Annotated in this window: 107 protein-coding genes, 3 tRNA genes, 1 rRNA gene, 1 pseudogene and 1 riboswitch (2 of these 113 running past the window's edge); of the genes and pseudogenes, 62 read left to right on the top strand and 50 right to left on the bottom strand. The window is 40.3% G+C overall.

Translation table 11 applies throughout. The features are described 5' to 3' along the window. From purH to rsmD, 9 genes are all read right to left on the bottom strand, one after another. A protein-coding gene (purH, locus tag CIK86_RS11465; protein ID WP_086996647.1) for a bifunctional phosphoribosylaminoimidazolecarboxamide formyltransferase/IMP cyclohydrolase crosses the window boundary here: on the bottom strand, positions 1-951 show its 5' portion. The gene continues 636 nt to the left of window position 1, outside the view; only the first 951 of its 1,587 coding nucleotides appear in the window; the start codon lies at positions 949-951; its stop codon lies off the left edge, out of view. Between the two features lie 473 nt (positions 952-1,424). Then, positions 1,425-1,715 carry a DNA-binding transcriptional regulator Fis gene (gene fis, locus CIK86_RS11460; protein ID WP_011327058.1) on the bottom strand — a complete coding sequence of 97 codons (291 nt, stop codon included), beginning with the start codon at positions 1,713-1,715 and terminating at the stop codon, positions 1,425-1,427. 19 nt (positions 1,716-1,734) lie between these two features. Beyond that, positions 1,735-2,706: a tRNA dihydrouridine synthase DusB gene (dusB, locus tag CIK86_RS11455; protein WP_172459251.1), complete on the bottom strand. Its 972-nt coding sequence runs from the start codon at positions 2,704-2,706 to the stop codon at positions 1,735-1,737. A gap of 280 nt (positions 2,707-2,986) precedes the next feature. Then, positions 2,987-3,868 carry a 50S ribosomal protein L11 methyltransferase gene (prmA, locus tag CIK86_RS11450; RefSeq protein WP_086996642.1) on the bottom strand — a complete coding sequence of 294 codons (882 nt, stop codon included), beginning with the start codon at positions 3,866-3,868 and terminating at the stop codon, positions 2,987-2,989. Positions 3,869-3,949: 81 nt separating this feature from the next. Beyond that, positions 3,950-5,797 (bottom strand): RNA polymerase sigma factor RpoD, encoded by a 1,848-nt coding sequence (rpoD, locus tag CIK86_RS11445; RefSeq protein WP_011327061.1) that lies wholly within the window; start codon positions 5,795-5,797, stop codon positions 3,950-3,952. 125 nt (positions 5,798-5,922) lie between these two features. Further along, positions 5,923-7,674, bottom strand: coding sequence for a DNA primase (dnaG, locus tag CIK86_RS11440; protein ID WP_011327062.1), 1,752 nt, complete (start codon positions 7,672-7,674; stop codon positions 5,923-5,925). A 225-nt stretch (positions 7,675-7,899) separates the two neighbouring features. Further along, the gene (locus CIK86_RS11435) at positions 7,900-8,346 is read right to left on the bottom strand and encodes a GatB/YqeY domain-containing protein (RefSeq protein ID WP_086996638.1); all 447 of its coding nucleotides are present in this window, start codon (positions 8,344-8,346) and stop codon (positions 7,900-7,902) included. A gap of 19 nt (positions 8,347-8,365) precedes the next feature. Then, positions 8,366-8,581: a 30S ribosomal protein S21 gene (gene rpsU / locus CIK86_RS11430; protein WP_002957797.1), complete on the bottom strand. Its 216-nt coding sequence runs from the start codon at positions 8,579-8,581 to the stop codon at positions 8,366-8,368. Between the two features lie 145 nt (positions 8,582-8,726). Beyond that, positions 8,727-9,332 (bottom strand): 16S rRNA (guanine(966)-N(2))-methyltransferase RsmD, encoded by a 606-nt coding sequence (rsmD, locus tag CIK86_RS11425; protein ID WP_086996631.1) that lies wholly within the window; start codon positions 9,330-9,332, stop codon positions 8,727-8,729. A gap of 207 nt (positions 9,333-9,539) precedes the next feature. Here rsmD and ftsY point away from each other — a divergent pair, with 207 nt between their 5' ends. From ftsY to CIK86_RS11400, 5 genes are all read left to right on the top strand, one after another. Then, positions 9,540-11,459: a signal recognition particle-docking protein FtsY gene (ftsY, locus tag CIK86_RS11420; protein WP_086996628.1), complete on the top strand. Its 1,920-nt coding sequence runs from the start codon at positions 9,540-9,542 to the stop codon at positions 11,457-11,459. A 234-nt stretch (positions 11,460-11,693) separates the two neighbouring features. Beyond that, positions 11,694-12,371, top strand: a complete 678-nt coding sequence (gene ftsE, locus CIK86_RS11415; RefSeq protein WP_011327066.1) for a cell division ATP-binding protein FtsE — start codon at positions 11,694-11,696, stop codon at positions 12,369-12,371. Then, positions 12,368-13,354: a permease-like cell division protein FtsX gene (gene ftsX, locus CIK86_RS11410; RefSeq protein WP_058372451.1), complete on the top strand. Its 987-nt coding sequence runs from the start codon at positions 12,368-12,370 to the stop codon at positions 13,352-13,354. Before ftsE ends, ftsX begins: the two co-directional genes overlap by 4 nt. Positions 13,355-13,578: 224 nt before the next feature. Continuing rightward, on the top strand, positions 13,579-14,442 hold the full coding sequence (rpoH, locus tag CIK86_RS11405; RefSeq protein ID WP_011327068.1) for an RNA polymerase sigma factor RpoH: 864 nt from the start codon (positions 13,579-13,581) through the stop codon (positions 14,440-14,442). Between the two features lie 399 nt (positions 14,443-14,841). Next, positions 14,842-16,710 carry a methyl-accepting chemotaxis protein gene (locus CIK86_RS11400; protein WP_086996625.1) on the top strand — a complete coding sequence of 623 codons (1,869 nt, stop codon included), beginning with the start codon at positions 14,842-14,844 and terminating at the stop codon, positions 16,708-16,710. An 81-nt stretch (positions 16,711-16,791) separates the two neighbouring features. Here the strand turns inward: CIK86_RS11400 and CIK86_RS11395 are convergent, their stop codons facing one another. From CIK86_RS11395 to gpmM, 4 genes are all read right to left on the bottom strand, one after another. Continuing rightward, a complete protein-coding gene (locus tag CIK86_RS11395) occupies positions 16,792-17,532 on the bottom strand; it encodes a divergent polysaccharide deacetylase family protein (RefSeq protein ID WP_086996622.1) in 741 nt (246 codons plus the stop codon). Between the two features lie 70 nt (positions 17,533-17,602). Then, entirely contained in the window at positions 17,603-18,868 is a 1,266-nt protein-coding gene (locus tag CIK86_RS11390; protein ID WP_086996619.1) for a S41 family peptidase, read from the bottom strand. A gap of 68 nt (positions 18,869-18,936) precedes the next feature. Then, positions 18,937-20,079, bottom strand: coding sequence for a peptidoglycan DD-metalloendopeptidase family protein (locus tag CIK86_RS11385; protein WP_086996616.1), 1,143 nt, complete (start codon positions 20,077-20,079; stop codon positions 18,937-18,939). Positions 20,080-20,082: 3 nt separating this feature from the next. Beyond that, positions 20,083-21,627, bottom strand: a complete 1,545-nt coding sequence (gpmM, locus tag CIK86_RS11380; RefSeq protein ID WP_086996613.1) for a 2,3-bisphosphoglycerate-independent phosphoglycerate mutase — start codon at positions 21,625-21,627, stop codon at positions 20,083-20,085. Between the two features lie 628 nt (positions 21,628-22,255). On the opposite strand from gpmM, the gene CIK86_RS11375 reads away from it, so the two are divergent. Genes CIK86_RS11375 through gpsA form a run of 4 tightly spaced genes read left to right on the top strand, consistent with a single transcriptional unit; the run spans position 22,256 to position 24,516 of the window. After that, positions 22,256-22,687 (top strand): rhodanese-like domain-containing protein, encoded by a 432-nt coding sequence (locus CIK86_RS11375; RefSeq protein WP_058372459.1) that lies wholly within the window; start codon positions 22,256-22,258, stop codon positions 22,685-22,687. A 31-nt stretch (positions 22,688-22,718) separates the two neighbouring features. Then, on the top strand, positions 22,719-22,976 hold the full coding sequence (gene grxC / locus CIK86_RS11370) for a glutaredoxin 3 (RefSeq protein ID WP_086996610.1): 258 nt from the start codon (positions 22,719-22,721) through the stop codon (positions 22,974-22,976). Between the two features lie 40 nt (positions 22,977-23,016). After that, positions 23,017-23,505, top strand: a complete 489-nt coding sequence (gene secB, locus CIK86_RS11365; protein WP_011327080.1) for a protein-export chaperone SecB — start codon at positions 23,017-23,019, stop codon at positions 23,503-23,505. Positions 23,506-23,508: 3 nt separating this feature from the next. Continuing rightward, entirely contained in the window at positions 23,509-24,516 is a 1,008-nt protein-coding gene (gene gpsA / locus CIK86_RS11360; protein ID WP_058372461.1) for an NAD(P)H-dependent glycerol-3-phosphate dehydrogenase, read from the top strand. A 77-nt stretch (positions 24,517-24,593) separates the two neighbouring features. On the opposite strand, the gene CIK86_RS11355 is transcribed toward gpsA, so the two are convergent. Together CIK86_RS11355 and CIK86_RS11350 are read right to left on the bottom strand one after the other, a co-directional pair. Continuing rightward, entirely contained in the window at positions 24,594-25,421 is an 828-nt protein-coding gene (locus tag CIK86_RS11355) for a mechanosensitive ion channel family protein (RefSeq protein ID WP_086996608.1), read from the bottom strand. A gap of 91 nt (positions 25,422-25,512) precedes the next feature. Beyond that, positions 25,513-26,145: a hypothetical protein gene (locus tag CIK86_RS11350; protein WP_086996603.1), complete on the bottom strand. Its 633-nt coding sequence runs from the start codon at positions 26,143-26,145 to the stop codon at positions 25,513-25,515. A 587-nt stretch (positions 26,146-26,732) separates the two neighbouring features. Here CIK86_RS11350 and CIK86_RS11340 point away from each other — a divergent pair. Next, positions 26,733-28,772 carry a PHP domain-containing protein gene (locus tag CIK86_RS11340; RefSeq protein WP_024596479.1) on the top strand — a complete coding sequence of 680 codons (2,040 nt, stop codon included), beginning with the start codon at positions 26,733-26,735 and terminating at the stop codon, positions 28,770-28,772. Next, positions 28,729-29,037, top strand: a complete 309-nt coding sequence (locus tag CIK86_RS11335) for a hypothetical protein (protein WP_254910741.1) — start codon at positions 28,729-28,731, stop codon at positions 29,035-29,037. The genes CIK86_RS11340 and CIK86_RS11335 overlap by 44 nt, the downstream gene beginning before the upstream one ends. A 186-nt stretch (positions 29,038-29,223) precedes the next feature. Here CIK86_RS11335 and CIK86_RS11330 read toward each other — a convergent pair. Beyond that, positions 29,224-29,576, bottom strand: a pseudogene (locus CIK86_RS11330) (DUF3147 family protein). Positions 29,577-29,672: 96 nt separating this feature from the next. Here CIK86_RS11330 and CIK86_RS11325 point away from each other — a divergent pair. From CIK86_RS11325 to CIK86_RS11290, 8 genes are read left to right on the top strand one after another with little or no spacing between them, the layout of a single operon-like run. After that, a complete protein-coding gene (locus CIK86_RS11325) occupies positions 29,673-30,056 on the top strand; it encodes a BlaI/MecI/CopY family transcriptional regulator (protein ID WP_008467191.1) in 384 nt (127 codons plus the stop codon). A 2-nt stretch (positions 30,057-30,058) separates the two neighbouring features. Continuing rightward, positions 30,059-31,033, top strand: coding sequence for a M56 family metallopeptidase (locus CIK86_RS11320; protein WP_086996595.1), 975 nt, complete (start codon positions 30,059-30,061; stop codon positions 31,031-31,033). A gap of 12 nt (positions 31,034-31,045) precedes the next feature. Beyond that, positions 31,046-32,326 (top strand): TolC family protein, encoded by a 1,281-nt coding sequence (locus CIK86_RS11315; protein WP_008467195.1) that lies wholly within the window; start codon positions 31,046-31,048, stop codon positions 32,324-32,326. An 8-nt stretch (positions 32,327-32,334) separates the two neighbouring features. Then, the gene (locus tag CIK86_RS11310; protein ID WP_008467197.1) at positions 32,335-33,573 is read left to right on the top strand and encodes an efflux RND transporter periplasmic adaptor subunit; all 1,239 of its coding nucleotides are present in this window, start codon (positions 32,335-32,337) and stop codon (positions 33,571-33,573) included. Positions 33,574-33,582: 9 nt separating this feature from the next. Beyond that, entirely contained in the window at positions 33,583-36,726 is a 3,144-nt protein-coding gene (locus CIK86_RS11305) for a CusA/CzcA family heavy metal efflux RND transporter (RefSeq protein WP_008467199.1), read from the top strand. Beyond that, positions 36,716-37,411 (top strand): HupE/UreJ family protein, encoded by a 696-nt coding sequence (locus CIK86_RS11300; protein WP_008467202.1) that lies wholly within the window; start codon positions 36,716-36,718, stop codon positions 37,409-37,411. The genes CIK86_RS11305 and CIK86_RS11300 overlap by 11 nt, the downstream gene beginning before the upstream one ends. 13 nt (positions 37,412-37,424) lie before the next feature. Continuing rightward, the gene (locus tag CIK86_RS11295) at positions 37,425-37,955 is read left to right on the top strand and encodes a hypothetical protein (protein ID WP_008467204.1); all 531 of its coding nucleotides are present in this window, start codon (positions 37,425-37,427) and stop codon (positions 37,953-37,955) included. 25 nt (positions 37,956-37,980) lie between these two features. Further along, on the top strand, positions 37,981-38,319 hold the full coding sequence (locus CIK86_RS11290) for a DUF6488 family protein (protein ID WP_008467207.1): 339 nt from the start codon (positions 37,981-37,983) through the stop codon (positions 38,317-38,319). A 360-nt stretch (positions 38,320-38,679) separates the two neighbouring features. On the opposite strand, the gene CIK86_RS11285 is transcribed toward CIK86_RS11290, so the two are convergent. The 5 genes from CIK86_RS11285 to gorA form a co-directional block, all read right to left on the bottom strand. Next, positions 38,680-39,102, bottom strand: coding sequence for a hypothetical protein (locus tag CIK86_RS11285; RefSeq protein WP_008467209.1), 423 nt, complete (start codon positions 39,100-39,102; stop codon positions 38,680-38,682). Further along, positions 39,099-41,186 (bottom strand): hypothetical protein, encoded by a 2,088-nt coding sequence (locus tag CIK86_RS11280; protein WP_008467210.1) that lies wholly within the window; start codon positions 41,184-41,186, stop codon positions 39,099-39,101. The genes CIK86_RS11285 and CIK86_RS11280 overlap by 4 nt, the downstream gene beginning before the upstream one ends. Before the next feature lie 9 nt (positions 41,187-41,195). After that, positions 41,196-42,899: a hypothetical protein gene (locus tag CIK86_RS11275; protein WP_008467212.1), complete on the bottom strand. Its 1,704-nt coding sequence runs from the start codon at positions 42,897-42,899 to the stop codon at positions 41,196-41,198. Continuing rightward, positions 42,896-44,116, bottom strand: a complete 1,221-nt coding sequence (locus CIK86_RS19395; RefSeq protein WP_008467214.1) for a site-specific integrase — start codon at positions 44,114-44,116, stop codon at positions 42,896-42,898. The genes CIK86_RS11275 and CIK86_RS19395 overlap by 4 nt, the downstream gene beginning before the upstream one ends. Positions 44,117-44,209: 93 nt before the next feature. After that, the gene (gene gorA, locus CIK86_RS11265; RefSeq protein ID WP_086996592.1) at positions 44,210-45,568 is read right to left on the bottom strand and encodes a glutathione-disulfide reductase; all 1,359 of its coding nucleotides are present in this window, start codon (positions 45,566-45,568) and stop codon (positions 44,210-44,212) included. Between the two features lie 205 nt (positions 45,569-45,773). On the opposite strand from gorA, the gene prlC reads away from it, so the two are divergent. The 12 genes from prlC to CIK86_RS11205 all read left to right on the top strand — a co-directional run bounded on the left by prlC (position 45,774) and on the right by CIK86_RS11205 (position 58,653). Continuing rightward, a complete protein-coding gene (gene prlC / locus CIK86_RS11260; protein ID WP_086996658.1) occupies positions 45,774-47,825 on the top strand; it encodes an oligopeptidase A in 2,052 nt (683 codons plus the stop codon). A 204-nt stretch (positions 47,826-48,029) separates the two neighbouring features. Beyond that, on the top strand, positions 48,030-48,791 hold the full coding sequence (locus CIK86_RS11255) for a class I SAM-dependent methyltransferase (RefSeq protein WP_086996589.1): 762 nt from the start codon (positions 48,030-48,032) through the stop codon (positions 48,789-48,791). Positions 48,792-48,883: 92 nt separating this feature from the next. Further along, positions 48,884-49,609: a tRNA (cytosine(32)/uridine(32)-2'-O)-methyltransferase TrmJ gene (gene trmJ / locus CIK86_RS11250; protein WP_086996586.1), complete on the top strand. Its 726-nt coding sequence runs from the start codon at positions 48,884-48,886 to the stop codon at positions 49,607-49,609. A 207-nt stretch (positions 49,610-49,816) separates the two neighbouring features. After that, positions 49,817-50,308: a Fe-S cluster assembly transcriptional regulator IscR gene (gene iscR / locus CIK86_RS11245; protein ID WP_011329317.1), complete on the top strand. Its 492-nt coding sequence runs from the start codon at positions 49,817-49,819 to the stop codon at positions 50,306-50,308. 24 nt (positions 50,309-50,332) lie between these two features. Continuing rightward, positions 50,333-51,550: an IscS subfamily cysteine desulfurase gene (locus tag CIK86_RS11240; RefSeq protein WP_011329316.1), complete on the top strand. Its 1,218-nt coding sequence runs from the start codon at positions 50,333-50,335 to the stop codon at positions 51,548-51,550. Positions 51,551-51,593: 43 nt separating this feature from the next. Continuing rightward, a complete protein-coding gene (gene iscU / locus CIK86_RS11235; protein WP_011329315.1) occupies positions 51,594-51,977 on the top strand; it encodes a Fe-S cluster assembly scaffold IscU in 384 nt (127 codons plus the stop codon). A gap of 9 nt (positions 51,978-51,986) precedes the next feature. Beyond that, positions 51,987-52,310, top strand: a complete 324-nt coding sequence (gene iscA / locus CIK86_RS11230) for an iron-sulfur cluster assembly protein IscA (RefSeq protein WP_011329314.1) — start codon at positions 51,987-51,989, stop codon at positions 52,308-52,310. A gap of 112 nt (positions 52,311-52,422) precedes the next feature. Beyond that, on the top strand, positions 52,423-52,950 hold the full coding sequence (hscB, locus tag CIK86_RS11225; RefSeq protein WP_041454584.1) for a co-chaperone HscB: 528 nt from the start codon (positions 52,423-52,425) through the stop codon (positions 52,948-52,950). A gap of 52 nt (positions 52,951-53,002) precedes the next feature. Further along, positions 53,003-54,865, top strand: a complete 1,863-nt coding sequence (gene hscA, locus CIK86_RS11220; protein WP_086996583.1) for a Fe-S protein assembly chaperone HscA — start codon at positions 53,003-53,005, stop codon at positions 54,863-54,865. Between the two features lie 11 nt (positions 54,866-54,876). Next, positions 54,877-55,215, top strand: a complete 339-nt coding sequence (gene fdx, locus CIK86_RS11215) for an ISC system 2Fe-2S type ferredoxin (RefSeq protein ID WP_011329311.1) — start codon at positions 54,877-54,879, stop codon at positions 55,213-55,215. Between the two features lie 169 nt (positions 55,216-55,384). Next, a complete protein-coding gene (locus tag CIK86_RS11210; RefSeq protein WP_086996655.1) occupies positions 55,385-56,812 on the top strand; it encodes an NAD-dependent succinate-semialdehyde dehydrogenase in 1,428 nt (475 codons plus the stop codon). Between the two features lie 308 nt (positions 56,813-57,120). Continuing rightward, positions 57,121-58,653, top strand: coding sequence for a PAS domain-containing methyl-accepting chemotaxis protein (locus CIK86_RS11205; RefSeq protein ID WP_254910740.1), 1,533 nt, complete (start codon positions 57,121-57,123; stop codon positions 58,651-58,653). A gap of 45 nt (positions 58,654-58,698) precedes the next feature. Here CIK86_RS11205 and CIK86_RS11200 read toward each other — a convergent pair whose 3' ends face one another. From CIK86_RS11200 to CIK86_RS11190, 3 genes are read right to left on the bottom strand one after another with little or no spacing between them, the layout of a single operon-like run. Beyond that, the gene (locus tag CIK86_RS11200) at positions 58,699-59,631 is read right to left on the bottom strand and encodes an alpha/beta fold hydrolase (protein WP_086996576.1); all 933 of its coding nucleotides are present in this window, start codon (positions 59,629-59,631) and stop codon (positions 58,699-58,701) included. A gap of 3 nt (positions 59,632-59,634) precedes the next feature. Beyond that, a complete protein-coding gene (locus CIK86_RS11195) occupies positions 59,635-61,050 on the bottom strand; it encodes an ATP-binding protein (protein ID WP_041454327.1) in 1,416 nt (471 codons plus the stop codon). Further along, positions 61,028-61,717, bottom strand: coding sequence for a response regulator transcription factor (locus tag CIK86_RS11190; RefSeq protein ID WP_086996573.1), 690 nt, complete (start codon positions 61,715-61,717; stop codon positions 61,028-61,030). The genes CIK86_RS11195 and CIK86_RS11190 overlap by 23 nt, the downstream gene beginning before the upstream one ends. 164 nt (positions 61,718-61,881) lie before the next feature. On the opposite strand from CIK86_RS11190, the gene CIK86_RS11185 reads away from it, so the two are divergent. Continuing rightward, a complete protein-coding gene (locus CIK86_RS11185) occupies positions 61,882-62,367 on the top strand; it encodes a Spy/CpxP family protein refolding chaperone (RefSeq protein WP_086996570.1) in 486 nt (161 codons plus the stop codon). A 761-nt stretch (positions 62,368-63,128) separates the two neighbouring features. Here CIK86_RS11185 and yacG read toward each other — a convergent pair. The 7 genes from yacG to nadC form a co-directional block, all read right to left on the bottom strand. Beyond that, complete coding sequence (yacG, locus tag CIK86_RS11180) at positions 63,129-63,365, bottom strand: DNA gyrase inhibitor YacG (RefSeq protein ID WP_086996566.1); 237 nt, start codon at positions 63,363-63,365, stop codon at positions 63,129-63,131. Positions 63,366-63,541: 176 nt separating this feature from the next. Next, positions 63,542-65,215: a type IV-A pilus assembly ATPase PilB gene (gene pilB / locus CIK86_RS11175; RefSeq protein ID WP_086996563.1), complete on the bottom strand. Its 1,674-nt coding sequence runs from the start codon at positions 65,213-65,215 to the stop codon at positions 63,542-63,544. A gap of 120 nt (positions 65,216-65,335) precedes the next feature. Continuing rightward, a complete protein-coding gene (coaE, locus tag CIK86_RS11170; RefSeq protein ID WP_086996560.1) occupies positions 65,336-65,968 on the bottom strand; it encodes a dephospho-CoA kinase in 633 nt (210 codons plus the stop codon). A 1-nt stretch (position 65,969) separates the two neighbouring features. Next, positions 65,970-66,890, bottom strand: coding sequence for an A24 family peptidase (locus tag CIK86_RS11165; protein ID WP_086996557.1), 921 nt, complete (start codon positions 66,888-66,890; stop codon positions 65,970-65,972). 458 nt (positions 66,891-67,348) lie between these two features. Beyond that, positions 67,349-68,575 (bottom strand): type II secretion system F family protein, encoded by a 1,227-nt coding sequence (locus tag CIK86_RS11160; RefSeq protein ID WP_086996554.1) that lies wholly within the window; start codon positions 68,573-68,575, stop codon positions 67,349-67,351. Between the two features lie 76 nt (positions 68,576-68,651). After that, a complete protein-coding gene (locus CIK86_RS11155; protein WP_217896484.1) occupies positions 68,652-69,125 on the bottom strand; it encodes a prepilin-type N-terminal cleavage/methylation domain-containing protein in 474 nt (157 codons plus the stop codon). A gap of 380 nt (positions 69,126-69,505) precedes the next feature. Next, positions 69,506-70,351 (bottom strand): carboxylating nicotinate-nucleotide diphosphorylase, encoded by an 846-nt coding sequence (gene nadC / locus CIK86_RS11150; RefSeq protein ID WP_086996551.1) that lies wholly within the window; start codon positions 70,349-70,351, stop codon positions 69,506-69,508. 411 nt (positions 70,352-70,762) lie between these two features. On the opposite strand from nadC, the gene ampD reads away from it, so the two are divergent. Both ampD and ampE read left to right on the top strand, forming a co-directional pair. Next, positions 70,763-71,317: a 1,6-anhydro-N-acetylmuramyl-L-alanine amidase AmpD gene (gene ampD, locus CIK86_RS11145; protein ID WP_086996548.1), complete on the top strand. Its 555-nt coding sequence runs from the start codon at positions 70,763-70,765 to the stop codon at positions 71,315-71,317. Between the two features lie 13 nt (positions 71,318-71,330). Further along, positions 71,331-72,182, top strand: a complete 852-nt coding sequence (ampE, locus tag CIK86_RS11140; protein ID WP_086996543.1) for a beta-lactamase regulator AmpE — start codon at positions 71,331-71,333, stop codon at positions 72,180-72,182. Positions 72,183-72,324: 142 nt separating this feature from the next. On the opposite strand, the gene mutM is transcribed toward ampE, so the two are convergent. Both mutM and CIK86_RS11130 read right to left on the bottom strand, forming a co-directional pair. Further along, positions 72,325-73,134 (bottom strand): bifunctional DNA-formamidopyrimidine glycosylase/DNA-(apurinic or apyrimidinic site) lyase, encoded by an 810-nt coding sequence (gene mutM / locus CIK86_RS11135; RefSeq protein ID WP_058372547.1) that lies wholly within the window; start codon positions 73,132-73,134, stop codon positions 72,325-72,327. A 25-nt stretch (positions 73,135-73,159) separates the two neighbouring features. Next, entirely contained in the window at positions 73,160-73,666 is a 507-nt protein-coding gene (locus CIK86_RS11130) for a hypothetical protein (RefSeq protein ID WP_086996540.1), read from the bottom strand. 119 nt (positions 73,667-73,785) lie between these two features. On the opposite strand from CIK86_RS11130, the gene CIK86_RS11125 reads away from it, so the two are divergent. Next, positions 73,786-74,709: a manganese-dependent inorganic pyrophosphatase gene (locus tag CIK86_RS11125; RefSeq protein ID WP_086996537.1), complete on the top strand. Its 924-nt coding sequence runs from the start codon at positions 73,786-73,788 to the stop codon at positions 74,707-74,709. Between the two features lie 179 nt (positions 74,710-74,888). On the opposite strand, the gene CIK86_RS11120 is transcribed toward CIK86_RS11125, so the two are convergent. The 4 genes from CIK86_RS11120 to CIK86_RS11105 are packed head-to-tail and all read right to left on the bottom strand — an operon-like array spanning position 74,889 to position 78,372. Beyond that, positions 74,889-75,389 (bottom strand): DUF3299 domain-containing protein, encoded by a 501-nt coding sequence (locus CIK86_RS11120; RefSeq protein ID WP_086996534.1) that lies wholly within the window; start codon positions 75,387-75,389, stop codon positions 74,889-74,891. Between the two features lie 11 nt (positions 75,390-75,400). Then, positions 75,401-76,648 (bottom strand): ABC transporter permease, encoded by a 1,248-nt coding sequence (locus CIK86_RS11115; protein WP_086996531.1) that lies wholly within the window; start codon positions 76,646-76,648, stop codon positions 75,401-75,403. Then, complete coding sequence (locus CIK86_RS11110; protein WP_086996526.1) at positions 76,645-77,331, bottom strand: ABC transporter ATP-binding protein; 687 nt, start codon at positions 77,329-77,331, stop codon at positions 76,645-76,647. The genes CIK86_RS11115 and CIK86_RS11110 overlap by 4 nt, the downstream gene beginning before the upstream one ends. Before the next feature lie 6 nt (positions 77,332-77,337). Then, positions 77,338-78,372: a CDP-glycerol glycerophosphotransferase family protein gene (locus CIK86_RS11105; protein ID WP_086996522.1), complete on the bottom strand. Its 1,035-nt coding sequence runs from the start codon at positions 78,370-78,372 to the stop codon at positions 77,338-77,340. 217 nt (positions 78,373-78,589) lie between these two features. On the opposite strand from CIK86_RS11105, the gene CIK86_RS11100 reads away from it, so the two are divergent. The 6 genes from CIK86_RS11100 (at position 78,590) to CIK86_RS11075 (ending at position 84,938) form a co-directional block, all read left to right on the top strand. Beyond that, entirely contained in the window at positions 78,590-79,693 is a 1,104-nt protein-coding gene (locus CIK86_RS11100) for a phosphoribosylaminoimidazolesuccinocarboxamide synthase (RefSeq protein ID WP_086996519.1), read from the top strand. Between the two features lie 146 nt (positions 79,694-79,839). Continuing rightward, positions 79,840-80,493, top strand: a complete 654-nt coding sequence (locus tag CIK86_RS11095) for a methylamine utilization protein (RefSeq protein ID WP_254910739.1) — start codon at positions 79,840-79,842, stop codon at positions 80,491-80,493. Further along, positions 80,486-82,801 carry an EAL domain-containing protein gene (locus CIK86_RS11090; RefSeq protein WP_086996512.1) on the top strand — a complete coding sequence of 772 codons (2,316 nt, stop codon included), beginning with the start codon at positions 80,486-80,488 and terminating at the stop codon, positions 82,799-82,801. The genes CIK86_RS11095 and CIK86_RS11090 overlap by 8 nt, the downstream gene beginning before the upstream one ends. Further along, positions 82,788-83,621 carry a DUF3034 family protein gene (locus tag CIK86_RS11085; RefSeq protein ID WP_086996509.1) on the top strand — a complete coding sequence of 278 codons (834 nt, stop codon included), beginning with the start codon at positions 82,788-82,790 and terminating at the stop codon, positions 83,619-83,621. Before CIK86_RS11090 ends, CIK86_RS11085 begins: the two co-directional genes overlap by 14 nt. Then, positions 83,621-84,040, top strand: a complete 420-nt coding sequence (locus CIK86_RS11080) for a group 1 truncated hemoglobin (RefSeq protein WP_086996506.1) — start codon at positions 83,621-83,623, stop codon at positions 84,038-84,040. The genes CIK86_RS11085 and CIK86_RS11080 overlap by 1 nt, the downstream gene beginning before the upstream one ends. Positions 84,041-84,107: 67 nt before the next feature. Continuing rightward, positions 84,108-84,938, top strand: coding sequence for a sulfurtransferase (locus CIK86_RS11075; RefSeq protein ID WP_086996504.1), 831 nt, complete (start codon positions 84,108-84,110; stop codon positions 84,936-84,938). A 1-nt stretch (position 84,939) separates the two neighbouring features. Here the strand turns inward: CIK86_RS11075 and CIK86_RS11070 are convergent, their stop codons facing one another. Next, the gene (locus tag CIK86_RS11070; RefSeq protein ID WP_086996501.1) at positions 84,940-85,290 is read right to left on the bottom strand and encodes a DUF5522 domain-containing protein; all 351 of its coding nucleotides are present in this window, start codon (positions 85,288-85,290) and stop codon (positions 84,940-84,942) included. Positions 85,291-85,332: 42 nt separating this feature from the next. Between CIK86_RS11070 and CIK86_RS11065 the strand changes: the two genes are divergently transcribed. Beyond that, entirely contained in the window at positions 85,333-85,653 is a 321-nt protein-coding gene (locus tag CIK86_RS11065) for a hypothetical protein (RefSeq protein WP_086996498.1), read from the top strand. 210 nt (positions 85,654-85,863) lie between these two features. Here the strand turns inward: CIK86_RS11065 and CIK86_RS11060 are convergent, their stop codons facing one another. Beyond that, positions 85,864-86,832, bottom strand: a complete 969-nt coding sequence (locus tag CIK86_RS11060) for a class 1 fructose-bisphosphatase (RefSeq protein ID WP_011327173.1) — start codon at positions 86,830-86,832, stop codon at positions 85,864-85,866. 154 nt (positions 86,833-86,986) lie between these two features. Between CIK86_RS11060 and CIK86_RS11055 the strand changes: the two genes are divergently transcribed. After that, complete coding sequence (locus tag CIK86_RS11055; RefSeq protein ID WP_086996495.1) at positions 86,987-89,416, top strand: zinc-dependent metalloprotease; 2,430 nt, start codon at positions 86,987-86,989, stop codon at positions 89,414-89,416. Between the two features lie 210 nt (positions 89,417-89,626). Further along, positions 89,627-90,400 (top strand): YggN family protein, encoded by a 774-nt coding sequence (locus tag CIK86_RS11050; protein WP_011327175.1) that lies wholly within the window; start codon positions 89,627-89,629, stop codon positions 90,398-90,400. A gap of 115 nt (positions 90,401-90,515) precedes the next feature. Here the strand turns inward: CIK86_RS11050 and rsuA are convergent, their stop codons facing one another. Then, on the bottom strand, positions 90,516-91,214 hold the full coding sequence (rsuA, locus tag CIK86_RS11045) for a 16S rRNA pseudouridine(516) synthase RsuA (protein WP_086996491.1): 699 nt from the start codon (positions 91,212-91,214) through the stop codon (positions 90,516-90,518). A gap of 59 nt (positions 91,215-91,273) precedes the next feature. Here rsuA and zapE point away from each other — a divergent pair, with 59 nt between their 5' ends. Continuing rightward, positions 91,274-92,383 carry a cell division protein ZapE gene (zapE, locus tag CIK86_RS11040; protein WP_086996488.1) on the top strand — a complete coding sequence of 370 codons (1,110 nt, stop codon included), beginning with the start codon at positions 91,274-91,276 and terminating at the stop codon, positions 92,381-92,383. Positions 92,384-92,564: 181 nt separating this feature from the next. Here the strand turns inward: zapE and galE are convergent, their stop codons facing one another. Further along, positions 92,565-93,578 (bottom strand): UDP-glucose 4-epimerase GalE, encoded by a 1,014-nt coding sequence (gene galE, locus CIK86_RS11035; RefSeq protein ID WP_086996485.1) that lies wholly within the window; start codon positions 93,576-93,578, stop codon positions 92,565-92,567. A 274-nt stretch (positions 93,579-93,852) separates the two neighbouring features. Between galE and CIK86_RS11030 the strand changes: the two genes are divergently transcribed. After that, positions 93,853-94,344, top strand: a complete 492-nt coding sequence (locus CIK86_RS11030; protein ID WP_011327180.1) for a DUF3016 domain-containing protein — start codon at positions 93,853-93,855, stop codon at positions 94,342-94,344. A gap of 108 nt (positions 94,345-94,452) precedes the next feature. On the opposite strand, the gene CIK86_RS11025 is transcribed toward CIK86_RS11030, so the two are convergent. Both CIK86_RS11025 and CIK86_RS11020 read right to left on the bottom strand, forming a co-directional pair. Then, positions 94,453-95,421: an IS30 family transposase gene (locus CIK86_RS11025; RefSeq protein WP_096317079.1), complete on the bottom strand. Its 969-nt coding sequence runs from the start codon at positions 95,419-95,421 to the stop codon at positions 94,453-94,455. Between the two features lie 89 nt (positions 95,422-95,510). After that, positions 95,511-95,801: a hypothetical protein gene (locus CIK86_RS11020; RefSeq protein ID WP_011327181.1), complete on the bottom strand. Its 291-nt coding sequence runs from the start codon at positions 95,799-95,801 to the stop codon at positions 95,511-95,513. Between the two features lie 168 nt (positions 95,802-95,969). Here CIK86_RS11020 and CIK86_RS11015 point away from each other — a divergent pair, with 168 nt between their 5' ends. Beyond that, complete coding sequence (locus CIK86_RS11015; RefSeq protein WP_058372567.1) at positions 95,970-96,179, top strand: hypothetical protein; 210 nt, start codon at positions 95,970-95,972, stop codon at positions 96,177-96,179. An 8-nt stretch (positions 96,180-96,187) separates the two neighbouring features. Here CIK86_RS11015 and epmB read toward each other — a convergent pair whose 3' ends face one another. Beyond that, positions 96,188-97,201: an EF-P beta-lysylation protein EpmB gene (gene epmB, locus CIK86_RS11010; RefSeq protein WP_041454337.1), complete on the bottom strand. Its 1,014-nt coding sequence runs from the start codon at positions 97,199-97,201 to the stop codon at positions 96,188-96,190. 41 nt (positions 97,202-97,242) lie between these two features. Between epmB and efp the strand changes: the two genes are divergently transcribed. Together efp and epmA are read left to right on the top strand one after the other, a co-directional pair. Continuing rightward, positions 97,243-97,809, top strand: a complete 567-nt coding sequence (efp, locus tag CIK86_RS11005; protein WP_011327184.1) for an elongation factor P — start codon at positions 97,243-97,245, stop codon at positions 97,807-97,809. A gap of 59 nt (positions 97,810-97,868) precedes the next feature. Then, positions 97,869-98,843, top strand: coding sequence for an elongation factor P--(R)-beta-lysine ligase (gene epmA / locus CIK86_RS11000; RefSeq protein ID WP_011327185.1), 975 nt, complete (start codon positions 97,869-97,871; stop codon positions 98,841-98,843). Between the two features lie 141 nt (positions 98,844-98,984). Here the strand turns inward: epmA and CIK86_RS10995 are convergent, their stop codons facing one another. Further along, positions 98,985-101,084, bottom strand: a complete 2,100-nt coding sequence (locus CIK86_RS10995) for a TonB-dependent receptor (protein WP_086993125.1) — start codon at positions 101,082-101,084, stop codon at positions 98,985-98,987. A gap of 102 nt (positions 101,085-101,186) precedes the next feature. Between CIK86_RS10995 and CIK86_RS10990 the strand changes: the two genes are divergently transcribed. The 8 genes from CIK86_RS10990 to CIK86_RS10955 all read left to right on the top strand — a co-directional run bounded on the left by CIK86_RS10990 (position 101,187) and on the right by CIK86_RS10955 (position 108,906). After that, positions 101,187-101,588, top strand: a complete 402-nt coding sequence (locus tag CIK86_RS10990; RefSeq protein ID WP_086993121.1) for an acyl-CoA thioesterase — start codon at positions 101,187-101,189, stop codon at positions 101,586-101,588. Between the two features lie 123 nt (positions 101,589-101,711). Further along, on the top strand, positions 101,712-102,110 hold the full coding sequence (locus tag CIK86_RS10985) for an META domain-containing protein (protein ID WP_041454338.1): 399 nt from the start codon (positions 101,712-101,714) through the stop codon (positions 102,108-102,110). A gap of 162 nt (positions 102,111-102,272) precedes the next feature. Continuing rightward, positions 102,273-102,385, top strand: a riboswitch (TPP riboswitch). 172 nt (positions 102,386-102,557) lie between these two features. Continuing rightward, on the top strand, positions 102,558-104,510 hold the full coding sequence (gene thiC / locus CIK86_RS10980) for a phosphomethylpyrimidine synthase ThiC (protein WP_058372571.1): 1,953 nt from the start codon (positions 102,558-102,560) through the stop codon (positions 104,508-104,510). An 88-nt stretch (positions 104,511-104,598) separates the two neighbouring features. Further along, positions 104,599-105,600, top strand: a complete 1,002-nt coding sequence (locus CIK86_RS10975; protein WP_086993122.1) for an FAD-dependent oxidoreductase — start codon at positions 104,599-104,601, stop codon at positions 105,598-105,600. Between the two features lie 7 nt (positions 105,601-105,607). Next, positions 105,608-105,802 (top strand): sulfur carrier protein ThiS, encoded by a 195-nt coding sequence (gene thiS, locus CIK86_RS10970; RefSeq protein ID WP_011327191.1) that lies wholly within the window; start codon positions 105,608-105,610, stop codon positions 105,800-105,802. Positions 105,803-105,807: 5 nt separating this feature from the next. Continuing rightward, positions 105,808-106,599 (top strand): thiazole synthase, encoded by a 792-nt coding sequence (locus CIK86_RS10965; protein WP_086993123.1) that lies wholly within the window; start codon positions 105,808-105,810, stop codon positions 106,597-106,599. 11 nt (positions 106,600-106,610) lie between these two features. Next, positions 106,611-108,137: a thiamine phosphate synthase gene (gene thiE / locus CIK86_RS10960; RefSeq protein WP_086993124.1), complete on the top strand. Its 1,527-nt coding sequence runs from the start codon at positions 106,611-106,613 to the stop codon at positions 108,135-108,137. Positions 108,138-108,159: 22 nt separating this feature from the next. Then, positions 108,160-108,906, top strand: a complete 747-nt coding sequence (locus CIK86_RS10955; RefSeq protein ID WP_086993126.1) for a HesA/MoeB/ThiF family protein — start codon at positions 108,160-108,162, stop codon at positions 108,904-108,906. Between the two features lie 177 nt (positions 108,907-109,083). Here CIK86_RS10955 and asd read toward each other — a convergent pair whose 3' ends face one another. Together asd and rsgA are read right to left on the bottom strand one after the other, a co-directional pair. Beyond that, positions 109,084-109,950: an archaetidylserine decarboxylase gene (gene asd, locus CIK86_RS10950; protein ID WP_041454339.1), complete on the bottom strand. Its 867-nt coding sequence runs from the start codon at positions 109,948-109,950 to the stop codon at positions 109,084-109,086. 15 nt (positions 109,951-109,965) lie between these two features. Then, positions 109,966-111,024: a small ribosomal subunit biogenesis GTPase RsgA gene (gene rsgA / locus CIK86_RS10945; RefSeq protein WP_011327196.1), complete on the bottom strand. Its 1,059-nt coding sequence runs from the start codon at positions 111,022-111,024 to the stop codon at positions 109,966-109,968. A gap of 121 nt (positions 111,025-111,145) precedes the next feature. On the opposite strand from rsgA, the gene orn reads away from it, so the two are divergent. From orn to CIK86_RS10925, 4 genes are all read left to right on the top strand, one after another. Next, entirely contained in the window at positions 111,146-111,691 is a 546-nt protein-coding gene (gene orn / locus CIK86_RS10940; protein WP_058372577.1) for an oligoribonuclease, read from the top strand. A 175-nt stretch (positions 111,692-111,866) separates the two neighbouring features. Further along, a tRNA-Gly gene (locus CIK86_RS10935) sits at positions 111,867-111,942 on the top strand. 205 nt (positions 111,943-112,147) lie between these two features. Beyond that, positions 112,148-112,223 (top strand) — tRNA-Gly (locus CIK86_RS10930). 115 nt (positions 112,224-112,338) lie between these two features. Continuing rightward, positions 112,339-112,414: transfer RNA gene (locus tag CIK86_RS10925), tRNA-Gly, on the top strand. Positions 112,415-112,701: 287 nt separating this feature from the next. Here the strand turns inward: CIK86_RS10925 and CIK86_RS10920 are convergent. The 3 genes from CIK86_RS10920 to CIK86_RS10910 form a co-directional block, all read right to left on the bottom strand. After that, positions 112,702-113,130 carry a secondary thiamine-phosphate synthase enzyme YjbQ gene (locus tag CIK86_RS10920; protein WP_086997386.1) on the bottom strand — a complete coding sequence of 143 codons (429 nt, stop codon included), beginning with the start codon at positions 113,128-113,130 and terminating at the stop codon, positions 112,702-112,704. Next, positions 113,127-113,594 (bottom strand): chemotaxis protein CheX, encoded by a 468-nt coding sequence (locus CIK86_RS10915; RefSeq protein WP_086997382.1) that lies wholly within the window; start codon positions 113,592-113,594, stop codon positions 113,127-113,129. Before CIK86_RS10915 ends, CIK86_RS10920 begins: the two co-directional genes overlap by 4 nt. 77 nt (positions 113,595-113,671) lie before the next feature. Continuing rightward, positions 113,672-114,109 (bottom strand): transcriptional repressor, encoded by a 438-nt coding sequence (locus CIK86_RS10910; RefSeq protein WP_086997379.1) that lies wholly within the window; start codon positions 114,107-114,109, stop codon positions 113,672-113,674. 1,055 nt (positions 114,110-115,164) lie between these two features. On the opposite strand from CIK86_RS10910, the gene CIK86_RS10905 reads away from it, so the two are divergent. Then, positions 115,165-115,343 (top strand): 16S ribosomal RNA (locus tag CIK86_RS10905); it runs 1,357 nt beyond the window's last position.

Below are 115,343 nucleotides of genomic sequence, written 5' to 3'. Positions count from 1 at the left end.
GCCACCAAATGCCGACGTAGGGTCGGTTTTAAAAGCACGTTCATATGCTTCAAGAATATTGCTACCGATGGACACGCCACATGGGTTTGCATGTTTTACGATTACACAGGCTGGTACGTCAAATTCTTTAACACACTCAAGCGCAGCATCGGTATCAGCAATGTTGTTGAAAGATAACGCTTTACCTTGCAGTTGAGTTGCTGTTGCTACTGAAGCTTCAACAATATCGTTTTCAACATAGAAAGCCGCGTCTTGATGCGAGTTTTCGCCGTAGCGCATATCTTGCTTTTTAGTGAACTGCATATTGATAGTGCGTGGGAACTTAGTATCTTCGGCGGCTTCCTCTGTGTAATCAGGAACCATTTTACCGAAGTAATTAGCAATCATGCCATCGTACTGAGCGGTGTGCTCGTAGGCTGCTATAGCAAGGTCAAAACGGGTTTTATAGGTAGTAGAACCCTTATTGCTTTGCATTTCGCTGATCACGCGGTCGTAGTCGCTGGCGTTTACCACAATAGTAACGTCTTTATGATTTTTAGCCGCTGCGCGAACCATAGTCGGGCCGCCAATATCTATGTTTTCAATAGCATCTTCAAGGCTGCAGTTTTCTTGAGCGACAGTATTCGCAAAGGGGTATAAGTTAACTACAACAATGTCGATAGCAGAAATATTGTTTTCTGCCATTACGCTTTCATCTTGTCCGCGACGCGCTAAAATGCCGCCGTGAATTTTTGGATGAAGTGTTTTTACGCGGCCATCCATGATTTCTGGGTGACCTGTGTGATCTGATACTTCAGTGACTTTTATGCCGTTATCAGCAAGTAGTTTACAGGTACCGCCAGTTGATAAAATATCAACACCTTGCGCTTCTAATGCGCGGGCAAATTCAACTATACCGGTTTTATCAGACACACTTAATAGTGCGCGACGAATGGGACGATGTGTATCCATTGTAGTTTGATTTCCTCAGTTTATGAGCTAGCTTAGAAGCGGGCATTTTAACTGATAACAACTCAAAAAACGACTTATTAAGGGTGAGCATTTTGCAATTAGCACTTGTAGCAATAATGCAGCTCCTTATGGATTAACTAAGGTTAAACCTTATGTTATGCATTTATTACTAGCATAATTGAGTACTTAACCTAAATTATGCTTAAAAGGCAACGCCAATCTACATGAATAATACTAACGCTTAGTGACACCAACCAACTAAAACATGAGCATTTTAGCTTATTAAATAACTAACTCAGTGCGTTGAAAATAGCTGCTAAAGATAGGTTTACTAGCTGGAAATCAGGTTAAATAGCAGGCATAAAAAAAGCACCCTAAGGTGCTTTTATATAAATTAACGGCCATAAATAGCTATTAATTTATACCCTATGTATTGGCTTAGTAAGCATGCTTACAAGTCAATACAAAAAGTATTAGTTCATGCCGTATTTTTTAAGCTTTTTACGTAAAGTACCACGGTTGATACCTAGTAAAATTGCTGCACGTGTTTGGTTACCACGTGTATACGTCATTACTTCTTCCAGTAATGGCGCTTCTAGCTCTGAAAGAACAAGGTCGTAAACGTCTTGCACATCTTGACCGTTAAGCTGCTTTAAATAGTGGTGAACAGCTTTCTTTACTGCGTCACGTAATGGCTGCGGTTTCTCGTGTGCCTGAACATGAGGGTTAGTGATAAATGGAGAAGTCACGTTTTGTTCGAACATTATTTAATCTCTTTCTTTCTTAGTTAGCTGCTAGTGTTTTAAAGTATTGCTCTAATACGTCAACTTGTGTAAGTGGGTTGTCGATCGTATTAAATACTCGCCTAAACTGACCATCACGGTCATGGGTTTGCAAATACCAAGATACATGCTTACGAGCAATTCGCGCTCCCATTGGCTCACCGTAAAACGTATGGAGATTAGTTAAATGCTCCATTAAAATACTGCGCACCTCTGCAATAGCAGGTGGCTGTAAATGCTCTCCGGTTCGCAAATAGTGGTCTATCTCCCTAAATATCCAAGGGCGACCTTGGGCGGCTCGGCCAATCATAATGGCATCTGCACCCGTATAATCTAATACCTGCTTTGCTTTTTCTGGTGATGTAATATCACCGTTTGCAACCACAGGAATCGACACCGAACGTTTAATGTCCCTAATCGTGGCGTACTCAGCTTCACCCTTGTACATACATGCGCGTGTGCGCCCATGTACGGCAAGTGACGCTATGCCATAACGTTCAGCTATTCTCGCAATCTCTACACCATTACGGTTATCCAGATCCCATCCAGTACGGATTTTAAGTGTTACAGGTATATCAACAGCATTAACGACTGCATCAATAATCTCTTCCACAAGTTCAGGAAACTGTAATAAAGCAGAGCCAGCGAGTTTCTTGTTCACTTTTTTTGCTGGGCACCCCATATTGATATCTATGATTTGTGCACCATTAGCAACATTGAATTGTGCGGCCTGTGCCATAAGTTCAGGATCAGCTCCTGCAATTTGCACCGCGCGTATTCCCGACTCACCGCTGTGATCCATACGGTTCATCGATTTTTCGGTTTTCCAAACATCAGGATTCGATGATAACATTTCAGACACAGCAAGCCCCGCACCTAAGCGGCGACAAAGTTGTCTAAATGGTCTATCTGTAATACCGGCCATAGGCGCGACAATTACGTTATTCTCAAGTTGGTATTTACCGATACGCACTATATTCAATAGGCCTCTTTTCAAGGGGCGCTAAGTTTACGGTTTTTTTAGCAAAAATCAAAGGCTATAAATTGAACAAAAGTAACTTTTTTTTGCCCTTTTCGTATTGACATTTGATAACCGTATGACAAAGCGGTTTATTTGTTTGAAATTTAAGCAGCTTTTATTTTTAGTATAAAATAGAGATAAATTTTATTTTGTAAATAAATGGTAAAGCCTGTTAAATACAGGCTTCAGATGCTTGTTTTAAGTAAAAGCTCTAAATAGCGTTGGGCAGTGCTTATGCTTTTTTAGTGCCACTTACACGGGTCCAATCACCTTCAATAGCAATGTCGTCCAGCTCAATAAAGGGGGCATAAACATCGGCAACCGATTGCGCTTGCTCAGTTAAAATCCCCGACATAGCTATTTTGCCACCGGGTTTTAATAACCCTAAAATAACACTATGCAGTTCACGTAACGGTTGCGCTAAAATATTAGCAACGACTATATCGGCACTAAATTCAGGTTGGTTTTCTGGCAGGTATACTTCTAATTTGTCGGCAACACCATTACGGTTAGCATTATCTAAGCTTGCTTCTAGTGCTTGTGGGTCTATATCTATACCAATCATGCGCTCTGCGCCAAGCTTAATAGCAGCAATACCCAAAATGCCCGAGCCACAACCAAAATCAACCACAGTTTTATCGGTTAAGTCTTGGCTTTCAAGCCACTTTAAACACAATGCGGTAGTCGCGTGAGTGCCAGTACCAAATGCAAGGCCTGGGTCGAGCAATACGTTTACTGCATCAGGATCCGGTATGTCGCGCCAGCTTGGGCAAATCCAAAGTCTTTTGCCAAATTGGATCGGGTGAAAGTTATCCATCCACTCACGTTCCCAATCTTTGTCTTCAAGTTGTTCTATTTTATATGTTAGATTTTGCGCAACTGATTTATCTGCGTTTAACAGCGCTACAACGCTATCCATATCGTGATTAGCATCAAATAAGCCTATTACCGTAGTATCGGCCCAAAATTGCACAGTGCCTATTTTAGGCTCATAGATAGGCGTGTCTTTGGCGTCAATAAAAGTAACCGATGCACTACCAGCTTCAACTAGTAGATCACTAATTAAATCAGCGTTATCAGCGTTGGCGTTAATACGAATTTGGATCCAAGCCATGTTTATTTCCAGATAAAGGGGGTAAATAGAAAAAAGGCCGCAAGAGCGGCCTTTTTAGTTTTAATATGTATTAGCCGCTTATTATTTAGCGTCTAAAAAGCTTTTCAGTAAATCAGAGCGAGAAGGGTGACGTAATTTACGCAGCGCCTTTGCTTCTATTTGACGAATACGTTCACGTGTTACGTCAAACTGCTTACCTACTTCTTCTAAGGTGTGGTCGGTATTCATATCAATACCAAAACGCATACGCAGTACTTTAGCTTCACGGGCTGTTAGGCCAGCAAGTACGTCGTTAGTTGCGCCACGAAGCGACTCCATAGTTGCCGAATCAATTGGCGAATCAATGGTCGTATCTTCGATAAAGTCACCTAAATGCGAATCTTCATCATCACCAATCGGTGTTTCCATCGAAATTGGCTCTTTAGCAATTTTAAGTACCTTACGAACTTTGTCTTCAGGCATCATCATGCGTTCAGCTAATTCTTCTGGATTTGGCTCACGGCCCATTTCTTGTAACATTTGACGTGAAATACGGTTAAGTTTATTAATCGTTTCAATCATATGTACCGGAATACGGATCGTTCTTGCTTGGTCAGCAATAGAGCGCGTGATTGCTTGGCGTATCCACCACGTAGCATAAGTCGAAAACTTATAACCACGGCGATATTCAAACTTATCAACGGCTTTCATCAAACCAATATTACCTTCTTGAATTAAATCCAAGAACTGTAAACCACGGTTTGTATATTTTTTAGCAATTGAAATTACCAAACGTAAGTTAGCTTCAACCATCTCTTTTTTCGCACGGCGAGCTTTAGCTTCACCAATACTCATACGACGGTTTATGTCTTTTATACGCTCAATATTTAAGCCAGTGCTACTTTCAATAACACGTAATTTATTCAGACTACGAATGATCTCAGGCTTAACTTCTTCAAGTTTTGCCGAGTACTTTTCGTTAGCTGCAATTTCTAAATCAACCCAAGTAGCATCCGTTTCGTTATTAGCAAAGTGCTTAACAAACGTTTTCTTTGGTAACTTAGCAATTTGTACTGCTTGTTTCATGATGAGACGTTCTTGAACGCGAACTCTGTCCATCATTTCACGCATGTTATTAACCATGCGATCAAATTGCTTAGGTATTAATTTAAAGGTTTTGAATAACTCACCAATTTCAAATATAGCGGCAAGAGAATCTGGGTGCGAGCGACCTTTAGCTTCAAACGTTTCACGTGCTTTATTATATAAATCACGTAAATTTTCAAAATGAACACGTGCTTCTTCAGGATCTGGTCCTGTGTCTACTTCTTCTTCGTCTTCATCATCTTCGTCGCTGTCGTCATCGTCTTTATCGTCGTCATTAAGTTGTTTTGCACTTAATTCTGAACCAATATTAGTTGCCGAAATTGGCGCTGTGTCTTCATTAGGATCAATAAAGCCAACGATAATATCGCTAAGGCGCATTTCTTCTGCTTCAAACTTATCCCACTGCTCGAGTAGGTAAGTAATTGCTTCAGGGTATTCAGCAACCGAAATTTGTACTTGGTTAATGCCTTCTTCAATACGCTTAGCGATTACAATTTCGCCTTCACGGGTCAGAAGTTCAACAGTACCCATTTCACGCATGTACATGCGTACCGGATCCGTTGTGCGGCCGATCTCTTTTTCTACGGTCGCAAGGGCTGCAGCGGCAGCTTCAGCTGCGTCTTCGTCTGTCGTTGTTTCTTGCATCATTAGTTCATCGGCATCTGGCGCGTTTTCGCTAACCTTGATACCCATGTCATTAATCATGCTAATGATATCTTCTACTTGATCTGAGTCTATAATATCTTGTGGAAGGTGATCATTTACTTCTGCAAAAGTTAAGTAGCCTTGCTCTTTACCTTTTAGAATCAGAAGTTTTAATTGTGACTGAGGAGTTGGATCCATAGAGATTTTTTCTTCCACTCTGATAAGTTGATACAACAGGCGCCATCATGTAGTTTGCCTTAAAGCTAAACTAGAATAATGTGACGCAGTGAATAGCGTAGTATAACAGTTTAAATCAAATTTGACTAGCTGTTAGTCGCTTTTAACGCTGTCATTAACAAATGACATTCAAGTCTTTCATCGCTATTTAGACCTTGCGTCTTATCCTTTATTAATAGGGTCTCTAGTCGATAATTTAAACACTGATCTTCAATAAATTTAAAAGTATTTTGAAAAACAGTCTCTAAACGCTCTTCATTTATTTGATGTTGCCACGTTGCCAGCTTAGTTAGCGGGTCATAATCGTCAGTGCCTCTAAAAAATTCGAGCAACTGCGCTGTGGTAACATCTTCTTTTTGCAACGCTTGATGTTGTAAGCGTAGTAGCAAACCAATGCCGGCAATATTCATTTGTGCTAAATCGGGCAAATAGGGCACGCTTTTCGCCATTTGCGGGTGTTGAATTAAAATACCGATTGCTTGGCGCATGGGGGTTATTTTAAATTTTCGCTCAATTGAATGCTGTTGCTTAGGTGTTTTTAAGCGATTATTGAGTTGCTCACGAGTACGGCCAATTAATCGCCCGAGCTGCTCAAGAATATTTTCTTGATAAAACTCACTAGGAATTTTTTCAATTAATGGTAATGCGGCACTAAGTAACTTGGCTTTACCCGAATCAAGCGTTAAATCTATTTCTAGGCTGAGCTTATTGAATAACACTTTAGTGAAATCATCGGCTGCATTTAAGCGTTGTTCAAACTTATCTTTACCTTCGGCTTGTACTAAGGAGTCGGGGTCTTCGCCGTCGGGTAAAAATACAAAGTTTAATGCTTTACCATCATTTAAATAAGGCAGTGCGTTTTCGAGCGCACGCCAAGCTGCATCACGCCCTGCACGGTCACCATCGTAACAACAAATTACTTTATCTGTTGTTCTAAATAGAGTGTGCATATGCTCACTGGTTGTTGCTGTCCCAAGTGCTGCAACGGCATATTCAATACCTTGCTCTGCCAGCGCCACCACATCCATATAGCCTTCAACAATCAGTACATGGTCGAGCTTTTTGTGTGCTTGTTTAGCTTCATATAAACCATAGAGTTCAAAGCCTTTATGAAAAATACGTGTCTCTGGCGAGTTTAAATATTTAGGGCCTTGATCGGCTTGCATTACGCGCCCACCAAAGGCAACTACGCGGCCACGTTTATCGCGAATAGGGAACATTAATCGATCGCGAAAAAAGTCAAACTGTCTGCCAGGTGTTTTTTCTGAGGCGAGTTTTAGCTCTACCAATTGCTCTTTTTGTTCTTTGTTACGGCCAAGTTGTAGGCACAAACCATCCCATTCACTTGGTGCATAACCTATCATGAACTTTTTAACTATTTCGCCGCTTAAGCCCCGGCCTTTAACGTATTCAATAACAGCGGCAGAATTACTATGGTGCTTTAACTGGTGTTGATAAAACCTTGCAGTATGGAGCATTAAATCGTAATCAGAGCGTTTTTGCGCTGCAGTACGCTCAGGTGCCGAGCCGCTACCTTGCTCACGGGGAACTTCTAAATTAAGTAAACTTGCAAGCTCTTCAATAGCATCAACAAACTCAAGTTTTTCGTATTCCATAACAAACGAAATAGCATTACCGTTAACGCCACAGCCAAAGCAGTGATAAAACTGTTTATCTTGGGAGACGGTGAACGAAGGCGATTTTTCGTTATGAAAAGGGCAGCAAGCTTGGTAGTCTTTACCGGCTTTTTTAAGACCGACTTTTGAGTCTATCAGGTCGACAATATCGGTTCTGGCAAGCAAGTCATCTATAAAATTACGTGGGATCTTTCCAGCCATTAGTAAAATAACGTCCTGAGATAATTAGAATAACAATGAAAGCGAGATTAAATTTATAACCCTACAAATAAAACCAAGCGATTTTATACGCATATATTAATTGCTATTAAATAGGGCGGGTGCAAATAGCACGTTTGTAGATTTGAACACAAATCGGATACAAAAACAAAGAAACCGAGCTCTAGGCTCGGTTTACTTCAATCATACTTAATGTATGTGGGAGTACTAGGCTGTTAATCGTTGCTTAATTAAACCAGAGATTTTGCCCATATCGGCGCGACCTTCAGCTTTGCTTTTGATTATACCCATTACTTTACCCATGTCTTGCATACCTGCTGCGTTAGTGTCAGCAATAGCCGCATCAATGAGAGCAATTATTTCTTCTTCACTCAATTTTTGAGGTAAGAAAGTTTCAAGTGCTACTATTTCATTGGCTTCAATATCAGCTAAATCATCACGCCCAGCATCTTTGTACTGAGTGTAAGAGTCACGACGTTGTTTAACAAGCTTCACTATAACGGAGGTAATACCTGCGTCGTCTAGTGTTATTTGCTCGTCTTTTTCACGTTTCATGACTTCAGCAAGTACCATGCGAATAGGGTTAAGACGTAATTTGTCTTTGGCTCTCATCGCATTTTTTTGCGCATCTTTTAGCGTTATTAAAAGGCTCATTTATACAAGACCTAATATATTAGTATAATTTAACGCGACGTGCGTTATCACGAGAAAGTTTTTTCATGTGACGTTTTACTGCAGCAGCTTTTTTACGCTTACGCTCAGCTGTTGGTTTTTCATAGTGCTCGCGACGACGAACTTCTGAAAGGATTCCTGCTTTTTCACATGAACGCTTGAAGCGACGAAGTGCTACGTCAAACGGTTCGTTCTCTCTTACTTTAATTACTGGCATTAAAAATTCACCTACCTAAATTATGAGCGTTGCTCAAGTTGATCAAACATTGATCAAGTGGTTCAAAAATGGTGCGGTATTGTAATCCGAAGCAACACCACATGTAAAGGATAATATTAACAGAAAGCTGGCATCTAAAACAGTGTTAATTTACTTGGCGTTGATACAAACGACAAAAAACTTGTCCAGCCTTTTTTTCTTTAATTAACAACCAGTTGATTGGTGCAGTAAAGGTGCTTAACTCGCTTTCCACCTCAATGTAAATTAAAGCGTCACTGCTTAGCCATTGATTGTTTTCTAGTAAATCAGCGCTCGATTGTGCCAAGTTTTTACGAAATGGCGGGTCAACAAAAACTAGATTAAATGGCTCATTACCATTAATTTGCTCTAAAAATGCCAGTGTATTGGTATGTTTTACGTGTGCGTTTTGCAGCTTTAAAGTACTAATGTTTAGCTCAATTTGCTTTGCTGCGGCAGCGTCAAGTTCAACAAAAGTAGCGCTTTTAGCAAATCGCGACAGTGCCTCAAAACCTAAACCGCCAGAACCGGCAAAACAGTCGAGCACATTTGCCTCTCGGGTATCTTGCATTAACCAATTAAACACAGTTTCTTTTATACGATCAGTTGTTGGGCGCAGCCCTTGTACGTCTTTGACGGGCAGCTTTCGGCCTCTAAATTGGCCACTGATCACTCTAATAAAGCCATCGCTGGATTTGCTAGTTACTTTATTTTGCGTTGTTTTTTTTCTCATTTAGCTCACTAAAAATTGGTATCTGCTATCTAGCTCAGATAATATTGCAATCATATCATAGCGTATTATTTTTCAACTGCATTAAAAGTGGTAGTATAAGCATCCTAGACAATAGATTGTGCCTTTAAACAGTTTAAAATAGCCGTTAACGCACATACTATTATTATCGTTAGTTTATCAGAATTTTATAAGTGGTTATTAGCAAGTATGGCAAAAAAAAGTAAATTACTGTCTTGGTTAGGTTTTGGTAAGTCAGATAAAAAACAACAAGCGGAACAAAGTGCCCAAGAGGCCGATAACCAACAGCAAGCGCGCTTAGCAGCAGAAAAAGCTGAAGCAGAGCATTTAGAGCAACAGCGACTGGCCGCTGAAAAAGCGGAGCAAGAGGCTGCAGAAAAAATAGCAGCGGAGCAAGTCCAAAAAGAGCAAGCCGAAAAGCTAGCGATTGAAAAAGCCAATGCTGAGTTACTCGCAAAACAGCAAGCCGATGCTCATGCATTACAGCTAGAGCAACAGCAGCGTTTAGCAGAGCAAGAAGCGCAGATGCGCCTTGAGCAAGAAAAAGCAGCAGCAGAACAAGCTGAAGCTGAGAATTTAGAGCAGCAAAAGCTTGCAGTCGAGCAAGCACAGAGAGAGCAAGCTGAAAAGCTAGCGATTGAAAAAGCTAATGCTGAGTTACTCGCAAAACAGCAAGCAGATGCTCATGCATTACAGTTAGAGCAACAGCAGCGTTTAGCAGAGCAAGCTGAAAAGCTAGCGATTGAAAAAGCCAATGCTGAGTTACTCGTAAAACAGCAAGCCGATGCTCATGCATTAAAGTTAGAGCAACAGCAGCGTTTAGCAGAGCAAGAAGCGCAGATGCGCCTTGAACAAGAAAAAGCAGCAGCGGAAAAGGCTGAAGCTGAACGCTTAGAGCAAGTACGTATTGCAGCAGAGCAAGCAGAAGCTGAGCGATTAGAACAAGCGCGAATTGCAGCAGAGCAAGCAGAGGCAGAGCGTTTAGAGCAAGCACGTATTGCAGCAGAGCGAGCAGAAGCTGAGCAATTAGAACAGCAACGTATTGCAGATGAACAGGCAGAAGCGTTAGAACAGCAGCGTATTGCAGCAGAGCAAGCAGAGGCTGAGCGCTTAGAGCAGCAGCGTATTGCAGATGAACTTGCAAGCGAAGCAGCTCAAAAAGTAGAGAAACCTAAAAAAGAAGGTTTTTTCTCTCGCCTTAAAAAAGGTTTATTAAAAACTCGCGTTAATATTGGTTCTGGTTTTGCTTCCATATTTAGCGGTAAAAAAATAGACGATGATTTATTTGAAGAGCTAGAAACGCAATTACTCACCGCCGATTTAGGCGTTGATACCACCATGAAGTTAATAGACCGCCTAACTGATGCGGCAAACCGTAAGCAATTAAAAGACGGTGACGCACTTTATGAGCTAATGAAACAAGAAATGGCCGTAATGCTTAAAACTGCAGAGCAGCCGTTGGTTATTCCAGCCGATAAAAAACCATTTGTTATATTAATGGTAGGTGTTAACGGTGTAGGTAAAACGACGACCATTGGTAAATTGGCTAAGCAATTTCAAAGCGAAGGCAAGTCGGTCATGCTTGCTGCGGGTGATACATTTAGAGCCGCAGCGGTTGAGCAACTACAAGTATGGGGCGAACGTAATAGTATTCCTGTTATTGCACAGCATACTGGTGCTGACAGTGCGTCTGTTATTTTTGATGCTTTTCAAGCGGCAAAAGCGCGTAACGTTGACGTATTAATCGCAGATACAGCAGGGCGCTTGCAAAATAAAGACAACTTAATGCAAGAGCTTGAAAAAATAGCGCGAGTAATGAAAAAAATTGATCCTGATGCGCCGCACGAAGTAATGTTAACTATTGATGCAGGCACAGGGCAAAATGCGATTAGCCAGGTAAACTTGTTTAATCAATGCGTTGGTTTAACCGGTATTACTCTTTCAAAACTAGATGGCACGGCAAAAGGCGGTGTTATTTTTGCGGTAGCAGATAAGTTTAACATTCCAATTCGCTATATTGGTGTGGGTGAAAGTATTGATGATTTACGTGCCTTTAAAAGCGATGACTTTATTGATGCGCTATTTAGCCAAGATGAAGACGACGCTTAAAGCTTAGCAAGCTATTAGTACAAGCGTTGAAAAGTGATCAGCGCGACGTTCATAAAGTGAAAGCTTCACCCAAATGGTCATGTTTGTACTTTGATTTTCCGGTTCTGTAGGTGTGGTTTATAACACACCTTTAAAAGGTGGAACTTTTATTTACCAAAAGAGGGAGCTTGCTCCCTTTTTAATTGCGAGGAATACCAGCTTTATTGATGTTTAATAGTGTTGGCATAATAAAAAATGATAAATTTTCAGCAAGTAAGTAAAACCTATCCAGGCGGGCATCGCGCTCTTGAAAAAGTTAATTTTCATATTAAACCTGGTGAACTCGCGTTTTTAACCGGCCACAGTGGCGCGGGTAAAAGTACGCTGTTAAAGCTAATTAGCTTAATGGAACGTCCTTCTGCTGGAAGTGTGTTTATTAACGGTATCGATTTAAACAAAGTAAACTCACGGCAAATTCCTTATGTCCGTCGCGACATCGGCATTATATTTCAAAACCACCGCTTATTAGAGCGCTACACTATATTTGATAACGTAGCACTGCCCTTGATCATTGAAGGCACACACCATAAGCAAATTGCAAAGCGTGTGCATGGCGCGCTTGATAAGGTTGGCTTGATTGATAAAATTAAATGCCACCCATCTATGCTCTCTGGTGGCGAGCAGCAGCGTGTGGGTATTGCCCGCGCAATTGTTAACTCCCCGCCAATATTATTAGCAGATGAACCTACGGGTAACCTAGATCCTGAGCTTTCAATGGAAATATTACGTCTTTTTGAAGAGTTTAATAACCATGGAACAACCGTACTTATTGCTACCCACGATCTAGGATTAGTGGCCCGGATGAAGTATCGCAGCTTAACCCTAAAAGATGGTCGTATGATTCAAGATCCGTTAGCCGAGGGCGCATTATGAGTTTACTTTTTAAAAGTCGTCAAAATAGTAACGATAAACAAAAAAAATCAGTATTTGCTGGCGGTTATTTTTTTATTATTAATATTTTTCGCCAAGGCGTACATAGCTTAGGTGAAATGTGGCGTACACCTCTAGCGTCGTTAATGACTATTGCAGTACTGGGTTTGAGCTTAACCTTGCCAGCTAGCTTATACTTAGTGGTTAAAAATGTGCAACAGGTAAGCAGTGGCTTTGAAGAGGCCAGCGAAATTTCTTTGTTCGTAAAAGAAAGCATGAGCGAGCAAGAAACCCAAACTTTAGTAAAGCGTTTAGCACTCTACCCAGAAGTAGAAAGCGTGACCTTTATTTCCAAGCAGCAAGCTCTACAAGAGTTTAAGCAAGTATCTGGATTTGGTCAGGCGTTAAGCTACTTAAATAGCAATCCGTTACCCGATGTTGTGCTCGTTATACCAACATCGCGACACAGACAGCCTAATGCCGCAAAAGTACTTTTAACTAAGCTTGAAAGTGAGCGAGAAGTTGATTTTGGCAAGCTTGATATAGCTTGGCTTGAGCGCCTAAATGCATTGCTAAGCCTATTAAAAGAAAGTGTTATTACCATTGCGCTGCTATTGCTTACCTCGGTAACGCTAATAATAGGTAACACTATTCGTTTGTCTATTATGGATAAAAAAGAAGAAATACAAGTAATGAAGCTAGTAGGCGCTACTAATACTTTTATTCACGCCCCCTTTTTATGGACCGGAATATGGTATGGCGTTATAGGCGGATTATTTGCATTTATATGTGTGGCGCTAATGATGTGGTGGCTATCAACTGCGGTTAGCAGTGTGGCAAGCGTTTACCAAACTAGTTTTTCTTTAATTGGCTTAACCTTAAAAGAATTTGGCTCGCTGGTACTGCTTGCTACTAGCTTAGGGTTTATTGGTTCGTACTTATCGGTTAATCGTTATATAAAAGAAATTGAGCCAGATAAGGTCTGACATAAAAGGGTCACATTTTTATATTATTCTTTTTAAAGCAGTTTTTATAAAAGTGCTTTAAAGCTATAGCAGGCTTAATTCATCACTTATTCAGTCGCTTAGCGTAGACTTAAAAAATACAAAAAACCACTTGATTTATACTTAAGAAAAGTTTTAAATTGGGGTTAGCACTCTTAGGTAAAGAGTGCTAAGATGGTTTCAAATGTTTATCACCGAGGTGAAAAATGAGTAAAGATTTATACGCAATGGCACTTACAGTTGGACAGCAAAGCGCAAGCATGGACGGTTACCTTCAAGCGGTAAGCACTATTCCTATGCTTAAAGTAGAGCAAGAACAAGAGCTGGCAACACGTCTTCAGGAAGAAGGTGATCTTAGTGCTGCAAAGCAACTCATTATGTCGCACTTACGCTTTGTAGCGCATATTGCAAAAGGCTACTCGGGTTATGGCTTGCCACAAGCAGATTTAATCCAAGAAGGTAATATTGGCCTGATGAAAGCGGTAAAGCGTTTCAACCCAGAAGTGGGTGTGCGTTTAGTATCGTTTGCAGTGCATTGGATTAAAGCAGAAATTCATGAGTTTGTACTTAAAAACTGGCGCATCGTAAAAGTTGCTACCACTAAAGCGCAACGTAAATTGTTTTTTAACCTTCGTAAAAATAAAAAACGTTTAGGCTGGTTTAACCAAGCAGAAGTTAGCACAGTAGCTAGCGAGCTAGGTGTGAGTGAAAAAGAAGTACGTGAAATGGAATCGCGCATGAGCGGCCAAGACATGGGCTTTGACCTTACAGGTGATGACGACGACAGCGCACCAAGCAGCACCTATTCACCAGTACAGTATTTAACTGATGGCACTGCTGACTTAGCTGACGATATTGAGCAGCAACAATGGCAAGAACAATCACATACTCGTTTGTTTAGCGCTCTTAAAACGCTAGATGAACGCTCGCAAGACATTGTAAGCGCACGTTGGTTAACCGACGATAAAGCAACGCTACAAGAACTTGCTGAAAAATACAGTGTATCGGCTGAGCGTGTTCGCCAGCTAGAAAAAACAGCGATGAAAAAGCTACAAGCTGCAATGGTGTAAACCTAACCATTTAGCTAACAAAAAAAAGCCCCGCATATAAAATGCGGGGCTTTTTTGTTTTAAATATTGAATCTGCCTTACTTTATATTCGTAGTATATAGGAACTGAAGTTGTAAATTTTTGAGTAAATAAAAACACAAAAAATACAATTAAAACCTCTTTGTTTACATTGCATAAAGTTTTGATCTTTTTAATTTACATCTATGTTTTTGTTAATGTTATTAGCGTTTGTTTTGCACTTTAATTGCCTGATTTTAATTCTATTCTTTTACTATGTATGCGAAAATAATAGAGGATTGGGATGATTTCTCATCGTAATTCATATACAAAATTCGGCTGGCAAATAGCTGTGTTTTTACCAACCTTTCAATTTAATTAAAAGCAGTGTTAGTACTCAATATGCATTCATATTCACTAAAGAAAAAGATATTGTTATCGGTTATTCTCGCACTCGCAATTGTGGTAGCGTTGCTATCATGGCGTAGTTATTCGACCCAAAAAAATCTGTTATTAAAAAGTAGTATAGAACAGGTGAGTCAATCGGGTGAGCAGCAAGCTGCGCAAATAGAGCAATGGCTTGCTGATCGCCTGCGAATTATTAGCTCGGTGGCCACAAAGGTAGAAGGGGATATGCTAAACGCGTTACAGCAAGCACAAGCTTCTGGGGATTTTCAGTCGACTTATTTTGGTAACAGCGATGGTAAAATGTTCGACTCTGATCCAAGTATCGATAACACCGATTACAACCCCTTAACTAGGCCTTGGTATCAATACGCCCAACAAGCAGGTAAAGCTATTATTACCAAGCCTTATTTAGATGTTACTTCTAATTTACCCGTAGTTAGTATAGCCCAACCTACACGCAACGGTGTGGTTGGCGGTGACGTATCTATTGCTAGTTTAGTTGAAAATGTCAATAACATGGCGTTGCCAGCCAACGGCTATGCAATCATGATGCACAATGACGGTACAGTGATTGCTTATAAAGACGCAAGTAAAGTCATGGGTCAAATCAGTAATATTGATGAACAGTTAAATACTAAGCTGGTGCAATCGAGTATTCAAAGTGGGAAGCTTACTCCTGCTTATTTTAAAACTGAAGGCCGAGATAAATTACTTTGGGGCGTAGATATTCCTAATACTGATTGGCAGTTAGCTTTCGTACTGGATAAAAAAACATTGGAAGCACCATTAACAAACTTAATGTTAACTCAATTAGGTTTAGCTGCTTTAGCTTTAATAGTGAGTGTTTTGGCTATTTCATGGTTGTTAAGTTTGTTACTCGGGCCATTAACTCGAGTGTCTCAGGCATTATCACGGATTGCAGACGGTAATGGCGATTTAACGCAGCGTATAGAGGTCGATAGCCAAGATGAAGTGGGTGTGTTAGCTGATAGCTTTAATCGCTTTGTGAGTAGCCAGCATGGACTTATTAGCCATATTCGCCAGCTTGCAACTGAGCTTGATTTAGATGCAGAGAGAAGCTTATGTACCAATCAAACGAGCGTTGAAGAGTTACAGCGTCAGCAGCAAGAAGTAGCGATGGTTGCTACTGCTGTAACAGAAATGTCTAGTGCAACTCATGAAATTGCAGCCAATGCAGAAAGCACAGCAGCATCACAGCAATCAGCCCAAAGCAGTGCACAGGGTAAAAGCTTGGTCGATAAAACTCGCAGCACCATTAATTCATTGGCATCTGAAATAGATGAAACCACTATGGTTATAGGTGAGTTAAGTCTTCATGCACAAGCAATTTCTAGTATTTTGACAACTATTCAGGAAATTGCAGAACAAACTAACTTGTTAGCATTAAATGCGGCTATTGAAGCTGCTCGTGCTGGTGACCAAGGTCGCGGCTTTGCTGTTGTTGCAGACGAAGTACGCGTTTTATCTCGTCGAACTCAAGACTCTACCGCAGAAGTTTATACCACCATCGAAACTTTGCAAAACACAACCAAACAAGCTGTTAGCTTGATGGATAGCAGTAAAGGATTAGCTAATAATAGTGTTGATGACGTTAATGCTGCAGCGCAAGCCCTCGAAGAAATTACTCAAGCGGTTAATATAATTTCTGATATGGCAGGGCAAATTGCCATAGCAGCAGAAGAGCAAACGCAAGTAACAAATGAAATAACTCAAAATACAGTAGCTATAAAAGATGTTACAGATGAGATCACTGAATCAGCTATGACCCACTTAAGTCAGGCAAAAGTACTTAAAGACCGTGCTGCAGATTTAAGTGATAAAGTCGCTACCTTCATTTTGTGAGCATAATAACCACCCTACTGCTCGCACATGGCTATGCAGTAGGGTGGTTATATTTAAAGCATGCGTTATCGCCTTTCTTCCTTAGTACTTCTCTGCCAGTTGTATATATTTACGCTCTACCAGCTTAGATACGGGTACTAATTCAAAACCTTGTTTGCTGAGCTGTGGTAAAACGTGGCGTAAAAATGCGATTGTTTCAGGGTAGGGGTGGGCAATTGCAATGGCAAACTTATGCTCAGTAGCGTGTTGTTTTAGCTCATCTAGGCGCAGTTGTAATTGTTCTGGTGTGGTTATGTTATCTAAAAAAATATGACGGCCAATATTTTCAACGCCTAAAAAGTTAGCGGCATTTTGTGCCTGGCTTAATTCAGTGGTGCGGCTATCTAAAAAGTATAAATGTCGCTTTTTAAGCACTTCCATTATCCACCTCATAGCTTGACCTTGCTGGGTGAGCGCCGATCCCATGTGATTATTAACCCCTTTAACTTGCGGTAAACTGGCCAAAGCAGTGCCAAGTATTTGCTGTATCTGCTCTTTATTCATATTTAACGTAAGTGCGCCAGGGCCAAGCTCCTTGCCGTTAAGTGCTTGCATGGGAATATGCAGTAATAACTCTTTATTTGTTTTACTGGCTAAAGTGGCAAAAGCTTGTGCATAAGGCGTGTGAGGCAAAATTGAATACGACACTTGGCCGGGCAAAGTTAACAGTTCTAAATCTCTCTGGTGATAGCCTATGTCGTCTATTACTATCGCTATTTGCTTGGCTTTAGCATTGAGTGACACAAAACCAAGCATCAATATCAGCCCTATAATTACTTTCATCTTTATCGCTTTTTAATTTATAGTTTTTATTATTTTTAGAGCTTATTAACTTAACCTCAGTAAGGCTAAGTTATTGCAGGTTAAGTAACTGTTTAGCTTTTACTAATTGTAAATCAGCTGCCTTGCTGGCTAGTTGAGTTTGTTTACCTTTAGCTTGCTGGTTTTTGATTATAACGGCTTTATCACTTTGTGAAAGGGTTGTTTGATTAATCGCCACGTCGGGCGTAATACCAACACCCTCGATTGATTTCCCCAAAGGAGTGAAGTACTTAGCTGTAGTGAGCTTTAATGCAGTGCTGCCATCACCAAGTGGAATAAGCGATTGCACTGAGCCTTTACCAAAAGATTGGCTGCCAACAACCTTGGCGCGGTTATTATCTTTTAATGCGGCAGCTAAAATTTCGGCTGCTGATGCCGAGTTTTCGTTAATTAGCACGACAATAGGGGCGCCTTTTAAAATGTCTCCGTGTTTGGCATAAAAAGCTTTATTTGCCTCGTTATAGCGCCCTTTGGTTGTAACAATAGTACCGTTTTGTAAAAACAGATCCGATACCGCAACAGCGCTTCTAAGTGTACCGCCGGGGTTGTCACGTAAATCAATAACTAGGCCTTTAAGTGGGTCCCCAAAGTGACTTTGCATGGCTGCTATTTGCAAAGCCACTTCATGTAAAGTGTGGTTAGAAAAACTATTTATAGCTAAATAACCGCGGCCTAAACCTAAGCGGTGACTAGTAACGCTTTCGAGTTTTATTTCGCGGCGGCTCATATTAAAATTAAGTGGTTGCGGTTGGTTGTCACGTTTAATGGTTAAGCTAATATTACTAAGTTTGCTGGCTGTTATTAGCTGAGCAACATGCTCTACGGAGCTGTGTTGTGTTGTTTGATTATTAACGTTAATAATAATGTCACCGGCCATAATCCCAGCACTTTTAGCAGGTGAGTTATTCACTACATTTACAATGGTCACGTTATTATTTATTTTTTTAACCTCAATACCTAAACCGGTATAGCGGCCATTAGTGTTATCAAATAAAGCATTTAATTCGTGTTCATCAAGGTATTTAGAATGGGGATCAAGCTGGGCATAGAAATGCGCAAATTGCTGGTTGTTATAGCTAGTATGAGTGGTGTTTAGTAGGGTAAGATCTTCAACGTAGTAGGTATGAATGTTAAATAGGATTTCTGTTATTTGTTGGTTTTTTAATTCTTTAATCGAACTAGAAAACACATTTGCTGAAAAGCTAATAAAAATAAATAGGGCAAGTAAATACAGGCTCAAGCCAAGCGTAAAGCCTGTATTTTTAAACCATTTTGCTAGGGTGCTTTTTTTGTCCATCGGCTGCTCCAATACGGCGCAGCGGTTAATTTATACCAATGGCATATTTTTAATAAGATTGGTATTTGCTAAATGCGTTTGCACCATTTTTCAGGATTTACTGCACGCCCTTTATGGCGCATTTCAAAGTATAGACCAGAACTTGTCTGCCCGCCGCTTTGGCCAACTAGCGCTACCGTTTCGCCTTCTCTTACCATGTCACCAACATCTTTCAATAAGGTTTGTGCATGGCCGTAAAGGCTCATAAAGCCCTCACCATGGTCAACTACAATTACCCAGCCGTAGCCCTTTAACCAATCGGCAAATACCACTTGGCCGTTATGAACACTGTTAATATTGCTTCCTTCTTTTGCGCCAATTAATACGCCTTTCCAGTCAATTCCACCGTGTTTTCGTTGTCCAAAAGTGTGTTCTAACTTACCTCGGCTTGGCCAGTTAAGCTTGCCTTTGCTGTTATTGAGGCCGAGTAATTCAACTTTTTTATTTTTTTCTTTCTCTAGCTCTTCAATAGTTGTGATAAGCGTTTGTTGGTTTTCTTTTAAATAGTTAATTGAACTTTTGGTGCTGTTTAGCTGTGTCTGTAAATTTTTTAAATTGGCTTGGCGTTCGCTTTGAGCACTAACTAATGCGGTTTGGCGTCTTTTTTGTTCATCATGCAGGTTGACTAGTTTTTGCTTTGTTTTAGCCAGTTCAGCCTGGTTTTGCGCTATTTGTAACTGCAGCGCTTTTAGCTCTTCGAGTTGTTCAATACGGGCTTTATTTAAATAATTATAATAGCTTAGAGTGCGCTCAAACTTAGCAGTGTCTTCTTGATTGAGCAGCATTTTTGCATAGTCATCGTCGCCACCGGCCATATAAGCACTTTTAAGTTGCGCAGCTAATGCGTGTTGAAACTGTGCATGTTGTTGTTCGAGTTGATCGGCTTTTTGCTGTTGCAGTTGTTGCTGTTGTTCGGTTTTTTTAATCGACTGCTCAGCCATATTTAGGGCTTTGGCGTTTTTAGCTATGTCGAGTTCGTGCTGTTGTAGATTTTTTTGTAGGTTGGCAATTTTTTTGCGTTGTGCGTTGTATTCAGATTGGCTTTGTTTAAGTGCCGTTTGTACTTCGCTGAGATCTTTTTTGGTACGATCTTCATTAGCGACTGCAGTTGCAGTCGCTAAAAAAGTCAGTATTAAAATTAGCTTAGTAACGCTATTAATACGTGTATGCATAGATTATTTCAACGTCATGATAGGTTTGCCTGTCATTTCAGTTGGCTGCTCCATGCCCATTAAGTGCAGCATAGTAGGCGCTACATCGCTAAGAGCTTTACCCTCAGAAGGTGTTGCATCGCGCCCAACGTAAATAAATGGCACTGGCTCGCTAGTATGTGCAGTATGGGCTTGGCCTGTTTTAAGGTTGGCCATTTGCTCAGCATTACCATGGTCGGCAGTAATAAGCGCTTCACCGCCATATTCGTTAAGTGCTGCTACTACGCGGCCAATACAGTGATCAACTGCTTCGCAGGCTTTAACTGCTGCTGCAAATACACCTGAGTGACCCACCATATCGCCGTTAGGGTAGTTACAAATAATAGCGTCGTATTTACCACTTTTAATTGCCGCAACGAGTTTGTCGGTAAGCATTTCTGAGTTCATTTCGGGCTGCAAATCGTAGGTTGCAACTTGAGGTGAAGGAATAAGTTCGCGGGTTTCACCGTTAAATTCGTCTTCGCGGCCACCACTAAAGAAAAACGTTACGTGAGCATATTTTTCAGTTTCAGAAATACGTAGTTGAGTTTTACCGTGTTTTTCAAACCATTCGCCAAGTACGTTTACCAGTGGCGTAGGGCCAAATGCAACTGGGGCGTCTATATCTGCAGCGTATTCGGTCATCATTACAAATGCGCTAAGGGCAGGTGACTTTTGTTTGGCAAAACCGTTAAAGTTAGGCTCAACAAATGCACGTGTAATTTCACGGGCGCGATCGGCTCTAAAGTTAGCAAATATAACCGTGTCGCCATCGTTAATTTGTACCGGCTCTGCGCCTGTAGGTGTAATGGTGCTTGCGGCTACAAACTCATCGTTTTCGTCGCGCTCATAAGCTGCTTCAAGTGCGCTTACGCCAGTCGGGTAGCTAAAGTCGCCTTGTGCTAACGTAAGTAAGTTATAGGCTTTTTCTACGCGGTTCCAGCGGTTGTCTCTGTCCATTGCGTAATAACGGCCAATTAGCGATGCTAAACGGCCACATTGTAGCTTTGCAAATACCGCTTCAATGCGTTCAATAGAAGCTTTTGCACTGCGTGGAGGCGTGTCGCGGCCATCTAAAAAGCCATGAAAGTACACCTCTTTTGCGCCGCGTTTTGCAGCAAGTTCAATACTTGCCACAATGTGATCTTCGTGACTGTGTACGCCGCCTGGGCTTAATAGCCCCATAATGTGCACGGCTTTATCGGCACTTACGGCTTTATCTATGTTATCGACTAGTGCAGGGGTAGAGTCAAACTCGCCATCGTTTATCGCTTTTGTTATACGGGTAAAGTCTTGATAAACAACGCGTCCTGCGCCTAAATTAACGTGGCCAACTTCAGAGTTGCCCATTTGACCATCAGGAAGGCCTACATCAAAACCCGAAGCTGAAATTAATGTGCGCGGGCGGGTGGCCCATAATTCGTCTAATACAGGGGTATTTGCAGCAAGAATCGCATTACTTTGCTCATCTTCGCGGTATCCCCAGCCATCTAAAATCATTAATACCAGTGGTTTTTTATGTTCTGACATAGTCACTCCTCAAGGTTAACGTTGCGATAAAACACGCTAACATTACCGCTAACATGCTGATGCTAAGCATACCGTGTTTTATAGCTAGGATCAGCAATCAAAACAAGATATTAAAACTTTTTAATATCTTGCTAAAAATTAACAGCAAGCTATTACTTTGTTCTTACTAAAAGCACCTCGTAAAAGCGTATTATGCTTTGCCTTAACTCGCATTTTTAGCTGATTTGGGTATACTTGCGCAGCTAATACCAATTTTATTAAAAACATGCACATTTTAGCGGATTAAATAGCTCACTAACTGCGTTAAAAATAACTCATATAGAACAACTATATATCATCATTTTTTACTTGTTATTGACCCATTATATTGACGCTTTAATAGCCCATTAATTTAATGCAATTGGTATAATAACAACTTTATTAAAGCGCTGTGTATGCGAGTAAGGTAAATTAGGTATATATTGTGTTTAAAATCTTTACAGAAGTGAGTACTCCTGTTTAAATTTTATGTTGTTTGTGAGTAGCTTACCTCTTGTTATACTTGCTTATAGAGTTAATGCAATTGGTATTGAACGAAAAAATAGCTAAAACATCACGTTTTAGGATGTAATTTTATAGTGGATGTCGAATGGATCAATATATTGAATTTATCACCAATCACCCAATCTTAAGTGCAGCTTGGGTGGGTATTGTGTTTCTTATTGTTAGTGGTTGGATCAAAAGTAAACTCTCAGCAGTGCGCCAAATAAACCCTCAGCAGTTAACACTGCTTATCAACCGTGAAGACGGTCAAGTTATTGATATGCGTGCGCAAAAAGAGTTTAACACCGGGCATATTGCCGGTGCTCAGCATTTAAGCCCTGAAAATGCGAAAAAATCTGACTTTTCAAGCCTTGAAAAGTATAAGAGCAAACCCATTATATTGGTATGTACTACAGGCATGACCGCTTCAGGAACTGCAACCGCTATGCATAAAGCGGGTTTTGAGCAGGTAAGTGTGTTATCTGGTGGTATGGGCGCGTGGCAATCTGCGAGCTTACCAACTACAACCGGTCGCTAATAAATATTAGTAGTCCGATAGAGGATATATTATGAGTAATGTTGTTTTATACACCAAAGCGTATTGCCCTTTTTGTCAACGTGCTCGTGCACTTTTAGACAGTAAAGGCGTGCAATACACAAACTTTGATATTGGTGTACAGCCTGAACTGCGTGATGAAATGATCGCCAAAGCAGGCGGCGCAAGCACGGTACCGCAAATCTTTATTAATGATGAGCATATAGGTGGCTGCGACGACATGATGGCAATAGAAGCACAAGGCCAGCTTGATAAAAAGCTAAACGCTTAAATTTTAACTAATTATAATAACGAACAGGTTAAGGATTACAATGAACGAAGAAACGCAAAACGCAGCAGCACAACAAGAAACTGGCGCACAATTTACTATTCAACGTATTTACACAAAAGACGTGTCGTTTGAAACGCCAAATTCTCCAGCTATTTTTCAAAAAGAATGGACACCAGAAGTTAAGTTAGACCTAGACACTCGCTCTAATAAGTTAGACGAAGGTGTATTTGAAGTGGTTTTAGCACTAACAGTGACTGCATCTATTGGCGAAGAAACGGCCTTTTTATGTGAAATTCAACAAGCAGGTATTTTTACTATTGCTGACGTTGAAGAAACACAACTTGCTCATATGCTTGGTGCATTTTGCCCTAACGTATTGTTTCCATATGCGCGTGAAGCAGTTTCTAACCTTGTTAACCGTGGTACTTTTCCACAGCTTAACCTTGCGCCAGTTAACTTTGACGCATTATTTGCACAATACATGCAACAACGCACAGCGCAAGCTGAGCAGGCATCAGTAGACGCATAAATTATGAGTACAGCAACTTCAGCTGTTACTGTATTAGGGGCGGGGTCTTATGGCACCGCCCTTGCTATTTGCTTAGCCCGAAATGGTCACCAAGTGACACTTTGGGGTCGCAATAGCGACGACGTTGCCACGCTTGCAGCTGAGCGAAAAAATCAACGTTACTTACCTGATATTCCTTTTCCCGACACTTTAACTCTTGAAGCCGACTTGCAACGTGCTGCTGCAAGTAATGAAATAGTGTTAGTGGTTGTGCCTAGCCATGCATTTGGCGACACTTTAAAGCAAATTAAACCAGCTTTACAGCAAGGCGCAAAAGTTGCGTGGGCAACGAAAGGGCTAGAGCCAAATACCGGGCGCTTATTACAAGAAGTGGCAGTGCAAGAGCTTGGTGATGCAATTCCATTAGCGGTGCTTTCGGGGCCAACATTTGCTAAAGAAATGGCCATGGGATCGCCTACTGCTATTTCGGTTTCATCCACCTCTACAGAATTTGCCAAGCAGTTAGCTGATTTACTGCATTGCGGTCGCTCATTTAGAGTGTACAACAATGATGATTTTATTGGCATACAGCTAGGTGGTGCGGTTAAAAACGTGATTGCTATTGGTGCAGGCATTTCCGATGGCGTAGGTTTTGGCGCTAATGCACGCACGGCACTAATTACTCGCGGCCTTGCTGAGCTAACACGCTTAGGTTGTGCTTTGGGCGCAAAACCCGAAACCTTTATGGGGATGGCAGGCCTTGGCGATTTAATTTTAACCTGCACAGATAACCAGTCACGTAATCGTCGTTTTGGTTTAGCGTTAGGTAAAGGCGAAAGCGTAGAGGCTGCAATAGAGTCTATAGGCCAAGTGGTCGAAGGCTTTAGAAACACCAAAGAAGTGTATTTATTAGCGCAGCGCAGCGGTGTAGAAATGCCAATCACCGAGCAAATTTATAAAGTACTGTACGAAAATAAAGACATGAAAGAAGCGGCTATGGCTTTATTAGGCCGAGAGCAGCGCTCAGAATGAATCATAGCCCTTAGAGTTTCGAAAAGTTCTAGGGGCTATGAAATAGACGTGTTTTTAATACTTTATTAATCTAAAAGTTAACTTTTAACATTACTTTTAGTTGCTTCGCTATACCACAGCTCCATAAAGCACTCAGTTAATTTATGCTCAATTTCAAGTGCTTTATCGGTTGGGCAAAATAGGGTGAAGCTTGCTCTAAATTCTCCTAACTCAGTAGTACCAAAGTGAATCTCGGGTTCTGGGCCTGAAATTTTTGCATCTAATTTTCTTTCGATAATAGAGTTATACCGGCTCGCCACTTCTTCAAACTCCTCGCAGTAATGCTTGGCTTTATTGCTAAGAGTTTCGTAAATAGGATACGGGTTAAAACTATCTTTGCGCACAATATTAAAATGATGAGTAGCAAAGCGTTTAACAAAGTTTAAGTTTTTTATCGGGCTGGTAATTAATTTGTTATTAGGAATAAATATTGTTTTTCTAGAGAATTGATAAGTTCGCATATCAATTTCATGTAAGGTGGTTTTAATCCAGTTGGTCTCTGCCACTTCGCCATAATATTCACCAACTTGTACCCAGTCGCCAATTCTAAATGGGCGGGTTGTTACTAAGTAAAAAAAGCCAATTACACACTGAATAAACTCTCTAGTGGCAAGCACAATAGCAACGGCAAAAGCGGCTATAGACAGTGCAAAGTTTTGAATCTCAGTCGACCATATAAACAGCAGTAACAAAACCATAGTAAAGTTAATAAAGTGCTTAATATTGTGTGCAATGTAGCGAGTATCTTTTTCTTTTTTTTCTGCTCTATATCGCGCCAACTTATCAACAAGTACTTTTAAACTAAATGCGATAGTGAGCACCACCACTGAGATAAGAACTGGGTGTAGTAGTATATCTTTGATCATAAATTCCAAAATACGAGTAATTGCAAACAAGCTTAGTATATTGATTTATGAAACCAATTAGCAAACTTAACCTCAAAAAAATTAAGTTGGGTTAGTCAGTTACTCCATTGCCAACATGGTGATGCTGTTTATTAAGCTGTTTACGACACAAAAGTACAAGCTCAATAGCTGAAATTAAAATTAAAGTATAACCAAGTGTTTCTATCCCTTCTTCTACAATGTTTTTAACTATACGCACGTAGCTCTCACCCATTATAGAGTGCCAAAATTCACCTCTGCCCATAATGCGAGAAAAAGCTAACAACGTAACCAAGCCAGATAAGCAAATGCCATAACTTGGTGTTTGAGTATAGGCTTGGATGGAGCTAAAAATAGTCCCTCTTTTTCTTATTAGGTAAACAAATGTACAAGCAAGTATTGAATAAACGATAGTTTGCCAGGCGCCATCAAAAACATACATATCAAGGTATGTATCAAATTCTCTTACAAACATCATTGCTGTTAGAGCTGCAAGTAATACCGAAGCTACCTTAAGTTTCGAGCTAATACGCGAGGCATAAAAAAACAAAATAGCACTTAAAAAAGTTAAAATATCTTGCATGTGCTCAGTGAGTGTTTCTTCACTATAAAGTGCATTTTGCTGTAATTCAAAGCCTTCAAGCTGAATTAATGAGGCAACACCAGCTAAGCATAATAAGTAAATAAAAGATCGTAGTAAAAACATGAAAAAATCCACATAGGAGACCATGCGCGAGATTTTAATTACAAAAAGGACAGAAAGCCAAAATATTATGGAAACTTTTTATATATTTATTGGTCTAAAACTTTTGCTGTTAAATTAATGGGTTAAATGTGCAATTGGTGTTTTTATGTTGTTTTTCTTGTAATGGTTTGGTTGGTTTGTTGTGTGTTGCAAGTGTAAATATATTGAGCATAAAAAAAGCCCTTACTAAATAAATAGTAAAGGCCTTTTGCAGTTTAAAGTCGATACTTAGCGCATCGTTCCTGTTTACTCTGTACATCCAAATCTGGAAACACTCTGGAAACCTACATATTATCTAGTTTAGGAGGCTTTTCCAGAAAAAGTGAAAAATCGCAAAGAAATTTGGACTTTTTTGAGTTCTGGAAAGTAGTTTTCCAGATTTTGTACTTTCCATTTTTAAGAGTTACACCGTTGGATTATATTATTAAGATAATTTAAAAACTTTTTACTAGCACGAAAAGGTTTCATCGTATTAAAAAGACTAATTCAAAATCTAATTTTCTATGCTAATCTTTGAAAGACTTCAATAAAATAGGAATGGAAAGCCTTTGAAAAAAATTGATTTACACATACATACTGTCAGTACACCGAGCGATAAGAAATTTACTTTTAGTATGGAGCGGATGAAATGGTATGTAGAAGAGGCTAAATTAGACGCCATCGCAATTACTAATCATAATATGTTTGATTTAGAGCAGTTCCGTATAATCCAACAACAGCTTGCAGTTAAAGTCTTTCCAGGAATTGAGGTAGATATAGAGGGAACTCACCTTTTAGTAATAGCTGAAGATAATGAGTTAAATGACTTTAAAAGTCGCTGCGACATGATTACAGAACTCATACCTGATAAATATACTTCGATTACATTTGAAGAATTCCATGAAGTTTTTACAAGCCTTTCAAATTACCTGTTGATCCCTCATTACAAAAAGTCCCCAGAAATAAAAGAGGAGACGCTCAATAAGCTGAGAGAGCATGTAATGACTGGTGAGGTTACAAGCCCTAGGAAGTTTATTTACAGTATTAAAGATGCAGATGCACTCGTGCCTGTATGTTTTAGTGACTTACGTGTAGAAGATAAATTAAATGTTGTTCCTCCAAGGCATACATATATTGATGTTGGGGAAATTACACTCAAAGCTTTAAAGCTTGCACTATCAGATAAGTATAAAGTACATCTTTCAAAAGAAGAAGGGCATCAATTCTTTGAGGCGTTGAATAATGGCTTGAAATTATCTACAGGTTTAAACGTTGTTCTAGGCGAACGTTCGACTGGTAAGTCACATACACTCAATTTAATTGCGGAGCAGAATACAACTGAAGATGTAAAAGTTAAGTATGTTAGGCAGTTTTCTCTGTTACAGAGAGATGAAGATGATGAAAGGGATTTTTCTAGGAGTCTTTCGACGAGTCAATCCAGGATTACCGAGAACTATTTAAAGGAATTTAAAGAGTCAGTTGATTTGATGAGAGATGTTGATATTAGTCGTTCAGATAGAGAGCTTAATGACTTTGTTGATTCTTTACTGAGTCATGCTGCTGAATCGCATAAACTTGATGCTTTTGCTAAGGCTCATTTATTCACTGAATCAGGCTTTACTATTGATGATTTAGATTCATTGAAGACTCTCATCAATGCGGCTATGGTTTTAGCTGATAACTCTGGGTATAGAGAGATTATCAATAGATATGTTTCGGATGATAATCTAAAAAATTTGGTTGTTGATTTAATAAAAGAACATAACAAAAATAAAGACCTGGAACTCAAGAAATCATTTGTTAATGATCTTGTAGACAATATTAAAAGTGAGTTGAAAATGCATACAGCCGCAGCTCCAATTAGTGATGTCAATCTATATAAGCATGCTCTAGACCTTAAGAGGGTCGAGAAATTTAATACTCTGTGTCGGAATATAAAACAAGACACTGAGTTCCTTCGTAAGGATATCCAAGGATTTTCTAAGGTAGCAAAAAGAAGCAAATTTACAAATGCTCGTGATGTTGGTGGTGTATTAAGTCGAAGGATTTCTTTCGTTAGCTCCTTCTCTAAGTACGAAGAGACTGGCTTTAGTTACTTGAAGGAATTACGAAAAATAGAAGAACTCGCCGAGACTGAGTACCACAAATTGTTTGTTAAAATTAACTACGATATTTTGAATTCTTCTGGGTACCAGGTATCAGGCGGGGAGAGATCTGAATATCGATTATTACAAGAAATAAGTGATGCTAGTCAATTTGATTTACTATTGATTGATGAGCCAGAATCTTCTTTTGACAACATATTTTTATATAAAAAAGTAAATCGTCTTATAAAGGAAATGTCTGGCTTCATGCCCGTAATTCTGGTGACACACAACAGTACCGTTGGTGCATCAATAAAGCCTGATTATCTTGTGTATACAAGCAAGAGGGTAAATGATGGAAAAGTTGAGTATGATTTATATACAGGTTACCCAACGGATAAGGTACTAGTTGGCCTTGATGGCATGGAAACTGATAATCATAAAGTACTGCTTGATTGTTTAGAAGCAGGTCGTGAACCTTATGCAGTTAGGAGAAAAGAATATGAAGTGCTTGAAGATCGTTAATGGCAAAGGAGAGTTTTCTTTGGATGGGGATTCTTGGAAAGTGTTGGATGATATATCTAAGGAGGACATACTGGTTATAGTTAACAAGTGTTTAGAAGATTGTTTTGAGATGGATGATCCTTCTGAAGCCGAAGTTCACAATAAAGCACATGAAATTATCTATAAAAACCTATATGTAAAATTCGATGAACTCAATAACCAAAGAAGCAGATTTAAAGATGAGAGTGAAAATATATTCAAAGATGCTTTAGCTAAATACAGTTAATATAAGTTGAACATCAGAGTTGAGTAATAGGACTTTTCTGTTTATATTATCACTCTTAGTACATAAATAAGGCTAGCTTTTATTTGACTCTGCTAAGTAATGGGAAATTTTTTAGAGATAAGTATCGAAATTATTGCCTCAGCTACATCCTTGATTTCACCATATTATTAATTTCAGAAACAACTTTTAGGGTAATAAATTTATTCCAAATTTACTAACGACGAATGCAAACACTCCAAAAATAAAACAAGTTATTAAGGCGCTGAGGCCGAGTGATGGCCAAAAACCAAATCGGTGTAGTAATGATGGAAATATTAAAAACATCGGTAAGGTAGGCACAACATACCAAAATGTGTACCAGGCATGACTCGCAATTTTTCTGGCGGCTGTTTTTCAACGTACAACCAAATCATCGCTAAAATGGTTACCAATGGAAGTGCTACAATTAGTGCTCCGAGTTTATCACTGCGCTTTGCGACCTCTGAAACCGCTACAACAATTGCTGCTGTCACTAAGTATTTAAAAATTATCCAACCCATGTATTACTTTCCTTTTTAAATAAAAAAATAAAAACCGATTGCCTATCGGTTTTTATTTTGCCATGATATGGCTATGTTGTTAAGAGATATTTGATTATGCAGTTAGGCGAATTAGAAAAACTAGTACTTCAATATTTGTGGTCTTCTAAAGAAGCGGATGCAAAGCATGTGCACAGTCGTTTAGGTAAAACACGTGGCTGCACTCTCAATACTATTCAAAGCACCCTTGAAAGACTTTATAAAAAAGGCCTTCTTAGCAGAACTAAGCAGGGTCATGCTTATAATTACCGAACTAAAGTTGATCGTAACTCGCTTATAGCTACTTTAATAAATGATATTACAGCTGACTTTGTTGAAGAGGGTGAAAACAGTTTAATTGCTGCATTTTCTTCTACTTCGACTAATTTTAATGATACACAATTAGATGAGCTCGAAAAACTTATAGAGCAGCAGCGAAAACTACGAAGCGGAAAAGTGTAAACATGATTGTTGGAAATTGGGCCGTGTTTTTAAGTCTAGCGAGCGCAGCGGTGACCGCTTTTATTTGTGTGATCATATTGATTTCCTTCTTCCACACCTCGCTTTGTAAAAAACTTACTATTTTCCAGTTTACCGAGCGTAAGTTCATGCTTTGGTTAACTATTAGCAGCCCTTGGTGGATCTCATTATTGTGTGCAGCTGTATTTTGGCAGGCACATCAAAATCCAATGTCTAATTGGTGGCAAGGAGTCGCTCACTGGCATCACCTTGAGGTTTTCTCTGTATATAGTTGGCATTCGGTATTGCTTATATCGGCTGTTTGTTTGATGGCAAGTGCTAGCGTACATGCATTTTTTAGTCTTAATAGACATAGTTCAGCAATGAGCAGTCTGTTGGCTTTATCAAATACTCAACCTCACAAAGATTATCCAAACCAGTCTGTACACGTTATTGAACACCTTATACCAGAGGCATTTACTGTTGGTTTTTTCAATCCAAAAGTATATATAACCAGCGGATTACAAGCACTTGATGAAAAAACAGTACACATAGTCATACAGCATGAACTAGCACATTTAAAAGCCCGAGATCCGCTTTTTAAAACACTGTTTAGTCTATTTGGTTGGTGTTTTCCTGCGTCAACGCGCGCGGCGTTACAGCAATCTTATACGGCTTTAACAGAACAAATTGCTGATGTCGGTGCAACGCAAAGTTTTGATGGCTTAGATGTGGCTCAAGCACTTATTAATGTTGCTCGATTTCAACGACAACAACATATTACGAATGACAATATATACATGAGTCATTTTAGTAATGAGCAAATAACTCAGCGTATACAAACATTGTTAATGCCAATCTCCACTACGCCTAAGCTACTTTTAATGATCACTTTGTTTAGCTTTGTGGTTATCAGTTTATTCACACTGTCGACTGTCGATAGTGTCCACCATCTTATCGAAACTTTTTTCATCCACTAAGTAAGGATTAAAATGAAATCATTTAGTAGTCATTTCACCCACAAAAAACCGATTGGCAGTCGGTTTTTTGTGGGGGTATTGATGGCTTTTACAGCACTGCCGTGTTTTGCAAGTGCTGAGGCTTATCAAACATTAAATCTAAAGCAAGCCATCTCATTCACGCTTGCTAACAACCCGCAGTTACAGGGCTTCTTTTATCGAGATAAAGCCCAGCAAGGCAAAATAAAGCAAGCAAGTATAGGCCAAAGACCACAAATAGGCTTAATGGTTGAAGATGCTTTTGGGACAGGTGAGCATAGTGGTTTGCAAAATATGCAATCAACCTTAACTTTCTCTTGGCTGATTCAACAAGAGCAAATTGATAGTCGCGTAAAAGCAAGCCAGTCTGAACTTGAGCAGTTACGTTTAGATAAACAAATTATTGCACTTGATTTAGCCGCGATGACTGCGAAGCAATTTATTCAACTACTGGTGAAAGAAGAGGCACTAAAGCTCAATAAAATGGCAGTAAGACAAGCGAATGAAGTTGTAAATGCAATAGATAAACGAGTTCGTATTGGTCAGTCGTTGGCTATTGATAAAAATTTAGCCAAAGCTGAACTAATTAAACAAAAATTACTTGTCGAAGATCTTGAGCATGAAATAGCCAGCGGAAAATATCAGCTTTCAGCCTTGTGGGCAGAGCCTCGCACTGACTTTACACTTACAGGTAACTTATTGCAGTTACCTAAAATTGTAGATTTTCAGTCACAGTTCGAGCGCTTTAAAAATGCGCCTCGTTTGATGCAGTTAGCAAGTCAAAAACGTATTGCACAATCACACATTGAATTAGCTCAAATTGAAGCAAAACCACAATGGCAATTTACAACAGGCTTACGTCGTTATGAATCAACGGATGACTATGGGCTCGTGGCCGGTGTTTCTATTCCGTGGGGAGCATCTGGCAGCAATGCCGGAACGGTCGCTAAGTTACGTGCCGAGCAAGATGTATTAACAGCGCAAGCGAAGAGTTTAACTCAACAAGCTAATAGCCAGCTTTATGCTTTGCTTCAAGAAGTTAAGCATTCTGTTCATGTAATTACCACCTCAAAAAATGAAATCATTCCCACGCTAGAAACCGCGCTTACCCAAGCAAAACAAGCATTTAACGTTGGTAAATTGAATTACAACCAGTGGAGTAGCGTGCGTCAGGCGCAATTAAGCGCGCAATCAGAACTACTTAGCGCTTATGAAAGCTTACATTTACAACATATAGAAATTCAGCGTCTTACTGGCGCATCGATAGAACAATGAGATTATTTATGAAAACGACAAACTTTATTTCCTCCATAACCGTTGCCGTATTACTCGGCCTCAGCGCGGGGGTACATTTACCCGCTAGCGCAGTATCAACACCTACTACAGAGCAAGCAGAGCCTGAAAAAGGGCCGCATAATGGTCGTATGCTTCGTGAAGGAAACTTCGCATTGGAGTTAGCGATTTTCGAAACAGGCGTACCACCTGAGTTTAGAGTATGGTTAACAGATAATAAAAACCCAATTAATCCCGACGATGTTGAATTAACGGTTACGTTAACCCGATTAGGTAATGTGATTGATGATATTAAGTTTATTAGCCAAAGTGACTTTTTACGTGGGGATATGGAAATTTACGAACCGCACTCTTTTATTGTCACAGTAAATGCGAGCTACCAAGGAAAAACATATCGTTGGCAATACGATAACCTAGAGGGGCGAACAAAAATCGAACCCGCAGTAGTAGATGCAATGGCGATTGAAACTGCAATTGCAGGGTCTCAAAAGCTTCATCAAACGATCCCTGCTTATGGACAGGTTTGGTTACCGCCGAGTGCGCACCGCACTGTTTTTGCACGTTTTGAAGGTGTTATTACGCACTTAAATGTAAAGCTTGGCGATAAAGTAAATAAAGGCCAAACTTTAATGACGATTGAAAGTAATGAAAGTTTAAACCCCTATGAGATAAAATCGCCTATTGCTGGTTTTGTCGCAAAACAAATGGCTAATTCAGGTGAGCAAACGAATAACCGTGAACTGCTTGTTATCACAGACGCGAGTCAATCTGTCGTTAAATTAGCTGTCTACCCGAGCGATTACAGCAAAGTATCTCAAGGCACTCTAGTGAGCATTAAGGCAGAAGGTAGTCTTGTGAATATTGCTGGTAAGGTATCATTTATAGAGCCAAAAGTTAGAAGTGATCAGGCAAGAATGGTGTGGGTTACGTTGGCACAACAGACTGAGCCTTTGTTGGAAGGGAGTTTTGTTAAAGCCGATATTGAAACTGCTTCTTTTGAAGTTCCTTTAGCGGTAAAGAAAATAGGCTTACAGAGCTTTCGTGATTTTACGGTCGTGTATGCAAAAGTCGCTGATGAATATGAAGTCAGGATGCTTGAGCTGGGTCGTTCAGATGCAACATGGATAGAAGTACTAGGTGGACTGCCTGCCGGTACCGAGTATGTTACTGAAAATAGCTATGTCATCAAAGCCGATATTGAAAAATCTGGCGCGTCACACGATCACTAGGAGAGCGTAATGTTAGAATCGATTTTACGCTTTGCTATAAAGCGCAATATCCTCGTTCTTGTCATGGTATTAGCCATTGCAGGATTAGGCTTATGGAATTTTACTAAACTGCCTATTGATGCAGTACCTGATATAACCAATGTTCAGGTTATGATCAACACCGAAGCGCCAGGCTATACGCCGTTAGAGGTTGAACAACGCGTTACTTTCCCCCTCGAAAACGCACTTGCGGGGTTACCAGGACTTGTAAACACACGCTCAGTGTCTCGTTATGGTTTATCTCAGGTTATTGCTATTTTTGCTGATAATACCGATGTTTACTTTGCTCGTCAGTTGGTTAATGAGCGGTTGTCTAGTGCACGTTCGGAGTTGCCGATAAACCTTTTACCTGAGCTTGGTCCCATTGCTACTGGATTAGGTGAGATTTTTATGTTTACGGTTGATGCTGTGCCTGGTGCTAAAAATCCCGACGGTAGTGATATAACCCCCATTGATTTACGAACAGTACATGACTGGACAATTCGCCCTCAATTAATGCGGGTACCAGGTGTTGTTGAAGTAAACCCTATTGGTGGTTACGAGCGTGAAATTCTCGTTGCGTTTAAACCTGAAAAACTACTGGCTTATAATCTTACCTCAGCAGATGTTGTTGATGCTATTGGTCAAAACAACCAAAACCAAGGCACCGGATTTATTGAAAAAAGCGGTGCGCAATGGTTAATTCGTGTCCCAGGTCAGGTTGCTGGTTTAACTGAAATCACTAATTTACCCATCAAAACCATAGACGGCAGTGCAGTGTTTATTAAAGATGTTGCCACTATAAGTGATGGCAAAGGATTGCGTACTGGTGCTGCTACACAAAATGGCCGCGAAGTGGTGATGAGCACCGTGTTCATGTTAATAGGTGAGAACAGTCGCACAGTTGCACAAGGCGTTGGTGAAAAGTTAAAAGAAATCAATGGCAGTTTACCCGAAGGTATAGTTGCAAAAGCCGTCTATGACCGAACTAAACTGGTAGATAAAACGCTTAATACTGTTCAAACTAACCTGCTCGAAGGGGCCATTTTAGTTATTGTTGTATTATTTATATTACTGGGGAATTTCAGAGCCGCATTTTTAACGGCTTTAGTGATCCCATTTGCAATGTTGATGACAATAACCGGTATGGTACATACGCGAGTCAGTGCAAACTTGATGAGTTTAGGGGCATTAGATTTTGGTCTATTGGTTGATGGTACGATAATTATCGTCGAAAACTGCTTACGTCGTTTAAGTATGAGAGGTGATACCCCTCTTTCTTTAAAAGCACGTTTAGACATTGTTTTTACGGCTACACGAGAGGTTATTCGACCCGCTTTATTCGGTGTATTCATCATCACCGTTGTTTATTTACCTATTTTCGCGCTTGAAGGCGTTGAAGGAAAAATGTTCCATCCAATGGCATTAACGGTTGTGATTGCTTTGCTTTGTTCAATGGCGCTTTCGATCACATTTGTGCCTGCAATGATCGCCCTATTATTTAAAAAGCCAATTAAAGAAAAACCTAATCATATTATGCTGGGGTTAAGTCGTATTTATAAGCCGGTACTCTCATTAGCATTAAAAGGCCGCTGGGCTGTGGTGCTAATAACTTGTTTACTCGTAACATTCTTTGGTTATCAAGCGACACGCTTAGGAAGCGAGTTTGCACCAAATCTTGATGAAGGAGACATTGCCATGCATGCGCTTCGTATTCCTGGTACATCATTAAGCCAAGCGATTGAGCTACAAAAAGTGTTGGAAGAAAAAATTACGCAGATGCCTGAAGTCGAGCGTGTATTTGCAAAAATTGGCACCGCAGATGTAGCAACAGATGCAGTACCCCCTAGCGTAGCCGATAACTTTATTATTCTAAAACCACGAGAGCAATGGCCAAACCCTGATAAGTCAAAAGCACAAATTGTTGAAGAGTTAGCAGCCTTAGTTAAGCCAATTCCAGGTAACCGCTATGAGTTTTTACAACCAATTCAAATGCGCTTTAATGAATTATTAGCAGGTGTACGCGCTGAGCTGGCAATTAAAGTGTTTGGTGATGACTTTGAAACACTTGCTGCGTTAGGTAAGGAGATTGAATCCGCTATTGGAAATGTTGACGGTATTGCCGATTTAATGGTAGAGCAAACAAGCGGGTTGCCAATGCTTGAAATTGTACCCAATACTGAAAAGCTAAGCCAGTTTGGTATCAGCAAAGCACACATTCAGTCACAGTTAGCCACCGCATTAGGAGGGACTATTGCAGGTAAGTATTATCAAGGGGATATCCGCTCTAATATTGTTGTTCGTTTAGAAGAGCAGCAGCGTAATAATGTGCAAGAGATAGGTTACTTACCTATTAATTTACCTAATGGTCGCGCTGTGCCGCTCCAAGAGTTAGCAACAATCAAACTCACTAATGGCGCAAGTCAAATTAATCGCGAAAATGCTAAACGTCGTATTGTAGTGACTACCAATGTACGAGGACGTGACTTAGGAAGCTTTGTTGGAGATATTCAAACAATTATTGAAGATAAAGTCACTATTCCTGCTGGTTATTGGATTGAATACGGAGGAACGTATCAAAAGTTACAATCGGCCTCTGAGCGTTTGAGTGTGGTTGTGCCCGTTACATTGTTAATGATTATAGGCTTGCTTATTTTAGCTTTAAACTCACTTAAAGATGCTGCGATTATTTTTACCGGTGTGCCTTTAGCGCTTACCGGTGGAATTGCAGCACTGCTGTTACGTGATATTCCATTTTCAATATCTGCAGCGGTCGGTTTTATTGCTTTATCCGGCATTGCCATATTAAACGGCTTGGTAATGGTATCGTTTATTCGTGAATTACGCAGCTCAGGAATGGGGCTTAATCAAGCGATAACAGAGGGGGCATTAACACGTCTTCGCCCAGTGATAACTACAGCACTGGTTGCCTCATTAGGATTTATTCCTATGGCACTTAATACAGGGATTGGCTCAGAAGTACAGCGGCCTTTAGCAACCGTGGTAATTGGCGGCATTATTTCGTCGACCTTACTAACATTATTTGTGATCCCCGCACTGTATCGACTTTTACACAATGAAAAGGAGTCTATTTTGACTGAAAGTGAAACGTTGGAGCAACATGATGTCAACTAAAATAATAAACGTTAGCATAATGATTATGGTGCTTGTTTTGGCTTTTCTTAGCTTTGAGACCTTGGCCCATGGAGTTGATGACAGCACTCGCGCTTTTTTAGAGCAAAACCAAGGCGTACAGTTTGTGCCATTTATTTATATTGGTGCAAAGCACATGATCACCGGTTACGACCATATATTGTTTTTAATCGGTGTTATCTTCTTTTTGTATCGCAGTAAAGAGGTTTTGCTGTATGTCACCATGTTCACCATCGGCCACAGCACAACGTTACTATTAGGTGTGCTTGGCGATATTCAGATTAATGCCTATTTAATTGACGCTATTATTGGTTTTTCAGTTATTTATAAGGGCTTTGATAACTTAGGTGGGTTTAAGCGTTGTTTTAATTGGCAGCCAAATACAAAAATGGCGGTGCTTATTTTTGGTTTGTTTCATGGCTTTGGTCTAGCAACCAAGTTACAAGAGTTTCAATTACCCGAAGATGGATTACTGACAAACCTAATCGCCTTTAATATTGGCGTAGAGCTTGGCCAATTTTTAGCGCTCGCAGTTATTTTAATTGCCATTAATGTGTGGCGTAAACGGCCGTCATTTCATCGTTTTTCAACATTTATCAACGGTGCGTTAATGAGTGCCGGCTTAATGCTAGTCGGCCTTCAATTAACCGGCTATATAATTAATTAATTTAGAGAAATATATGCAACATACAGTTAGTTCAAAAACACTTATAAAAGCCAGTATCACCGCTTCATTAGTTGCGATAATCGCCTTTGTGCTATTTATCCTTCCGGCAGAATATAACATTGATCCAACCGGGATCGGTAAACAACTGGGCGTTACTAAAATAGCTCAGGCATCAGCGCAAAAACCACTTAAAACATCAGATTCATTGCAAGTGGGCAGTGATGAGTTTCAAACAATTGAAGTCACTATCCCTGCAAATCGCGGGGTTGAATATAAATTTGAGATGCAACAATATGAAAAAATGACCTACGAATGGATGACCGATGGCGCTTCTTTACATTTTGATTTACACGGAGAGCCAGCAGGAGACACAACCGGTTACTTCGAAAGCTATGCAATTGCCAATTTAAGCGAAATGAAGGGCAGCTTTACCGCCCCATTTGGGGGCTCACATGGCTGGTACTGGAAAAACAACTCAGATAACCCCGTGGCTATACAACTTTTAGTAAAAGGTCAATTTAAAGTGATTGGCTTAAAAAAGTAAACTTAAAATTTAACCGGAGAAAACAATGAATAAATTAATTTCAATCGTCTTAGTTTGTATTACGTTAATGAGTACTGGTGTTTTAGCACATAGTGATCATGCCCATGGCTACATTAATGATCAACAAGCGATTAGTATCGCAGCTAAATCAATAAAAAAATTGACCTTTAAAGACTATGGTTTTGAAGTTGGAAAATTAAATGATTCTTGGCAAGATATTTCTTCAGAAGCGTTTTCAGTCATAAGCAAGAACGGTGACTATTATGTTGTTCAAGCATCAAATAATAACGGTAGTGATCACGTTTATTTCAAAATAGCTAAAAATGGTCAGCTACTAGATGTAAAACCGAAGAACGATTTCTAAGCTTAAAGGTAAATTGGCACTGTGAGCTTTTACAGTGTCAATTTTCAATTTGTATTTTTGACACTAATTAAATTAGAAGGTAAGGCTTAGTAGGTAATAACTAAAATGGGTGTCGCATTTGTTTTTTATAAAATATTTTTGTATTAGCTGGTCTTTAAGCCGCTTTACTAATGAAAGTTGGCTCTTTTTCGAGAAAAGGAAGGCTTTAGTTGTACATAATATTGAAGAGGGCTTTTTATTCTCACCTAAGCGTCAGTACTTTTGTCGTTTTCTCATTATGAAATTTAAGCTTATGATATAAAAATATATAGCTGTAAGTTCAAGTCTAAACTAATACATGCTATAAATTGGTACATTCTGCTAGTTACTTCCCTTAAGCAGAAATAACTCAGATTCGAGGTCATTAATCTTTTTTAAGTGCTGGTGATTTGAAAGCGCTAGGGCATTGTGGGTAGAAGCCATTTGTGCCATTTGCTCTTTTAAGCTGGCTATTTCCGCTCGATATTTTTCTTTTAACCGTTTCTCGTTGGCAAGCTTTTCACGTAACTTAGTAACATCTGAGTTTTGCTGTGCTTGCTTTTTTGTTATAGCTTTTGATTTTAGTAGTTTAATTTTTTCAATGACGTCTGAGTAATAGTAAGCTGAGCCATTACCAAGGTTAGCTTCTTCCTCAACTGCAATGGCACTTAAACCTCGTTTGGCATCAATACGTACTGTATCGCCAGAAAGTATCCTGTCAATTGCGCTTAGAAGCTCTAACCTTGTATTCTCTGACTTACTCAAAGCTGTCTGATCTCAATTTCGGGTTTGTATGGAGTGTAGCTTATCTCAAAGTAGTCCATAACCTTTTCAGCTGCACGTAATTGCGTAATAAAATGGCTTAGCTGCGATTGAGATAGTTTAGTATGCTGCTCCATTTCAGTTATAGTCTCAACAATCCACTGATGTCGTTTTTGCCAAGCTTGTGCTTTAGTTTCGTCTATGACAACGTTCTCGCAGTTAAAACAGTTGGTTGGTGATACGACCTTTTCCATTCTGCATTCATAACCAGCCATGCAGTATGAGTGAAGTGTACCAGCAATAGATATTCTACCAGCAGATACTTGAGCATAAAGAGCATCCCAGGATGAGTATTTAACAGCGGTATCTTCTCTATCTTTAACAACATCTATACCTTTCTTACCATATAGCTTGTCATCTGAGTTATACCACTGATGCAATAGTTGTGTAGTGACTTCTTTATCCACTTCTTGAAGTAAATTATTGAGTTCTGAGTCCACTTTTACATGTTTTATTTTGGCTGCTACGCCTCCTTCTGAGTACCATTGAGACATTGGTAAATATATATGCTTATACTGTTGTTTAATGGCAACGTCAGAGAGTAAATTATAGCGTTTACCAAATACTGCAAAAGTTCGCCTGAGTTGGTGGGTTGTAAAAGCCCAAGGCTTACCTATAACTATCTTTTGCTTGTAAGCGTGTATGTTTAGGTTTGGATTTAGAAGTTTAAACTCTTCATAATCTTGCTCATTTACGATGGCGCCAGCCTCTTCTACTAGCTGCTTATGATGAAGAGCAAAAGGTGGACCTGTCAGCATGTTTGGCTTTCTGCATTTCATTTGTTGAACTAGCCAGATGCTTGAGGCTCTAGCATTTTCGACTCGGTCATCTGAGAGCATGAGTTGAGTTCTCATATTTTGAGTGAGTAGTGATGCGAGCTCGATTGCTTTCCCAGTAATTGGAGATGCCAACCACTCTGCTTTTTCAGGCACCGCAGGTGTCATTTTACTGTGGTAGGATTGTAACGAATAAAACACTTGGTCTTTTAATTTTAATGTTTTAAAGCTATCAGAGTGTAAACTATAGATCTCGCTTCTTCTCATGCCCGAAAAGGCTCCACAAATTATAAAGCAGCAAGTTAGAATATGGGAGTATAACCAATTGAATCTTCGTATATCACTAGGAATTAATTTTTCGATATCAGCGTTGGAAATATAGCTTTTAAGTATATTGGTAGAAGTTTGGGGTTTAGCTTTAGTTATCTCAGCTTTGTAGTGAGGGGAATCAGATGTTAACCAGTTCCATTGACCTGATTTTATTTTGTTATCAACAGCCGCTTTGCCAATTTCATAGTTTTCTTGCTGCTCGGTATGGATATCTAATAATGTATCTCGAATAGGATAGTAAGTATCTATATACTCGATAGCCTTTGAGTATATGAGTTGCATCAAGCGTGATGGTATAGCGTAATACTGCTCACTTTCTAGTTTGGTTGGGCAACCTAATTGACGGCCTAATTCTGTAATTGATGTCGTCAAAGGTAATGATAGTTTTATGGGGGTTTGGTTCTTAACCGCTTCGATCCAGTTTAATGCGAAAATAAGTTTTGAAGTATATGGCCCACTCATTTTAAGTGACTTTAAATATTCGCAAAACCTAGAAAACTGTATGGGATGGTTAAGGACACAAATCGAATCTGCTTTGATGGATTCTATGTATTTATATACTTGGGTTAAATTGATATTTCTCTCTAAAAATGTTGTGGTTTTTATCATTGCCCCTTGCCTTAAGGTGCCGACAGCAAATAAACCAAGGAATGCGAGTAACTTTTGTTCTTGCAACAAGGAAATAGTTGTTAAATGAGTAAAAGAAGCCCGCTTTTTCGAAACAATTTTGACATCTACATAGTGTGTTAAATCCCATGTGTTATCGCCAAAGTAACTTATGGTTTTACCATTTTGGTCAATCATTACTGGGATTTTGTTTAAATTGTCCCAATCCTTATTTTCAAAATACTGTATTGCCTGTTCAACAAAAACAGTATTCTCTTTTATAACTTGTTCTGGTGCAGCAAGTAACGGTTTCATAGCATTTCCTTATAAAACCAAATTAAGCGTATCGGGCCAAAAAGGGTGGCGACCAATTGTATGTAGCTTCCGCTCAGCTTGCCTGCGCACTTTTAAGTCGATACTAAAAAGCACTTGCTTTATTTTTCTTAGTACTCGATCAAAATTGTTTTTAAAGTGTGACATGTTGAGGTGATCTTCTTTGGCATCCTCTAACGCTTCATAAAAACTCAATAAACACCAAATATCATCAACTTCTTCAACCAGCACTTGATTTGGGCAGGAAAAGCAATTTAATAAGTCTGCACAGGCAAGATGGGTCATGTCAACGCTATCGATAGAGGCCTTTCGTCGAAAACGGTCACCATGGTTATCAAAGGGGTCTTTGCAACCTGTACCTAAAGGTGTTTTTTGACCATTCCCTGATTTAGCATAGCGGTTTACGAATTCATCATAGGGTAGTATTTCTAGATTCATTTGCTCAAGAGTTTGTTCTCGTGCTCTACTAATATCGCCACATTTAATTGCATTTTCTAAGGTGTTAGCTGTGGCTTGAAGTTGGGCGTTATTTTCTGACTCGTTACCTCTGCTATAGTGCTTTCGAACTACATCAGGTGTGTTATTGAGCAACATGGATGTTTCGAGTGAGTTTCCTGTGAGTGCTAAGTAATTAGATGCACCTGTAGCTCTAAAGCGTTTAGCTTCAGGCCTAAGTTGTTGACCATTGTCATCAGTCAAATCGAATATATTAATTAGCCAATTCATATTGGAACGAATATGCGTTGGGCACAAGGGCTTATTTATCCCGTTTAGACATTGATGAAGTAGTCTATTGGCATCTGGAAACAGCACGTGCGTAAGGGTGATAAGGTCATTAATAAAATTTAGCGCATGCTTTGGAATGTCTGTGCTAAGATTATCGCCGAGCTCGATGGTAACAAATTTATTAGCTCTCTTCTTTAACGCTGTTTGCACAAACCACTTACCTTGCTGTCCCTTTTTTTGTGAAGCTTTGGGGATATCCATATCTCTTATCGTACTAGCGTTTGCCCATGTGTAATAGGCAAGTAAGAAATATGCAGCACAGTAACACTTGGTAATAGCACCACTTACAGGCACTTCGATTTTATTAAAAGAAAAGCTCGCGTATTGGTCGCTTCTCCTTGCTTGAATGTATTCTTTAGGTGAGGTTTGAATTTGCTTGGAAAGCTGAAAATATAGTTCTTTTAGTATTTTAATTAACTTTTTCAATTCAGATTCTGAGTATGCTTGAGTTGGATTTATTTGGCTGCGAAATAGTTTGAATTTAGAAAACCACTCATCAACAGGGTGATCTAGCATCTTCATTATTGTTCTTATACTACTTAATTCACCTTTTGCTGTGTTTGAACTTTTGCTGCCAATTCTAACGCTGTGAACTAGAGCTGTTTCAAATGCATTGATACCCTCTTTTGAATCTGGATTTACTGGAATACTGTCACAAATATTCACATACCGTGTAAATGTTCTAAAAAGGGTATTCATTGTTGTGTCAGTATATTCTGTATTAGCTTTGAATGCTTGATACCACTTAATAATTTGGTTGTCTCGGTTAAGCAAAGTACCCCGATGCATTTCAAAAAGTTTAGGCACGCCTTTGTATCTAAATCTTTGAAAGTCTGGGTATACAAATTGATCACCATAAATATTTAACTTAAGTTTAAGGTCAATATTTAAATTTGATTTGTTAATCACGAGAGATCCTCATTAATGACTGACTCCATAACTTGATCTAAAAAGCAAACTGCACGTATCGATGCCTTGCTTCGGTTTATAAAGTTCAGGTATCGCCAAGTTGTTTTCTCATCTTTATGTCCCATCCACCCCATGATTAATGACATAGCATCGAATGGTGACAACCCAACTTTTTCGTCTAAAAGGGACGCAAGGCGAAATGTACCGTAAGTTGCACGTAAATCGTGAGTTCTATGCTGAAAGTGGGTATTTAGCTCATTGCGTATGTAATTACGAGTTAAGCTAAAGTGACGCTGTATTGCATTGGTAGTATATGGTTTACCTCGATTGGTAATTAATAATTCCGTAATCGGTTTATCGGTTTTAGACTCTCTTTTCTGGCGACGCTCACTAATCAAGTAGCGATGCATCTTGTTCATTAACAGTGTTGGAATTTCGATAGTTCTGACTGAGCCAAATTTGGTGAGTACACCGTTATGAGGTCCTATACTAACTTGAATATGGTATTTATTCGGGTCACATCTATTCACTAGATTAGCAGGAAAGGTGCAGGCTTCTTCTATACGAAGGCCGCACATGAGTTGTAATAGTTGATGTATTTGGAACTCAATTGACTGTTCTTTGAGTGCTCGCGAATATAATTTTACCTCATCTTCTGTAAGGGGATTCAAGCTTTGCTCTGGTGTACGCCTTGGGACCCTGATCCTTAAGTCTGAGCTTCTAACAACATAATTACGATTGATATGCGCAAGCATCCCAGTCGTTTTGATGCTAACAAACTCTACTTCAAATGGTTTATTTTCCTTAGAGAAGTTAATTAACCTCTCGTAATATGCCCACTCGTAGAATTTAATTATATGGTTCATATATACAGCTGCTGTTGAACTATTTAGCTCACCGGCTTTCACTGAGGCCAAAAGATCTTGGTTTCGGAAAATATATGTGGGCTTATTTGATTTGATAGTTGGAAAGTCTTTCCAAGAGAGTTCATGGCTTTTTAAAAAGCGCCAATATCGACTTATGGCACGAACGTTTGAATTGATGTTTTTTGCGCGCTTAACGTTAATGAGGTGATTCATCCAAAGGTTTATTGGCATGACGTATTCACCATCTTCATAAAAAGTTGGAAAGCCTTTTAGCTGAATGCTTGATTTTGTTTTGCAAAAGGGAGTTTGGATCTCAGTTTTAAAATCATCTGATTGAACTATTGTGAGCATGAAAAAGCCGACCAAAAATTGTACGTTACTTGGTCAGCTTAGTTCGTTTTCCAGAGTTAGCAAATGTAAAGTTTCACTTTTCCAGAGAAAAATTTACATAGTAACAAACTCTTCTGAGCCAGTCGGGTGTATAGCAACCACAGCATCAAAGTCAGCTTTAGTAGCGCCCATTTTCATGGCGACAGCAAAACCTTGAATCATTTCGTCTACAGCAAAACCTATACCATGCAAGCCGACCACTTTTTCATCTGGACCTGCGCACACTAGCTTCATTTTACAAGGCTGGCGATGTTGCGTAACCGCGGTATACATAGCGGCAAAAGCTGATTGGTATACTTTTACGTTTTCTGCACCGTATTGCGATATAGCTTCTTGTTCTGTTAAGCCAATAGTACCAATGGGTGGGTGACTAAATACTACCGTAGGAACTAAGCTGTAATCCATTTTTAAATCATCTGGCAGTTCTTTATTAAATAAGCGCTCAGATAAAGTACGCCCAGCTTTAACTGCTACTGGGGTAAGCTCAATGCCGTTTTCGATAATGTCGCCCACAGCGTATACGTTTTTAGCTGTGGTATTTTGGTACTCGTCTACTTTAACAAAACCTTTGCTGTTAACTTCTACGCCTGCTGCAGCAATATTAATTGCATTTGTGGTTGGCTCGCGGCCAATAGCCCAAATTACTTGGTCTACGTTATGGCTTTTACCATTATCTAAATGCAAGGTTACTGAGCCGTCGTCTTCTTTAACCAACTTATGTGGTACAGATTCGGTATGCAGCGTAGGGCCTTCTTTTGCCATTACTTCAACTAGCGTATCGATTATATATGGGTCAAAGTTACGCAGTGGTGCGTGTTTACGCACAAATAAATGCGTGTCAGTGCCCAAGCTATGTAGTACGCCTGCAAGCTCTACAGCAATGTAACCTGCGCCAATAACAGCAACGCGTTTAGGTTGCTCTTTAAGCTCAAAAAAGCCATTAGAGTCAATGCCGTGCTCAGCACCTTCAATGTTTGGAATGCTTGGACGACCGCCAACAGCAATTAAAATATGATCAGCAGTATAATGCTCACCATCTACTTCAACTGTTTTATTATCTACAAATTTAGCAAAACCTTTAATTACGGTAACGCCGTTGTTTGCAAGGCCATTATCGTAACCTTTATGGATTCGGCCAATGTAGGCTTCGCGGCTTTCTACTAATTTGCCCCAATCAAAACCTTTTACTTCAACATTAAATCCGTAATCAGGCGCATATAAATTAATTGCTTCAGCAACTTGAGCACCATGCCACATTACTTTTTTAGGTACACATCCTACGTTTACACATGTGCCACCCATATGTTTTGCTTCAATAAGTGCTACTTTAGCGCCACGCATTGCCGCACGGTTCGCCGACGCAATACCGCCGCTACCACCGCCAATTGCAATATAATCAAAATGCTGAGCCATGTTTAATCCTCAAAGTTTATTTAACTGTGTTGTGCCGATGATAGCATATGCTCAAGGCAAATTACTTAATCAGCATAGGTAAAATTACCATACACCTTGTATAAACGAAAAAGATCTTATTGCGATCAGCATAAGCTTAAATGCTCTTGTATTTAGCCACTTTGCCCCAACTTTAATGCTTATAATGCACAAAATTGAGAAAAATATGACCAATGCAAACACTAACCCATTAATTGGGCTTGAAGGCTTACCGCCATTTTCAAAAATAAAGCCAGAGCACGTAGTGCCAGCACTAAAGCACGGGATTGAGCAGTGCCGCCAAGCCATTGAAGATGTGCTTGCTAAAAAATCATACACTTGGAACGATTTAGTACTGCCACTAGAAGAAGGCGATGATAAATTATCACGGATGTTTTCGCCGGTATCGCATTTAAACTCAGTAATGAATAACGACGAACTACGTGAGCAATACGAGCAATGTTTACCACTTATTTCTGAGTACTCAACTTTTGTAGGGCAGCATCAAGGTTTGTTTGCAGCTTACAACGCGTTATATAACAGTGATGAATTTAAAACCCTCACTACCGCTCAGCAAAAGTCGATTACTAATGCATTACGCGATTTTAAATTATCGGGTATTGCACTAGAGCCCGCGCAGCAAAAACGTTATGGCGAAATTAGCGCGCGTTTATCAGAGCTGGCCTCTAAATTTGGCAACAATGTTATGGATGCCACATTGGCTTGGCATAAACACATTACCGATGAAAGTGAACTGGCTGGTTTACCAGAGTCGGCGTTGGCTTTAGCTGCCGATACCGCAAAAAGTAAAGAATTAGACGGCTGGGTATTTACGCTCGATTTTCCATCGTACTTACCTATTATGACCTACGCCGATAATCGCGAATTACGCGAAGAAACATACACAGCGTTTTCTACACGTGCGTCTGATCAAGGTCCTAATGCGGGTGAATTTGATAACTCAGCAATTATGAGCGAAGAGCTAGCGCTACGTCATGAACTAGCACAGCTGCTTGGCTTTAATAGCTACGCTGAAAAGTCACTTGCCACTAAAATGGCTGAGACGCCTGCACAAGTATTCTCATTTTTAGAAGACCTAGCGGCTAAATCAAAACCACAAGCAGAGCAAGAACTTGCAGAGCTACAAGCCTACGCAGAGCAAAAACACGGTATTACCGAACTAGCAGCGTGGGATTTTGGTTATTACGGCGAAAAGCTTAAGCAAGACAAATACGCCATTTCAGACGAAGTACTCCGCCCGTATTTTCCAGCTAATAAAGTATTAAGTGGTTTGTTTGAAACAGTTAACCGTTTATTTGGCATTAGCGTAAAAGAAGTCAGTGATTTTGACAGCTACCACAAAGATGTACGCTTTTTTGAAATATACGACAGCAGTAATACGTTACGTGGCCGTTTTTATCTCGACTTATATGCTCGCGATCATAAACGTGGTGGCGCATGGATGGACGACTGTATGGGGCGCAAAGTACGCGCTAGCGGCGAATTGCAAACACCAGTGGCGTATTTAGTTTGTAACTTTAACAAGGCAATAGGCGATAAACCGGCCTTGTTTACTCATAACGAAGTAACTACATTATTCCATGAATTTGGCCATGGTATTCATCATATGCTAACTCAGGTAGATGCAGCGCCTGTTGCAGGCATTAACGGCGTTGCATGGGATGCGGTAGAGCTACCAAGTCAGTTTTTAGAAAACTGGTGCTACGAAGAGCAAGCACTTAGCTTTATTTCAGGGCATTACGAAACCGGCGAGCCACTACCAAAAGAGCTACTAGATAAGTTACTAGCGGCTAAAAACTATAACTCGGGCATGCAAATGCTGCGTCAGTTAGAGTTTTCGTTATTCGACTTTAAAATACATAACGACTACGTAGCCGGTGAGCCATGTAATATTCAAGCTGTGCTTAACGACGTACGTAGCCGCACCTCGGTGATTAAAGCGCCAGAATTTAACCGCTTTCAGCATGGCTTTAGCCATATTTTTGCCGGTGGTTATAGCGCAGGTTATTACTCGTATAAATGGGCAGAAGTACTCTCTGCCGATGCTTATTCTAAATTTGAAGAAGAGGGCATTTTTAACCCAGAAACAGGGCGAGCATTTATGCAGCACATCCTAGAAAAAGGCGGCAGCGAAGAGCCAATGGAATTATTTAAAAACTTCCGTGGCCGCGAGCCAAATGTTGACGCACTTCTTCGCCACAGCGGTATTGCTGCCTAAAGTATAGAGTTAACTCTATATACTTTGAGCTACACACAAACACATGGCGCTCAGTTTTCATTGCAAAGCTGAGCGCTTTTTTACAGCATTTGAACTTTAATTACTCTCGACTTTAAGACTATTGTTTTCCTTTCATTGCTATTTAAATGCTTTAAACTAAGGCGCTTGATATACTAAAAAAGTATTTTATCGTCGGAGTGTAGAGTGGTTATTAAGTGTGCCTTTAAAGAGTGCCGTCCTTATTTAAATGAGTTAGAAACACGTTTTGGCTTAGCCCATTGGGCAGAGAAAAGCAGTGGTTTTAGCCTGCATTACGACGATACAGGCCTGAGCTTATATAAAACCGATGAGCCTAAACTGGGCGCAATAAGCGTTGACTTTGTTACGGGCGCTGCAGCGCACAGACGAAAGTTTGGCGGCGGTAAAGGCCAAGCAATTGCCAAAGCAGTAGGCTTAAATAAAGGGGCGACTCCGGTAGTTCTCGACGCCACAGCAGGGCTAGGACGTGATGGTTTTGTATTAGCGTCGCTTGGTTGTAAAGTAATATTGCACGAACGCCACCCCGTAGTTGCAGCACTTTTATACGATGGCCTACAGCGCGCATACAACGACATTGAAATTGGTCCGTGGATGCAGCAAAACATGAGCCTCATATTTGGCTCAAGCCATACCTTACTTGCTCAATGCGAAAGCATGCCAGATGTAGTTTACTTAGATCCTATGTTTCCGCATCGCGAAAAATCAGCCTTAGTTAAAAAAGAAATGCGCGTATTTCAAGATTTAGTAGGCGCCGACACCGACGCCGACGATTTACTCGAATTTGCCTACCCACTCGCCAGTAAGCGCGTGGTAGTAAAGCGCCCCGACTATGCCCCGTTTTTAAACGACAAAACCCCAAGCATGCAAATTAAAACGAAAAAAAACCGCTTCGACGTATACGTAAAAGCCGCTATGGTAAAAGCTTAAGGCTCAGCGTTAGCAGCGTATTATCGTAGCCGTGTTTTTAATTACATGGTAGAATTTGCGCAATTTTTTGCAGCAAACAAAGTAGCACAGCAATGATCTTAGATGATATTCGCGTTGTTTTAGTTAACACATCACACTCAGGTAATATTGGTTCGGCGGCTCGCGCCATGAAAACCATGGGCTTATCAAAGCTTTATTTAGTCGACCCTGCATGTGAAATCGACAGTCATGCCAGTGCATTAGCCGCTGGAGCAAGTGATGTTTTAGGTAATGCTGTGATTGTTGATACTGTTGCTGATGCAATTGCCGATTGCGCGTTAACTATTGGCACGAGTGCGCGCTCTCGCACACTATCTTGGCCTATGGTTGAGCCACGTGAATGTGGTGAAAAGCTAGTAAGCGAAGCAGCTAATGGTCCGGTAGCTTTGGTGTTTGGTCGTGAAAATAGCGGCTTGAGCAACGATGAATTACAGCTTTGCAATTATCATGTATGTATTCCGGCAAATCCAGAGTACAGCTCGCTTAATTTAGCTATGGCAGTGCAGACATTATGCTACGAAACGCGAATGGCGTTTTTAAATCAGCAACCTAAAATAGCCGAAGAAGATGACACCGTTTACCCTAGCTCAAAACAAACTGAGTTATTTTACGGGCATCTTGAAGAGACACTGTTTAATACTGGGTTTATCATTAAGCAGCACCCAGGCATGGTTATGACCAAGTTACGTCGTATGTTTAATCGTGCTCGCCCTGAAGATGCTGAAATGAACATTTTACGTGGTATTTTAACCTCTATAAATAAGTCGATACCTAAATAATAATGGTTATAGCAATTAGTTATAACAAGCTACGATTAAATAACGCGCTAATACTTGACTAAATTACTCAGGTAATTACAATAGGACGTAATACTTGAGTAAAACACTCAGGTATTACGTGTTTAGCTAAGAACTGGTTTTAAGTTTTAATACTTGACTAATTTACTCTGGTAATTAAAATTTGCACTCTTTTGTGCGGAGGGCGTTATGAAGTTAACATCAAAAGGCAGGTATGCCGTTACAGCTATGCTGGATGTTGCACTGCACACAGGTGTAGGTCCTGTTGCCCTTGCTGATATTTCACAGCGACAAGAAATTTCTTTGTCTTACCTTGAACAGTTGTTTGCCCGTTTACGTAAAAACGGTTTGGTAAGCTCTGTTCGCGGCCCTGGCGGTGGTTATTTATTGGGGCGTAAAGCGGACGCTATTTCTGTTGGTGATGTGATAAATGCAGTAGATGAGTCAGTTGATGCAACACGTTGCCAAAAAAGTGATATAGGTTGCCAAAGTGGTATGCGCTGTTTAACTCACAATTTGTGGTCAGAATTAAGTGCACGAATAGAAGAATTTTTAGATAATATTACCCTTGCTGAATTGGTAGAGAAATCTGATGTGAAAGAAATCGCATTACGCCAAGATAACAGTGTTAATGATGCAATTAAGCAGTTGGAAAATATTCAAGTAAGCTGTCAACTTTAAGGTTGACCTGCAGCGGAGAGAGAAATGAAGTTACCGATTTATTTAGATTACGCAGCAACCACGCCTGTTGACGAACGTGTTGCCAAAGAAATGATGCAATGCCTGACAATGGACGGTAATTTTGGTAATCCTGCGTCACGTTCACATAGGTTTGGTTGGCAAGCTGAAGAAGTGGTTGATCAAGCACGTACCGATGTTGCTGATTTAATTAATGCAGACCCACGTGAAATTGTTTTCACTTCGGGTGCAACTGAATCAAATAACCTAGCAATAAAAGGCGCAGCACAGTTTTACAAAAAGAAAGGTAAGCATATTATTACCGCTAAAACTGAGCACAAAGCTGTAATCGACACGTGTCGTGAGCTTGAGCGTCAAGGTTTTGAAGTAACCTATATGGATGTTGAAGAAAACGGCCTACTTGATTTACAAAAACTTGCCGACACTATGCGTGACGACACCGTACTTGTAAGCATCATGCATGTTAATAACGAGCTAGGTGTAATTCAAGATATCGCTACTATTGGCGAAATGTGTCGCGAACGTAAAATTATGTTCCACGTAGATGCAGCACAAAGCGCAGGTAAAGTATTAATTGACGTACAACAGCTTAAAGTTGATTTTATGTCGTTCTCAGGCCACAAAGTATATGGTCCTAAAGGTGTTGGTGCACTTTACGTTCGTCGTAAACCGCGCGCTCGTTTAGAAGCACAAATGCACGGTGGCGGCCACGAACGTGGTATGCGCTCTGGCACACTTGCTACGCATCAGTTAGTGGGTATGGGTACAGCGTTTAGAGTTGCTAAGCAAGATTTCGAAAAAGACCATGCACATATAAGCGCCCTACGTAAGCGCTTAATTGACGGTATTATGAGTGATATGGAAGAAGTGTACTTTAACGGTACACAAGACCAATCAGTACCAGGCATTGTAAATATCAGCTTTAACTTTGTTGAAGGTGAGTCGTTACTAATGGCAGTAAAAGACATTGCAGTATCGTCAGGTTCAGCCTGTACGTCAGCAAGCTTAGAGCCTTCTTATGTTTTACGTGCACTTGGCCGTAACGACGAATTAGCACATAGCTCAATTCGTTTTAGTATTGGTCGTTTTACCACCGAAGAAGAGATTGATTACACCGTTGAGTTAATGAAAAACTCTATCGGTCGCCTACGTGAAATGTCTCCACTTTGGGAGATGCATCAAGAAGGTATTGATTTAGATTCAGTTGAATGGGCTCACCACTAATAATAGTGCGAGTACATACCTAGCAGGTAGTGAGGATAGAATTATGGCTTACAGTGATAAAGTAATCGACCACGTAGAAAACCCACGTAACGTAGGTGTTTTAGACAAAAATGATCCGTCAGTGGCAACGGGTATGGTAGGCGCACCAGCATGTGGTGACGTAATGAAGTTACAAATTAAAGTATCTGCCGATGGTATTATCGAAGATGCAAAATTTAAAACGTATGGTTGTGGTAGTGCAATTGCTTCATCTTCACTGGTAACAGAGTGGGTTAAAGGCAAAACACTAGAGCAAGCAGCGACTATTAAAAATACTGATATAAGTGCAGAGCTAGAGTTACCACCAGTGAAAATTCACTGTTCAATTTTAGCCGAAGATGCAATTCAAGCAGCAATTGCAAATTATAAAAGTAAACAAGCGAAGTAAGAGAGTTCCATGGCAGTGACATTGACAGATGCGGCAGCAAACCGCGTACAATCATTTTTAGCAAATCGCGGTAAAGGTTTAGGCCTGCGCGTTGGCATTAAAACGACGGGCTGTTCAGGTCTTGCCTATGTACTTGAGTTTGTTGACGAGCTAAACGACGACGACGAAACATTTGTAGCAAAAGGCGTTACCTTAATTGTTGATGCTAAAAGCTTAGTTTACATTGACGGCACGCAGCTCGATTACACTAAAGAAGGCTTGAATGAAGGGTTTAAATTTACTAACCCTAATCAAGCTGACGAGTGTGGTTGTGGCGAAAGCTTTACCGTTTAAATTTAAACGTGTTTTGAATACCTAAGTTACTTGGGTATAAAACAAGCCCTGCCAATAAACGTAGGGCTTTGTTATTTTTGAAATTAATTTCTGAATATTATTGGTTGAAGTTATGCGCTATTTTGAGTTATTTGCAATACCAGTTGACTACAATATTGATTTAGTAATAGTTAACAAGCACTACTTAGAGCTACAGCGTGCAGTGCACCCCGATCGCCATGCCAACGCCAGCAGTCGCGATAAATTAATGGCCGTGCAAAGCGCCGCAGAAATTAACGACGCACTACAAATATTAAAGCACCCAGTAAAGCGTGCCGAATATATGTTAAGTGAGTTGGGTGTCGATATTCGTGCTGAGCAACAAACCTTGCAAGATCCGGCATTTTTAATGCAGCAAATGGAACTTCGCGAAGAGTTAGAAGAGCTAACGTCAGCGAGCGATCCTGACACTGCAATCGCTAATTTTGAAAAGCAAATCAAGCAACTTAACGAACAATACAGTGCACAACTTGCACAGCAATTAGCAAGTAACGACGAGCAGCAATACCAAGCTGCTGCAGATAATGTTCGTAAACTAAAATTTGTTTATAAACTACGTGACGAACTAGAGCGTATTGAAGACAGTTTATTTGATGACTAATCACCTAACTTGCTAATTTATAAAGCAAGGTAAAGCGAGTTTAAAAAATATTATGGCATTATTGCAAATTGCTGAGCCGGGGCAGAGCGCGGCACCACATGAACATAAACTAGCCATAGGTATTGACCTAGGTACAACTAACTCATTGGTAGCCACGGTACAAAGTGGCGAAGCACGCACCTTAACAGATGACTTAGGTGAAGCAATGCTTCCTTCGGTAGTGCGCTATCAGGCGGGTGGGATCACTGTAGGCAGCGAAGCTGTAAAATCAGCAACGCAAGATCCCGTTAATACGCTAATTTCAGTCAAGCGCTTTTTAGGTAAAACCCAAGCAGAAATAGAACAAAGCTATGGGCAACTACCGTATCAATTTTGTCAGCACGATGGTGCACTTGCCATAGAAACTGCTGCTGGAAAAATCAGCCCAATTAAAGCATCTAGCCATATTTTAGCTGCATTAAAAGCCCGTGCAGAACAAAGCTTTGGTAATCAAGAAATATTAGGTGCAGTTATTACCGTACCAGCATACTTTGATGACGCTCAGCGCCAAAGTACAAAAGATGCCGCAGAGCTTGCTGGTATTAACGTACTGCGATTATTAAACGAGCCAACAGCAGCCGCTGTTGCTTATGGTTTAGACTCGGGTCAAGAAGGTATTATTGCTGTTTACGATTTAGGCGGTGGCACCTTTGATATATCAATTTTGCGCTTGCATCAAGGTGTATTTGAAGTATTAGCTACCGGCGGCGACTCAAGCCTAGGCGGCGATGATTTTGACTCACTGATTGTTGATTACTTAAAGCAGCAAACGGGTGTTACTGGTTTATCTCCTTCAAACTTACGTTTATTTATTAATAAAGCTAAAGCTTGTAAAGAAGCGCTCAGCCAATACCAAACAGTTAATGTTGGGCTTGAGTTTGATGATGAAAAACACATGGTTGAAGTAACGCGCGAAAAACTCGATGAGCTTGCGATACCACTCGTTAAAAAAACGCTTCGTTCTTGTCGCCGTGCTGTAAAAGATGCTGGTATTGAGAACGAAGAAGTGCTGCAAGTCATTATGGTGGGTGGCTCTACTCGCATGCCATTAGTGCGTAGCCAAGTCAGTGATTTTTTTAATAAAGAAGCATTAACGTCCATTGATCCCGATCGCGTTGTAGCGCTAGGTGCTGCGTTGCAAGCAGATGTGTTAATTGGTAATAAACCTGATTCAGATATGTTGTTACTCGACGTATTACCATTATCGCTAGGTCTTGAAACTATGGGTGGCTTGGTGGAAAAAATTATTCCACGTAATACCACTATTCCAGTAGCACGTGCTCAAGAGTTTACTACTTTTAAAGATGGCCAAACAGCCATGTCGTTGCACGTACTACAAGGTGAGCGCGAATTGGTAGACGATTGTCGTTCTCTCGCTAAGTTTAGTTTAAAAGGTATTCCACCAATGGCCGCCGGTGCTGCACATATTCGGGTTACGTTTAAAGTAGACGCCGATGGCTTACTTAGTGTATCGGCAATGGAAAAATCGACAGGCGTACAAGCAGATATTCAAGTTAAACCGTCATTTGGTTTATCAGACGACCAAGTATCTAATATGCTAAAAGAGTCAATGAGCAACGCTAAAGGCGATATGCAAGCGCGTATGCTCAAAGAGCAACAAGTAGAAGCACTACGTGTAATTGAAGCACTAGAAGCATCACTTGCGAGTGACGGTGGTTTACTTGACGAAGCACAGCTAGTACATTTACGAGCTGAAATTGCAGAGTTGGTAAAAGTGCGTGAGAATGCGCAGCAACCAAACGAGATTAAAACCGCGATTGAAAAAATGGATAACGCCAGCAGCGATTTTGCCGCACGCAGAATGGATGCATCAATTAAAAAAGTTCTTACTGGGCAGTCAGTAGACAATATTTAAGAGAGATTAGAATGCCACAAATTATTTTTCTTCCCCATCCAGAATTGTGTCCAGATGGCGCTGCAATTGAAGCACCTAGTGGTCAAACGGTTCTTGATGTTGCCCTTAAAAATGGCATTAGCATTGCTCACGCATGTGAAAAGTCATGTGCGTGTACCACGTGCCACTTAGTGATCCGCGAAGGCTTTGATTCGCTAGAAGAAAGCGACGAGTTAGAAGACGATATGCTTGATAAAGCATGGGGCTTAGAGCCAGAGTCGCGCTTAGGTTGCCAAGCAATTATTAGAGATGAAGACCTAGTGGTTGAAATACCTAAGTATAACGTTAATATAGTTAATGAAGAGCACTAGCTTTTAACGATTAATATAATAAAAGCCGCTGTTTAATACAGCGGCTTTTTTGTTTGTACACCGCAGGGTAGGCGGGAGTTTACCTCGCGCAGATTTATCTAAAAAGTTAGCCTTGGCTCTATGGCACGCATTAAAAGCTAACACCTTAAACGTAATTTGGAGGTTTATTTTGAGTAATCATATTTTTTCTGACTCGTTTATTAATGGTGAATTTTATAAAACAGACACACACTTTAGTGTTGATGATCCTGCTACCGAAAAAAGCATTGTTGATGTAAGCGATATTGATGAGCAGGGTGTGAATAATGCAATTGTTGCAGCTCAAAGCGCATTTGTTAAATTAAAAGCAACCAATGCTACGCAGCGAAGCGAAACCTTGATGCGCTGGTATGAGCTAGTTATAAAACACAAGCAAACGCTTGCAGAGTTAATGACCAAAGAGCAAGGTAAACCACTTAAAGAAGCGTTGGGCGAAATTGATTACGGCGCAGGCTTTATAAAATGGTTTGCCGAGGAAGCTAAGCGCAGTTATGGCGATGTTATACCTGCTACCGACAATAGCCATAGATTAACCAGCTTTAAGCAGGCTGTAGGAGTTGTTGCAGGGATCACACCATGGAATTTTCCTGTTGCTATGATCACGCGTAAAGTTGCCCCCGCTTATGCAGCCGGTTGTAGTTTTATATTAAAGCCTTCTGAGCACACCCCATTATGCGCTATTGCACTTGCCTATTTAGCCGATCAAGCAGGGTTTGAAAAAGGGGCATTTAACGTCTTAGTATCGCAAAATGCTAAAAAAGTAGGAAAAATACTAACCGACTCTGAGATAGTGCGTAAGTTTACTTTTACCGGCTCAACGGGTGTAGGCAAGCAGTTATTAGCGCAATGCGCAGGCACTATTAAGCGCACTTCTATGGAGCTTGGAGGAAATGCACCTTTCATTATTTTTGATAATGCTGACCTCGATGCAGCTATTGAGGGGGTAATGGCGGCTAAGTTTAGAAATAGTGGGCAAGCTTGTGTTGCTGCAAACCGTATCTTTATTCAACGTAATATTATTGATGCGGTACTAAATAAACTAACCCCTAAGGTGGCTGCTTTAAAAGTCGGTAATGGCTTTATAGCAGATGTTGATATTGGCCCGCTTATTTACCCTAAGGCGAAAGAAAAAGTACAGCAGCTAGTACAAGACGCACTAGATAAAGGGGCAATATTGATTGGTGATAACAGTGATTTAGGTGGCAGCTTTCAAAACCCGCTGATTGTAAATAACGTCACTACCGACATGGATATTTACCATGAAGAAGTATTTGGCCCAGTATTAACAATTATTCCTTTTGATGATGAAAGCGAAGTACTTACCCTAGCAAACGACGTACCTTACGGCTTAGCCGCTTATTTTTATAGCCAAAATATTAAGCAGGTTTACCGCATTAGCGAAGGTCTTGAGTTTGGCATGATTGGTGTAAACGAAGGTGTTATTTCTAACCCTGTAGCGCCATTTGGTGGCGTTAAGCAATCGGGCCTTGGCCGCGAAGGGGGGCATCAAGGGTTAAATGAGTACCTAGAAGAAAAATACGTGTGTATTAAAATTTAAATATCCAAAAAATAGTTTAGCAGTTTAGGGACAAATATTTAATGCTTAGATTAAAATTTATAGCTTGAAATAGAGTCCCTATCTCGTCTTAATTAGTGCTCAGTAATAATAAATATTTATAAAACAACCTTTGTTAAAAGCAAAAATTCAAATGGATAGTAAGTTAATTATATGTGTTTTTTGGTAGTAAATGCAGTGATTATTCATTGTTTATTAAAATAAATGAAATAATAAAGCATTATAGTTGCGGCTTTTGAATTTATAAATTATCCTTTCGATATATGGAATTTTAAGAGAAAATCATTCAAATGAATCAAGATGCGATTAACCAGGAAGTTACGTTTGGTATTGATGAAGAGCTGGTTTCAACTACGGATTTACAAGGAGTAATAACTTACGCAAATGAAAAGTTTTGCGAAGTTGCTGGCTATACCCTCAATGAGCTAGTAGGGAATAACCATAGTATGGTGCGCCACCCAGATATGCCCAAAGCTGCGTTTGCCGATTTATGGTTTAATTTAAAGAATAATATAGCTTGGCGAGGAGCAATTAAAAACAGATGTAAAAATGGTCAGTATTATTGGGTTGATGCATTTGTAACGCCTATTTATGAAAATGGTAAAAAAATAGGGTATCAGTCAGTTCGACGCCGATTATTGCCAGAGTATTTAAACAGCGCTGAAAAATTATATAAACGTATTAATAATGGCAAGTCGATAAATACTTTAACCGATAAAATATCGGCATTTAAGTTTCCTATTTTTTTGTGTTGTAGTGCACTTTTAGCGTGGTTAATTAGTTACTCACTTTTTTTTATTGTACTCTTTATTCCTCTTCCTTTTATTATTTATTATGACCAACTCGTTCTATCGCAACACCACGTTAATAAAAGAAAAGCAGAGTCAGATAGTATTTCTCGATATGTATTTTCAGGCAGGAATACTTTTAGTTTTGCCGATTTTCAAATTAAATTATTAGAAGGGAAGGTAACAACCATTGTAGGGCGAATTATTGACGGCACACTAAGCCTAGAAAAAGGTGCTAACTCGCTCAAAGCTGTAGCACAAAAATCTAAATTGGGAGTAGAAAAAGAGGCTGCTGAGCTCCATCAAGTATCTTCTGCCGTTGAACAAATGGTTAATTCAATCGATGAAGTTGCTAAAAATACCATAGTTACCACTCAAAAAGTAAATCAAGCACACGCAAATTGCGAAGCTGCTACCACAGCAATGTCTTATACTATGAAAGAGGTTTCTTTATTGGCTCGTGAGGTTGATAACTCTGCAAACTCAGCAACCGACCTTGCAAAAGAAGCGGGGAAAATTGGCGATATAATGCAAGAAATTCAAGGTATTGCAGATCAAACTAATCTACTTGCTTTAAATGCGGCTATAGAGGCTGCTCGAGCAGGTGATCATGGGCGAGGGTTTTCTGTAGTTGCAGATGAGGTTCGTGCATTGTCAAGCAGAACACATTCAGCAACGGAGCAAATAAAAACATCTATATCTGAAATGCAATTAACCTTATTAAGCTGGTCTAAAACGATGGAGTTAGGTAAAAATGCTGCTGAAAGTTGTGTTAAAGAAACGCAGCAAACTCAAAAAATTGTTTCACAAGTTCATGCTTCTATTACAGACATTTCAGATTTAGCAATGCAAATATCTACTGCTGCTGAAGAGCAGAATATGGTTTCTCAAGAAATTAGCCGTAATATTTTTAACATTAGTGAGGCTTCAGCAGAAAATTTAATACAAGCTCAATCTGTTGAAAATGAATCTGATTCAATAGATAAGCGTTCAAAAATGCTTGCATCGCTAGGGCTTTCTTTCAAGGTCGGTTAAACCATAGCGCGAAAGAGCGTTTACTTCTGGCCGCTTCTTCCACACCTATTCACAAAACTGGTACAAACTTGTTAACAATGGCTGGCGTATTTCATCACGCTCAAATAATAGTTCGTGCTTAGCACCGGCAAAGCTTTTTATTACTGCCTGATTATGTCGGTTTGCTAATTTATATTGCGCGGTGTTATCTACTACTTCGTCGCGCTCTGCGCTGGCAATAAACAGCGGAATATTTATGCTTAACTTATCAACCGATGCAATAAAGGTGAATGCGGCTTGTAGCCAACCATAGGTTACGCCACCAAGTTGCAGTAGTGGGTCTTGATAAGTTTGCCTAAAGTTTTTATAACGCACTTGGCTGCTAGTTAATGTATTTAAGGCAAACTCATCTGGGCTGTAATCGTTTTGCCCAAGGGCATAACTTTGTGAAAAACCGAAAAGCACAGCTGCGTTAGCAATTAGTTTTGCCAACGGTTTTGGGGTGTTTTTAGTGTGAATATCAAACATGGGTGCCGATAAAAACAATCCACTAAAACTATTTTCAAAGTGGGCTAAATAGTCAAAGGCAATTGCACCGCCCATTGAGTGGCCAAGCAGTATTTTTTTGCCTTGCCAGTGGTTATCAACAATTTGTTGATTAAATAAATGCAGGTCGTGGCGATAATCAGTAAAGCATTTTACATAGCCTTTATGCTTATTAGCTAACTGTCGGTAAGAGCGACCTTGGCCTTGATGATCAACAATAAACACGGCAAAATTATTAGTGTACAGCTCCCACAATAGCTCTTTGTATTTATCAAGCCCTTCAATGCGCCCAGAGCTAATAACAATCGCGGTATGCGCATGCTCAGGTTTTGCATAGGCGTAAAATAACTGCCCGGCAGGGGTATTTAAATAGGCTTTAACTAGGGTGTTGTTATAAAAATCATTAATACTGGGTTGATTATTAACAAGCTCGTTTTCACTACTGTAAAACATTCTCTACTCTTTTATTATTGGCAAAGTAACCATGGCGCACAGGCCACCTTGTGGTTTATTTGATAAAACCAAGCTGCCGCCATGAGCAATAATCGCATTTTTGGCAATCGCTAAGCCTAAACCCGTGCCACCACTCACTCGGTCTCGCGCATCTGACTGCCTAAAAAACGGCTCACATAGCTTACTAAGCTGGTTGTTTGGTACACCTGGGCCATCATCACATATTTCAATATAAATGGCATCACCGTGCTTTAGGGTAAGGCTAATAGTGTGCTGTGCATATTTAATCGCGTTGCGCAGTAAGTTTTCCAGTGCGCTGGCAATTAGCGCTTCATCGCAATTTAGTGTTACCGCCGCCGAGCCGCTTACTTGCAGTTGCTTGTTGTGCTGTTTTGCTTCAAAGGTGGCATCGTTAAGTACATGATCAACAATATCTTGCAGTGACTGTTTGTGTAGCGATAACGCTTGGCTATTTGCCTCCAAACGCGACACTTGCAATACATCGGCAATCATTTTATCAAGCTGGTTGGCTTCCTTTTCTATGCGTAGTAAATATGATTGGCTGGCTTCGTTAGCTTGCATTTGCGCAAGGCCGGTCGCCATTTTTAAGCGAGTAAGTGGCGAACGTAGCTCGTGGGATATATCAGCCAGTAGGCGCTTTTGTGCGCTAATTAATTGCGCTAATTGGTCGGCCATACGGTTAAAGTCGCGCCCTAATATTCCCAGCTCATCTTTACGATTTACCGAAATTGCGGCGCGCGCTGTTAAATCCCCCGCAGAGAGTTTTATAGCGGCTTTTTTTAAGCTATTAATAGGGGCAATTAAGTTACGGCTAAATAAAAAACTTAAAATAAGTGAGGCAATTATAGCAATTGATATTTTTATCCAACCCGGCATTAACTTTAACCGCAGATATAGCGGCGTATGGTTGTAAATATCTATTTCATATAAATAAAAATCACCTTCAGGTACTCTAATTTTTATTGGCCCAATTGCTTGGTATTTTTCGGTATAAATAACTTGCGGCGGCATGCTCTTAGTAAAGTTAAGCAAGCTTAAATCAACATCGGCGGGTATGCTTTTATTTGTTAGCGAATCTTCTAGCTGCTCTGCATTTAAATATAAAAGCTTACCATTAGTACGTCGAGGGTGCTTTAGCGTATCGTTAAGCGAACGCTTGTGCTTTATGGTAGAGCGCTCAATGTTTTTAGCGGTATAAGCTAAGTTTTTTTCCATCGGGCCATGCAAGGGGTTATAACTAACAGAGTTAATAGTTGTAACACTACTTAAAAATATAAGTGCCGCACCTGTGCCAATAATAGTTAACCAAAACCAAGTGAAAATTTTAAAAAACAAATAGTGCCGAGGATGTTTAAGCCAGCTAAAACTTGCCAATTTATTCGCCTTGAATAAAGACATAGCCCGTCCCTCTAATGGTTTTAATTAGCTCGTTAGGTAAGTGTTCAGCTATTTTTTTACGAATGTTGCTAACGTGCATATCAATAGAGCGATCAAACGAGGCTAAGCGCCTGCCAAGTACATCTTCACTTATTTGCTCTTTACTAACTACTTCACCAGCGCGCTTGGCTAGGAGTGCGAGTATTTCGTATTCGGTGCCAGTAAGGGTTAAGGTTGTTTGTTTAATTAAGGCTTCACGAGCAGCCAAATTAATAGTAATACCGTTAACCACTAATTTATTATTGCTAGTGGCATTCATGGTGGTTATATGTTCAATACGGCGCGTAATTGCTTTAACTCGGGCAAGTAACTCACGGTGATTAAAAGGTTTAGGTATGTAATCGTCTGCGCCAAGTTCAAGGCCAAAAATACGATCAAAATCTTCGCCTTTGGCGGTAAGCATAATTACCGGCGTAAGCTTGGTTTGCCTAAGTTGTTTAAGTACTTCAAAACCATCAAGGGTAGGCAGCATTACATCAAGTAGTATTAGTGCGTAGTCGTTCGTTTGCGCTAGTTTTAAGCCTTGCTCGCCGTCGTGTACGCTTTGCACGTTAAATCCTTGCGCGGTTAAATACTCGCTTAATAGCTCACACAAACCTGTGTCGTCATCAATCATTAATAGTTTCATTTTCAAACCCTTGGGTTGTGCCGTATGAGCTGATTTTACCTGCTAAATAGTACAAAAGTGAATCTTTACATAACCTTTACACTGCTTTGCGTTACTTTGCATTGCAGCGGGTATAGTTACCTCAACAGATTAAAACAACCAATCCAATAGTAAAGGTAATGATTATGACTAAAGTAAATACACTTTCAAAACTAGTACTTATTTGTGGCTTAGCAACCGCTACTTTCGGTGCAACCAGTGTTATGGCCAAAGGCGATATGCATAAGCAAGGTCGCCACTCACAAGCGCACTTTTTACTATCGGAGCGCGGTGCTGATAAACTCGATTTAACACAAGAGCAGCAAACTAAATTAGAAGCTATATTTGCAGCACAAAAAACGCAAATGCAAGCACTTAAAGGCACAGATAAAGAAGCGCGCAAAGCACAGCGCACCGCTCACAAAGCTAAAATGGAAAGCTTGTTATCGGCAGCAACGTTTGACGAAAATGCAGCAAAAGAGCTACTAGCTCAACGCCACGAAAAAGGTGAAGAAATGGGTTTAATTAAATTAAAAACTCAGCACCAAGTGTGGCAAGTTCTAAATGCAGAGCAGCAAGAAAAGTTTGCAAAAATGCAAAAGCGCATGGGTAAGAAAAAACATTCAAAATAGTCGGTGTTTAAATTACCCGTAGGTGGGGCTTTATGCCGCGCTGGTTAAATTTAAAAACTGCGCGAGGTAAACTCCCGCCTGCAAACTCCAGACAAAAGTAAAAGCCAAGATCGGTGTTTAAATTACCCGTAGGCGGGGGCTTGCCACCGCGCGCACGTAGTGCGAAAAGTATATTCACAAAGAGGTTAAGAGGCGCTGCGCTTTAGAGGAGTAAAAAGTAAATTAATTGTTTAAGCGGTTTCTCATTTACTCTCATTGACTTCTCTTTGTGAAAAGGGCTGGTTTTAGCTAGAGCCAAGCACGGTGTTTAAATTACCCGTAGGTGGGGCTTTATGCCGCGCTGGTTAAAACTTAAAAACTATTGCGCGAGGTAAACTCCCGCCTACAAACTCCAGACAAAAGACAAAGCCAAGCTCGGTGTTTAAATTACCCGTAGGCGGGGCTTTATGCCGCGCTGGTTAAAACTTAAAAACTATTGCGCGAGGTAAACTCCCGCCTACAAACTCCAGACAAAAGACAAAGCCAAGCTCGGTGTTTAAATTACCCGTAGGCGGGGCTTTATGCCGCGCTGGTTAACATTAAAAACATTGCGCGAGGTAAACTCCCGCCTACGGGTTGGGGGTTTATTGTAGGCGGGGCTTTATGCCGCGCTAGTTAAAACTTAAAAACTATTGCGCGAGGTAAACTCCCGCCTACAAGTTCAAGACAAAAGACAAAGCCAAGCAAGGTGCTTGGCTTATATACTTTGCTGCTCTCTAAACCTATTTATTACTTAAAAAGTCATCTTCATTTTTTGCCATCATGGCTTCTATGTCTTCAATCATGTCTTGGCTAAAATCTTCAGCTGAAGTGATAGGGGCTGAAATTCTGTTATTTTCAAACGACCATTCGCCTAAATCAATAAGCTGACAACGTTTTGAACAAAACGGGCGGTGTGGGCTTTGCTCTGACCATTCAACCTTACTTTTACAGGTTGGGCAGTTAACAATAGTTGGCATAGTAATCTCTCAATCTTGTTTTAAATGGTGCTGTCTAATAGCCAAACTCTAAGTCAGTTTAAATGCTTTTAGTATTGTATTGGCTTTTATAGAGTCGTATCATTTTTCAGATATCTGATATCTGATATCTGATATCTGATATCTGATATCTGATACCTGATACCTGATACCTGATATTAAAAACTCGTTACCCGATTAATCTCAGCTAGCGAGGTCATGCCGTCGGCTGCTTTACGAATGCCCGATAAACGCAGGTTATTAAATCCGGCTTTAAGCGACACTTCAGCTATTTCTAGTGAGTTACCACCGCGCATAATAATTTGTGCTATTTCTGGGGTAATTTTCATTACTTCGTAAATACCTACACGGCCTTTATAGCCATCGGTACAGTTTTCGCAACCTTTAGGAGCATACAGGGTCATTTCACTAATTTGTTGCTGGCTAAAACCTTGGCGTAGCAGTTCTTCATTAGGTAGGTTTTCGGGTGTTTTACATTTAGGGCATAAGCGGCGCGCTAGACGCTGGGCTATAATTAAGCTAATTGAACTTGCTACGTTATATGCCGGTACGCCCATGTTTAATAAGCGGGTAATGGTTTCGGGCGCCGAGTTAGTATGCAAGGTCGAAAGCACTAAGTGACCTGTTTGCGCCGCTTTAATTGATATTTCAGCGGTTTCTAGGTCACGTATTTCACCTACCATTACTACATCGGGATCTTGGCGTAAAAATGCCCGTAGTGCGTTAGCAAAAGTCATATCGGCTTTAATATTAATTTGTACTTGGTTAACCCCTTCGAGGTTAATTTCTACTGGATCTTCGGCGGTACTAATATTACGCTCAGGCTGGTTTAATATATTTAAGCCGGTGTAAAGCGATACTGTTTTACCCGAGCCAGTAGGCCCAGTTACTAATATCATCCCTTGTGGTTGTTCAAGCGCATCCATATACAGCTTTTTTTGCTCGGGTTCGTAACCTAATACATCAATGCCAAGCATGGCGCTTGATGAATCAAGAATACGCATTACAATTTTTTCGCCCCATAAGGTAGGCATGGTGCTTACCCGAAAATCGACACTTTTACGCTCGGTTATTTTTAGCTTAATACGGCCATCTTGTGGTTTACGTTTTTCGGCAATATCAAGGCGCGACATTACTTTAATACGCGCCGAAAGCTTAGTAGCTAAGCTGTTTGGTGGGCTGGCTACTTCGTGCAAAATACCGTCAATTCTAAAACGAATTCGGTATTTGTGCTCATAGGGTTCAAAGTGTAAATCAGACGCACCTTTTTTAATCGCATCCATTAATATTTTATTGATGTAAACAATGATTGGTGCATCGTCTTTATCATCATCTTTAGAGGTGTCTTTTTGGATATCGGCGTCTAGTTCGGCAAACTCTTTAAACTCGTCATCACTTAAATTTAAGCTGCCAGTGGCATCAAGCAATTGTTCTATTTTTTTATCGAGTTGAATGTAGTCAACCACTACCACTTCGCAAGACAAACCAGTACTAAATTCAAAGTTTTCAAATGCGCCGTAATCGGTAGGATCAGAGGCGGCAATATACACTTTTCTGCCTTTTTGTACTAAAGGCAAAATATGATGCTTACGGATCAGTTTTTCTTTTATTAACTCAGGAGAAATAAGTGCAGTATTAAAGTCTTTTAAATCAAAAAAAGGCACCCTAAATAAATCAATGCATTGCGCCGCTAAATCTTTACTGTCAATTTTTCCGCATTTAGCAATAAGCTCAGCGGTAGAGGCAAACTCTTGCTGTTTAGTTTTTACTATATCGGCATCAACACGGCCAAGGGTAATAAATTTTCTTAATAACGGTGAGTTAATATTCATTGCGCACCTGTATAAATCCTTCAATAGTTAGCAATTTATCAGAAAAAAGCAGGGATTACATTGCCCATCACAATCTAGGCTAATTTTAGCAACTAAAATAGCTGTTTTTAAAATTTATGGCTATTTTAACGCCAATTTTAAATAGCCTTTATGCAAAGCTATTAAGTCGTGCTTAACTAGAGTTAGGCTGCGATCGTTATTTAAAATATCATCTGCTTGTTGTTGTTTTTGTTCACGCGACATTTGCGCGGCAATAATACTATTTACTTGCTCTAAGCTTATGTTATCACGTTTAACCGTACGCTCTATTTGCACGTTTTTTGGCACGTCTATAAGTAAAGTGCGGTTACAGTATTTATCTAGGCCGTTTTCAAAAAGTAGCGGGGCAACAAGTACCACATAAGGGCTGGTGGCGTTATTTAAATCAGTAATAATTTGCTGGCGAATAAGTGGGTGTAATAGGGCATTTAACCAGTTTTTATGCTCATTATTGCTAAATACAAGCTCGCGCAAAGCACTGCGGTTTAAATTGCCGTCGGCTAAGAGAATATCAGCACCAAAGTGTGCAACAATTGCCTTTAGTCCTTCGCTGCCAGGCTCAACGACTTGGCGTGCAATAATATCGGCATCAACAACGCAAATACCCAGCGCTTCAAGCATGTTACTTACAGCTGTTTTACCACAGCCTATACCGCCAGTTAAACCCAGTACCCAATTATTTATGCCCGTTACTTTAACTGTTTGTTCACTCATATTAGTAACCAATTAAATTAAAGTAACTAGCTTGCAATTGCTCGCCCCATAACATGGTGATCCAGCCTGCAATGGCAAGGTAAGGGCCAAATGGAATGGGCGTGGCTTTGTCTTTTCCCTGAATAGTTAATAGCACAATACCAATAATTGCACCCACTACGCTCGAGAGCAAAATAATGGTTAATAATGATTGCCAGCCAAGCAAAGCACCAAACACGGCAAGTAATTTAAAATCGCCATAGCCCATACCTTCTTTACCGGTAAGTAATTTAAATAACCAAAATACGCTCCACAAGCTTAAATAGCCGCAAGCAGCGCCAATAATGGCATCAGTTGGGGTAACGGTATAGCCAAGCACTGCAGCAATAAGTGCCAGCCATACAAGCGGTAGGGTAATTTGATCGGGCAGTAACATATGGTCAATATCAATAAAGGTAAGTGCCACTAAAGCCCAAGTAATTGCTATATAAAGTAAAGCCTGCTCGGTAGCGCCTAAGCTATACGCAACAACTAAGCTTAATAGTGCAGTTATTGCCTCTACAATAGGGTAGCGAGCCGATATAGGGTTACTACAATTGGCGCATTTACCTTTTAAAAATAACCAGCTAATAATAGGAATGTTTTGCCATGCTTTAATTGCGGTTTTACATTTAGGGCAGGTAGAGTTGGGTTTTACTAAATTAAAAGAAGAGTTTAAATCTGAGTTAAAAGGCTCGTTGGTGTTTGCTTTATTATTTTTAAGTTCGCTTTCTAACAGCAGCCGGCATTCGCCTTGCCATTCGCGTTGCATCATTAATGGCAAACGAAAAATAACTACATTTAAAAAACTACCAACACATAAACTCACCAAGCCAATAGTGGTTAAATAAAACCACAACTCGTTTTGCATTACTGTAGTTATATCTAGAAATAAATTTTGCATTGCATTACCTAAAAACTATTTATAAAAGTTATGTGAAAAACACTATCACAAAGAGAAGACAATGAGGGTAAATGAGAAGCTATTAAACAAGTTAACATTTTAAGCTATCACTTTTCATTACTCTAAAGCGCAGCTTGCTCTTAACCTCTTTATGAATAAATTACTTAAAAACCTTTTGCACAAAGAGAAGACAATGAGGGTAAATGAGAAGCTATTAAACATTTTAAGCTATCACTTTTCACTACTCTAAAGCGTAGCGCTCTCTTAACCTCTTTGTGAATAAATTACTTAAAGACCTTTTGCACAAAGAGAAAACAATGAGAGTAAAAGAGAAGCGACTTAAACAATTCATCTATTTTTTACTTCTCTAAAGCGTAGCGTGCTCTTAACCTCTTTGTGAATATTTTATTAGAACGTCAATTCACTAATCTATAATGCTACTTTTCCGAAGCCTAAAACTAAATAACAGAGCCAAGTTGGAATATAGGTAAATACATGGCAATAATTAAACCACCAACTAATACGCCGAGTACAGCCATAATCATTGGCTCTAGGAGGCTTGATAGTCCATCTACTGCGTCATCAACTTCTTGCTCATAAATAGTCGCTACTTTGGCTAACATGCTATCAAGTGATCCCGACTCTTCACCAATAGCCACCATTTGTATTACCATATCAGGAAATATTTTAGAGTTACGCATTGCCCAGTTCATTTGGTTACCCGAGCTTACTTCGGCTTTAATATCTAAAATAGCATAACGATAAACCGCATTACCCGAGGCGCCTGCAGCAGAATCCAGCGCATCTACTAGCGGCACACCAGCAGCAAAAGTGGTCGAAAGCGTACGCGCGTAGCGGGCTACAGCCGCTTTATTTAAAATCATACCAATAACGGGGAGCTTCAATATTGCTCGGTCGGTAGCATCACGTAACTTTAAACTTTTAAGGTGTGCTTCTTTAAAAGCCCAACCAAAGGCAAACATTATTATAAGTATTATCCACCAGTATTCTTGCATAAATTCAGATATGCCAATTACAAATAAGGTAAAAGCAGGGAGTTCAGCGCCAAAGCCGGCAAAAATATCCTGAAACTGCGGTACTACAAATATTAGTAGTATTGAGGTAACAATAAGTGCGATAACTAATACAGCAATAGGGTAAAACATTGCTTTTTTAATTTTTGATTTGAGCGCTTCAGACTTTTCTTTATAAATGGCCACACGGTCGAATATTTTATCTAAAGCACCCGATTGCTCACCCGATGCCACTAAATCACAATATAAATCATCAAAATAACGTGGATGGCGCCTTAGTGCTTGCGATAACGGTTGGCCAGCTTTTACTTCGCCAGCAATATTGTCCATTAATTTACTAACACTTTTATTGGAAGAGCCTGATCCTATCATTTCAATTGACTGAATAAGCGGTACACCCGCCGTTAACATGGTGGCTATTTGACGAGTGACTAAGGCAATATCTTTTGGGGTGATTTTTTGAGTACTAGCTAAGCCAAATAACGGTTTGGCTTTTCGCTTAACCTTTGAGGGAGTAATACCTTGTTTACGTAGTTGTGCCTTAACTAGTGCAATGCTAGAACCAGTCATTTCACCTTCAAGGCGCTTTCCTCGAGTGCTAACACCTATCCATTGGAAAGTGTCTAGGTTTTTATTAGGTTGTTTTACCATAAGTATTAATCACACTTCCCCATAAACAAAAAAGGTAGCTTTAACAAAAAGTTACCTGGAAAATTAACCTTAAATATTAGCTATTACATGAGCTAGGCAACCAGCTTGCTTTAGCATCATCAGGAACAGTTCCTGTACATTTCCACTCACTCAGAGCAAATCCAGCACTAAAGTCATCGGCTTCTGCATCAGCAGCATCATCACCAAGACCTTTTTTAGGGGTTAAAGTGATAGATAAGCCTTTTAAATCACTATCTGTTGGTGAAGTTACAGTAATTACACCTGCATCTGAAACAGCAAGAGTCTCGACATACTTTGTTGCACTGAAATCTGCATCACAAGAATCTGGGTTGCCGCCTATTTGTGCCTTTTCACTCGCGCATGTTTTGGCGCTACTTGCGGCAAGTAAAAGCTCAGATGCTTTAGCTCTTGCTGTATAGTCTTGGTATTGCGGCAGTGCTACTGCTGCCAAAATACCTATTATTGCTACTACGATCATTAATTCAATTAGGGTGAAACCCTTTTGGTTCTGTTGTGTCATTGTTTTCATGTTTCCTCTCCTAAAGGATAATGTTGTGGTAAATAAACGCTATTAAAGGTAGCACAAGTGCTGGGTATTATGTTTATTTTACCGGTTTACTTAAAAATAAACTTTATTGCAAAGTGATTGTAGTTTGTATAAACAAAAATGCACTACGTAATAAATGATGCTGGTTTTTAGTGCTATAACCAGTTTAATTTTAACTCTTTTTTATTAATAATTTTTTGTTACGTATTTATAATATTATCTATTGCTAAAATAGGTAACTGGTATAAAAGGCGCTATTAGTTAACAAAAAATTAAACTTTAATCCTTTCGGGTTGTTTAATGCTTTATAGCCGCTATTGTCAATGAATTAGCACTATTTTAATTTATGGTCAGTGTGATAATCAATCAAATCGCATCGACAAATCGATTGATTGTAAGTTTTTTGTTAACGCCCCGCTCGATATAAAGTCTACCCCTGCTTGTGAGTAAGTTTTAAGCGTTTGCAGGGTCATATTCCCCGAAACCTCAAGTTTTGCGCGTTTGTTAGTAACCACTACCGCTTGCTTAATTTGCTCTACGTTAAAGTTGTCGAGCATTATAATATCGGCACCCGCATCAAGCGCTTGTTTTAGATCAACAAGTGATTCAACTTCTACTTCTATTGGTTTGTTTGGTTGGTTTTGTTTAGCTTGCGCTATTGCTTTGTTTATACCGCCACACGCTGCTATGTGATTTTCTTTTATTAAAAACGCGTCGTATAAACCAATACGGTGGTTTGCACCGCCGCCACATTTAACGGCGTATTTTTGTAAAATGCGTAAACCAGGTATGGTTTTACGAGTATCGAGTAGTTGGGTTTTTGTACCCGCAAGTTCTTTTACATAATGAGCTGTGGTAGTAGCAGTACCCGAAAGTGTTTGCACAAAGTTAAGTGCTGTACGCTCGGCAGTTAAAATAGCGCGAGCCGAGCCTGTTGCTGTAAATAAAGTGCTGTTAGCGGTAACAGCATCACCATCGTTTACGAGTACATTTACTACAACGCTTGGATCTACTTGTTTAAATACTTCAATAACTAGGTCTTTACCACAAAATATGCAGTCTTCGCGGGTGATTACTTTAGCATTGGCTTGCTCGTTAGCAGGAATAAGTTGCGCGGTAATGTCGCCATTTTCAGCATTTTGGTAATTTAAATCTTCACCAAGTGCAAGAGTAACTAGTTGACTAACTAAAGTGTGTGGAATAGGCATGAAAAAGCTCATAACAGTAAATAAATTAAGCAAATTTTACTATGTTTGAAATGTAATAACCAGCTTTGTGGTAAAGGCAGGTTTTAGGGAAAGAGCAGGTTTTGGGCAGAGATCAAATCAAGCACGGTGTTTAAATTACCTGTAGGCGAGGGGCTTGCCACCGGGCGCACGCAGTGCGAAAAAACATACTCACAAAGAGGTTAAGAGGCGCTGCGCTTTAGAGAAGTAAAAAAATAAATTAGTTGTTTAAGTGGCTTCTCATTTACTCTCATTGGCTTCTCTTTGTGAAAAGGGCTGGTTTTAAGTAGAGCTAAGTCAAGTTCGTGGTTTGGTAAGCTTTTATTGCTTCGTCTATCATTTTTAAATTAAATCCTTTAGCATCGATGTTATGTCGATCTTTTTATTCAAATTATGAACATAGATTTAAATGGGGTGGTAAATTGTGCTGTGCAGCGTGGTTGTTCGCATTTTGATGAGCGCCCGAGTGATACTGATGTTTCTTTATTGGTAATTCACAATATATCCTTGCCGGCGGGGCAGTTTGGTACACCTTATGTTGATGATTTATTTATGGGTACGCTTAATTGTGAAGCGCATAGCAGCTTTAGCGATTTACACGGTGTGCGGGTGTCGGCGCATTGCTTTATTAAACGCAGCGGGGAGCTAGTGCAGTACGTGCCATTAACTAAACGAGCATGGCATGCTGGGGCGTCTGAGTTTAAAGGGCAAACTAACTGCAATAACTTTAGCATTGGCATTGAGCTTGAGGGAACCGACACCACAGCTTATACTTTAGCGCAATACACCAGTTTAAAAACACTAAGTAAAGCCATAATGCAACGCTATCCAAATATAACAATAGAGCGAATAGTAGGGCATTGCGATATAGCACCAGGGCGAAAAACGGACCCCGGTAGTAGCTTTAATTGGCATTTATTTTTAACTATGCTTAAACAATCAGGCTAAGTGAGTAACAACAATGATTTTGGTTTCGATAATAATTGCATTAATACTTGAGCGCTTAGGTGCTCGTTCAGCCCATTGGCAAATTAGCTATTATGCAGACGGTTATGTAAATCGCTCGGCAAACTTACTTACTAATAAAGGCGTATTTGGCTCAGGTTTTGGTTTTTTAGTGTGGTTGCTTTTACCTGTACTGGCTATTGGTTGTTTATATTTGTTATCTGACTTTGTGCTGTGGCAACTTATTTTTAATGTAACAATATTACTCGTGTGTTTTGGTTGTGCTAAACAGCGTGCTTTATATAAGTCGTACTTAAACGCTTTAACGCGAGATGATAAAACTGCAGCCACTTTATATGCACTGCAAATAGGCCAAAATCGCACAGAAGAAGAACAAGACGGCGAAACAGTAGGGCAAACCCTGGCGTGGGTTAATTTTAGGTTTTACTGTGCGGTTATTTTTTGGTTTGTAATATTAGGCGCAGCCGGTGCTGTTTTATATGCACTTGTACGTACATTCGCCGACTTAGTAACGCAAGATGACGATGAAATAATTGCAAAGCACTCTAAAATGCTGCACAGATTATTATTTTGGCTTGACTGGTTACCAGCGCGTATTACCAGCTTTGGCTATTTAGTAATAGGTAACTTTAATAAAGGCACTAGTTGCTGGTTACGCTACGCGCTTGATTTTACAAGCGCTAATCGTAAAGTAGTTACTTGTACTGCTTTAGCTGCAGAGCAGGTAGAAAAACGCTACTACGACTGCGCGTACGAAGCCACTTGTATGATTAAGCTGGTAAAACGTAATGTATTATTTTATTTAGTAATTATTGCGTTATTAACCCTGTTTGGTGGATTGGATTAAGTTTAATCAATACGATCAAATATGCCTTTAATACTCAGGGCTTGGGGCTTTAAATTGTTATAGGCATGGCTTTATGCCATGCCTATATAAAATACAGTAATAAGTATTAGCGTGGAGATTAAAAATGAATCACCACGAAGCCCTATTTCTGACATTTCCCACAAAACACAGTACTTCTTTGCCCTAGCCTTACTTCTTGTAGTTCGCTTTTACACACCAAGCAAGGTTGCCCTTTACGACCGTACACTAAAAGTTGCTGAGCAAAGTAACCCGGTTTCCCGTCGCTTTGGGCAAAATCTTTTAAGGTAGTGCCACCTTGGGTTATTGCCGCGGCTAGCGTGTCTTTAATTATAGGAATAAGCGCTTCAAAACTTTTCAGCGATACTTTACCAGCTTCGCGGCGAGGGTCTATTCCCGCTTTAAATAACGATTCGTTAGCGTAAATATTACCGACCCCTACGACGATGGCGTTATTCATTATAAATTGTTTTACCGGCACTTTTTTATTGCGTGATTGCTGATACACCTGTTTCGCAAAAAACTCGTCAGTAAGCGGCTCAGGCCCAAGCTTTGCCAGTAACTTATGAACAGAGCCCGGCGCTTGCCATAGGCAGCAACCAAAGCGGCGCGGATCGTTTAAGCGCAGCGCTTTACCGTTAGCAAAAATAAATTCTATATGATCGTGTTTTTTAAGTGGCTCGTTAGCACTTACTACACGTAAATTGCCCGACATACCTAAATGCAAAATAGTAGAGCCTAACTCACAGTGTAATAACAAATATTTTGCGCGGCGCTCAACGCCCGTTACGGTTAAACCCGTTAGCTGATATACATCGTCTGGCACCGGCCAACGCATGCTGCCATTATGAATATTTACCTTAGTAACAACTTGGTTTAAAACATGCGGGGTTATGCCCATGCGGCTTACTTCTACCTCTGGTAATTCAGGCATTTATACACTCACTTTATTATAAAGGTTATTGGTCGCTCGGGGTTGAGCTAGGAAACAACTGTTTAACTACGGCTAAATCAAGCACAAATACACGCTGACTATTTTTTTCGAGTAAATAATACTGGCCATCGTCCTTGTAAAGTAAATACACCCAAGGTAATGGTTCGCCCGCCAGTTCAAAGGTAGCTACCGAGAGTGGTGCATTAGGATTAAACACCACCGATTCATGAACCGACATAAGCTGAGCACTTTGCCATAAGTTAACCAGTTCGCCTAGCTGCTGCTCCGTACCTTGCCAAGTAAGCGGCACATCGTTTTGTAATGCGGTTGTACGCCAACTTGTGCCTATACGTTCAATTTTTTGATCAACAAAACTCAACGTTAATACAAAACTTTGTATTGGTAACACTGGTTGCAGTACCGGCTCGTTATTATTACCACCAATATCTTTGTGCCAACCATTTAAAAAGAAGATCATAATTAACATCGAAAAAATAATAACGTTGTTCCAACCTTTACGGCTTAATTGCATGCTCGATGTTCCTAATTAGTTCAATAGTTTAAAGTGTAACCAAAACTTAATTACACTGTCTATATGTTAAATCCACTATACTTTGTTAGAATACGCGCAAATTTTTAGGAGTTTCATCAATGTCAATGTATGTAGTGGGCCATAAAATCCCAGATTCAGATTCAATATGCGGCGCAATTGCACTCGCTTATTTAAAAAACCAAATTAATGAACCAGCCATTCCAACGCGTCTTGGTGAAATTTCACCAGAAACTCAATTTATTCTTGATAAATTTGGTTTCGAAGCGCCAGAGCTAAAGCTTAGCTACGCCGGCGAAGATGTGTATATTGTTGACCACACAGAAAAAACCCAAGCACCAGATGATATAGACCAAGCTCGCATAGTCGGCGTAGTAGATCACCATAAGCTTGGCGACCTAACTTCATCAGCACCACTAGAGTGTTGGATTCGCCCTGTAGGTTGTTCAAACACCATAATTAAAATGATGTACGATTTTTACAATGTAGAAATCCCTAAAAACATCGCCGGTATTATGATGTGCGCTATTTTAAGCGACACCGTTATTTTTAAATCGCCAACGTGCACTACTGCCGATATTAAATGTGTTGAAGCGCTAGCAGAAATAGCCGGTATTGACGATCCTAAAGAGCTCGGCATGGAGATGTTTCGCGTTAAATCGGCAGTTGCCGACACGCCTATACGCGACTTAGTTATGCGCGACTTTAAAGACTTTAACATGAACGGTAACCTAGTAGGCATAGGCCAACTAGAAGTGATCGACCTTGCAGTATTTGATGATATTAAAGCTGATTTAGCGACCGATATCGCCAAGCTTAAAACTGAAGGTAACCGCCACTCAGTATTTTTACTGCTTACCGACATCATGAAAGAAGGCTCAGAAATGCTAATTGCATCAGACGACGCAAACCTAGTAGAGCAAGCTTATGGTGAAAAACCAGCAGACGGAAAAGTATGGCTAGACGGCGTACTAAGCCGTAAAAAGCAAGTAGTGCCACCACTACAAGACGCTTTTCAAAAGTAAAATATAAACTCTTAGAGCATATTTATATTTAAAACACCGCGTGTAGCTAAACGCGGTGTTTTTGTTTTAAATCGCAATTAAATAGCTTAATGTTGCCATCGAATACAAGTGCAGTACTTATTAAACACAGTATTGCTTTATCAAGGTTCTAATCACATAGCTGAGCGCTTTAAACTGCTTTAAAGTTCAAACGGGGCTACGCCTACGGCTTTCATTGTGTAGCCTACTTGGGCTATTTCGCCAGACCATGTTTGGGTGCTAATTACACCAGTCACTACAATAGCGTCGTATAGGCTGTCTATGGGGACACCGCCTTTAATGGTTACATGCACTATTTGATTTGGCGGCGGCGGCGGTACGTGTATACAGGCGCCAAAATAAGGAACCAGTAAAAATTCGGTAATTACTTCACTGTCGCCTTCAAGTGGTACTACAAAACCCGGTAGGCTTACCGATTTACCATCAAGTGCTTTTACTACAGGGGCGTTTAGATCTGGTTGAACCCAGTTTTGCTCACTGCCTTCGTGGTTAGCTTGCGCTTGGGTGTTTATTTGCATATGACCTTGTGGAATTAGGTCTTCCCAAAAAATTTCTTTGGGTGGATTTGCACTACTAACAAAGCTGGTTAGCATTAAGCTTACCAAGGCGATGTATTGAAAAATTGTTTTTAAAAACGTCATGATTGTCCTAGTTATATTTTTATACTCATGCCATCGCTGAGCGAGTAAAAGTAAGCGCGAGTAGCGGGAATTAAACCAATAATAAATCCTGCAATCATAATAACGCCTATAAGTGTGAGTTCATAGTAAGAGAGCATGGCAATATTAATGCTAATACCAGCGTGACTTTGTAAGTAACCTGCGCCAAAAAACATCAGCGCATAAAATAATACACACCCAACAATGCAGCCGAGTAAAGTGGTAAGCAGTGACTCTATGCTAATGAGCGTAAATAGCTGCCATGGCCGAGCGCCTACTGAGCGTAATATGGCAAGTTCTCTGCGGCGCTGATTAAGATTAGCTAGGAGCGTGGTTAACATGCCAAGCAAGCTAATAATGACTACCACAACAGAAAATAGCAGCAGTATTTTTTCAACAATAGCGAGCATTTCCCATAACTCTTTTAGTGTTACTGCGGGCATAATACCCAGCAGTGCTTCTTTTTTATATTGGTTTATATTGCGCCTAATTTGCAGCGTGTAAAGTGGTGAGTTAAAGCCCATTAAAAACGCAGTAATTTGTTTTGGGTGGCCAACTAAGTTGCTATGTTCCTCGTGCTCATGTTCGTCATGCTCTGCACTATGGCCACCATGGATTAAATCGATAGCGGCCAGCGGTATATGCAGCGTTTTATCTACAGGGGTGCCGGTGGCATTTAAAATACCGACCACTTTAAACGGGTTGTCATCATGATGATGAAAGCTGGTGCTGCCCATACCATGAGATATAACAATGCTGTCGCCCAGTTTATAGTTTAATTTACTCGCTACCTCACTCCCCAGCACTACTTGGTTAATCGTGTTAAATGCGTGGCCTTGCTTAAAGCTCAGTGGCTGCTTTTTGCCAAACCGATAATAATTAAAGTAATCAAGGGTGGTACCTAATACTGCTTGGCCTTTGTGGCTGTCGCCAAGGCTTATTGGAATGCTCCACTTTACGCCGCGTTGTCCGGTTATGTATTCATAACTTTGCCAACTCACACCATTGTTAGTGTGGCCTATTCTAAATACGGACGAGAGCAGCAATTGAATATCGCCAGTGCGCGCACCGACAATTAAATCGGTGCCCGAAATAGTATTACTAAAACTACTTTTTGCGTCTATGCGTACCCGTTCAATGCTTAGCAGTAACATGACGCTAATGGCGATGGTAAGTAAGGTTAACAGCACGCTGCTACGACGGTTTAATAGGCTTTTATAGGCGAGTTTAATTAAGATCATGATGCTGCCTGCAAATTAACTAAATCGATGCTGCGATTAAAAAGTGGTTGCAAACTTTCGTCGTGGCTAACAAATACTAAAGTACTGTTGGCGTGCTTAGCTTGCTCAAACAGCAGTTTTATAAAGCTTTGGCGGTTGTTGGTGTCGAGCGCCGATGTGGGCTCGTCGGCAATAATTAATTCTGGGCTGCCAATAAATGCACGCGCGGCAGCCACACGTTGTTGTTGCCCAATACTTAAAGTGGCAACATTTTGATTATGAAAGTGCGGCTCTAACCCCAGTGCATTGAGTAATCTGGCTGCTTCACTCTCTAAATTATCGGCTTGGCTGAGCACGTGTTGCTGACGTTTTTTCGAAAATTGGCACCCTAAACACACGTTTTCTAATGGGGTTAAATAAGGTAGTAAGTTAAAGTTTTGGAAAATATAGCCAATATGATCCGCTCTAAATACATCGCGCTGTGCGTTGGTGAGCGCACTTAGGTTTTGGTTTAAAACACAAAGTTGGCCGCTAGTGGTTACATTAATGCCTGCCAGTAGCGCTAGTAAGGTAGATTTACCACTGCCGCTTGGACCATGTAAAAAAACATGTTCCCCGGCATTAATCGTAAGCTGCTTAATAGCGAGAGTCGGGATGACTGCGCTTTTTTGCCATTTGAAAGAGACATTCTCAAGGTTGATCATAACGGCTTACCAACTCCAATAGTTAAGTCTTTTGCGCATTTTAAATTGTCTAATAAAATTAAGCGGTTTAGCTTTGAGCTTTTCATCACTATGCAACAGTTCATTGGTTGCGCAAAGTACTCGTTGGCTTGACTTACCATCTGTGTATGGGTGTAACTCTTGGCAAAAAGCTTCAATATTATCTACAAGTTCTTTTGGGTAAGTTAGTGCGTAGTCTATTGCGGCTTCAACGTTATTTTTATCCGTAATATCAAGTAAGTGTTTTTCAGGTGCTTTATTGCAAAACGTTACAACTGGTTTTCGTTGTACCAAAAACATCAGTAATATGGATGAAGTATCGCACAGCATTACATCAGCAGATTGTAATAAAGGAATAACATTGTCTGTTTCAACAAAGGTTAGATTATCATTACTTAACGCTTGATATTTATTAACCCACTCTTGTGCCATTTTAGGATGAAACTGAACTAAGAGTCGCCATTTACCGCTTTCACTAAAGTGTTTTATTTGTTCAAAAAGCTTAGGTGCAAGAGATAGCCGTTTTGAGAATGTAGAGCAGATCAATACTGTTGGGCGAGAGTCTGTTTCATCAATGTGGCTAGGCTTTGAGTTACCGTTAAAAAATTGATCTAGGGGAGGCCAACCTGTTTCTACTACCTTAAAATAACCCAATTTTTTTTGTAACGCCGTAAATGGAGCCGTTGTATTTGGGCCTTGTGTACAATATAAATCAAAGCAGCCCCGCACTTTAAAGTGATCGTTTTGGCCTTTTTTATTTAGCTTTCCAGCATCAAAGCCGTGAAAAACAGCCACTTTCTTTCCGGGAAAAAATGTAGGGATAGAGTTCGCTGGTGCAAAGGTTGCGTCAGGCGCCCATTGATTTATTTCATGAATAGAATTTAGTGTTTTTTCATCACTTTTCAAAAAGTCAGGATTAACATTATCACCTTCTAAAAACCATTTAACTTCCCCTCCTTGAGCTAATATTTCTGCTTGCAAAGGCCTTAAAATAGCATAGGAATAATTTTGAGAAATATACATTAAATATTTCTTATTCTTAGTGGCAGTTAAATAGTTCAAGCTAGCTCCTTAGGGCAAGTAATCATGCAAGTTTACCCCAATGCGCCAGCTAGATAAATATACTGAGATGATTTGTTTTTAGCCTAAGATTGAGCTTTGTGGTTGGCTAGATTATTATAGAGCGCCTAACCCCAATTCCATACTTTGCTCTTTGAGCATGCCAAACCCCGGAGATAGCATGACTAGCTATAAAGTTTTAGACGTAAACGATGACTTACCCATTCGTACCAAAGGTAAAGTACACAGTGGCAAAGTGCGTTCAGTTTATTGGTTAACCGATGCAGATAGCAAACGCTTAATAAATGAAAAAGGCTATAACGTACCTGCCGATACTGAACTGGCCATCATGGTTATTTCAGACAGAATTTCTGCTTTTGATTGCATATGGCAAGGTGAAAATGGCCTAAATGGCGTTCCTGGTAAAGGGATTGCGTTAAACTCAGTGGCTGCTCATTGGTTTAACATGTTTAATGAAGCCGGTTTGGCGGGTAATCACATTGTTGATATACCTCATCCATACGTATGGATTGTTCGTAAAGCCAGTACAGTTAAAGTTGAAGCGATTGCTCGTCAATATATTACCGGCAGTATGTGGCGCGACTACGCTAAAGGTGTACGAGACTTTTGTGGTATTAATTTACCAGAAGGTTTAACAGCTAATCAAAAGCTCGATAAAGTATTAATTACTCCCTCTACCAAAGGCATTATTACTGGCGTGGCAGATATTCCCCCAGTTGATGATGTAAATATAACGCGTAGCAATATTACTAATAACCTAAGCGTATTTAACTTTAGAGCGGCTGATGATGTAGCCCAATACGAAAAGTTATTAGTGGAAGGTTTTGAGCTAATAAGTGGCGAGCTGGCTAAGCTTGGGCAAATATTTGTAGATACCAAATTTGAATTTGGCTATGTAGAAGATATAAATGGCGCAGAGCAGCTTATTTATATTGATGAAGTAGGCACGCCTGATTCATCACGTATTTGGGATGAGGCATCTTATAAAGATGGCAAGATTGTTGAAAACTCAAAGGAAGGTTTCCGTCAGCTGTTAATTAATAACGTGCCAGAGAGCGACGTACTACTTAATAAAGACCGCATGGATGAGCGTGAGCAGCTAGCTAAAGATTACATTTTACCTGAGTCAGTAATGCTTGAAGTGTCAAATACCTACGTGGGCATTGCCAGTAAAATAGTGGGCAAAGAGATTGTTATTCCTGCTGATCCGCGTCAAGAAGTAATTGCTATTTTAGATGCCGATTATGGATTAATTATAAAATAACACGACTAAAGTGCTAAAAAATGAATGCTAAAATGTTTATTTTTAGTGACTGAACTATATTTCTTGCAATTGGTGCTCGTCTCTAATTAACTGAACTTAAAATTAATATTTGAGTATGGTTATGTTTGAACGAGCATTGCAATTTTTTGCAAAAAAAACATTATTTATTCGCTTTAAGTGTGCTTTTTAGCCACGCTGCTATTAGCGCAAATATTGATTTAGTAATAAAAGATCAACACGGTATGGTGTTACCTAATGCCGTTGTTGAAATAGGCCAAGCAAACACTGCTTTTAAGCCTACAAATCCAAGTGTTAAAAAGCTCCCCGTTGCGGTAATGGATCAGGTAAATAAGCAGTTTTTACCTGAGCTACTTATTGTGCAGCAAGGGCAATTAGTTAACTTTCCTAATAGCGATAATATTCGCCATAACGTGTATTCGTTTTCAAGCGCTAAATCTTTTCAATTAAAACTCTACTCAGGGCAACCCAAAGAGCCAATTATTTTTGACACTCAAGGTGTTGTGGTACTAGGCTGTAATATTCATGATTCTATGGTGGGTTATATCTATGTGGCTAAGAGTGAGCAAGTTTATAAAACCGATAAAAACGGAGTTGTAAGTTTGCCTGTTACTACGCAGCCTTTGCAAATAAGTATTTGGCATGCGTTGCAAACTGCGCCTTTAGAAAATAAAAAAATGATGAATATAGAGCCACAAGCTATTTTACCTATAACCATAAATACTTCCTCGCCAGCACCACGTAACACCTTTGGCAGTCAGTTTAAGGGCGGTAATGACTAACAATTTGCGAAACCGTATAACCATTTTATGTGTAGGCTTGGTGTTATTAACCACTGTGGTTAGTTTGCTGAGTTTTTGGTGGTCTACAAGTAAGTTTCAAGAAGAAAAAGTCAATCAAGACATAAGCGTGGCACAAAATGTTTATAAACAATATTTAAACTCGAAAGAAAACCTACTATTAACTGCCGCTAAAGTACTCACCTCCGATTTTGGCTTTAAACAAGCGGTTGCCACGCGTGACGCTGCTACTATAAGCAGTGTTTTATACAATCATAGCCAGCGTATAAATGCCGATTTAATGCTGCTGTTAGATTTGTCGGGGCTGTTAATATCAACCAATGATGATGAGGACAACTTTACCGATAATCTGCAGCCTTTAATGAGTGAGTTATTAACTACTGCGGAGCGCTCTAGTTTTGTGGTATTAAATGGCCAACTGTACCAGGTTATTTTACTGCCAGTTAAAACCCCGCGCACCATAGCTTACAGTTTGGTGGGTTTTAAAATAACCAGTAATGTAGCTTCAGAACTTAAAAGCCTAACCGGTATGGAAGTAAGCTTTATAGCGAACGCAGATAGCTTAGTAAAAACCTCACTGGTAGCCCCTCCAGCAAATTTTCAACCAGTTAATTATTTTAATAGCAAAACGACGTCGCGCTTTTTTGGTGATTATTTAGTGTATAAAAATCGTGAAATTGAGCTGCCTGCACTGCAAGCGCACCCGGTAATAATTTTACTCAGTGCCGATTTAACCCAAAGCTATCGCGATTTTGAACAACTATTTATTACGCTGATTATACTTGCCATACTTACTTTAATTGTTGGGGTAGTAACCAGTAGTTTATTAGCAAATAATTTAACTACACCACTGTCGCAATTGGCCGTGGTGGCTAAGCAATTTGCAAAGGGTAATTATAATTTTGAATTTAAAGGCAGCAAACAAAGCAGTGAAATAGCTACCCTTATGGATGCTTTTCATCACATGGGTAGCGATATAAATGAACGTGAACAGCAAATTAGCTACCAAGCTCGCCATGATGCGCTAACCGGATTTTATAACCGCTCGGCCATGCTAGAAATGCTAGCTAAACAATTAAATAAAAGCACAGAACACACGCTAGTTGCTATCGATATTAAAGGCCTGCGACATATAAACGATAAGTTAGGGGCACGCATTGGTGATAAGTGCTTAAAGGCGGTAGCACATCGTATTCGTGAATTTTCGGATGAGTTAGACGGGTTTCATGCGCGTATTGGTGGTGATGAATTTTTAACCGTATTTCCGGCGGGGGCAGTGAGCGAATTTAAACGCGGCATTATTGCTTTAATGGCGCAGCTCCAAGCGGGTTACACCATTCAAAACTTAAAAATAAATTTACGCTTTAGTGTGGGGGTGGTGCAATATCCGCTACACGGTGAACAAGCTGAGGATCTAATTCGTCGAGTACTTATAGCAGTAGAAAGCGCAACCAGTCATCATCAAAATATTCATTACTATCAACAAGGCGAAGACGAAGCGCATTTAGAACGCTTAGTTATGCTTGATGAACTTAAGCAAGCTATAAGCGATGATGACGGCCAGTTATTTATGACCTATCAGCCAAAACTAAATATGAAAATACAAAAGGTCGATAAGGTTGAGTCCTTAATTCGCTGGCAACGTAAAGATGGTAGTTGGGTGTCGCCTGAAGTGTTTATTGATTTAGCAGAGCAGTCGGGATTAATTGTAGAGCTCACTGCCTGGGTGGTTAATACTGTAATTGCACAAGTTGCTGCTTGGCAGCAAAAAGGCATACATTTACAAGCGGCTATCAATGTATCAGCACAAGATATTGCGTTTGCGGGGTTTCATTCGTCATTAGTACGTACTTTAAAAAAGCATAAGGTTAACCCTGCGTTGATCACCATTGAGCTCACCGAGCGCGATATGATCGAAAATGAAGAAAAAGGCATAATTGCCCTCGAAAACTTAAAAGCTATTGGGGTAAAAATATCGCTTGATGATTATGGCGTAGGGCAAACATCGTTAGGGCGTTTAAAAATGCTACCAATTGATGAGCTTAAATTAGATAAGTGCTTTATTTTAAAACTAGATGAATCGCAAAAAGATCAATTTATTGTGCAGTCGAGTATTACTTTAGGGCATCAATTAGGGTTTTCGGTAGTAGCCGAAGGGGTAGAAACAGTAGGAACCTTAACATTACTTAAGCAGATGCAATGCGATCACGCACAAGGTTATTATTTAAGTCGACCATTAAAAGCTGAGCTATTAGAGCAGTGGTTAGAGGAATACGATGGCGTACATTAAGTGTTTTATGGCGGGGGTATTACTCACAGCCAGTTTTATTACTGCTGCGAGTAGCGGTAAATTATTAGCTACTCCTGGGGTGTCTCAAGTTGAGGGGGCTGGTGGCGGTGGCCTTGTTCCGTGGGCGCAACTTGCTGGGTATGCCAGTGAGGATGAGGTTTCGGTTAATGGTTTTTGTAGCCGTGCAGATGTAACCGACTATACGTTAGATGTATGTGGCGCACAGCTTAATTTGTTTAATCGCGTTGAGCTTAGCTATGCGCAGCAAGAGTTTGATGTACCCGCGCTGAGTACGCAAATAGAGCAGTCGATAACTGGTGCTAAAGTTCGTTTATATGGCGACATTGTTTACAGTAGTTGGCCACAAGTAAGTTTGGGTATACAGCATAAGTCGTTAGACGATGGCACGGTTGCAAAGCTAGTGGGTGCACAGAGCACCAGCGGCACTGACTTTTACTTAGCGGTAAGCAAATTACACTTAGGTGCTATTGAAGGATACAACTGGTTTTGGAACGTGACCACCCGTTACAGCAAAGCCAACCAACTAGGGTTACTGGGTTATGGCGGTAATAATACCAGCAATAAATTGTTATTTGTGGCAAGCACAGCGATATTTTTAAGCCGTGAAGTAGCGTTAGGTGTTGAGTATCGTCAAAAAACAAATAACCTAGGATTAGGCGAGCAAGATTGGAAAGATGTGTTTGTAGCTTGGATGCCAAATAAACATATGAGCGTAACCGCCGCCTACTTAGATTTAGGCAGTATAGCTGGAGCAAGCGATCAAATCGGTTGGTATTTATCGGTGATAGGATATTGGTAATGAGAGTTTTTATACTATTTTTATTGGCTACAAGTGTATTAGCTGGCTGTAGCAGCAAGCCTAAACAGAGTTTGTATCAGCAAATAAATGGTAATGCCGGCATAGAAAAACTAGTGGATAGCTTTATTTATCAAATAGGTAATGACAGGCAAGTGTTTCACTATTTTGAGCACAGTAACATTACTCATTTTCGCCAAGGCTTTATAAGCCACTTATGCGCGCTAACAAACGGCCCGTGTGAGTATAAAGGCGACTCTATGGTTGCTATTCATACCGGCATGAATATTAATGAAAAAGATTTTAATCATGTAGTCGATCTACTAATTAATGCGATGGACGAGCAAAATATACCCCATTCAGTACAAAATAAAATAATATCGAAAATGGCACCACTGCGCAGTGAAATAATAAAGATTTAAGAGCTGTAAAGGGGCAGCGCTCAGCTGTTCACTTTTAAAAAAAGCAGCCAAACATTGAGATAGATAAATGAAAAATATAATTACCAATGAGCAGCTTTATACGCAATTAAATGATCCTGCATTAATATTATTTGACGCGGGTATGCTGCGCCCGGGTTTAACTGGTAACTACGTTGCTAAAGCTGTGCTGCCCAACGCGCAGCGTTTTGATATTAAAAATGAACTAGCAGATCGTTCTAACCCGTTACCTAATACTTTGTGTAGTGCAAAACAATTTACTCAAGTGATGCAAAAAGCGGGAGTGAATCACGATTCACTCGTGGTGATTTATGAAGATGCAGGGTTATTCAGTGCAGCTAGAGCTTGGTGGATGTTTAAAGCCATGGGATTTAATAACGTTAAAGTCCTCAGTGGCGGTTTAGCTAAGTGGCTTGAACTCGGGCTTCCGGTTGAATCAAACTATACACAAGCATCATTAAAAGGCGATTTTATTGCTCAATACCGGCCTGATTACTTTATTGATAAAAAACAGGTGCTAAGTGCTACTAAGGATGCCAATACTGTCATTTTAGATGCGCGTGCTTATGAGCGATTTACTGGCAAAAGTAGTGAGCCAAGAGTGGGTATGCGCAGCGGTCATATTATTAACAGTTATTCGCTACCTTTAACTAGTCTATTAGAAAATGGTGAAGCAAAATCACTCGACTTTATACAGGCAAAGTTTAGTGAATTAGTCGGTAATGCAACCCACTTACAATTTAGCTGTGGCTCTGGCGTTACTGCCTGTGCGCTTGCGCTGTTTGCCGATGAATGCGGCTATAGTAATTTAAGTGTGTACGATGGCTCGTGGAGTGAATGGGGCGCTGATAACTCACTGCCTATTGCTGTGGGTGGCTAATTTAACTATAAGGGCAATTTTTACAACCATTTTTGCAGCAAGTACCACGCTTTAAAAAATACCACTTACTAAACACCATGTAATTGTTCTGCATGGTGTAATCTAACCCTTCAATTAAATTATCATTGCTTCTAAATTGTTTGGCGAAAGCTATTTGGGTTTTAATTGGCTGAGTATATATAGTTTCTAAATAGCGATTAATTTTAGCAAGAGTACATGATCGGCATAAGCAGCTAGTTGCTGTATCATCGAGTGGTAAAATAGCGGGTAACTTGTTGCACCAACATGCTGATATATCAGTCACATTACAGGTAAGAGCAGTATTACATTGCGTGCAGTTAATTTGGGTCATTATTTTACTTTTAAATCACGGTGAGCGCAGAATAACAATATTATGGATATACAAAAAGCATTAGCGCAGTTTATTACCTTCGGGCCAGAAAAAGACGAGGCTATTGATGTCATTGTATCTGCAGCAGCAAAACAGCCATTATTTACCCTAAGTACGTCAATCATGCTAAATGTGTTTGAGCGTTGTTTACACAATGAAATAGCACTTGATGACTTAGAACTGTGGGCAAATGTGATTGAGGCGCGAGATGATATTGATTGCGCTGAATGTGAGGACGTTATTTATGCACTTAGTAACAGTGAACAAATGGGCGAGCTTAATTATGAAAAGCTCGCCAAATTAGCCACGCTTTTACAAGAGTAAAAGCGTGGCTGATTTTTAGTCAAGTACTAAAGGTACGAGATCTCAGGTGTTGATAAAATACCGAACCGTAGGCGGGAGTTTACCTCGCGCATTTTATAAATTTAACAAGCGCGGCATAAAGCCCCGCCTTGTATCTACGGTTAACTTAAACACCGCGCTGGCTTAATTCTCGCCTAAAATCTGATACCTAAAACCTTGTATTTCTATTTATTACTTATGATATCCCAAGCAGGTTTCTACTTCGTTTTTTGAGCCCAAAATTACAGCTACGCGCTGGTGAATGGCATTAGGTTGTATGTCCATAATGCGCTCGGTGCCAGTTGAGGCAATCCCGCCAGCTTGCTCTACTAGCATGGCCATAGGGTTTGCTTCGTAAAGCAGACGAAGCTTATTTGGCTGGCTTGGGTTTTTGGTATCGGTTGGGTAGGTAAATAACCCGCCACGGCTTAATACGCGGTGTACATCGCCTACCATTGCAGCAATCCAGCGCATATTAAAGTTTCGAGCGCGTGGGCCAGTGTCGCCAGCTACAAGGTCGTTAATGTAGTTTTGCATAGCAGGTTGCCAATGGCGTTGGTTTGACGCATTAATGGCATATTCGTTGGTATCTGCTGGTATTTTTGCAAAATCTTGAGTTAATAAAAAGGTGCCGTGAGTTTTATCTAGGGTGAAAAAGCGGGTGCCTTTACCTGTCGTTAGCGCCAATATAGTCGATGGACCATATAATACATAACCTGCCGCTACTTGATTAATACCCGGTTGCATAAAAATACTTTGGTCAGCAGGATCTGCGCCTTCAGGCGCTTTCATTACTGAAAAAATAGTACCTACTAACGAGTTTATGTCGGTGTTTGATGAGCCATCAAGTGGGTCAAACGCTACAATATATTCTGCATCAGGATTACCAGCAACTGTGTAGTCTTCTTCTTCAGAGGCGATGGCTTTTACGTAGCCCGATTCCAATAATATATCTTTAAGCAGTTGGTTGGTTAAAACATCAAGCTTCTTTTGAGTTTCGCCTTGAATATTCTCGTCAAGTGTTGAGCCTAATACACCCGATAATTCGCCTTGGCCAACACGAAATGAAATTTCTTTACATGCGGCTAAAATAGTTCTGATCAAAGAGATTAATTCTCTTGGGCAACCATCTTCAAGTAATACTGGAGGAAGTCTACGCATTCTATTTTCCTGATAACGTGATTAAACTAATCATAATGTGAGAGGGATTAGTTTGGAGCGCTGAAATTCGTCTTAAATAACTGTATTGTTTAAATTCCCCCCTATAATGGGGTTACCTAATCGTACTTAAAACGCCAATAACAAAGATAAGATTATGCAAAAAATAAAACTACTAGGTTACATTCTCTTTACTGTGTTGCTCACTATGATAACTCAAGCGCACGCAGCAATTAAGTCTATTGATGAATTTACTGGAAAGATGAATCATTTTCCGGGATATTTTTCATTTTTTTACGATACAGAAAACGGCAAGGTTTATTTAAAAGTAGATAAACTAGAGCAACAATTTTTGCTACAGCAAAGTTTGCCAAATGGCTTGGGCTCTAACGATATAGGGCTTGATAGAGGGCAGCTTGGTAATACACACTTAGTGCAATTTGAGCGCTTTGGCGACAAAGTAATGCTACGCGCTGTAAATACTTACTATCGCGCAAATACCAGTAATAAAGCTGAGCAGCAAAGTATTAATGAAGCGTTTGCATCAAGCATATTAGCGGGCTTTAAAGTGGTTGCGCAAAATAAGCGGGCGCTATTAATCGATTACACCCCGTATTTACTTAGCGATGTACACGGTGTAAATCGTACCCTGGCTGCGACTAAACAAGGTAACTTTAATCTAGACGAATCGCGTAGTGCAGTTTATATGGGCCGCTCTAAAGCATTTATTAATAATACAGAGCTTGAAGCCGTACTTACCTTTGCCGGTACTAAACCGGGTAAGTTTGTGCGCGAAATAAGCCCCGACGCCTATTCGTTAACGGTGCATATGCACCATTCACTAATTAAATTACCAGACGATAACTACACCCCGCGCAACTTCCATCCGCAATCGGGTTTTTGGAGTATTGAGCATAAAAACTATGCTGCAGCACTTGGTGAGTCTATGTATGTGCGATATATACCGCGCCATCGGTTAACTAAAAAAGATCCGAGTTTACCTATTAGCGAGCCCATTGAGCCGATTGTTTATTACCTTGATCCTGGGGTGCCGGAGCCGGTAAAAAGTGCATTGCTTGAAGGTGCACAGTGGTGGGATGAAGCGTTTAGTGCAGCGGGTTATAAAAATGCATTTATAATAAAAGTACTACCAACAAACGCTGATCCTATGGATATTCGCTACAACGTAGTGCAGTGGGTGCATCGTGCTACTCGTGGTTGGTCGTATGGCAGTTCGGTAATTGATCCGCGCACCGGCGAAATAATAAAAGGGCATGTAACGCTTGGTTCACTGCGCGTACGCCAAGATATTTTAATTGCAGAAGCGCTGGCTGCGCCTTACTTAAACGGCAATGAAATAGCAAAAACTCTACAAGCCATGGCGCTTGATCGTATTAGGCAGTTAAGTGCTCACGAAATTGGGCATACCTTGGGGATTTCTCATAACTTTGCCGCTTCAGTGGGCGATAGAGCCTCGGTAATGGATTATCCGCATCCGCTGCTTAGCTTTGATGAACAAGGCAAGCTTGATGTGTCACGCGGTTATGCTACGGGTATGGGCGTGTGGGATACACAAGTTATTAAATACGGCTACAGCGACTTTACTAATCAAAACGAAGCCGCAGCATTGGCGGCTATTTTAAAAGAAAACAACACTAAAGGGCTCGAGTTTATATCTGATAGCGACGCACGCGCTGCCGGTGGTGCGCATCCTACGGCTCATTTGTGGGATAACGGCGCAGCACCAAGCGAAGAGCTATTAAGAGTACTAGAAGTGCGTAAGCAAGCACTCGCACAATTTGGTATTCATAATATAAAAACGGGAGAGGCGTTATCGCAATTAGAAGAAAAACTGGTGCCCTTGTATTTATTTCACCGTTACCAAGTAGAGGCAGTGGCTAAATTAATTGCTGGGGTAAATTACGAGTACGAAGTACGCGGTGATAAACCTGTAAAAGGCGCGCAAGTGGTTGCTAAGCAAGCGCAACAACAAGCGGTTAAAGCTATTTTAACCACTCTTGAGGGCAGTAATTTAGTGTTGCCAGAGTCAATACTCGCACTTATTCCACCTAAAGCGTATGGTGAGTCTAGGACGCGTGAAAGTATAGTGGGGCGCACCGGTTTAACTCTTGATGCTATGGCGTTACCTGAAGTTGCGGTGCAGCATAGCTTATCGTTATTACTAAATGCACAGCGTTTAAATCGCCTTGCGCAACAACAAGCACGCAGTGATGATTTTTATAGTTTAGATGAGTTACTTTTACAGCTTTATAAGCAGGTTTTTGTGGCATTGCCATCCAATAACATGGTGGCAAAGATCACTCAGCGAGTGCAATTTTTAAGTGCTAAAACAATGGCTGATTTAGTGGCCAGCGATAACGTAAGTCCAGAAGTACAAGCACAACTGCGTTACTATTTAACTAAGCTAAAAGATGACTTTGAACAAAATTCACTACTAAGCAACACCAGTATAGGTGAAAGCGCGTTTAAACAATATTTAGCTGAACAAGTTAACCTGTTTTTAACCACAGGTAGCTGGCCAGATAACTTTAAAGCATTGCCAATCCCGCCAGGTTCGCCAATTTAAAAGGATCGCTTTTAGCAATAAAGCAGCAGGCGGCTTTTAACTAAGAAATTAAAAAACACCGCGCTTAATTTAAACGCGGTGTTTTTTTGTATTACTCATTGCATAGGTTAAATACGCAGGGCTGTCTTTGTTATTGTGTTACTTTTGCTTGCATAAAGTTGTTTTTTTGTTAATCTACCCGCCTTCTGTTGTGGCTATTTTGAGGTGTTTATGGCGTTTTTATCTCGTTCGATATTGGCGTTGTCTGTAGCACTTTTAAGCAATAACGTATTTGCGCAAAAGCAGTGTGATGTAGAGCTTCGTCACGGTTTAATCATTACTGATGATATTATTCGCATTGTTGATAAGGGCCAAACCCGCGTACAAATTAATAATAATAACCAATTGTTTATCCGTGGCTATTGGATTGACTTAAGTGATGACGAAAGTAAAGTCCTTGAGCAGTTTAGCAGCGGTATTCGTCAAACTGTTCCTGAACTCGTTAACTTAGCCACCGATGGCGTTAATTTAGGGCTCAGTGCAATTGAGCATGTTGTTGAAGGCATGACAGATAAAGAATCAGAAGTGCTTAAAACGCAATTGCAGTACGTTGAACGTGCGCTAATGGATAAGTTTAAACGCGGCGATGATTTTTTCTTTATTGCGCCGCAATCACTTTCCAAAATAGACGACTTTTTCACTAAAGATATTAGCAAAAAAATTCACTCGGCAGTGCATGGCTCCCTCGGGGCTATTTTAATGTCGTTAGGCGATGCATTTAAATCGCGCGAAGGTAATATTGAAGATAGAATGAACGACATGAGCCAACGCATGGATATCATTTCTTCAGAAATAGATAAATCACTCCAAGAAAAAGCCCGCCAACTCGAACTAAAAGCTGCAGAATACTGCGAATGTTTAAACGCCCTTGATGTGACCGAATCCCGGCTACAAGCCATAGTGCCTGGCATGGTGAACTTTGACTTAGTGCAAATAAAGTCTTAAAACAGGCTAAAGAGCTGCTATCAGATTCTAGCTAGCAGTGTTGATATAAAAAACACCGTATTACTAGTAGCGCACGGTGTTTTTTATGTTTTCCTGACAACTAAAAATTTTAACTTTACAGTTTAATCTCTTCAGCTGTTAACAAGCGGTATTCACCCGCTGCTAGGTTTTCATCTAGTTTAATATTGCCAATTTGTTCGCGGTGCAATTCAACCACTTTGTTGTCTACAGCGGCTAACATGCGCTTAACTTGGTGGTATTTACCTTCACAAATAGATAAACGTAAGCCGTAATTAGCGAGGCGCTCTGCTTTTGCCGGACGGGTTAGAGCTTTTTCGTTATGTAATTGTACCCCTTCGCGCAGTGCCTCTAACGAGTCGTCAGTAATGGGCTCTTGGGTTTCTACTAAGTAGGTTTTAAATTTATTGTTTTTAGGAGACGTTATTTTATGCGACCAGTCGCCATCGTTGGTTAAGATAACTAAGCCAGTGGTGTCAATATCGAGGCGGCCTGCTACGTGAAAGTCGCTCATATTTGGCTCGTCAATTAAATCGAATACCGTTTTGTGTAGCTCATCACTATTGGCACTTACATAACCAACGGGTTTGTTTAACATGAAGTAGCGTTTACCTAAAAATACGAGTTGTTCACCTTGAAAAACTACTTCGTCTTGCTGCTTAATTTGAAAATCGAAAGCAGTGACCACTTCACCATTGACTAGTGCGGCTTGGCGTTTAATGCTGGCTCTGGCTTTTGAGCGTGGCAGCTCTGCTAAATGGCTAATAAATTTATCTAGGCGGCAAGGGAATTTCATTGGGGTTCACATTTTGAGTCGGCTACAATGGACGCGATTATAACGGATAGTGAAATACCATGACAGTGCAGGACACACAAATAATAAGCCTTTACCAAGCTAAGGTTGCATCGGGCGAGCTTAGCTTCGATGCTGCGCAAAATAATGCCGTACAGGCACTTAATTCGCTTAGTGAACAATTACAAATACACTACAGCTGGTGGCAAAAGTCGCCACTCATAAAAGGTGTGTATTTGTATGGGCCGGTAGGGCGTGGTAAATCCATGCTAATGGATTTATTTTATAACAATGTTGCTATAAGTAAAAAGCAGCGGCTGCATTTTCATCACTTTATAGCGCAGGTACACCAGCAGTTAGGGCAGTTACAAGGGCAAAAAGATCCGTTAATAGTTATAGCTAAAAATTGGGCCAAAAATATTCGGGTGCTATGTTTTGATGAGTTTTTTGTTAGCGATATTGGCGACGCTATGATTATGGCCCGGCTGTTTGATGCATTATTTAAACAAGGTGTAGTGTTGGTGGCCACTTCAAACGTAAAACCAGAGCAGCTTTATTACAATGGCCTGCAGCGAGCACGATTTTTACCTACCATAGATTTAATTAATAATTATTGCGAGATAGTTAATGTAGCGGGAGAGGAGGATCATCGTTTTCGTTATGGTAAAAATAGTAGTCATTACTTTATTAATTTACCCAGTAATGACTTTAAAGCTAAATTTTTAACGCAGTACCCGCAAGCATCGCACTGTGGCAATATCACGGTACACGGTAGAGCGCTGCCTTATTTATTAAAAACAGCAAATGCCTTAATGATTGATTTTATGGCGTTGTGCTCTGGCCCACGAAGTGCTAACGATTACATGTTTTTAGCTCAGCAATTTTCTGTGTTATATGTGGCAAACGTGCCAAAAATGGGTGTAGGCGCAACCGGTAAAGTAATAGTGCACGGTATAGAGGACAGCTACCAGCGTGAAAAACAAACTCTAGACGAGCACTTTTTTGATGATGAAGCACGACGTTTTATTGCTTTGGTCGATGAGTTTTATGACTGCCATAAGTTACTGGTTATAAATGCACAGGCTGATATAGACACCTTGTATCAAGGTAAAAAACTAAGCTTTGAATATGCACGAACGCAATCGCGTATAGTCGAAATGCAAAATTGGTAAAAATAATAATCGTACTAGGAAGTAAATCAGGGCTAGGTTCTAGGTTAAACTCTAAACCTTAAACTCTGAGCTTAAATTTGAACACGTATATCTTTATTGAATTAAATAAATGACTTACTCCAATCATAATTAACATGCCCCTATAAAAATAGGGACATATTGATTATAGGTATATGGTTTTCTACTTATACCCATTTGGGTTATTTGACTGCCAGCGCCAGGTGTCTTGCATCATAGTATCGATACCGCGCATCGCTTGCCAGTCTAGTTCATTCAGGGCTTTTTCAGGAGCTGCGTAACAAGCGGCTATATCGCCTGGACGACGTGGTGACACTTGATATGGTACTGCTTGCCCACTGGCCTTAATAAAGGCGTTCACCATTTGCAGTACTGAATAACCGTTGCCTGTACCTAGGTTATAAACCAATGCGCCGGTGTTTGTGGCAATTTTATTCAGCGCTTTTAAATGTCCTAAAGCTAAGTCGACTACGTGAATGTAGTCGCGCACGCCGGTGCCATCTATTGTGTCGTAATCATCGCCAAATACGGCTAGTTGCTTGAGCTTGCCCACAGCAACTTGTGAAATATACGGTAATAAATTATTAGGGATCCCGTTCGGATCTTCGCCAATTAACCCCGATTCATGCGCGCCTACTGGATTAAAGTAACGCAAAATAGCAAAGGCAAAGCGCTCGTCTGATTTTGCGATATCTTGCAACATCATTTCAACCATTAACTTTGATGTGCCATAAGGGTTGGTGGTGCCACCAACAGGAAAGTCTTCTTTAATAGGTAAGCTTGCTGGGTCGCCATAAACGGTTGCAGATGAGCTAAATACTAACTTAAATACACCCGCATCGCGCATCGCATCAACTAGTGTTAATGTACCTTGTACGTTATTTTGATAGTACTCAATTGGTTTTACAACCGACTCACCCACCGCTTTTAAGCCAGCAAAGTGAATTACGCTTTCAATAGTATGCTTAGCAAATACTGAGTCTAAAAATGCTTTATCGAGAATATCACCTTGGTAAAAAGTTACTTCTTTACCGGTAATTTTTTTAACGCGCGTAAGTGACTCTGATGATGAGTTGCTTAAATTATCAATAACAACAACATTACTGTTTTGTTGTAAAAGTTCTAAAACAGTGTGCGAGCCAATATAGCCTGCGCCACCGGTTACTAAAATAGTCATGAATGCTCCGTGGATACCTTTTATCAATAGTGTTGATTGCACCATAAATTGCGATATTTTACATGCATTATCTGCTTTAAATACGCTGTTATTTTAAAAAAGCTAGATTTACATATTTGATTACATTTTGAACGCTTTAAATAACACTTATGTCATAAGATTAAGTTATAGTTAATAAACAGCTGTTAAAATGAACTCAGTTATTTAGGTGTTAATACTGAGCATCCCCTAATTGCAATAATGTAATATTCGGCGCACCTTTTTGGAGAGTGATATGAATCCAGTAAACAAAATCGCAATGTTAATGTGCTTTGCACTACCAGCACTTGCCCATGCGGGTGAGTCGGCTATTAAATGGCATGATTTTAAAGACTATCGTGATGTACGCGAATCCAATCAAGGTAAAGCTTCGTACCATAAGCATATAGCGAGCAGTATTGAAGAGCATGTTGCTAAACTTGCAGAGCAATTGCCAAAAGACTACAAACTTAGCCTAGAGATTACTGATGTCGATTTAGCTGGCGATGTACGCTATGGCGGTATAAATGAAATTAGGGTGGTTAAGCCTATTTATTTTCCGCAACTCAAACTTAATTATTCACTTACCAATGATAAAGGTGAGGTAATAAGTGCAGCAAGTGATGTAAAGCTCAAAGATATGGGCTTTATGGATAAAATTAAAATGGGCCGAGATGAGCCATTTAATTACGAAAAACGCTTACTTACAGAGTGGTTTGGTGAGGAAATATTATCGAAAGTTGATTAACTGAGCTTTACAAAAACGCCGCTAAATAGCGGCGCTTTTAATGCTTATAGAATAATAAACTTTTTAACTAAAGTTTACGTTCTCGAATTCAAGTATTAAGTGCAATCATTATGCAGCCACCAGTATTTCTGATTGCCCCGTAAATAATTCATGAGGGGTTTTATACCCTCTTGTTTTTCTTGGCCGATGGTTGAGCTTATCAACTGCCGCCTGTATCTCTGCTTCACTTAGCGCCATAAAGTCAGTTCCCTTGGGGAAGAAGCGTCTAAGTAAGCCGTTGGTATTCTCATTTATGCCCCGCTCCCATGATGAATAGGGATGAGCGAAATACACATCAGCTTCTAATGCTTGTGCAACATGCTCATGGTGAGCAAACTCTTTTCCATTATCTAACGTCACGGTAATAACCCTATCTTTATATGGTGTCATACACTTGATCAGCGCATCGGCTGTTATTTTCGCATGCTTGCTTTCAATTCTGTGAACGACTGTATATAACGTTTTACGTTCAACCATTGTGACAAGCGCATTTTTACGCCCTTTACCTATCACTGTATCGCCCTCCCAATCACCAATCCTAGACTTTGAATCCACAATACTTGGGCGTTCATCAATGCTGACTCGATTAACTATCTGTCCACGTTTATCATAGCTTCCATAGCGTTTTTTATACTTTTTACATGCACGAGTGAGTGTCTTATGTAGCTTGCCACCACGAGCCTTGTCTCTGTAAATATATTGATAAATTGTTTCATGATGTAAAACGACCTGTTTCTCTAAAGCTAAGCGGCCTGCCACTTGCTCAGGGGAAAGTCCGTCATGCAACAATTTATTAATCCAGTGAGTGACGTCCTCTGTTAACTTACTTGCTTTGAAAGATGACTTACGTCTTTGTTCAGCAAAGTTATTGGCTTGGTTAGGCCGATAGCCTTTAAGTCCTTTATTGCGTTTTAGCTCTCTAGAAATAGATGACGGTGAACGAGTTAGTTCTTCAGCTATCTGCTTTTGGTTATTTCCTGCTTTTATTAACGCGTAAATCTGGTATCTTTCTTCTTGTGTCAGCTGTTTATATTTCATTAAAGCAATTTCCTTTGGCGAGAAAATGGCCGAATTATAACAGCTGGCCATCTAATCTGAGAAATTGCACTTATTATCCGAATTTAGGGTTACTTAAACGTAGCTAACAAAGTAAGTAGTTGCTGTAATTTAATAACGGTGGTTTTAAGTTTTTCTTCATTAAAACCGTCACTAGATAAGCTCTCTACGTCGGCTGCTACATCAAGCACATATGGCTTAAAGCGTTTAGCTTCAAAGGTAAAACCTGAGTCGGCTGTAAAGAGTGCTTTAAATTTGCCGTGACCTTGCTGTTGTAACTCGTCGAGTTTTTTGTCAGCATCAAGCGCCTGTCGGTAAACAATTTTTAAGTTAGCGTTGAGTTGTTCAATAATAGAATCCATGGTTTTCCTAAAGCTTTGTATTGAGTTGCCGATAATTTATTATGTAGCATGCGTATACTGCATATGTTACTTGGATTATATTTAAAAGTCAGGTTTTTAGCACTGTGCCTTGTTTAACTCCTTTTAAATTATTGCACAACAAACACTGATTAAAGGTGGATTAATTTTATGAATATAGCAGGTGGAAATTTACCGGTAATGCCAAGTTCAAGCCAAGGCGGCGAGGTGTTGAGCGCTGCATTGTCTAAAAAACAGCAACTAGCTGATGGCGCAGCTGCATTAGCACTGATTGAGGGGGCTGCGCAGTCATCCAGCGCGCAAACACCGACTAAGTCGGCGACTGCAACACTGGGTAATAACGTAAACATTTACGTTTAAATACTGCTTTAAATTAACTTAAGATCGATAGGTGTTTTACTTTTTTCACCGCCAATCTCTCTGACCAATTTAGGCACTAAAAAACCAGGTAGGGCTTCTAACAGCTCTGCCATTATTTTTATTGCTTGCTCCTCACTAATGTCAAAGTGGCTTGCCCCTTCTACCTTATCTAGCAAATGTAGATAATAGGGCAATACATCGGCATCAAATAACGCTTCACTTAAATTCACTTGTGCTGCAGTTGTATCGTTCACGTCTTTTAAAATAACCGCTTGATTAAATAGCACTACACCTACTTGTTTAAGCTTTTGCATTGCGGCTTTAAAGTCGTCGTCTATTTCGTTGGCATGGTTTATATGATTAACAAACACAATTTTTAATGGCGACCTTGCAAGTCTTTCGCATAACTCATCGGTGATGCGCGCCGGAATAACCACCGGCAGACGGGTATGAATTCGCATGCGTTTAATTTGTGGTAGTTGCTCAAGCTCATCTAAAAACCAACTAATGGCATCGTCTTTGGCCATAAGCGGATCGCCACCACTTAAAATCACTTCATTTATATTATTGTCGGATTTTATATAGCTAAGCGCATCTAGCAGGCTACGCTTATTAAGTTGGTTTTCTTGATACGGAAAATGGCGTCTAAAACAATAGCGGCAATTTACTGCACAACCGGTTTTAAACATTACTAAAACACGCGATTTATACTTGTGTAATAGCCCTGGCTGCTGGTTACTTTGCTCAAGCAGGGGATCTTTATTAAAACCACTTTTAGTTAAGAATTCTTGATGGCGCGGCATAACTTGTAATAATAATGGATCGTTTGCATCGCCTTTACGCATTTTTTTTATAAATGGTATTGGCACACGAACTGGGAACAAGCTACGAGCTTTTATGTCGTTATCATGGACTTGGCTCGATAAACCGACCATTTCTAGCAACACTTTTGGGCAGGTAACTACATTTGCTAATTCTTTTTGCCAGTTTTTATGCAAATTTGCTTCATTTCTTTGTATCATTGGCACGTAGATTACTCGAAAAAATATAAATAGAGGAAACGATGGCGAATTATAGCACCAACGAGTTCAAGGGCGGCCTAAAAATTATGATGGATGGCGAGCCTAGTAGTATCATAGAAAATGAAATGGTAAAACCTGGTAAAGGCCAAGCGTTTAACCGTGTTCGTATCCGTAAACTTATTTCAGGTAAAGTACTTGAAAAAACCTTTAAATCGGGTGAATCTGTTGAAGGTGCTGATGTAATGGATACTGATTTAGCGTATTTATACACAGACGGCGAATTTTGGCATTTCATGAATAACGAAACATTTGAGCAAATTGCTGCTGACGAAAAAGCGTTAGGCGATGCGGGTAAATGGTTAGTTGAAAATGACGTGTGTACAATTACATTATGGAACGGTAATCCCATTGTAGTAACACCACCTAACTTTGTTGAGTTGGAGATCACTGAAACTGATCCGGGCCTTAAAGGTGATACAGCCGGAACTGGCGGTAAACCTGCAACATTAAGTACAGGTGCTGTAGTACGTGTTCCACTATTTGTACAAATAGGCGAAGTTATTAAAGTAGACACTCGTAACGGTGAATACGTAAGCCGCGTTAAGTAATTTTAAGCGTCGCTTTATAAAATCCTAGCTTAAAAGCTGGGATTTTTTTTGGAGAAAATATGTCAGTAAATCTTTGGGCTCCCAGTGCAAGTATTGCAACACTTAAGCAGCGAGCTGTTATTTTACGCAGTATTCGCGAGTTCTTTTATGCTCGCAATGTAATGGAAGTAGAAACCCCCAGTTTAAGCGGAGCCAGTGTAACCGATATACACTTAGTGAGTTTTAACACTCGATTTGTAGGCCCAGGGCACGCCAGCGGCCTTGAGCTATATTTACAAACCTCTCCAGAGTTTGCAATGAAGCGCTTGTTAGCGGCGGGCTCAGGGCCTATATTTCAGTTGTGTAAAGCATTTAGAAACGAAGAAGCTGGCAGCCATCATAATCCTGAATTTACTATGCTGGAATGGTATAGACCAGGGTTTGACGAATTTGCATTAATGGCTGAAATAGATGAGCTAATGCAGCTTATTTTAGATGTTGCGCCGAGTGAACGGTTAACTTACCAACACGCATTTGAACAAGTACTTGGACTTGATCCTCTTACTGCTAGTTTAGAGCAATTACAACAACTTGCCTGCGAGCAAGGGTTTGCTGATATAGCTAAAAATGAAACGCATAGAGATACCTTACTGCAGCTTTTATTTTGTATGAAAGTAGAGCCAACAATTGGCCAACATAAGCCGTGTTTTGTGTATCACTTTCCGGCATCGCAAGCAGCACTGGCACAAATTTGCGATCATGACAGTCGCGTAGCAGGGCGGTTTGAGCTGTATTATAAAAATATGGAATTAGCTAATGGCTTTAACGAGCTAACTAATGCGACAGAGCAAGCTAAGCGTTTTAATGACGATAATGAATATCGTAAACAAAATGGCTTAAAGCAAGTACCAATGGATAAGCATTTAATTGCTGCGCTTGAACATGGATTGGCGCCTTGTGCAGGGGTAGCGCTGGGCATAGACAGGCTAGTAATGTTAGCCACGCAAAAGAGTAATATAAAAGAAGTTATTGCGTTTGATGTGACAAGGGCTTAAAGCAACTTAACATGCAGGGGGGCTGTCAGTTAGTAACTAACCTCTCGCATGATCAGGCTCTACGACTAGCACATAAAAAACCGCATTTATTTTAATAAACGCGGTTTTTTTAACAGAGTACTAAAAGCTGTCAGCTTTACTTTATAAATTAAGTGTAAAGGTAACGCCAGCTACACGTGGCTCACCTAGTTGGGTGTAGGTATGATCAGCGTAACCATCAAGTGGGTTGTTGCCAAACTCAAAACCGCGAGTAGGTACTGTTTCGTCAAACACGTTACGTGCCCAGGCGCGTACAGCCCAGCTATCGGCTTCATAACCTAAGCTTACATTCACTAAGTTACTGTTTGGTGCCTGTGCATTATGGCTATCTGAGAAGTAATAATCGTCTTTGCCTTCAACACCTACCATGGCATAAAGCTCGTTGGTAAGGTTATAACGAGCACTCAGTGCGTATTGATATTTAGGTGACTGTGCTTGGTCGCGACCGTCTTGGTTTAAACCCGCTTTAGTTACAAATTTATTTATTTTAGTATTTAAATAACCAGCACTACCGGTAATAAGTAAATCGTCGGTTAGCTGATAGCTACCTTCAAGTTCAAGGCCATAGTTACTGCCAGAGCTCGCGTTATCTACATAACCGGTAAACTTCTGATCTTGTACTTGCCATGACTTTAACTGAATGTTGTCGCGGTGCATGTAAAACGCAGCTAAACGTAGAATAAATTTATCATCAAGGGATGATCCCTTAACACCAAACTCACCGCTCCATAAGTATTCTGGATCAAAACTGGTGTGTTGTTTAAAAAATTCAGCATCAAGGTTTAAGCCTTCATCTTTGGCTTTAGCGAGCGCTTCTGAGTTAATGCCGCCTGCTTTATAACCACGGGTAATGCTGGTGTAGATCATGGTGCGATCAATTACTTGGTACTCAAGCGCTATTTTTCCGCCAACCATAATGTCGTCGGTATCTTCAATAAAACCGTTATTATCGGTGTAATCACCTTGGTATTGCTCAACACGTAAGCCAGTAATTAAGGTGGTTTTAGGCCCAATAGGAGTCGCTAATTGGCCATATACTGCCACGTTATTGGTTTCATACGTTGAGTTAAATGGGCTAGCTAACCAGGTATATTGGCGTTCTAAATCTACGTCGCGGTTTTGATAGTAAAGACCTGCAACCCAGTTGCCGGTTTTGCTTTTAAATTGTAAATCGACCCCTTGATCATCGCGATCGCGGCTGTAAACATCAGTTGAGCTGTAACCTTCAGGGTGCAAACCGGCGGCGCAAAGCTGTGGTTTACTCGGATCGTTACATACCCAATCTTCATCAAAGCTATAAAATAATTCACTGTCGATTGCCGATAAGCTTAGGTTTACGTCAAATAAATCAAAGCCCGTATACGTGTTATTTAGACCGATAGCGTAACTTAATTGGTTATCTTCACCGGGTTCATCGGCAACACTGTTACGGCCGTTATCAAGTGCGAAGGTATCGTAACCGTTATTAATATCAATATAGTGTAGATTTAATTCTGTGCGTAAATTGGCAGTCACTTGGCTGTTTAATTTAAAGCGAGCTACTTGCTCGTCTTGCCCTTGAGTTGGCTTATTTAGGTATAGGTTATCTACATAGCCATCTGATTTTCTACGAAAGTAGCTAACACGAGCGCTGGTATCGTCGGTTAAACCTGTACTTGCAGCAAGACCAGCTTCGCGGCTGTTATAAGTGCCTGCACCTACTTGTAGTTTTAAACTAGGATCGCTTGTTGCTTGCGCCGATTGCATTTGGATCATACCGGCCATACCGTCGGCACCAAAGCGTGTACCTTGTGGGCCACGGTAAATTTCTACTTGGTCAATATCAAATAATAATGCACTGCCACCAAGGCCTGAGTAGTTAATGCCATCAATAACTAAACCAACCGAAGGGTTTATGGGGTCAACAAACTGTGAACGTAGTCCTACGCCACGAATTTGAATATAACGACCGCGAGAAGCTCCAGAAGCAAAATTAATATTGGCAGTACTCCCAAGCATTTCATCTAGGTAGGTTGCACCTCGTAAATTAACTTCATCTTCGCTAAATAAGCTGGCGCTAGCACTTAAGGTTTGAATGCTTTCTCGTTGAAAATCACCAGTAACAACAATGCGTTCTAGATCTGTATCGTCAGCGTTGGCGGTAACTGATGCACCAAACAGTGGTAATAATGCGGCGGTAATTAAAGACAAACGTAAGTTCATTAGGTTACTTAACTCCATTTTAGGGACTTGCATGGTAGCAATTATTTCAGTACATGTGCTATAAACGCGGCAATTATACGTTAAATAATTTGGATTACGAATATGACCTTTACAGTAGACTTTAAAGTGCGTGACTACGAATGCGACCTACAAGGCATTGTAAATAATAGTGTGTATTTTAATTACTTAGAGCATGCGCGCCATGAATTTTTGCATGCACATGGGGTTGATTTTGCTCAGCTTGCCAAAGATAAAATTAACCTGGTCGTGATGCGCAGCGAAATGGATTATAAACAGTCATTATTACCGGGCGATGAATTTTATGTAGCTGTAGAGCCACAACGTATTAGCCGACTTAAATTTGCTTTTAAACAAACTCTGATCCGTAAACACGATGAAAGAATAATGCTTAATGCATTGGTAATCGGCACAGCTTTAAATGAAAAAGGTCGGCCATTTTTACCAGCGCAAATAGATAATTTATTTAAAACGGATTCTGAATAAAAAAACAGCGTAATTTTCAAACTATCTTAGAATAAAATTTACACTTTAAACATGTATTTTTAACGGATTAACTCGCTAAAAATTGTTATTATTACAGTAATTAGACAAATAATTAGTAATAACATGAAATTAGCAGCAATACCCATGCTTATAATCGGTTTATGTGTTGGTTGTGCATCAACGCAAACGGTTACCTCAGAGCAGCTTAAACATACTCAATGGCAGTTATCACGTATTGATGGCCTAGCTATTCCGCCTTCGTTTAATGCGTCGGTGGGTTTTATTGAAGCACTGCAAGTCAATGGTTTTGCTGGCTGCAATAAATTTTTTGGTGAAGGTGAGCTGGACGATAGTAGCTTAACAGTTAACAAAATAGGGATGACCCGTAAGTCGTGTGGCCAACAACTTGATAAGTTTGAGCAGCAGTTACTACACGCACTGCAACAAGGCGCGCAGCTTAAAATGCAAGACCAGCAATTGGTAATGCAGGGCGAGAAAACATTTGTATTTATTGCGAAATAAAAAACGCCCTCTTGCAGGCGATTTTTAACTGGCGTACACTCAACGCTGATTTGCTAGATACTATTCGCAAATTAATAAATTACAAATACCAATTTGATACCTAAGCAACTTAGCATTGCAGCTGCAGTTATAAGTGGCAAAGGTATATTTAATAATTGGTATTAATACTTGTCGGAGTGCCTAACTAAATAATTAGTTAAGGCTGAGATCGCGAAAGCGGGATCCGTGAACCTGATCAGGCTAATACCTGCGTAGGGAACAAGCTGCCTAAAATAGGACGCTTGTGCGTCTTTTTTTATGCGTACAAGTTATACCATCCGGTATTAAGTTCTGTTGGCTGCCAAGATTGGCTATGACAGTAAACTGCCTAACCAATCTACGATCCAATAAGGCATTTTGCCTTCTCAATTCTTCGTACAAGACAACCCATAAACTATGAGGTAAGTCATGTCGAATACTGCAAAAAAATCATCGCGTCGTGAAACGCGAGCCGCTGCATCTGAATATATTTATAACTTAACGGGACAACCGTTTCCTAATTCGCATAAGGTGTATGTTGAGGGTACGCAAAACAACATCCGTGTAGGAATGCGTGAAATAACCCTGAGCGATACTTATATTGGCGGCAGTGATGAAAACCCAGTGTATGAGCCAAACGAGCCGCTACGTGTTTACGACACATCAGGCCCGTATACCGATCCAAACTTTGAGCTTGATGTACGCCAAGGCTTAGCAAAGTTTCGTGAACAATGGATTGAAAGTCGCGGTGATACCGAATTACTTGAATCAGTTACTTCACGCTTTACGCAACAACGTATGGCTGATGAAGGGCTTGATCATCTTCGTTTTGAACATTTACCTAAAATACGCCGCGGTAAAGCGGGTAAAAATGTCACGCAAATGCATTACGCACGCCAAGGCATTATTACTCCTGAAATGGAATACGTAGCGATACGCGAAAACATGGGCCGCAAAAAAATTCATGCTGAATTATTAGCCGCGCAGCATAAAGGCGAGTCGTTTGGGGCCAGTATTCCTGATTTTATTACGCCTGAATTTGTACGCGACGAAATTGCGCGTGGCCGCGCTATATTACCCAACAATATTAACCACCCCGAAACCGAACCTATGATTGTAGGGCGTAACTTTTTGGTAAAAGTAAACGCTAATATTGGTAATTCATCGGTAAGCTCATCGATTGAAGAAGAAGTAGAAAAAATGGTGTGGTCTACCCGCTGGGGTGCCGATACCGTTATGGATTTATCAACCGGGCGTTATATTCATGAAACTCGCGAATGGGTAGTACGTAACTCGCCTGTACCTATTGGCACAGTTCCTATTTACCAAGCACTGGAAAAAGTAAACGGTGTAGCGGAGGACTTAACCTGGGAGATTTTTCGCGATACGCTCATTGAGCAAGCTGAACAAGGCGTCGATTACTTTACTATTCATGCCGGTGTGCTACTGCGTTACGTACCCATGACCGCAAAACGAGTAACCGGTATTGTATCGCGCGGTGGCTCTATTATGGCAAAGTGGTGTTTAGCGCATCATAAAGAAAACTTTTTATATACCCACTTTGAAGACATTTGCGAAATTTTAAAACAATACGATATTTGTTTTTCGCTTGGCGATGGCCTTCGCCCAGGCTCGATTGCTGATGCCAACGACGAAGCTCAATTTAGCGAGCTACGCACTCTAGGTGAGCTGACAAAGTTAGCCTGGAAACACGATGTACAAGTATTTATAGAAGGCCCAGGACATGTGCCAATGCACATGATTAAGGCCAATATGGATGAGCAGCTTAAACATTGCGACGAAGCACCATTTTATACTTTAGGCCCGTTAACTACCGATATAGCACCTGGGTATGACCATATTACCTCGGGTATAGGTGCGGCCCAAATAGCGTGGTATGGCTGTGCAATGCTGTGTTACGTAACACCTAAAGAGCATTTAGGTTTGCCAAATAAGGAAGACGTAAAAGAAGGCTTAATTACTTATAAAATTGCCGCCCATGCCGCCGATTTAGCTAAAGGCCATCCCGGTGCGCAAGAGCGTGATAATGCGCTGTCAAAAGCGCGCTTTGAGTTTAGATGGCATGACCAATTTAATATTGGTTTAGACCCAGAACGTGCCCGCGAATATCACGATGAAACACTCCCGCAAGAGTCGGGTAAAGTAGCGCATTTTTGCTCTATGTGTGGCCCTAAGTTTTGCTCAATGAAAATCAGTCAAGAAGTACGCGAATATGCAAAAGATTTAGAAGCGCGTGGCATTGACCCTGCTAATGCTGCAGATACGATTACAATAAAAATGATTGATGTAGAAGCACAAATGAAAGCTAAATCGGACGAGTTTAAAAAAACCGGATCAGAAATATATCATAAAGCGATATAAGTCAGCTTAAGGTATTGGGCTGCGAGCAGCGAGGGGAGTTTAATACCTTGCTGCTCGTAGTGAGAGCTCGCAGCTAAAAGGAACTTTTATGTTTTACAATATTGCAGTGGTGGGGTTTGGTTTGACCGGTAGATTGGCGGCGCTTGAGTTGAGTAAGCAACACCGAGTTACTGTATTTGAGGCTGATAATGAACATACCCAAAACAGTGCGGGCAAGGTGGCTGCGGCTATGCTTGCTCCTCTTGCTGAGTCGGTATTGTGCGAGGCTGATTTAGCTTTAATGGGACTTGATTCTATAAAGCGTTGGCCTGGGGTTATTGATGAGCTTGATAGTGAGGTTTTTTTTCAACAGCAGGGCACATTAGTTGTCGCGCATCAGCAAGATAAAGGCGATTTACTAAGCTTTGCTCAGCGGCTAAAACCGTTAGCTAATTATACCGGGGAGTCGGTGAACTCCCAGCAAATTGAAATGTTAGAGCCTGAGCTTGCTAATCGTTTTAGTCAGGGATTATTTTTACCCTGCGACGGGCAAATAGATAATCAGGCATTTTATCAAGCCAGCTTTACACAACTTAATAAGCGCAAAGTAAAGTTTGTATTTAATCAACGGGTCACGATTAACGATAATAAAATTAATAACCGAGAGTTTGATTATATTATTGATTGCCGAGGGCTTGGCGCAAAAGATGATAAGCCTCTGCGGGGCGTACGTGGAGAAGTCGCTAGATTATACGCGCCAGAGGTGAGTTTAACGAGGCCCGTGCGCTTAATGCATCCGCGTTACCCCATTTATATAGCGCCTAAACCCAATAATGAATACGTAATTGGCGCGACTGAAATAGAGTCGCAAGATACAGGCCCAGCCACAGTGCGCTCTGCTTTAGAGTTACTTTCGGCAGCTTATACAGTGCACAGCGGTTTTGCCGAAGCGCGGCTATTAAATATTCAAACAGGATTACGCCCGGCATTTTGCGATAACCGCCCACAAGTAACACACGTTGGGCGAGTTATTAGCATTAATGGCTTATATCGTCATGGTTACATGTTAGCGCCAAGTTTAGTGGCAAATGCCCTTTTATGCATAGAGTGAAAATTAAATGAACATAACAATTAATGGTGAGTTAATAGCTATTAGCAGTAATAAGCTCATTAACTGTTTGCAAGATTTTGGTGGTGTTGCGCCATTTGCGGTGGCGATTAATGGTGAGTTTATACCGCAAAGCCAGCATAGCGATTATCAATTAACTGAGGGTGATAGTATTGAGCTGCTCTCGCCGATTCAGGGCGGATAACAGCTATGCTAAATAATGACTATTTAACTATTTATGGTGAGCAAATAAAAAGCCGATTACTAATAGGCTCGGCGCTTTACCCGTCGCCTGCAGTGATGAATGAATCGATTGTTGCATCGGGCGCTGAAATAGTCACGGTGTCGCTTAGGCGTCAGCAAAGTGCGGCTGCGGGTGATGATTTTTGGCAGTTAATAAAAAATACTGGGCTTAAGATTTTACCAAATACAGCAGGGTGTCATAGTGTTAAAGAGGCCATTACGCTTGCTAAAATGTGCCGTGAAGTGTTTGCTACCGATTGGATTAAGCTTGAACTGATAGGGGACGATTACAACTTGCAGCCCGATCCGTTTGCACTGTTAGAAGCAACTAAAATACTGATCGACGATGGCTTTAAAGTACTGCCATATTGCACAGACGATTTAGTGCTGTGCCAGCGTTTAAATGCTTTAGGCTGTGAAGTATTAATGCCATGGGGTGCACCCATTGGTACAGGTAAAGGCTTGTTAAACAGTTATAATTTAAAAACAATCAGAGAGCGCTTACCTGAGGCAACGTTAATAGTGGATGCTGGTTTAGGTTTGCCCTCGCATGCCTGCCAAGCACTTGAACTAGGGTATGATGCAGTATTATTAAATTCGGCGATTGCCGGAGCGGGTTGCCCTATAACCATGAGCCGAGCATTTAAAGCCGCGGTAGAGGCTGGACGTTTTGCATATAACGCCAAAGCAATGCCTGAAAAAGACGTTGCAGCCCCTTCAACCCCGACTATGGGTATGCCATTTTGGCATCAAGAATAAGTGAGACGAATATGAATAACGTAGTATGGACAATCGCCGGCTCAGACTCGGGCGGTGGCGCAGGTATTCAAGCCGATATAAAAGCAATGCAAAGTTTTGGTGTGCATGGATGCACTGCTATTACAGCACTGACTGCGCAAAATAGTTTAGGTGTTGAGGCAATTAATGCCGTATCAACCGATATTATTGAATCGCAGCTTTTAGCGCTCGAAAAAGATATGAAAGCCAAAGTAATTAAAATAGGCATGCTGGCAAATGTGCAGCAAATTCAATTGATCAGTGAACATATAAGCCATTACAAAGCTAAATGGCCAGTGCCGCCTGTTATTGTTTACGACCCAGTAGCTATTGCTACTAGCGGCGATTTATTAACAGAGGAAGACACAGTTAGTGCGATTAAAGAATGCTTATTGCCGCTGGTGGATGTAATAACCCCAAATACGCACGAAACTCAGTTATTAACTGGCGTGTACTTAATTGGCCCCGCGGCAATAAAAGAAGCTGCCAATAAGTTATTAAGCTGGGGCGCAAAAGCCGTGGTTATAAAAGGCGGACATTGGGATTATCCAAGCGGCTACTGTATAGATTACTGCATAAATAATTTCACTCAAAAAGGCGAAGAATACTGGCTGGGAAATGAAAAAATTCAAACGCCACATAACCATGGTACAGGCTGCAGTATGGCCTCGGTTATTGCTGCTTGCTTAGCAAAAGACTACCCGTTAAAAGATGCGTTTATTTTAGCTAAAGCTTATATTAATCAAGGATTGAAAGTAGCGGTGCGCTACGGAGAAGGAATTGGCCCAGTAGCACAAACCTCATTTCCAACCAACTTAGCTGATTACCCACAAGTAATAGAAGCGGGCAGTTGGTTAGGCGATGAACTCGATTTTGACGTTCCGCTTGATTTTAATATGGCTGCAGATTTTGCACCCTGCGAAAGTAAATCATTAGGTTTATACGCAGTGGTTGATAGTGTTGACTGGCTAGAAAAGTGCTTACAACAAGGCGTTAAAACTGCGCAGTTACGAGTTAAAAATAAAGACGATGCACAACTTGACGAATTAGTGGCAAAAGCGGTGGCACTGGGGGAGCAATATAATGCGCAGGTATTTATAAACGACTATTGGCAACTTGCAATTAAGCATGGTGCATATGGTGTGCATTTAGGCCAACAAGATCTAGAAAGCACTAATTTAGCGGCGATTAAAAATGCAGGGCTTAGGCTCGGGCTTTCTACACATGGCTTCTATGAAATGCTCCGCGCACATAATTACCGACCAAGTTATTTGGCATTTGGCGCTATTTATCCTACCACTACCAAAGATATGACAGGGCAAATACAGGGACTGGAAAAGTTATTTAAATTTGTCCCCTTGATGCAAAGCTACCCAACAGTGGCAATTGGCGGTATAGATTTAAAGCGCGCCAGCCAAGTTGCTAAAACAGGCGTTGGTAGTGTGGCTGTGGTACGTGCAATTAGCGAAGCCGATGATTATGTGCAGGCAATAAGTGCGTTGCAAGCGGCAATAAATTAAAGTGGGCCAGGTTAATAGCCAAATGAATGAACTTAGCGATAAAGAAATGCTGCGCTATAGTCGCCATATATTGCTTAAAGAAGTGGGACTTGCAGGGCAGTTAAAGCTTAAGTCGGCAAGTGTTGCAGTAGTAGGTGCGGGCGGCTTAGGCAGCCCCGCATTACTGTATTTAGCTGCTGCGGGTATTGGTAAGCTTATTTTAATTGATGATGATGCGGTTGAGCTTTCGAACTTACAGCGCCAAGTGCTTTATAAAGTAAATCACTTAGGGCAAAAAAAGGTGGTTGCAGCAGGTAAAGTGCTTGCAAGTCTGAATAACCAAATCACTATAATTACTCACGCTGAAAAGCTTACTCAAGATAATAGCGCAGCATTACTCAATAATGCGGATATTGTGTTGGATTGCAGTGATAACTTTACCACTCGTTACAGTGTTAATCGCTTTTGTGTACAGCATAAAACCCCATTAATCTCCGGTGCGGCACTGGCAACAAAAGGGCAGCTGATTAGCTTAGACTTAAGAAATGCTAATAGCCCGTGTTATGGCTGTATTTTTCCACAAAGCGATATTGCGCCGCTTATCAATTGTGATAACGCCGGAGTAATTAGTCCGCTGTTAGGTATTATCGGCTCAATGCAGGCGCAGCTGACACTCAATATGTTATTAGGTCATTCTAGCGATTGTGTGTTTATGAGTATTAATGCACTCACTTTGCAGCAGCAACAATTTAAAGTGGTGAAAGATATCGACTGTAAGGAGTGTAGGTAAAGCCAGGGTTTCAGGTGTTAGGTATCAGGCAGAGATCAGCCAAACTCGGTATTTAAGCAAACTGTAGGCGAGTTATTTTCCACCGCGATTGAATTTATAAACTCACTGAAAAATAAAAACCCCGCGTTTATTACCATAAACGCGGGTTTTTTTTTACCTGATATCGATATCTATATCTTAATCATCAATTTTGGCAAACGGGGTGCCTAAGCGGGTCACTGTTTCAGGAAGTTGATCATCAAGAATATCCGCTTTGTCGTCGCCCCAAGCAAGTACCACGGTAGAGCCAAGTTTAAAGCGGCCCATTTCTTCACCTTTTTTAAGGCTAATAGCGTTTTCGCCCTTGGTTGGGTAGTTCCAGCTAAATACATCGCTACCAGCTGGTGGTGTTACTGTACCCGCCCAAATAGTTTCAATGCTGGCAACAATAGTTGCGCCAACCAGTACCATAGCAAGTGGGCCTATTTCAGTTTCAAAAATAGCAACCACACGTTCGTTACGTGCAAACAAGTTAGGCACGTTTTGCGCAGTCAGCGGATTTACTGAAAATAAATCGCCTGGTACGTAAATCATTTTACTTAATGTGCCATCAATTGGCATATGAATACGGTGGTAGTCTTTTGGCGCTAAATAAATAGTTGCAAACTTACCGCCTAAAAATGGGGTTGTATCGTCTTTATTACCACCAAGTAGTGCTTGTAGGCTGTAATCGTGACCTTTAGCTTGAATTAGTTGGCCGTCAACAATATCGCCTAATTGGCTAATTGCGCCATCTACTGGATGAATAATAATGTCGCTGTCTGCAACTATTGGGCGTGCGCCATCTTTTAACGGACGGGTGAAAAACTCGTTAAAGCTTTCATAATGAGCAGGATCTGGGTGTTTAGCTTCACTCATATCTACTTTGTATTGCTTAATAAACAGTTTAATTAACGTGGTTGTTAACACACCCGCTTTAGCAGCGGCTAGTTTTCCTACTACGCGTGAAATAAAGTGTTTTGGCATTGCGTACTGCATTGCGATTTTAAATTTATCTAAACTCACTGGTTGTTTCCTAAATTATACGCGAGGCGCGCGAGAGCCTGCACGGCCATCGGCCATTGTTTCTAAAATTCTGTGGTAGCTGTCAAAGCGCAATTGCGAAATTTTGCCATCAGCTACGGCTTCTTTAATTATACAGCCCGGATCGTTTAAATGTTTACAGTCTCTAAATCGACACCCGCCTATAAATTCTCTAAATTCTTTAAAGCACCAAGTTACACGATCAACTTCTAAGTGCCATAAACCAAATTCACGTATACCTGGTGAATCTATTAAGTTACCGCCGCTTGGTAAATGATGTAGGCGAGATACCGTGGTGGTATGTTGGCCTAAACCACTGTTTTCAGAAACTTCTTTAGTTAGAATTTCAGCATCTGGAAGTACGGTATTAACTAAAGTAGATTTACCTACGCCACTTTGACCAACAAAAATATTGTTTTTTCCAACGAGTACATCTTTTAATTCGTCAATGCCATCGGTACTTATATTACTAACCAATAAAACTTTGTAGTCGAGCTTGCGGTATACATCGAGTACTTTTTGTATTTCACTAAGACCTTGCGCATCGATTAAATCTATTTTATTTAGTACTAAAATAGGCTCTATACCCATATCTTCGCAGGCTATTAAATAACGGTCGATAATACTTGGGGTAAATTCGGGTAATACTGCTGACACCATTAATATTTGGTCAATATTAGCAGCTATTACTTTTACACCGTCGTAAAAATCAGGGCGAGTAAGTTGTGAGCGACGCTCTTGCGTTGCTTCAATTACACCAGCTAAATCGCCTTCGCTTACTTTAGCGCGACGAAACAGTACTTCATCCCCACACACTAAATTAGACACAGTGCGGCGTATATTACAGCGTAGTACTTCGCCGCTTTCAACTTCCACATCGGCATGTTGACCAAAACGACTGATCACAATAGCGCTTTCTACTTGGCCTAAATTATCAGTTTGCCATTCTTGCGCACCTTTTTTAGCAGGCCTTGCATCGGCACTGCTTATACGCTTTTGATGATTAGCCTTGATCTGACGAGACTGGCCTTTACTTAATTTTTTTTGTTTTGCCACAGGAGGCCTATAACCTTAGTTAAATGTCGACTTAGCTAAAAAATGCTTTAGCTCGACGTATGATGCTAATATGATATATCGAAATGCGCTGGATCTAAAGGAAAGCACCGCTTAGGTAATTATGAATATTAATAAATCAAACTTAATTTGGCTCGATCTTGAAATGACCGGACTCGAACCAGAGACCGATAAAATACTCGAAATTGCGACCGTTGTCACTGATGCTGATTTGAATATATTAGCTGAAGGACCAACTATTGCCATTCATCAAAGTAATGAGTTACTTGATAGTATGGATGAGTGGTGCACCACTCAGCATGGAAAATCGGGTTTAACAGCACGCTGCAAGGCAAGTACTTACGACGAAGCCTATGCGGTTGAGCAAACAATAGCCTTTTTAAAACAATGGGTACCTGCAGGTGCATCACCGATGTGTGGTAACTCCATAGGGCAAGATCGTCGCTTTATGAATAAATATATGCGCGAATTGGAAGACTTTTTTCACTATCGTAATCTAGATGTAAGCACAATTAAAGAGCTCGCGCGTCGCTGGAAACCAGAGGTACTTGCACAAGTGAATAAAAAAGGCTCACATCTTGCGCTAGACGACATTAAAGATTCGATTATGGAATTAAAGGTCTATAGAGAAAAATTCTTTAATTTATAAAAAACACTTGCAAACACACTGTATTATTGTAGAATCCTGCCCCGCTCAAGACGATAACCCACGCGGGGTTAGTGTGTTTGAGTTGTTTAAATATAAAGCAATACTAGCTCAGTTGCTAGAATGTTGAACGCGACTTGTCGCTCAGCAACAGACGAACTACTGACTACTTTATAATGCGGCACTAGCTCAGTTGGTAGAGCGCGACCTTGCCAAGGTCGAGGTCACGAGTTCGAGCCTCGTGTGCCGCTCCAATTTCTAACTAAAAGAAATTGAAGTTATTTATATAACTAGAAGTAAAAATGCGGTACTAGCTCAGTTGCTAGAATGTTGAACGCGACCTGTCGCGCACCAACGGACGAATTACTGACTACTTTATAATGCGGCACTAGCTCAGTTGCTAGAATGTTGAACGCGACTTGTCGCGCACCAACGTAAAATAACTAAAGAAATAAAAATGCGGCACTAGCTCAGTTGGTAGAGCGCGACCTTGCCAAGGTCGAGGTCACGAGTTCGAGCCTCGTGTGCCGCTCCAATTTCTAACCAAAAGAAATTGCAGTGTTGAATAAAAATGCGGTACTAGTTCAGTTGCTAGAATGTTGAACGCGACCTGTCGCGCACCAACGTAAAATAACTAAAGAAATAAAAATGCGGTACTAGCTCAGTTGGTAGAGCGCGACCTTGCCAAGGTCGAGGTCACGAGTTCGAGCCTCGTGTACCGCTCCAATCTTTTATATCTATCAAAAATATCCCAAACAAAAAGCCATAAAAATTTCTTATTTTAAATACAATCTTTCTCTATCTGATTTCATATGCAGTGAACTACCCAGCGACTAAAGAGCACTTGGTTTCTCGCTATCCATTCGATAAAAATTGCGTTAAAGCCTTTAGTAATTAGCAATGATAATTACTCGCGAAGGGCAAGTTATTTACCAATAAAGTGATGTGTTTTTACTGTGGTAATTAATGGGTGTGCGTTGGGAGTGAAGTTTAAGTGCTGAACAGGCGACTTATTAAAACAACTCGCCCTGAATGGTTGCTAGAATCCGCCTAGAACCACCGCTGTCTCGATGTTCACCTAAATAAACACCTTGCCATGTACCTAGAGCTAAATAGCCATTTGTAATAGGGATGCTTAACTCACAGCCTAAAATACTGGTTTTTATATGGGCTGGCATGTCGTCGTCACCTTCATAATCGTGACGATAATAGGGTTGGCACTGTGGAACAAATTCATTAAAGTGGCTTTCCATGTCCATGCGTACAGTAGGATCGGCATTTTCATTAATGGTTAGGCTAGCTGAAGTGTGTTGGATAAATAAGTGCAGTAAACCCACCTTGTAATTTGTGAGTTCGGGGATTTGAGTGAGTATTTCATCATCAATTAAATGAAAGCCTCGGATACGAGGCTTTAAAGTTATGGCTTTTTGTTGCCAACTCATAACTTATCGAAACTCACTTCAATATTGGCGTTACCCGCATCGCAGGTAAATGGCATGAGTATTTTTTTACCTTGGCTTTTATGGGTAATAGTATGGTCTTTACCAGATACAACAATAGGAGTTGCCATATCAAAGTCGAAACCTTTTTGACCCAATAAGTTTTTAGCGCCGCCTGTAACCATGTTAGTAATTTCGCCTACCATGTCGGTTACTTCATCATTAATACTATCTGGACGCTCGCCAAGCATGCGCTCCATAATAGTTAGTGCTAACTGCTCATCAAAAGTTATTGAAAAAGAACCCCGTGTTTGCGGACCAACCATTCCGATCAGGCCTGATACATCGCCACAGGCTTTCTCGTCGGTTTTAATGCGTGGCTTACCTGGCTTTAATTGTGTTTGAGCCATTGTACTTAATACATTGATTAAAGAAGATAAAAAAGGGTTGATGAACTCTACATTCATATAAATTACTCTTAAATTGGTGCTAAAAAATAGCTATATAATATTATGAAGATAACTACTAAGGCTAACTTTGGGGGTTACAATGCTCTACAAGACCCACACCTTCCATGTGCTTCTATTGTTTGCGCCGATACAACAAACCCACCTTCCGCAGCTAAACTATTTAGCTCATGCGAAATAACGGTTGAATGCAGTTCTTTAACAAATCCACAGGTATCGCAAATTAATAACTGTACAGGATGAATATGATCAAAATGATGGCACAACATAAATGCATTGGTGCTTTCAATTTTATGAATAAAACCAAGCTCAGCCAAAAAATCTAATGCACGATATATCGTGGCAGGTTTAGCGCCAGTTTCTGTTACTTTTAATTGCTCGAGCAAATCATACGCGCCCACACCACCTTGCGCACTTGCAAGTAAACGAAACACCTTTTCACGGATAGGTGTAAATCGCGCACCACGGTTGTCACATACTTGTTTTGCTTTACTTACGAGTGATTCTATATTCATCGTTCTCTTATCCTTATGCTACCTTGATATAATATCACACTGTATTTAAGTTGCAGTGTTTAAATTAAACGCGTTTGTTAAAGCTATTCACTAAGGCGTGTTTATCTTTAGAGGTTAAATTAATAGTAGCGAGTTTGGTTTTAGGGAGGGCAGTACTTATTATATAGTGTCGCTATTTTCCATTAATAAGCGATAACGCTTGTTTGGATATTTGCTTGTAGTAAATGAGCAAGTAAATAATACCTATGTAGTAGCCTCAGTACTATATAGTAAAATAATGAAGGCCATTAGTTTTAAACTACATTAAAAGTACATTGGCTTTCTCTAATTTCTAATTACTCAGGTTATTAGTTATAAAGAATTGCATGACTTTTAGTTTTGTTTACTATTTGTGCATGCTTAATATGCGTAGCGTAATAAGCACACTTTATTTAACCAAACAATCGAGTAGTGCTTAAATTATGCACTGCTCAATACCAGCTAAGAATATAAAACCAAGTCGAATTACCCAAAATACAGATGGCTTAGTATTGTTTTTAATCGTTTGGTTTAAATATCAAACGAACAGCGTTTTATTTTAAGTTTTCTTTAAAAAACGCTTGCGTAAAACTGGCTGCGTCCTATAATGCGACCCCACTGAGACGGCAGACAGCAACGCTTAGCGAGGCAAGAGTCAATCAGTGAGTCGAGTAAAACTTAAATTTAGATTTTTATAAAGTTTACATTTAAGTGTTGACAAAAAAATAGGAAAGCGTAATATGCGCAGCCCTAGCGAGATAAGGTTTTACTTTATTGTCGCAACGTTCTTTAACAATATAAAGCAATCATCTGTGTGGGCACTCGTACAGATTGAGTTCTAACAGTCGAACTACTTAGGTAGTAAGACACAAAATTTAGAGTCTCAATGTGTTTTCTCGAAAGAGAAGCTGAGTGACCAACAGCAATAACTTACTTAGATTTACTTAAGAAAAGAATTGCAGCACAGTCAATTCAATATCGAAAGATATTAAAATAAATTCAGAATTCATTGAGCTGTCGAAAGACATAAAACTTTTTAATTGAAGAGTTTGATCATGGCTCAGATTGAACGCTGGCGGCAGGCCTAACACATGCAAGTCGAGCGGTAACAGAAAGTAGCTTGCTACTTTGCTGACGAGCGGCGGACGGGTGAGTAATGCTTGGGAACATGCCTTGAGGTGGGGGACAACAGTTGGAAACGACTGCTAATACCGCA

The organism is Pseudoalteromonas sp. JB197, from assembly GCF_002332205.1.
Lineage (GTDB): Bacteria > Pseudomonadota > Gammaproteobacteria > Enterobacterales > Alteromonadaceae > Pseudoalteromonas > Pseudoalteromonas nigrifaciens.
The sequence above is the reverse complement of the archived record's forward strand: the minus strand, read 5'-3'. Positions and strand labels throughout refer to the sequence as shown.

Excerpts from the sequence above, each read along its gene's own strand:
- fis (WP_011327058.1), bottom strand. The coding sequence starts at position 1,715 with ATGTTCGAACAAAACGTGACTTCTCCATTTATCACTAACCCTCATGTT.
- prmA (WP_086996642.1), bottom strand. The coding sequence starts at position 3,868 with ATGGCTTGGATCCAAATTCGTATTAACGCCAACGCTGATAACGCTGAT.
- rpoD (WP_011327061.1), bottom strand. The coding sequence starts at position 5,797 with ATGGATCCAACTCCTCAGTCACAATTAAAACTTCTGATTCTAAAAGGT.
- dnaG (WP_011327062.1), bottom strand. The coding sequence starts at position 7,674 with ATGGCTGGAAAGATCCCACGTAATTTTATAGATGACTTGCTTGCCAGA.
- CIK86_RS11435 (WP_086996638.1), bottom strand. The coding sequence starts at position 8,346 with ATGAGCCTTTTAATAACGCTAAAAGATGCGCAAAAAAATGCGATGAGA.
- rpsU (WP_002957797.1), bottom strand. The coding sequence starts at position 8,581 with ATGCCAGTAATTAAAGTAAGAGAGAACGAACCGTTTGACGTAGCACTT.
- rsmD (WP_086996631.1), bottom strand. The coding sequence starts at position 9,332 with ATGAGAAAAAAAACAACGCAAAATAAAGTAACTAGCAAATCCAGCGAT.
- ftsY (WP_086996628.1), top strand. The coding sequence starts at position 9,540 with ATGGCAAAAAAAAGTAAATTACTGTCTTGGTTAGGTTTTGGTAAGTCA.
- ftsE (WP_011327066.1), top strand. The coding sequence starts at position 11,694 with ATGATAAATTTTCAGCAAGTAAGTAAAACCTATCCAGGCGGGCATCGC.
- ftsX (WP_058372451.1), top strand. The coding sequence starts at position 12,368 with ATGAGTTTACTTTTTAAAAGTCGTCAAAATAGTAACGATAAACAAAAA.
- rpoH (WP_011327068.1), top strand. The coding sequence starts at position 13,579 with ATGAGTAAAGATTTATACGCAATGGCACTTACAGTTGGACAGCAAAGC.
- CIK86_RS11400 (WP_086996625.1), top strand. The coding sequence starts at position 14,842 with ATGCATTCATATTCACTAAAGAAAAAGATATTGTTATCGGTTATTCTC.
- CIK86_RS11395 (WP_086996622.1), bottom strand. The coding sequence starts at position 17,532 with ATGAAAGTAATTATAGGGCTGATATTGATGCTTGGTTTTGTGTCACTC.
- CIK86_RS11390 (WP_086996619.1), bottom strand. The coding sequence starts at position 18,868 with ATGGACAAAAAAAGCACCCTAGCAAAATGGTTTAAAAATACAGGCTTT.
- CIK86_RS11385 (WP_086996616.1), bottom strand. The coding sequence starts at position 20,079 with ATGCATACACGTATTAATAGCGTTACTAAGCTAATTTTAATACTGACT.
- gpmM (WP_086996613.1), bottom strand. The coding sequence starts at position 21,627 with ATGTCAGAACATAAAAAACCACTGGTATTAATGATTTTAGATGGCTGG.
- CIK86_RS11375 (WP_058372459.1), top strand. The coding sequence starts at position 22,256 with ATGGATCAATATATTGAATTTATCACCAATCACCCAATCTTAAGTGCA.
- grxC (WP_086996610.1), top strand. The coding sequence starts at position 22,719 with ATGAGTAATGTTGTTTTATACACCAAAGCGTATTGCCCTTTTTGTCAA.
- secB (WP_011327080.1), top strand. The coding sequence starts at position 23,017 with ATGAACGAAGAAACGCAAAACGCAGCAGCACAACAAGAAACTGGCGCA.
- gpsA (WP_058372461.1), top strand. The coding sequence starts at position 23,509 with ATGAGTACAGCAACTTCAGCTGTTACTGTATTAGGGGCGGGGTCTTAT.
- CIK86_RS11355 (WP_086996608.1), bottom strand. The coding sequence starts at position 25,421 with ATGATCAAAGATATACTACTACACCCAGTTCTTATCTCAGTGGTGGTG.
- CIK86_RS11350 (WP_086996603.1), bottom strand. The coding sequence starts at position 26,145 with ATGTTTTTACTACGATCTTTTATTTACTTATTATGCTTAGCTGGTGTT.
- CIK86_RS11335 (WP_254910741.1), top strand. The coding sequence starts at position 28,729 with ATGCAGTTAGGAGAAAAGAATATGAAGTGCTTGAAGATCGTTAATGGC.
- CIK86_RS11325 (WP_008467191.1), top strand. The coding sequence starts at position 29,673 with ATGCAGTTAGGCGAATTAGAAAAACTAGTACTTCAATATTTGTGGTCT.
- CIK86_RS11320 (WP_086996595.1), top strand. The coding sequence starts at position 30,059 with ATGATTGTTGGAAATTGGGCCGTGTTTTTAAGTCTAGCGAGCGCAGCG.
- CIK86_RS11315 (WP_008467195.1), top strand. The coding sequence starts at position 31,046 with ATGAAATCATTTAGTAGTCATTTCACCCACAAAAAACCGATTGGCAGT.
- CIK86_RS11310 (WP_008467197.1), top strand. The coding sequence starts at position 32,335 with ATGAAAACGACAAACTTTATTTCCTCCATAACCGTTGCCGTATTACTC.
- CIK86_RS11305 (WP_008467199.1), top strand. The coding sequence starts at position 33,583 with ATGTTAGAATCGATTTTACGCTTTGCTATAAAGCGCAATATCCTCGTT.
- CIK86_RS11300 (WP_008467202.1), top strand. The coding sequence starts at position 36,716 with ATGTCAACTAAAATAATAAACGTTAGCATAATGATTATGGTGCTTGTT.
- CIK86_RS11295 (WP_008467204.1), top strand. The coding sequence starts at position 37,425 with ATGCAACATACAGTTAGTTCAAAAACACTTATAAAAGCCAGTATCACC.
- CIK86_RS11290 (WP_008467207.1), top strand. The coding sequence starts at position 37,981 with ATGAATAAATTAATTTCAATCGTCTTAGTTTGTATTACGTTAATGAGT.
- CIK86_RS11280 (WP_008467210.1), bottom strand. The coding sequence starts at position 41,186 with ATGAAACCGTTACTTGCTGCACCAGAACAAGTTATAAAAGAGAATACT.
- CIK86_RS19395 (WP_008467214.1), bottom strand. The coding sequence starts at position 44,116 with ATGCTCACAATAGTTCAATCAGATGATTTTAAAACTGAGATCCAAACT.
- gorA (WP_086996592.1), bottom strand. The coding sequence starts at position 45,568 with ATGGCTCAGCATTTTGATTATATTGCAATTGGCGGTGGTAGCGGCGGT.
- prlC (WP_086996658.1), top strand. The coding sequence starts at position 45,774 with ATGACCAATGCAAACACTAACCCATTAATTGGGCTTGAAGGCTTACCG.
- trmJ (WP_086996586.1), top strand. The coding sequence starts at position 48,884 with ATGATCTTAGATGATATTCGCGTTGTTTTAGTTAACACATCACACTCA.
- iscR (WP_011329317.1), top strand. The coding sequence starts at position 49,817 with ATGAAGTTAACATCAAAAGGCAGGTATGCCGTTACAGCTATGCTGGAT.
- CIK86_RS11240 (WP_011329316.1), top strand. The coding sequence starts at position 50,333 with ATGAAGTTACCGATTTATTTAGATTACGCAGCAACCACGCCTGTTGAC.
- iscU (WP_011329315.1), top strand. The coding sequence starts at position 51,594 with ATGGCTTACAGTGATAAAGTAATCGACCACGTAGAAAACCCACGTAAC.
- iscA (WP_011329314.1), top strand. The coding sequence starts at position 51,987 with ATGGCAGTGACATTGACAGATGCGGCAGCAAACCGCGTACAATCATTT.
- hscB (WP_041454584.1), top strand. The coding sequence starts at position 52,423 with ATGCGCTATTTTGAGTTATTTGCAATACCAGTTGACTACAATATTGAT.
- hscA (WP_086996583.1), top strand. The coding sequence starts at position 53,003 with ATGGCATTATTGCAAATTGCTGAGCCGGGGCAGAGCGCGGCACCACAT.
- fdx (WP_011329311.1), top strand. The coding sequence starts at position 54,877 with ATGCCACAAATTATTTTTCTTCCCCATCCAGAATTGTGTCCAGATGGC.
- CIK86_RS11205 (WP_254910740.1), top strand. The coding sequence starts at position 57,121 with ATGAATCAAGATGCGATTAACCAGGAAGTTACGTTTGGTATTGATGAA.
- CIK86_RS11200 (WP_086996576.1), bottom strand. The coding sequence starts at position 59,631 with ATGTTTTACAGTAGTGAAAACGAGCTTGTTAATAATCAACCCAGTATT.
- CIK86_RS11195 (WP_041454327.1), bottom strand. The coding sequence starts at position 61,050 with ATGTCTTTATTCAAGGCGAATAAATTGGCAAGTTTTAGCTGGCTTAAA.
- CIK86_RS11190 (WP_086996573.1), bottom strand. The coding sequence starts at position 61,717 with ATGAAACTATTAATGATTGATGACGACACAGGTTTGTGTGAGCTATTA.
- CIK86_RS11185 (WP_086996570.1), top strand. The coding sequence starts at position 61,882 with ATGACTAAAGTAAATACACTTTCAAAACTAGTACTTATTTGTGGCTTA.
- yacG (WP_086996566.1), bottom strand. The coding sequence starts at position 63,365 with ATGCCAACTATTGTTAACTGCCCAACCTGTAAAAGTAAGGTTGAATGG.
- pilB (WP_086996563.1), bottom strand. The coding sequence starts at position 65,215 with ATGAATATTAACTCACCGTTATTAAGAAAATTTATTACCCTTGGCCGT.
- coaE (WP_086996560.1), bottom strand. The coding sequence starts at position 65,968 with ATGAGTGAACAAACAGTTAAAGTAACGGGCATAAATAATTGGGTACTG.
- CIK86_RS11165 (WP_086996557.1), bottom strand. The coding sequence starts at position 66,890 with ATGCAAAATTTATTTCTAGATATAACTACAGTAATGCAAAACGAGTTG.
- CIK86_RS11160 (WP_086996554.1), bottom strand. The coding sequence starts at position 68,575 with ATGGTAAAACAACCTAATAAAAACCTAGACACTTTCCAATGGATAGGT.
- CIK86_RS11155 (WP_217896484.1), bottom strand. The coding sequence starts at position 69,125 with ATGAAAACAATGACACAACAGAACCAAAAGGGTTTCACCCTAATTGAA.
- nadC (WP_086996551.1), bottom strand. The coding sequence starts at position 70,351 with ATGCCTATTCCACACACTTTAGTTAGTCAACTAGTTACTCTTGCACTT.
- ampD (WP_086996548.1), top strand. The coding sequence starts at position 70,763 with ATGAACATAGATTTAAATGGGGTGGTAAATTGTGCTGTGCAGCGTGGT.
- ampE (WP_086996543.1), top strand. The coding sequence starts at position 71,331 with ATGATTTTGGTTTCGATAATAATTGCATTAATACTTGAGCGCTTAGGT.
- mutM (WP_058372547.1), bottom strand. The coding sequence starts at position 73,134 with ATGCCTGAATTACCAGAGGTAGAAGTAAGCCGCATGGGCATAACCCCG.
- CIK86_RS11130 (WP_086996540.1), bottom strand. The coding sequence starts at position 73,666 with ATGCAATTAAGCCGTAAAGGTTGGAACAACGTTATTATTTTTTCGATG.
- CIK86_RS11125 (WP_086996537.1), top strand. The coding sequence starts at position 73,786 with ATGTCAATGTATGTAGTGGGCCATAAAATCCCAGATTCAGATTCAATA.
- CIK86_RS11120 (WP_086996534.1), bottom strand. The coding sequence starts at position 75,389 with ATGACGTTTTTAAAAACAATTTTTCAATACATCGCCTTGGTAAGCTTA.
- CIK86_RS11115 (WP_086996531.1), bottom strand. The coding sequence starts at position 76,648 with ATGATCTTAATTAAACTCGCCTATAAAAGCCTATTAAACCGTCGTAGC.
- CIK86_RS11110 (WP_086996526.1), bottom strand. The coding sequence starts at position 77,331 with ATGATCAACCTTGAGAATGTCTCTTTCAAATGGCAAAAAAGCGCAGTC.
- CIK86_RS11105 (WP_086996522.1), bottom strand. The coding sequence starts at position 78,372 with ATGTATATTTCTCAAAATTATTCCTATGCTATTTTAAGGCCTTTGCAA.
- CIK86_RS11100 (WP_086996519.1), top strand. The coding sequence starts at position 78,590 with ATGACTAGCTATAAAGTTTTAGACGTAAACGATGACTTACCCATTCGT.
- CIK86_RS11090 (WP_086996512.1), top strand. The coding sequence starts at position 80,486 with ATGACTAACAATTTGCGAAACCGTATAACCATTTTATGTGTAGGCTTG.
- CIK86_RS11085 (WP_086996509.1), top strand. The coding sequence starts at position 82,788 with ATGGCGTACATTAAGTGTTTTATGGCGGGGGTATTACTCACAGCCAGT.
- CIK86_RS11080 (WP_086996506.1), top strand. The coding sequence starts at position 83,621 with ATGAGAGTTTTTATACTATTTTTATTGGCTACAAGTGTATTAGCTGGC.
- CIK86_RS11075 (WP_086996504.1), top strand. The coding sequence starts at position 84,108 with ATGAAAAATATAATTACCAATGAGCAGCTTTATACGCAATTAAATGAT.
- CIK86_RS11070 (WP_086996501.1), bottom strand. The coding sequence starts at position 85,290 with ATGACCCAAATTAACTGCACGCAATGTAATACTGCTCTTACCTGTAAT.
- CIK86_RS11065 (WP_086996498.1), top strand. The coding sequence starts at position 85,333 with ATGGATATACAAAAAGCATTAGCGCAGTTTATTACCTTCGGGCCAGAA.
- CIK86_RS11060 (WP_011327173.1), bottom strand. The coding sequence starts at position 86,832 with ATGCGTAGACTTCCTCCAGTATTACTTGAAGATGGTTGCCCAAGAGAA.
- CIK86_RS11055 (WP_086996495.1), top strand. The coding sequence starts at position 86,987 with ATGCAAAAAATAAAACTACTAGGTTACATTCTCTTTACTGTGTTGCTC.
- CIK86_RS11050 (WP_011327175.1), top strand. The coding sequence starts at position 89,627 with ATGGCGTTTTTATCTCGTTCGATATTGGCGTTGTCTGTAGCACTTTTA.
- rsuA (WP_086996491.1), bottom strand. The coding sequence starts at position 91,214 with ATGAAATTCCCTTGCCGCCTAGATAAATTTATTAGCCATTTAGCAGAG.
- zapE (WP_086996488.1), top strand. The coding sequence starts at position 91,274 with ATGACAGTGCAGGACACACAAATAATAAGCCTTTACCAAGCTAAGGTT.
- galE (WP_086996485.1), bottom strand. The coding sequence starts at position 93,578 with ATGACTATTTTAGTAACCGGTGGCGCAGGCTATATTGGCTCGCACACT.
- CIK86_RS11030 (WP_011327180.1), top strand. The coding sequence starts at position 93,853 with ATGAATCCAGTAAACAAAATCGCAATGTTAATGTGCTTTGCACTACCA.
- CIK86_RS11025 (WP_096317079.1), bottom strand. The coding sequence starts at position 95,421 with ATGAAATATAAACAGCTGACACAAGAAGAAAGATACCAGATTTACGCG.
- CIK86_RS11020 (WP_011327181.1), bottom strand. The coding sequence starts at position 95,801 with ATGGATTCTATTATTGAACAACTCAACGCTAACTTAAAAATTGTTTAC.
- CIK86_RS11015 (WP_058372567.1), top strand. The coding sequence starts at position 95,970 with ATGAATATAGCAGGTGGAAATTTACCGGTAATGCCAAGTTCAAGCCAA.
- epmB (WP_041454337.1), bottom strand. The coding sequence starts at position 97,201 with ATGATACAAAGAAATGAAGCAAATTTGCATAAAAACTGGCAAAAAGAA.
- efp (WP_011327184.1), top strand. The coding sequence starts at position 97,243 with ATGGCGAATTATAGCACCAACGAGTTCAAGGGCGGCCTAAAAATTATG.
- epmA (WP_011327185.1), top strand. The coding sequence starts at position 97,869 with ATGTCAGTAAATCTTTGGGCTCCCAGTGCAAGTATTGCAACACTTAAG.
- CIK86_RS10995 (WP_086993125.1), bottom strand. The coding sequence starts at position 101,084 with ATGAACTTACGTTTGTCTTTAATTACCGCCGCATTATTACCACTGTTT.
- CIK86_RS10990 (WP_086993121.1), top strand. The coding sequence starts at position 101,187 with ATGACCTTTACAGTAGACTTTAAAGTGCGTGACTACGAATGCGACCTA.
- CIK86_RS10985 (WP_041454338.1), top strand. The coding sequence starts at position 101,712 with ATGAAATTAGCAGCAATACCCATGCTTATAATCGGTTTATGTGTTGGT.
- thiC (WP_058372571.1), top strand. The coding sequence starts at position 102,558 with ATGTCGAATACTGCAAAAAAATCATCGCGTCGTGAAACGCGAGCCGCT.
- CIK86_RS10975 (WP_086993122.1), top strand. The coding sequence starts at position 104,599 with ATGTTTTACAATATTGCAGTGGTGGGGTTTGGTTTGACCGGTAGATTG.
- thiS (WP_011327191.1), top strand. The coding sequence starts at position 105,608 with ATGAACATAACAATTAATGGTGAGTTAATAGCTATTAGCAGTAATAAG.
- CIK86_RS10965 (WP_086993123.1), top strand. The coding sequence starts at position 105,808 with ATGCTAAATAATGACTATTTAACTATTTATGGTGAGCAAATAAAAAGC.
- thiE (WP_086993124.1), top strand. The coding sequence starts at position 106,611 with ATGAATAACGTAGTATGGACAATCGCCGGCTCAGACTCGGGCGGTGGC.
- CIK86_RS10955 (WP_086993126.1), top strand. The coding sequence starts at position 108,160 with ATGAATGAACTTAGCGATAAAGAAATGCTGCGCTATAGTCGCCATATA.
- orn (WP_058372577.1), top strand. The coding sequence starts at position 111,146 with ATGAATATTAATAAATCAAACTTAATTTGGCTCGATCTTGAAATGACC.
- CIK86_RS10920 (WP_086997386.1), bottom strand. The coding sequence starts at position 113,130 with ATGAGTTGGCAACAAAAAGCCATAACTTTAAAGCCTCGTATCCGAGGC.
- CIK86_RS10915 (WP_086997382.1), bottom strand. The coding sequence starts at position 113,594 with ATGAATGTAGAGTTCATCAACCCTTTTTTATCTTCTTTAATCAATGTA.
- CIK86_RS10910 (WP_086997379.1), bottom strand. The coding sequence starts at position 114,109 with ATGAATATAGAATCACTCGTAAGTAAAGCAAAACAAGTATGTGACAAC.